Below are 115343 nucleotides of genomic sequence, written 5' to 3' on the forward strand. Positions count from 1 at the left end.
TCCGTGTCCACGCTCACCACCAGCTCTCCACCCGCAGCCACCTCGTCCGCCAGCTTCTCCTGCGCCACCAGCAGCGCCACCCCCGCCTCCCGCTTCATCCACCCCAGCCGCTCCAGCGGGTAGCTCGCGTCCAGCGGCACGTACACCCCACCCGCCTTCAGAATCCCCAGCGCGCTCACCACCCACTCCAACGAGCGCTCCACGCACAACCCCACTCGTACCTCGGGCCCCACTCCCATTCCCCTCAGGTGGTGCGCCAACTGGTTTGCTCGGCGATTCAACGCCTCGTAACTCACCTGCTGCCCTGCCCACTCCACTGCCACCGCGCCCGGTGTCCTCTCCACCTGCGCTTCAAACAGCTCCGCCAGCGACGCCTCCCTCGGGTACTCCTCTCGTCGCCCGCTCCACTCCTCCACCAAACGGCGACGCTCCTCCTCCGACATCATCGACAGCTCAGACAAGGTCCGACGATCCGAACGACACAGTTCGCGCAGAAGCTGGCGGGCCTGCTCGACCATCCGCTTCGCCGCCGACGCATCAAAGCGCCTGGCGTCGTAGGTCAGGCGCAGCTGCCATTCACGCCCGGGGACGGCCATCATCGTCACCGGATGTGAGTCCACCTCGACGATGTACGGGTCGCGAACCACCAGCTCGTCCGACATCGTGGTGAGGCCCGCATCCCGGGGGTAGTTCTCGAAGACGACCAGGCTCTCGAACAACGCGGGGCCAGGAGGAACCTCACTCCAGCGGCGCACCTCCACCAGGGGCGACGTCTCGTACTGCCTCGCCTCCTGGAGCCAGGCCTGCAGCCCCTTCAGCCAGGAGCCCACGGGGCTCGACGCGGGCAGGCGCACTCGCACGGGGATGGCGTTGATGAACAAGCCCACCATCGCCTCGATGCCGGCAAGCTCCGGGGGCCTGCCGGAGACGGTCAACCCGAACAGGACGTCGTCCTCTCCGGTATAGCGCCAGAGCAACAGCGCCCAGGCCGCTTGCAACAGCGTGCCTCCCGTGACGCCCTGCTGGCGCGAGAAGGCCTCCAGTGCCGCCGTCTCCTCCGCGCTCATCCGGAGCAGCACTTCTCCCAGGAGCGTCACATCACGCGGCGCCCTTCCGAGTTCCAAGCGGGTGGGCTCCGTGAAGCCCGCCAGCGCGGCGCGCCAGAAGTCCCGCGCGGCGCCCAGGTCCTGACGCCCCAGCCACGCGATGTAGTCGCGGTACGGCCGCACGGCGCTTCGTGCCAGCGTCACGCCTCGCCGCAGCGCCTCATACCGGGTGAGGACCTCCCGCAGCACCACCTGTGTGGACCACCCGTCCAGCAACAGGTGCGTCAGGCTGAACACCACGCGCCACACACGCGCTCCCGTGCGAAGCATCGTCAGCCGGAAGCCGGGCGCGCGGGTGAGCACCAGCCCCCTTCGGCGGTCCTCCTCGAAGAACGCGGCCAGTCGGGCCTTCTGGTCGGCCTCGGACAGGTGACGCAAGTCCTCGACGTCGACGGGAGGCAGCACCTCGCGCATCACCGCCTGGAGCGGCGTGTCCAGCCCCTCCCAGAAGAACGCGGTCCGGAGGATGGCGTACTGATCGGCGGCCTGCCGCCACGCTTCCACGAAGGCGCGCTCATCCAGTGGGCCTTCGAGTTCAAAGGAGATCTGATTGAAGTACGGCTGGGTCTCGCTCTCCTGGAGATGGGAGATCAAGATTCCATGCTGGAGCGGTGACAGCGGGTAGAGGTCCTCGACGTCTTCCAGGTGGTAACCGTGCGTGGCCAGCCTCTTGGAGAACGCCTCCAGGCCGTCCGGGGAGAGCCCCGACAACGGAAAGCCGGAAGCGGGCCCGGACGGAGGCTCCTCCGTGAGCTGGGGATCAACGGTGGGAGCATCCCCCGCCACCGCCGCCAGCCCCGCCACGGTCGGGTGGTCGAAGAGCTGCTTCATCCGAAGGTGCAGTCCCGCCTGCTCGGCCCGCGAGACAACCTGGATGGCGATGATGGAGTCGCCCCCCAGCTCGAAGAAGTTCTCGTGGATGTCCACCCGCGGCCGGTCGAGCACCTGCGCCCAGATGGCCGTGAGTGTCTCTTCCTTCGCGTTGCGCGGCCCCTCGAAGACCCGCGCTGCCTCTTCGGGCAGCGCTGGCGGCGGCAGCGCGCGCCAGTCCACCTTGCCATTGGGTGTCAGCGGCAGGGCGTCCAGCACCACCAGCGCGGACGGCACCATGTGCCCAGGGAGCCGCTGCTGGAGGAACGCGCGCAGCGCCGCCGTGTCAGGTGCTGGCTGCGAGGCGGGCGTGGCATACGCCACCAGTCGCTTGTTTCCGGGCACGTCTTCGCGCGCCACCACCACCGCGTCCCGGACCTCGGGATGCGCTCTGAGCACCGTCGCCACTTCCCCAGGCTCCACCCGGAAGCCCCGCACCTTCACCTGGAAGTCGACCCGGCCGATGAACTCCAAACGCCCGTCCGCCAGCCACCGCACCTTGTCTCCCGTGCGGTACATCCTCGCGCCAGGCTCCCCACCGTAAGGGTCCGGCACGTACCGCTCCGCCGTCAGCTCCGGATGCCCCAGGTACCCTCGCGTCACCTGGGCGCCTCCCGCGTACAGCTCCCCCGCCACTCCCACCGGCACGGGACGCAGGCTCCCATCCAGCACGTACACCCGCGTGTTGCCCATCGGCCGCCCCAGCGGCACCGCCGCTGGCGATGTCGGCCGACGCGGCAGCTCCACGCGCCCCGCCAACACGCCCACCGTCGCCTCCGTCGGGCCGTAGTGGTTGTACACCTCGCACCCGGGCGCCAGCGCATGCACCTGCTCCAGCAGGCTCCACGACGCCGCCTCCCCGCCCACCACCAGCCGCTTCCTCGGCAGCACCAGTCTCGGCTCCGCGCCGCTCATCAGCGCCGCGAGGTGCGAGGGCACCAGCTTCACGCAGTCCACCCCATGCCGGGCGAAGTACTCCGCCACGCCCGTCGGACTGCTCGCTCGCTCCTGCGTCAGCACATGCAGCAGCCCTCCGGTGCACAGCGCCGGGAACAGCACCGTGTTCCCCAGGTCCGCCGCCACCGTCGACACCAGCGCGAAGCTGGCGCAGTCGGCCAAACCCAACCTCTCAATGGCCGCTTGCACATAATTCGCCAGCTGCCCGTGTGTGACCGCCACCCCCTTGGGCCGCCCGGTGCTGCCTGACGTGAACAGCACGTACGCCAGCTGCTCCGGGTGCACCGCCACGAGCGGAGGTGCCGCTGAAGGCCACCGCTCCAGCAGCGCGGCCTCTCCATCCACCGCCACCCGGCGCGCGCGCGTCCCTTCAAAGATCGCGGCGTATCGCGCCTGCGTCACCACCACTGGCGCGCCGACTTCTTCCACCAGCATCCGCAGCCGAGACTCTGGCTGCGAGGGGTCCAGCGGCACGTAGGCGCCCCCTGCCTTCAGGATGCCGAGCATCCCCACCACCCACTCCACACCTCGCTCCAGGCACAGCGCCACGGGCACATCCGCCCCTACGCCCTGCACTCTCAACTGGTGCGCGAGCTGATTGGCCCGTGCGTCCAGCGCCCCGTACGTCACCTCCTTCTCCTCGCACCGGACCGCTGGCGCGTCCGCGTTGCGTGCGACCTGCGCCAGGAAGCGCTCCTGCACGCTGGCCCAGGGTGCGAAGCCGGTGCGCGTGTCGTTCCACGCCACGAGCACCTGGTGACGCTCGGGCTCGGAGAGCAGAGACAGCGTCCCCAGAGCGCCGTCCGGCCTTGCCGCCATCGCCTCCAGCACGAAGCGGAGTCGTTCGAGCTGTACATCCGCGAAGGCCGCGGAGAAGCGCGCCCGGTCGTACCGCAAGCACAGCGGAAGCCGGGAGCCGTTCGTCGAGATGAGCGTCAGCGGGAAGTGGTCCGCCTCGACCGCGCGAATATCCCGCACCGCCAAGGCCCTGGCGGAGGACGTGAGCTCGGCATCCAGCGGATAGTTCTCGAAGACGACCAACGTCTCGAAGAGCGAGGTGCCAGCGGGCACGCCGCTCCAGCGCTGGACCTTCACCAGCGGCGCGTGCTCGTGCTGCCGCGCCTCCACCTGCATCTCCTGGATCTGCCGCAGCCAGGGCCCGAACGATGCACCGGGAGGCAGCCGCACTCGCACGGGCTGGGTGTTGATGAACAGCCCGACCATGTCCTCCACGCCCGCGAGTCCCGGGGGACGTCCGGAGACAGTGGTGCCGAAGACAACGTCTTCCGCCCCGCACAGGTGACCGAGCACCAAGGCCCAGGCCCCCTGCACCAGGGTGTGCAACGTGAGCCCCTGCTTCCGCGCGAAGCGGCTCAGCTCCGAGGTGAGCGCCTCCGACAGGAACAGCTCTCGCGAGGCCTTGCCCTTCCCTTCACCGCCACCGGGCTCGACGCGAGGATTCGTGGGCGCGTCGAAGCCTTCGAGCGCCTGCCGCCAGAACGACTCGGACACCGCCAGGTCCTGCTCGCCCAGCCACCCGATGTAGTCCCGATACGGCCGAGGCGCCGCGATGCGAGGCTGCTTCCCCGCACACGAGCCCTCGTACAGGGCGAGGACGTCGCGGATCACCAGCGGCACGGACCAGCCGTCCAGGATCAGGTGGGAGTGGCTGAAGACGAAGCGATGCGCATCATCGCCGACGCGCAGCAGTGCCAGGCGCACCAACGGCGCCCAGGACAGGTCGAAGCCCTCGCGACGGTCCTGTGCCAGCAAGGCTTCCAGCCGCGACTCGCGTGCTTCGGGCGACAGGTCGCGCCAGTCCTCGATGCGGACCGGCAGGTCCACCTCGCGCAGAACGACCTGCATCGGCTCGTCCACGTCATCCCAGACGAACGCCGTGCGCAGCACCGGGTGCGCCGCGACGACCGTGTTCCACGCCTGGGTGAAGAGCGCCACGTCCAGGTGGCCGCGCAGCTCGCAGACGAGCTGGTTGAAGTACAGCCCCCGGCCGGGCTCTGCGATGGCATGGAACAGCATGCCGCCCTGCAACGGCGACAGGGGGTACAGGTCCTCGATGTTGTCGCTCATCGCGTCTTCTTTCCAAACCGTGCGGACAGCTTGTCGAGCTGCGCCTGTTTCACCTTCGCGAGCGGAAAGTCAGAGGGCGAGTGCCCTCCCGCATCCGGCGCGCGCGATGCGTGCACCAGCGCCTGGAGGCGCGCGAGGAAGTCCTCGGCGACACGCGTCACCGTCTCACGGCGGTGCACCGCCTCGCTGAACGTCCAGAGGACCACCAACCGCCCGTCACGCACCATGCCCGTCACATCGAGCAGGTATGGCCGCCGCGCGCTCGGGGCTCGCTGCCGCAGGGCCGCCGCCTCGGGTGCGAGCACGAAGGGAGCCCCCTCGCCCACGACGCCATCGAGCTGGCCCAAGTGGTTGAAGCCCACCTCCGCCAATGGCAAGGCCGCCAGCGCCGCGTCCCTCGCCACGTAGCGGAGCAGCCCCCACCCCATGCCTCGTGACGGCACGGCGCGCAGCCCCTCCTTCACGGCGCGAAGGGCCTCGCCCGGCCCCGTCGTCCCCCGCAGGTCGAGCAGCGCGGGAAACACCCGGGTGAACCAGCCCACCGTGCGAGAGACATCCACGCCCGGAAGCACCTCTTCTCGTCCGTGCCCCTCCACGTCCACCAGCGCGACGGCCCCTCCCGCCCACGCGGTCAGTGCCTGCGCCAGCGCCGTCAGCAGGGGCTCCTGCGGCTGCGTGTGCCACGCCTTTGGGACATCTTGCAGCAGCGTGCGCGTCTGCTCTGGCTCCAGCGTCACCTGCACCGTGCTCGCGGTGGCCTCCGTGTTGAGGCCCCCCGTGAAGTCCACGGGCAGCCGGTGGGCCTCGCGCCAGGGCCGCTCCAGCCACCAGGCCCGCTCCGCCGTCAGCGCCTGCGAGCGTGCCAGCGCCTCCAGGCCACGGGCCCACGCCTGGAACGACGTCGTCTTCGGAGGCAGCACCACGGCGTCCCCCGCCGCGAGCCGCGTGTACGCCGTCGCCAGGTCCTCCAGGAGGATGCGCCATGACACCGCGTCCACCACGAGGTGATGCACCGCCAGCATCAGCCGCGTGGCGTGGCCCGCGCCCCACTCCAGCAACACCGCCTGGACGAGCGGCCCTTCCAGACGCAGCGCGCGTTGCGCCGCCTCCGCGTGCCGCGACAGTGCCGAGGGGCGCTCCACCTCCGGCACGGCCGACAGGTCCACGCGCGCCACCGTGACGCGCGCGCCTGGCTCGCAGATGGCCTGATGCCAGCCGTCCTCCCCGCCCGCGAAGCCCAGCCGGAGCGCGTCATGATGCGCCAGCAGGTGCGCCAATGCGCGCTCCAGCAAGGCGGCGTCCAGGGAGGCTCTCGCCTCCAGCAGCAGGGACATGTTCCAGTGGTGTGGCGCCTCCAATCCCAGGTTGAAGAACCAGTGCTGGATGGGCGTCAGCGCCACCGGCCCCACGACGGGGCCTTGCTCGGCCTGCACCGCAAGGCGCGTTCCAGCGACCGAGGCGAGCCGCGCCACCGTCGGGTTCTGGAAGAGCTGCTTCGGGGACAGCTCGATGCCCTGCGCGCGTGCGCGGGTGACGATCTGCAGTCCCAGGATGGAGTCGCCCCCCAGCTCGAAGAAGTCGTCGTGGATGCCCACGCGTTCGACGCTCAGCACCTCCCGCCAGAGCGACACCAGCGTGGCTTCCACCTCCGAATGAGGCGCGGCCGGCGCCGCCGCGGAGGCCGGGTCCGGCGTTGGCAACGCTCGGCGGTCCACCTTGCCGTGCCGGGTGCGCGGCAGCGCGTCCATCGCGACGAAGGCCGAGGGGACCATGTACGGCGGCAGGCGCGAACGCACCCACTCCTTCAGGGCCTGTGCGTCTGGTTTCTCACCCGGCCCCTCCGTCGCGAGCACCCCGTAGGCGACCAGGCGCTTCGGCCCCTTCCCATCCTCACGCGCGACGACGACGGCCTCCTTCACCGCCGGATGCGCGAGCAGCGCGGCTTCGACCTCACCCGGCTCGATGCGGAAGCCCCGCACCTTCACCTGATGGTCCACGCGGCCGATGAACTCCAGCGTCCCGTCCGCCCGCCAGCGCGCCACATCGCCCGTGCGGTACATGCGCGCGCCCAAGCGGCCGTCGAAGGGGTCCGCCACGAAGCGCTCGGACGTGAGCCCAGGCTGGCCCAGGTAGCCTCGCGCCACGCCCGCGCCGCCCACGTACAGCTCACCCGGTGCGCCCCGCGGCACCAGCCTGCGGTGCGCGTCCAACAGGTACACGCGGGCCCCAGGCACCGCGCGTCCGATGGGCACGCGCCCCTCTTCGTCCACACGCACCCGGTGCACCGTGCTCCAGATGGTGGCTTCCGTGGGGCCGTACTCGTTGAACAGGGACACCGCGGGCAACGCCTCATGATGGGCCCGCGTCAACTCCACGGGACACGGCTCGCCTCCCACGCTCACCGCGCGCAGGCCCCTCAGCCCTCCCACCGGCGCCGCCGCCAATATCTGCCCATAGAGCGAGGGCACGGAGACGAGGTGCGTGACGTGAGAGCGCGCGATCCGCTCGGCGAGCCGGCGCGGGTCCCCATGTTCCTCGGCGTCCGGGTAGCGCAGCGTGCCGCCTCCGAACAAGGACCACAGCAGTCCCGCCAGCGAGGCGTCGAAGGTGAAAGGTGTCAGGGACATCACCACGCCCGGCTCGCCGTACACGTCGGCGCGGGCCTGGGTCGCGGCCACCAGGTGCCGGTGCTCCAGCACCACGCCACGCGGCCGACCGGTGGAGCCGGAGGTGTAGACGACACACGCCGCATCCGTCCCCTCCGGAAGGCCGCGCACGTCCTCGGACGCCTCGGGCAGGGAATCCAGGGGGATGACCGTCAGCCCCTCGCGCGAGGGAACCCGGGCACGGCACGACTCGGAGGCGACCAGCGCCTGGGCCCGTGTGTCCGCGAGGATGCCAGCCAGACGCTCCGCCGGATGGTCCACGTCGAGCACCACCACGGCCGCCCCCGCACGGGTCACGCCCATCAGCCCCGCGACGACCTCCGCCGGCTGCGATACCGCGAGCGCGACGATGTCACCTCGCTTCACGCCTCGCGACACGAGGTGTCGGGCCAGTCGTCCCGACAGCACCTCCACCTCGCGATACGTGAGTGTCCGGACGCCATCCTCCACCGCCACCCGGTCCGGCGTCCGTGACACCTGGGCCAGGAACCGCGAAGGCAACGTGTCCGCTGGGAGGTGCCCTACCGTGGGCGCGGGATTCCACTCCTCGAGCAACCGGTTTCGATCCGCGCGGTCCAGCAGGTCGAGCTGGGACAGCCGGACTTCCGGGCTGCTCGCGGCGACCTCCAGCAAGCGCATGAGCGAGCCTGACAGCCGGGCGATGGTCTCCGCCTCGAAGAGCCCGGTGTTGTACTCGATGCTGCCTCGCAGCCCCTCGGGCGTCTCGGTGACTTCCAGCGCGAGGTCCAGCTTGGTCGCACCCGCATGCACGGGACGGCTGCGGAGCTGGAGCCCGACGAGCGACAACGCCGCGGGGGGCGTGTTGTGCAGAATCACCATCGTCTGGAAGACGGGCGTGTGGCTGAGGTCGCGCGGCGCGTGCAGCACCTCCAGCAGCTTCTCGAAGGGCACCTCCTGGTGCGCGAACGCGTCCAGCGCCGTTCTTCGCACCCGCCCCAGGACCTCCGCGAACGAGGGGTCGCCGGACAGGTCGGCGCGCAGGGCCATGGAGTTGATGAAGCAGCCAATCAGCGGTTCGACTTCGGGCCGGTCGCGGCCCGCCACCGGCGTGCCCACCGCGAAGTCGTCTTGCCCGGTGTACGCATGCAGCAGGACCTGCCACGCGGCCATCAGCACCATGAAGGGGGTGGCGCCCTCCTTCCGCCCCACCGCCACCAAGGCGTCGGTGAGGGACTTCGGAACGGCGAAGGGCAGTTGCTCGCCCTCGTGCGTCTGCAACGGAGGACGCGGACGGTCCACGGGCAGTTGGAGCACGGGGACATCCGCCAGCACGTCGCGCCACCACGCCTGTTCGGCCTTCAGGGCGGAGCCCCGCATCTGCTCCAACTGCCAGAGCGCGTAGTCCGCGTACTGCACCGGCAGGGCGGGCAAGGCGGCAGGCTGGCCCGTCAGCTCGGCCTCGTACAGCCGAGCCAACTCGTGCACCATCACGCCCGCGGACCAGCCGTCCGAGATGATGTGGTGCAGCGTGATGAGCAGGACGTGCTCGGTGCTTCCCAACCGCAGCAAGGTCGCGCGGAGCAGCGGCCCCCGCTCCAGGTCGAAGGGACGGCGCGCCTCTTCACGTGTCCAGCGGGCGACGTCCGCTGCACTGGCGCCCTCCGCCGCCTCCAGGGAGATGGAGAGCTCCAGCGACGGCGCGAGGGTCTGCACCGCCTCGATGCCCTCCATGGAAAACGTGGTCCGCAGGGCCTCATGCCGGCGCACCACCGCGTTCAACGCTCGCTCCAGCGCCGCGGCATCCAGAGCGCCGCTCACGGTGAACGCGACGGCGTTGTTGTAGGCGGCGTTGCCCGGCTCCAGCCGGTCCAGATACCAGAGCCGCTGCTGCGCGAACGACAGCGGCAGCGGACGTCCCCGAGGGACCCGGGTGATGGGCGCGGGCGCCTCGGGCTTCTTCGCCACGCCTTCCCGAGCCTCCATCGCCTTCGGGGGTGTCGGCCTGCCCTCCGGGACAGGCAGCGCGGGCAACAGCTCCAGCGAGCCATCCCGCTTGCGCCGCGCACGCCGGCCCGTGGCCATCCGCCTCGCGGCATCCGTGCTTCCAGCGAGGATGCGCACGGACGTGGGGTCCGGCGCGTTCCAGAGCCCGCGAGGCACGCCCGCGCCCTTCACCACCAGCTCACCGATGACGCCCACCGGCACGGGCTGACCGCGCCCATCCACGACATCCCAGCGCGAGGCATCTCCCGGCACGGCGGCGAGCCCCCAGGCCCCCAGGCCCAGGTCCGGCTGCCGGTGCGCGACACGCCAGGGCATGGCGTGCGCCAGGGATGCCGCCGCTTCTTCGGACGCGCCTTCGATCCAGACGTGGCGGATGGGCCGGAGCGCCTCCGTCGCGTCGGGGAGCGCCAGCATCGAGCGCGCCAGCGCCGCGGTGCAGTGCAGGTGCGTAATGCCCGTCTCGCGCACGAGCGCCAGCAGGGCCTCCGCCGCCCCCGGGCCTTCCCGCAGCGACGGCATCGGGACCGCGAGTCCGGGCTCCAGGGCATGACGACCGCGCAAGGCGTCGAGGTGCCGCAACCCCTCCAGGGTCGCCTCTACCTCCACCCCGAAGTCCACCAGGCAGGCGATTTCATCCACGTCGAGCCGCTGGACACGCTCCACCATGGGCCCACAGGAGTCCGGCGTACCGAAGAGGCCGCCACTCTCCACGTACCGCTCCACGCCATGCGCCAGCAGCGCATCCATGTCCGCGGGCGTCAGCGAATGGGGGTCCATGCCGAGCCCCATGCCGGCCATGAAGCCCGCGGCGATGTCCACGGAGCTGCGGAAGTAGTCGAGCAGCGGCTGTCGTGCCCGACGCCGGACCTCGGCCGGGTCGTCACCGAGATACGCATGCAGCATCAAGCTCACGTGTCCCCGTCCCGCATGGCCATGTTGCCGCCAGGCGTCGCGGTACAGCGCCACCTTCCCCTCCAGGTCCTCCAGGTGCTGGCCCATCAGGTTGGTGAGCACGTAGGCCCCCAGCTCGCCCGCCAGCCGGAAGGTCTCCGGGTTTCCGGCAGCGGTGAGCCAGATGGGCAGCGTCTGCTGCACCGGGCGTGGCCGCAGTGAGAGCGACACTTCCGCGCCCGCGCCGTTGCGCCGGCGCACCGTCCCGCCTCGCCACAGGGTGCGCACCTCCTCGATGCCTCGGTGCATGACCTCCTTCCGGCGCGCGTACCGGTCCGGCGCGAACACGAAGTCATTCGCGTGCCAGCCCGAAGCGAAGGACACGCCCACGCGGCCATCGGACAGGTTGTCCAGCACGGCCCACTCCTCCGCGACGAGGATGGGGTCGTGCAACGGCAGCACCACGCTTCCCGCGCGGATGCCCAGGCGCTGCGTCACCGTGGCCACCCCCGCGCCCACCACCGCCGGCCTCGGGTACAGGCCGCCGAACGCATGGAAATGCCGCTCCGGCGTCCACACCGCGGAGAAGCCATTCGCATCCGCGAACTTCGCGGCGTCCAGCAGCAGGCGGTATTTACGACCGCCCAGCGAGTCCTCGTCGTTGGCGAAGAACGACAGGCTGAAGTCCAGGCGCCGTCGAGCAGGCTCCGCGCCGGCCCCCACCTGCGTGAAGCGCGCGCGCTCCGCTGGCAACACCACCCGCAGCCCGCGAGTCAGGGCCCAGAGGACCTCCAGCCCGGCGCCGGCAGCCTGCGGCTCCTCCGCCGCGAGCCAGACACCTTCCGCCGTGGTCACATCCGCGTCCAGGCGGCCGAACAGCCCCGCCACGGTGCGGTGTGTGTGGATGGCCCAGAGCTGCTCGCCCCGAGGCCCTGTCCACGGCTCGAGGCAGACCCGCTCCGAGTCAGAAGCCCGCAGCGGCGCCACTGGGGTGCCTCGGGCTGAATCTCCTGCGTGCGCGAGCACCGTCTCCACATGGAGGACGCGCGCGGCATCCAGGGATACGCCCGTGCGGACCTTCGCGTGGGTCAACAGCAGCGGAGGCGGCGCGCCTGGAGGCGCGAGGTCCGGCAGCTCCATCAACCGAGGCACGGAAAGCAGGACGTAGGTCGCGCCCGTCTCCTGGACCGCCCACTGCGCGACCACGCGCTCCACCGACGGCTCCAGGCACACTGCCACCAGCGCCTCGGGCCCTGCGCCGCGGTCCGACAGCACGGCGGCCAGACGCCCCACGGCCCCTTGCAACTCGCCCCACGTCACGCCCCGCCCGTCCGGCGCCGTCATCGCTACCTGGGACGCGTCCGTCATGGCGCGAGCCCGAAGCAGCGCCGCGATTGGCGTCACCGCCGATGCGGATGCCTCGGGCTCCGAGGCCAGCGCCTGACTGGCCCGTGCGTGCTCCAGCGGCAGCGCGGAGAGGGCCAGGCCGGGCTCCGCCACCGCCGCTTCGAGCAGCGCGGTCCAATGCGCCACCATCCGCTCCACGGTGTCCCGCTCGAAGCGCTCCTCCGCGTAATCGACGGTACCGGAGAAGCCGTGCTCGTGATCCCCCAGGCCCACGGACAGGTCCGACAGGACGGTGCCGAACTCGGGTGGACCGTTCTCGAGCTCCGCCAGGCTCATGCGCAGACCCGGCAGCTCCAGGTTCAGATTGAACCGGCTGTGCAGCACGAACATCGAGTCGAAGACCCGGCCGCGGCCGGTGTCCTTCGCGGGCTCGACTTCCCGCACCAGCGACTCATATGGCACGTCGGGGTGCGCGTAGGCCTCCATCATCACCTCGCGCACGCGCGCCACCAGCTCCTTGAAGGGTGGGTCCCCGGACAGGTCCGTCCGCAACGGGACGGAGTGCGCCACGTAGCCGATCAACGGCTCCAGCTCCGGCCGGCTCCGGTTGCCAATGGGCGTCCCCACCACGACGTCATCCCGGCCCGTCCAGCGCGACAGCAGCGCCTTCCAGGAGGCCAACAGCACCATGAACGGCGTGACACCCTCTCGCTGCGCGAACGCCTGGACCGAGGCCGAAAGCGCGCGCGAGAAGCCCACGCGCAAGCACTGGCCACGAAGCGCGGGCCCCTCCCCCTTCGGTCGGTCCACCGGCAGCTCGAGCGGACGCGGGAACGCCGCCAGACGGCCTCGCCAGGCCGCGACCTGGGAAGCAAACGCGCCGTTCTTCAGCGCCTGCTGCTGCCAGGCCGCGTAGTCCACGTACTGCACGGGCAAGGTGGACAGCGCCACCGGCCGCCCTTGCATGAAGGCGGTGTAGTGGTCGCCCAGCTCCTTCGCGAGCACCACCAGCGACCAGGTGTCACACACCACGTGGTGCACGGTGACCGCCAGCAGATGCTCCTCCGGCGCCAGCCGCCAGAGCCGGGCTCGGACGACTGGCCCGTGCTCCAGGTCGAACGGCCGGGCCACCTCGTCGTGCACGCGCGGCTGCCACGCCGCGGGGTCCAGCGGTTCGGCGGAGAGCGGCAACTTCAGCTCCGGGGCGATGCGGACGCTCGGAGCGCCTTCTCCACGCGGATAGGACGTGCGCAGCGCCTCGTGACGCTGTGCCACCGCCTCCAGTCCCCGCTCCAGCAGCGCCACGTCCAGCGCGCCATGCAGCCGCAACACCACATACATGTTCAGGGCCGGGTTGCCGGGGAGGGCCTGCTCCAGCGCGCAGATGCGCTCCTGCACCACGGACAGCGGCAACGCTCCGCCACGCGAGATGCTGACCAGTGGCGGCAGGACCGGGTCCGTGGGCGCCGTCCCGGGCGTGCCCAGCCGCGCCTGGATGCGGGCCGAAATGCCCGCCACCGTGGGCGCATCGAAGACATCGCTCAAGGGGAGTGAGACAGGGAATGCCTCCCGCAGGCGGGTCAACAACTGCGCCGCCATCAGCGAGTTGCCACCCAGCTCCAGGAAGTCGTCGTGGATGCCGAAGTCGGTCCGGCCCAGCCGCTCGCGCCAGATGGCCAACACCTTGCGCTCCACATCCGTGTGGGCCCCGGCCTGTTCCGCTGGCGCCTCCAGGTGGGGCGCGCTTCCGGCTTCCGCGGGGCGCTCCGCCACCACCGTGGGCGCCTCCGCCCGGGCCACCACCGAGGTGGGCAGCGGGGTCCGGAAGGTCTGTCGCTGGAAGGGATAGGTGGGCAGCGCCACCTTCTGGCGTGACTCGTGCGCGTAGACGCGCTGCCAGTCAATGGCGAGCCCCTGCGCCCAGACCGTTCCGAGCGCCTCCATCAACGCGGCGTGTGCATCCAGGGCCGAGCCCGCCCGGGGCAGCGAGGCCACGGCGCGTCCTCGGTGCCCTCGCAGCCCCAGCCTCGCCAGGGCGGTCAGCGCCTGGTCCGGTCCGACTTCGAGGAAGACGTCGCACCCGTCCGCCTTCAGCGTCTCCAGCCCGTCCCCGAAGCGCACCGGTGCCCGCATCTGGCGCAGCCAGTAATCCGGGTCCGTCGCCTCCTCCGGGCGAATCCACGTCCCGGTGACACTGGAGATGTACGGACGCTGGGGCGCGGACAGGCGCAGGCCCGCGACCACGCGCCGCAGCTCCTCCATCACCGGCTCCACCGCCGCCGAGTGGAACGCATGCCGCGCGGGCAGCCGCAGCACGCCCACGCCCCGCGCGCTCAGCTCGCGCTCCAACGCCTCCACGTCCCCCGAGGGCCCGGACACCACGCACCGGTCCGGCCCATTCACGGCGGCCAGCGACAATGCCCCCGTCAGCAGCGGACGCACCTCCTCTTCCGCGCAAGCCACCGCCGTCATGCTTCCGGGCGGCATCCGCGCCATCAGACGGCCTCGCGCCGACACCAGCGCCAGCGCATCCTCCAGCGGCAGCACCTCCGCGAGGCAGGCCGCCACGTATTCGCCAAAGCTGTGCCCCAGCAGCGCGCGCGGGCGCACACCCCAGGCTTCCCATTGACGCGCCAGCGCGTACTCCACGGCGAACAAGGCGGGCAACGCGATGCCCGGGTCGGCCAACGTCTGCTCCGCGGCAACCTCGGCTCCAGGCGAGGGAAACAGCACGTCACGCACCGCCGCCCCCAACCGGGCCCCCAGCCCCTCCAGGCAGGCCTCCAGGGCCTCACGGTAGACGGGCTCCGCTGCGTGAAGCGCGCGTCCCATGCCCACCGTCTGCGCGCCCTGGCCCGGGAACAGGAAGGCCACGCCCTGCTCGCGCGCCGCCACGACGTTCTCCACGACCTGGGGCTTCCCGGGGCCGCGCAGCTTCGCCAGCAGCTCCGCGCGGTCCTTCGCCACGAAGGCCCGCCGGTGCTCGAAGGCACGGCGGCCCACGTTGCGTGTGAAGGCCACATCCTCCAGCGCCACGTCGGTCGGCGCGGCCTCCAGCCAGGCGGCCAGGTCCCGCACCGCGGCGGCCAGGGCCTCCGCGGAGCGGCCCGACAGCGTCACCACCTGGGTGGGCCGGACACTCGGTGGGGCAGGCTCCGGAAGCGGCGCCTCCTCCAGCACCGCGTGCGCGTTCGTCCCTCCAATTCCGAACGAGCTGACGCCCGCGCGGCGAGGCACCGGGCCCCGGGGCCAGGGCCGCAGGCGGTCGACGACGAAGAACGGGCTGTTCGCGAAGTCGATGGCGGGATTCGGCCGCTCGAAATGGAGCGTGGGTGGCAGCTCCTCATGCGCCAGGGCCAGCGTGGCCTTGATGAGTCCCGCCAGACCGGCGGCCGTGTCCAGGTGGCCGACGTTCGGCTTCACCGACCCCAGCGCGCAGTACCCCTTCCGGTCCGTGTGCCGACGGTACGCCCGCGTGAGCGCCGCGACCTCGATGGGGTCTCCCAACGGAGTGCCCGTGCCGTGCGCCTCCACGTAGCCGATGTCGCCCGCGTCCAGGCCCGCGAAGGCCAGCGCCTCGCCGATGACGTCCGCCTGCCCCTCCACGCTGGGCGCCGTGTAGCCGACCTTGAGGCCGCCGTCGTTGTTGATGGAGGAGCCGCGGATGACCGCGTACACGCGATCACCGTCCCTGCGCGCGTCCTCCAACGGCTTGAGCACCACCACCGCCACGCCGTTGCCCGGCACTGTTCCCGCCGCGCGCGCGTCGAACGCGCGGCAGTGCCCGTCCGGCGACAGGATCATCCCCTCCTGGAACAGGTAGCCCGAGCGCTGCGGCATCGCCAGGCGCACCGCGCCCGCCAACGCCACGTCCGACTGGCGCATCAGCAGGCTCTGGCAGGCCATGTGGACGGCCACCAGCCCCGTGGAGCAGGCGGTGTAGAGCGACAGGCTTTCGCCCCGCAGGCCCAGCTTGAAGGACGCCCGCGTCGCCAGGTTCTCCGCGGAGGTGCTCATCAGCTCGTAGAACGAGGCCGGGTCCAGATTCCCCTGCCCCAACATCGCCAGGCTGTGCAGGGATGCGCTCGCGCCCGCGTAGAGCGAGATTTTTCCCGCGAAGCGCTCCGGGTCGAGCGCCGCGTCCTCCAGCGCCGTCCAGGCACACTCCAGGAACACGCGCTGCTGCGGATCCATCCACTCCGCCTCGCGCGGGGCCATGCCGAAGAAGGCCGCGTCGAAGCGGTCGCCGCCTTCCAGCTCCGCCGCCACCGGCACGAAGTCCGGATGATGGCGCACCGCCTCGGGCATCAGCGGAGAAGGCTCCAGCGCCTCGACGGGCACGCGGGAAATGGACTCCACGCCTTCGCGGAGGTTGCGCCAGAAGGCCCGTGCGTCCGCGCTCCCGGGGAAGCGGCTGGCGATGCCGATGATGGCGATGTCGCTACCCGCGCTGCCGTTGTTCTCGCTCATGGTGTCGTGCTCAGTCCTGGCCCCGGGGGTTCCTTCCGCGCCGCTGGAGCGCCTGCCGGCGGGCCTCCGCGCGCGACTGGTGCTTCACGTCAGAGGTGGGCTCGGGGCGTGCCTCGGCCTGCAGCCTGCGGGCGAGTTCGTGGATGGTGGGGTGTTCGAAGAAGTGGGTGATGGGGACGTCCTGGCCCAGCGCCTCGCCCAGCCGCGAGCACGCGCGCACCACGGACAGCGAGCTGCCGCCCAGGTCGTCGAAGAAGTGGGCATGCACGTCCACGGCGGGCAGCCCCAGGGCCTCCGCCCAGGCGCGCGCCACGGTCTCTTCCAGCGGCGTGCGAGGCTTGCCCGCTGGTGACACGACGAGCGACGGCCGCGGCAGCGCGCGCACGTCCACCTTGCCCGTGGCCAGCAGCGGGAGCGCCTCCACCGGGACGATGTCGACCGGAATCATGTGTTCGGGGAGTTGCTCGCGCAGCCGCGCCCGGAGCTCTCCCGGCGGAAGGATGTCTCCGGGCGGTGGCACGACGTACGCGACCAGCCGCGGCTCGCCGTCCACGGAAGGACGCCACGCGGTGACGTGGGCCTGGCGCATGCCGGTGAGCTCGCGCAGCGCCGTCTCCACCTCACCCGGCTCGATGCGGAAGCCACGGATCTTCAGCTGCGCGTCCGCGCGCCCCTCGAAGTCCAGCCTTCCATCCGCGCGGCGGCGGGCCATGTCCCCCGTGCGGTAGAGCCGGGCCCCGGGCTCGCCGCCGTGGGGGTCGGGGATGAAGCGCTCGGCCGTGAGGTCCGGCCGGTCCAGATAGCCACGGGCCACCGACGGCCCGCCGACGTACAGCTCGCCCGCGACACCCACTGGAACCGGCTGGAGCGCGTCGTCGAGCACATAGGTGTCCACGTGGGGCATGGAACGCCCGATGTTGGGCGGCCCCACTTCATCCGGAGCGATGACGCCCCAGGTCGCGCCCACCGTCACCTCGGTCGGCCCATAGCCGTTGTAGAAAGCGCGGCCCTCGGCGAAACGGGCCACGAGGCTCGCCGGACACGCCTCCGCGGCCACCATGAACATCGACAGGTCCGGCAGCGGCCCCTCCGGAAGGAGCGCGGCGACAGGGGGAGGCAACGTCGCCGAGGTGATGCGCTGCTCGCGCAACATCCGGTACAACGCGTCACCTGCTGGGGGACCACCGGGCGACAGGTGCAGCGCGCCTCCCGAGGCCAGCGCCAGGAAGTAGTCCCACGCCGACATGTCGAACGCGGGCGAGGCGAACTGCAACACCCGCGCGCCGGGCCCGACAGGCAGGTCCGACACCATTGACTCGCACAGGTGCGCGGCGCCGCGGTACGGCACCACCACGCCCTTGGGCTTGCCCGTGCTCCCGGACGTATAGGTGATGTAGGCCGCGCAGTCCGGAGGTGGCTCGCCGGTTTCCCACAGGGACGTGTCCGGCAGGTCGTCGCCTTCGCCGTGCGCCTCCCATGACAGCAGCGTCACCCCTTCGGGCAACGCCAGGCGCTGCGCGTAGCGCTCCTGGGCCAGCAGCACGCGCGCGCCGCAGTCCGCCAGCGTCCACGCCACGCGGGCGGGGGGATACGAGGGCTCCTGCGGCACCACCGTGCCCCCGGCCTTCAAGATCGCGAGGAAGGCGACGACCTGCTCGGGGCTGCCGCGCTCCAGCAGCGTGCCGACACGGACCTCCGGCCCGACACCGTGGCGCCGCAGGCGCGCGGCGAGCCGGGCCACCCATGCCGCCACCTCACGATAGGACCAGCTCGACGCGCCCGCGACGAGCGCAGGCGCCTGCGGCGTCTTCGCGGCCCAGTCTTCGATTCGGTGAACGATGCCGGGCACGGGCGCGCCCCGCGTGTCCTGTGTCCTCCGCCCCAGCGCCAGCAGGGTACGGCGCTCGTCGGGAGCCAACAGGGGCAGGTCCCCCAGCGGCACCTCCGGCTGCGCCACGGCGGCATCCAGCAGCGCCCCCAGGTGGCGCGCCATCCGTTCGGCGGTCGTGGCGTCGAAGAGGTCGGCGCAGTACTCCAGCCTCCCCACGAAGGCCCCTTCCAGCTCCGCCATCATCAGCGCGACATCGAAGGCGGCGCCCGGATGGTTCAGTGGGACGGACTCGACCGTCAGGTCCTCGCCCAGCCGGGCGCGCGCGCCCGAAGCCCCGACGGCGAACGCGCCCAGGAGCTCGTTCTCGGGACGGGGGGACTGCAGGGAGAACATCGTCTGGAAGATGGGCGCGCGCGACGGGTCACGCCGCGGCTGAAGCTGCTCGACGAGCCGCGTGAAGGGCAGCTCCTGATGCTCCAGCGCCTCCAGCACGGTGGTCCGAACCCGCGCCACCAGGCCAGAGAAGGACAGCGTGCGCTGTACCCGGGCGCGCAGGGCCACGGGGTTGACGAAGTAGCCCACCTGTCGCGACAGGTCCGCTCGCGGGCGGCCCGTGGTCGGCGTACCGACGATGAGGTCCTCCTGCCCCGAGTAGCGCCGCAGGAACGCCAGGTAGCCGGCCAGCAGCACCATGAACGGCGTGGCGCCGTGCGTCCGCGCCAGGGCCTTGAGCCGCGTGGACGTCTCGCGCGGCAGACGGAAGGTCACCTGCGCCCCTCTGAACGACTGGAGCCTGGGTCGCGGGAATGACGTGGGCAGCTCCAACACGGGCAGCTCGCCCCCCAGGCGCTCACGCCACCAGGCCAGGAGCGCTTCGCCCTGCGCTCCCGTGGACCGCCGCGCCAACGACAGGAGGATGGGCGCCACGGGTGGCGGCGGTGGCCACAGGCCGGACGGCGAGCCTCGGACCTCCGCCGTGTAGAGCGCGCCCAGCTCCCCCGCGATGACCTCCAATGACCAGAAGTCCGTGACCAGGTGGTGCATGGCGAGCAACAACACGTCGCCCCGTGGCGCACCGGTGTAGAGCCGGGCGCGCACCAGTGGGCCCCGCTCCAGGTCGAAGGACTCCCGCGCATCCGCATCGAGCCGCTCACGCAGCGCTTCATCCGTCCAAGTGGACGTCTCCACTCGCGCCAGCTCGGGCGGCGCGACGCAGGTTCTCCTCGCTGGCGCCCCCTGCACCTCGGGGAACGCGGACGACAACGCGGGGTGACGGGCAACGAGCGCGGAGAACGCGCGCGCAAGCGCTCCGGCGTCCACTGGCGTGACGAAGCGCACCGCTTGGGACACGTGGTAGGCCTTGCTGCCCGGCGCCATGCGCTGGAGGAACCACAATGCCTGCTGGCCATCGGAAACGAAGGCCGCGGGGTCGCCGGGCATGACAGCCGGAGCCTCGGGCCGCGCCTCGGCGCCCTCGGTCCGGGCCCGCTCGACCCACCGCGCCAGCTCGCGGAGGCTCTGCCCCTGGAGCACCGCCGTGATGGGTGGCAACACGCCCCATGCCTCGTCCACGGCGTGCAACACCTCCAGCGCTCTCAGCGAGTCGAGCCCTTGGTGCGTCAGGGGCACATCCACGCTCAGCGCCGGCCCATTCGCGCCAAGCAGTGACGCCAGCCGGGACCGGAGCACCGCGAGCACGTCCGCCGCTTCGGGTGCCGCGTCAGGCCTGATGTCCAAGGACGCTGCCGCGGCGTCCTCCTTCCATCCGTGCACCTCATCCAGCGTCCCCGCCAGGAAAGCCTCACGGGTGGCGCGCCGCTGCACCTTGCCGCTCGACGTCTTCGGCAATGACCCGGCGGTGATGAGCACCACGGCATGGACGGCCAGGCCATGCGCTTCGCCCAGCGCCGCGCGGATGCTCGCGACGACCTCGGCCGCCGCTTCCGGCGTGACGACCTTCGCGGCGACCTCCTGCACGATGACCAGCCGCTCTTCGTCGCCAGCGTCCACCGCGAACGCGGCACCGCACCCGGGACGCACGCCGGGATGGCAGCGATCCGCGGAGTGCTCCAGGTCCTGCGGGTAGTAGTTGAGGCCGCGCAACACCAGCACGTCCTTCAAGCGGCCGGTGATGAAGACCTCGCCGCCGTCGATGACGGCCAGGTCTCCGGTACGCAGGTACGGGCCCTCTCCCGAGCCCGCCAGCCGGCCATGGAACGTGCGCTCCGTTTCGTCGGGGCGCTGCCAGTACCCATCCGCCACGCTCGGACCGCGCACCCAGAGCTCACCCACGCGGCCCGGCGCACAGGGACGGCCGGTTTCCGGGTCCACCACCCGCACGTCCTGGCCGCCCAGCGCCTGCCCGCATCCCACCAGCGCCGTCGCTGGAGCGTCCACCTCGGGTGCCCGCGCCTCGCCGCGCAGCAGGCCATCACGAGCGAAACGACGCACCACCGGTACCGCCGTGCGCGTCCCTCCCGAGACGATCAGCGTTCCCTCCGCCAACCCGTAGCAGGGATAGAAGGCCTCGCGCCGGAAGCCCGCCGGGGCGAACGCCTCCGCGAACCGATCCAACGTGTCCGCGCGTACGGGCTCCGCGCCGCTGAACGCCACCTCCAGCCGGCTCAGGTCCAGCGCCGCGCGCTGTTCGGGCGTCGTCTTGCGCACGCACAAGTCGAACGCGAAGTTGGGCGCGCCGCAGACCGTCGCACCGAAACGCGACATCGCCTCCAGCCACCGCAGCGGGCGCTGGAGGAAGGACATGGGAGGCAGCAGCACCGACGGGATGTCGCGGTACAGCGCCTGGATGAGGCCTCCAATCAGGCCCATGTCGTGATACGGCGGTAACCAGAAAGCGGCCACCGGGTTGGGGCGGGTGTCGAAGCCCCGGGCAATCAACCACGAGTTGTGCAGCAGATGACGGTGCCGCAGCACCACGCCTCGTGGCGTCCCCGTCGAGCCCGACGTGTATTGCAGAAACGCCACCGAGTCGCCCCGCAGGACGGGCGCGCGCCAGGCCGCTGCTTCGTGCGGGGACACGGAGTCCGTGGCCAACCAGCGCTGCGCCCGCAAGTCAGGCGCCCCTTGCGTGAGCGGCTCCACCATGTCCGCGATGCCGGAAGTCGTCAGCGCCACCCGCGCGCCACAGTCCGCCACCAGCGCCTGGAGCCTGGGCAAGGTGCGGCCCAGCCGCATCGGGTCCGGTGGATAGGCGGGCACCGCCACCACGCCCGCATAGAGACACGCCAGGAAGCCCAACGTGTAGTCGCGGCCCGGCGGGTACAACAGCAACGCGCGCTCACCGGGCGCCAGGTGTCGTTGTAGCAGCGCCGCCACCGCGCGAGCGCTCGCGTCCAGCTCCGCGTAGGAGAGGACCTGCTCCCCCGCATCGTCGAGAAACGTATAAATCCAGTCGTCTGGCTGCGCGGCGGCGCGAGCCCGACACATATCCACGAGGGTGACATCCTCTGGGCAGACGAATTCGGAGGCGGGGTCGGCGCGGGTCGGAAGGTGCATGTCGAGAGTCCCGAAGCACTGCCTGGAGGCACCACCCGGAACGCCGCGTCACATCCCCTGCTGGAAGCACGAGGGGCACGCTCCGCATCGCTCCGAACAGCGCCCCTTGGATTCCGGCTCTTTCTACCGGATTCCAAGTAACCAGAAAAGGCCTGGTACGCGCGCGCCTCGGACTTCCACGGTATGAGCCATGACACGCCCAGTGACACAACGAGGCGTGCCGCCATCCACGCTGAATGAATGAGGAACCAACGGAATGAAATACACCAACCTCGGACGCACGGGTCTTCGTGTGTCTCGTCTCGGCCTGGGCTGCATGAGCTACGGCACGCCCAAGTGGCGCCCCTGGGTGCTGGATGAAGAAGCCGCGCAGCCGTTCTTCCGCCGGGCGGTGGAGCTGGGCATCAACTTCTTCGACACCGCGGACATGTATTCACTGGGCGCGAGCGAGGAAATCACGGGCCGGGCCCTTCGCCGTTACGCGCGCATGGACGAGGTGGTGCTGGCCACCAAGGTCTACTTCCCCATGGGGGACGGGCAGAACATGCGGGGCCTGTCGCGCAAGCACATCGTCCAGGGCTGCGAGGCCAGCCTGAAGCGGCTGGGCGTGGAGGCCATCGACCTCTACCAGATTCACCGGATGGACCCGAACACGCCGCTGGAGGAGACGCTGGCCGCCCTGGACCAGCTCGTGCACCAGGGCAAGGTGCGCTACCTGGGCGCGTCCTCCGCGTATGCGTGGCAGTTCGCGCGGGCGCTGGGGATCGCGGACCTGCGCGGCTGGACGCGCTTCGTGTCCATGCAGGGCCACTACAACCTCGTCTACCGCGAGGAGGAGCGGGAGATGCTGCCCCTGTGCGAAGCCGAGGGCATTGGCGTCATCCCCTGGTCGCCGCTGGCCCGCGGCCTGCTCGCGGGCTCTCGCAAGTCGCTGAAGGACCGGGACGCCACCACGCGAGCGAAGTCGGACACGCTGTCACCCATGCTCTATGACCAGGCCAGTGACTGGGACGTGGCGGAAGCGAACCGAAGCGTCGCGGAGAAGCGCAACGTGCCTCCCGCGCAGACGGCCCTGGCCTGGCTCCTCTCGCGCCCCGCGGTGACGGCGCCCATCATCGGCGCCACGAAGCTGGAGCACCTGGAGGACGCGGTGCGCGCGGTGGACCTCAAGCTGACCGCCGACGAGGTGAAGGCCTTGGAGGCCCCCTACCAGCCTCACACCGTGCGTGGACTCTGAGCGCAGGGCCGAGTCGGCGGGGCGCTGACACAGGCGAGATGCACCCGGGCCCGCGGCGTCATGGACCCTCCACGCGCCGGGCCCGCGCTTCACCCGTGAGCCGCTGCCGCAACCACGCCGCCGCCGACCGGAGATCCGCTTCGAAGTGGATGCGCGCCTCCGCCCGCGCCCGGCCTTCTGGAAGCCGAAGCACCGCTTCGGGGTCGAACGTGGCCATCCAGCCCTCCGCCCACCGCGTGTCCAACAGCTGCCCCCGGCTCAGGTGCATGCGGAAGCCCACCCCCAGGAAGGCCTGCGCCGCCACGGGCCCCAGCGCGATGATCATTCGCGGGCGGACCTCCGCCACCACGCCCTCCAGCCCATGACGGCAGGTGCGCCCTTCCCCCCGCGCCGTCGGAGGGAGCACCCCGTGCCGCGAGCGGCATCCGTCCCCGCACGGCCGCACCACCCGGCGACTGGAACGCGTGAGCCCCGCGCGGCCCAACACGACCTCCAGGAGCGCTCCCGCGGAACCCGCGAAAGGCGGCTCCGCGATGTCCACGGGGGAAGCCCCCACCAGCAGCAAGGACGCGCGCTCCACGTCCGCCTGTGGTGGTGAATGGGACGCCGCCAATTCTACCCGAGCGCGCGCCCACTCCGGCAGCGCCCCGCCTTCCTCGAAGGTCAACCGCTCCCGGTCCCAATGCGCCCAGGTGTCTGGCGTGAACAGGCTCCAGGAGAAGTGCGGGAAGCGGCGCACGAGGAACGGCGCCACGTCCCGGACGATGAGGTGTTCGGGCCGGTACCACGCGACATGGTGTTCGCGCCCGTTCCGCCACACCCGGCGGAAGCGCAAGGCCGCCATCAGCGCCTGCGTGTCCCGCCGCACCGCCTGCTCCAGCCACCGCAGCCGCCGCACGTCCGCGTCGTCGTGCCACTCCAGCAGCGACGGCTCTCCATGGGTCAGCCGCCACAGCACGCGGTACAACAGCGCCCAGCGCGCCGGCTCACGGTGGCACACCACCTTCTGCGCCAGCCCCACGAAGTCCCGAGGCACCCCGGACGCGGCGCGCCCCCAGGCCTCCCAGCGCGCGGCCTCCGGCCACATGCCCTGGCGTCCACGCGTCTCCTCGAAGTGCACCCGCGCTGGAGGTTCGCCCCGCGCCAGCAGCCCCCGCGCCACCACCCGGAAGGACGCCAGGTCCGGCGCCACGAAGACCCGCGTCAGCCCACCGTCCCGGTGTCTGGCCGCGAGCCGTTCCCCTTGCGCGCCCCGGACCTGCGACCACCGGGCACCGATGACAGGCCTCAACTCCTGATGGACGTCCATCCGAGCATTCCTACCTGCCCGGTCTGACATCCACCGTCCCGCCCGTGACGTCCTGCCGGCCCCTGGCGGCTCACGGGTCGCGCGCCAGCGCGTCCACCTGTTCCTGGACCTTCACGGCGTCGGAGAAGAAGTCATCCATGGGCTCGGTGCCCACCAGCCGGAAGGCCGGAGGCAGGAGCGACCGGCGGAAGCCCAGCTCCGTGCTGAAGGACTCGTTGCCCAGCCATTCATCCGCCCGCGACAGCGCGCCAAACGACAGCGTGACGACGGCGATGACCCGGATGAGTCGCTCCGGCTCCCAGCGCGTCACGTAGCGCAGGTGCCAGTAGAGCCCCCAGGCCATCAGCGACAAGAAGGCGACGTGGTGGGCCCAGGCCAGGTTGCCGCTCACCCCCAGGCTGAAGCCCACCAACGTGAGCAGCGGCTGGATGACGACGGAGCCCAACAGCACCAGCGCGGCCACGGTGGCATGCGTGCGGTAGTGGAACTGGCGCCGGGCGATGCGGCTCGCCACCGACCAGCCCCCCGCCCACAGGAAGGTGATGCCCAGCGGCACCACCAGCGCCACCGTCAGCTCTCCCCAGTCCGTGCGCCCGTAGTTGGCCAGGTAGCCTTCCAGCAGGCTGGCGCCCAGCAGGGCCTGCAGGGCCAGGGAGAAGTAGCGGGGCTGCTCGAACACGCGCGGCCTCGGCGCGGTGGGCGCCGCCGCCACGACGGTCTTCTCCACCGGGTGACTGCGCGCGCGGAAGCGCAGCACCGTGTCCCCCACGGACACGCGGGTATCCGTGGCCAGCTCCAGCTCGGCCAGCTGCGCCCAGGGCTCCACGCGGTAGGTGCCGTTCTGGCTGCCCACGTCGCGCAGCACCAGCGTGCCGTCGTCGCGGCGCTCGATGCGCAGGTGCTCGGCGGAGATCTTCGGGTCATCCAGGATGACGTCGTTGCCGTAACCCCGGCCGACGTTGACCGGGAAGCGCTCCAGGCGATGACGGGCCTGGACGGAGTCCCCTTCCAACACCTCCAGGAAGATTACTTCATCCACGACAGCCCCTCCAGGTAGCGGCGCGCCAGCTTGCGGCCATTGTCCGCGGTGAAGCCCGCCAGCGTGAGCGACGTGTCCACGCCGCTGGTGCTGGCATTGAGCGTGGCCGCGCGCAGCACCAGGTCATAGAGGCCGGGGAACTTCCGGTAGGCACGCATGCACAGCGCGGCGCGGACGGGCAGGCCCGCCACGTCCACGAACTCCGACTGGCAGCGGTAGTTGGTGACGTCCTGCCGCGTGGCCTCCACCGCTTCCGGGTCCTGTGAGAAGAGCGCGCTGTAGAGCGCGGAGAAGCGCAGCGCCCCCAGCTTCTGGCTGGTGGCGTGTTGATGAAGGAAGGCCACCACGCCCGTCCGGTGGCGCGAGGACACGAAGATGTCCTCCTCCGACGAGCACTGGTAGTTCGTCACCGTGTACGGCACCTCGGGGTCATGCGGCGTATCCCCCCAGCACTTGAGGAACGTGCCCCAGCGCCCCGGCACGCGGTAGCTGCCCAGCGTCTGCTGCGGCACGGGCGCGCCCAGCAGCCTTTCTGTGACGCGCTGCTGATTGTCCAGGAGCTGGGCGCGCACGGTGTCCAGCAGGGCCTGCGCGCCGGAGTCCTTGGCTTCCAGCGCGCGGGCCAGCAGCGCGCGCGCGTGCTTCACCGGCACCAGGAAGCCCACCTGGTTGCCCATGGTCGCCACGTTGACGCCCACCACGCGGCCCTCGCCCGTGAGCGTGGGACCGCCGCTCATGCCCGGATTGATGGCCCCGCTGAAGTGCAGCCGCTCATAGAGCGCGTCGTGGATGAAGCCGTTGTACGTCCCCTCCACGATGGTGGTGCCCAGGTCGCGCGGATTGCCCATGGCGAACAGGCGCGCGCCCTGCGGCGGCTCGCGGTCGTCCAGGTCGAAGAAGCTCTGCACCGGGGTGGCCGTCTGGATGATGGCTAGGTCGTGCACCACGTCCACGTCCACCAGGCGCACCGGCACGGGCTCTGCGCCGCCCTTCAAGACCAGCTCCGCCGTGTAGTCCTCCGGGTGGATGACCACGTCGGAAATCACGTGGTAGTTCGTCACCGCGTGCCCGGCGGCCGACACGAAGAAGGCCGAGCCGATGGACGAGCGCGTGCCGGAGCGCCGCTCGATGATGCGCACCTGCGCGACCTGTCCCTCGATGCGCTGGAACAGCTCGTGCGTGGCGGGTGGCAGCGCGCTCAAGGGCACGGCGGGCACGGTTTCGGGGGTGCCAGGTGCGGGAGGCGGGCTCGGCTCCGCCGGCACGACCGGCGACTGCGTGAGCACCGCTGCGAGGATGAAGGCGAACATGGATGCGGCGCACCCTACCCCACCGCGCTCTCCGACGGACGTGCAGCCGCATGTCCCGCGCCAGGCAGGCGACCGGGCGGTCCGTCCACCCACCGACGCGGGCCTGCGCCGCCGGTCCATGGTCGCACCGCGCGCGGGGTCCCCATCTTCGCCCTTCGGGTGGGGGAGCCGGCATGCGTCACAGCCAGTGGTGCGGCCGGCGCGGCCCCGCGGCGCGATGGCGGAAGGTGGCGCTGCTGGTGTCCCTGCTGCCCTCGCTCGCCCAGGCAGCGGAGTTGCCCGCGGATGCGCCACGCGCCGAGGACGAGGAGGCCGCCGCCCCACCTCCCCGGCCCCGCCAGTTCTGGTGGGCCCTGGGTGAAGTGACGGCCATCAACCTCACGGTGTGGGGCTTCAACCGATACATCATGAACAAGGACTTTGCCCGGGTCGGTCTGGACGCCTGGCGAACCAACCTCGAAACGGGGTTCGTCTGGGACAAGGATGATTTCAGTACCAATCAGTTCGCGCACCCCTACCACGGCAGCACGTACTTCAACGCCGCCCGGGACCACGGCTTCAACTACTGGGGCGCCATGGGCTTCACCCTGGTGGGCAGCCTCCAGTGGGAGTTGTTCGGCGAGAACCATCTGCCCTCCTTCAACGACCTCATCAACACCACCATGGGTGGGTGGGCCCATGGCGAGGTCATCTACCGGCTGTCCTCCATGCTGCTGGACCAGCGCGCCACGGGAACCCGGCGCGTCGCCCGCGAGGTGAGCGCGGGGGTGCTCAATCCCATCCGAGGCTTCAACCGCGTGGTGCGCGGGGATGCCTGGCGCAACGCGCCCACCCCGGAGGACTGGCAGCCGCCCGTGTTCGCCGTGCTGACACGCACCGGCTACCTGAACATCGACGCGGGCACGACGCTGAACCAGTTCTTCGCGGAGCTGGACCTGCGCTACGGCGATGCCCTGCGCTTCCCGGTGGACGCGCCCTTCGACGCCTTCAACCTGGGCGTGCAGTTCACCACTGGCGAAAACCGACTCATCAGCCGCGCCGAGGTGAAGGGCGCGCTGGCGATGCTCCCGCTGGAGAACGGTGGGAACGAGCGCGTGCTGCTCGGCGCCTTCCAGCACTTCGACTACAACGACACGCAGGCCTACGAGCTGGGCGGTCAGTCGATTGGCGCGGGGCTCGTGTACCGGTACCTGACGCAGGAGGGCCGTGAGCTGCGCCTGGCGCTTCATCTGCGAGGCGTGGTGCTCGCGGGCATCACCTCCGAGTACGCGGACATGGTGGGCCGCGACTACGACTATGGCCCGGGCCTGGGCTTCCACTTCGAGGCGTCCTACGGGCGCTGGCCCTGGGAGTACCTCAAGCTGCACGCGGGCAGCACGTGGCTGCACACGCTCAACGGCGCGGACGGCAACCATCTGGTGCATGAGGGCACCTTGCTGCTGGACGTGCCGTTGTTCGCCAACCTGGGCCTGGGCGCCAGCTTCACCTTCTTCGAGCGAAACAGCTTCTTCCGCGACTTCGATACCGTCTCACGCGGAATCCCGCAGGCCCGGGTGTTCCTCTCCGTGCACTGACCGCCCACGCGGGGCGACTACGTGGGGTTGCCCGCCGCGTGACGCAGCCGCCGCCGGCGCCACGCCGTGTACGAGACGACCAGCGCTCCGGCAAGGGCTCCCGCCAGCGCGCCCAACACCCGGCGTGGGACGGGGCCCCCCGCGCTCGGCGGCTCGTGGCGGAAGGTCTCCAGCGAGGCGCGCACTTGCGGCTCCAGCGCCTGCCACCGCACCGCGGGCGCGCTGACCATCACCACGGCGTGCTCCCCCTCCGAGGCCAGGCCCGCGACGAGCACCGTGCGGACCTGCCCTGCCTCGCGCAGCGTCCCCAGCACCTCCACACGCGGTGTCACCCCGCCCAGGCGCTCCACGCGTTCCGCGGCGAGCGAGAGCCCCAGCTCGCGCTGGTAGTGCTGCATCACCGCGGACGCGAACTCTTCCCGGTCAGAGGGGCTCGCGCTGAAGCCGCGCCCCACCACGGACACGAGCAGCGTGGCGGCGTCCGGGCCCTCACCGTCGGTGAGGGCCGCCGACAAGGCGCGCGGCGCGTCCGGGTCCAGCGCCACCGCGCCCACGCGCGAGCCGGCGTACTGCTCCCACCGCACCATGTGGAAGCCCTTCGGTGGGCGAAACGAATAGCCATCCCGGCGCAGCTCCGTTCCGAGCGCGCCCGGCAGCGTCAGCAGTCCGACGGCCAGGAAGGTGGCGTGCACCGAGGCATCATAGTCATCCCCCCACGCCAACGCCCGCCCGGAAGCCGGGTGGCCTCGCGACCACAACGCACGGCGTGTGGCCCTGCGGGCTGGGCTGACGATGGAGACTGACCCGGAGTGCCGAATCCGGTTGTCCGAAAGCGCTCGCTCGCAAGGACATTCGTGCGAGTCGCATCTCGGGCGAGACCTGAATAATCAGCCCATCCGTTCCAGACACAGGACTGCACCCAGCCCTGGGTGGCCGCGCATGAATGGCGTTGGCGGAAGTCGGACGCGTCTCGTGACCTGGGTCCTGGCCGGATGGCTGATGTCATGCGCGCCGGGACCGAACAGTGGCGTCTTGGAGGGGAACGCGTCGCCTCCGGAAGGCCCGTCGCCCGTGGGAGCGCCCTCGGAGGGTGCTGCGGCGCCGCCACAGGACAACTGCCCCGGCGATGTGCTCGCGACGAACAACGGCGTGTATGCAGCGGGGACTTTGGCTAGCCCGGTGAACCCGCGGGAGCGTGTGGTGGACTCGGTGCGTCGACTGGCGGCGCCGCCGGCGCCGCGATCAAACGCCGGGGCACGCGGTGAACGTGCCGGATGCCCGCGACGACACCGGCGGGGGGCGCATTCGCGGCCCTGTCATGCCTTGAGGTGCTGACACCGCCGCTACTGGCAGGTCACCGGGTCCTTGCAACGACTACGAGGGCACGCCCAGCCGGCGCTACGTGCCCGCCCCGCCGTAACGCCCTGTCTCTCGTACTCGGCCCGAGCGGGCGGCCAGCCTCATCGACTTCCGCCAATACTTAAGCATCGACTTGACAATTGAACCCGCATCCCAATACTTAAGTCCGTGCCTAACCAATCGGACATCGACCGGGTCTTCCACGCCCTGGGGGACCCCACGCGCCGAGCGATGGTCGAAACCCTGGGCAATGGACCCGCCTCGGTGAGTGCGCTCGCCAAGCCGCTTGGCATCTCGCTCGCGGCCGTCGTCCAGCACCTTCAGGTGCTCGAGGAGAGCGGCCTCGTGACGACCGAGAAGGTTGGCCGCGTGCGCTCGTGCCGGCTGGAGCCCAAGGGCTTCCGGGTGGCCGAGCAGTGGATTGCCGATCGAAAGAGCCTCATCGAGCGGAAGTTCGATCGGCTCGAAGCCCTGCTGTCCGAAGAACCCGCCCCACCCTCTGGAGACAAGCCATGACCGTCGTTCACAGCACCTTCACCATCGACCGCGTCTTCAACGCCCCCGTTCCCCGCGTGTTCAACGCATTTGAGAACCCTGAAATCCGCCGCCGCTGGTTCGTCGAGGGCGAGGGCTGGGAGGTTGGCCGCTACGAGCTGAACTTCCAGGCGGGAGGCCGCGAGGGGGGGGTCTTCCGGTTCCAGGGAGGCCCGGAGATTGGCAACGACACGCTCTACACGGACATCATCCCCAACGAGCGCATCGTCTTCGCCTACACGATGACCATCGCAGGCAAGCGCATCTCCTCGTCGCTGGTGACGGTGCAGTTCACCGCCGAGGGCGACAAGACGCGCATGTCCTATACCGAGCAGGGCGCGTACTTCGAGGGCGGACAGGACGCGATCCGCGGCCGCGAAGCGGGCACGAAGGAACTGCTGGAGAAGCTGGCGCTGGAGTTCACGCGCTGAGCATGGGCGCTGGCCTCACTCGAGCGCCGCGATCCGGTACTCCCCCTCTTCGAGCACCAGCCGAACGGCGCGTTCGTCGCCCAGCGGGAACACGGCCTCTCCCGCGCCGACGCGGACATGCGTATTGAGTGCGAGCCGGGCACGGCGGAGACGCTCCTTCGCAAGCGGTTCGCGCTCGAAATCCTCGCGAAGGCGCTCCGGTGTGTAACGCGCTCGCAAGGGTCCGGCGAGCTGGCCCCAGGCGGCCTTCCAGTCACGGGCCTCCACGCTGTCGATGAATTGGCGAAGGGCGGCCCGAGGCACATCCGCGGGCCGGGCCTCGACGACACGCCACCCCTGAGTGGACTGCGCGACCGTCAGGGAGGGCGCTCGCGCCTCGAGGAGCGGCGCGCCGGCGCGGACGTCCGCGGCCCGCGCGCTGCGAGCTCCGGGATCCGAATAGCGCTCCAGGAACGCCGACTCCTCCTCGGGCCCACCCACCGTCAGCGCGAACGCGTCCCCGACACGTCCTTCCTCGAGGGCGCGGGCATACGCCTCCGCAACGGAGGCGGGTTCGCGCGGCGTGGTCGCACAGGCGGTCAGCAAGAGGCAGAAGACCAGGGAACGGTTCATACGCATCTCGGGGAGAATACCTGCCCGGGCACGCCGGCCAATCGCTGTCTTCGACCAGGCACGGTGCCTCACCCAGGCGTGCCTGGCCGAGCGCCGCGGCGCTGCGCCCTCTCCGCCTTCGTCACCTGCTCCAGCAGGTCATGAAGCCGTGGCTCCTCCACGGGCTCGATGAACTGGACGGTATGCCGCCGCCCCTCCTCCTCCACGGTCAGGGTGAACCGGCGGGCATCCGCGGCGCCTGGAGGCAGGGTGCCCACAACGGGAGGCAGTTCGAAGAAGCGGGCGGCCTGGACGCTTTTCCGCAGCGCCTCCGCCTGCTCTGGGGGCAGGCTCGTCAGGTCCACCACTCTTGGCCGAGCCAGCCCAGGGAAGTAGGCCGGCCCACCTTCGCGCTTGAGTTCGATACGCATGGCAGCCGCGACACAGCCCTTACGCCCTGGGGGCGCGCCCCGCTTGTGTCGAGGGCTGGGTGACGGCGCCGACGAACGCGGGCATGCGGACACCCGACCGTGCGACGCGGATGCCCACCTGCTCCCACGCCTCCCGGACCGCGTCTTCCTCCTCTCCCGCGCCGAACAAGCGCGTCGCGGACATCACGGTGATGCGCGCGAAGTCGAGGAAGCCCATGTCGGGCTTGATGTGTGAGTCGCGAATGGCGTCGTACCAGATGCGCCCCGCCCGCTCCCAGGCGTAGCCGCCCAGCTGCGACGCAACCAGGTAGAACGCCCGGTTGGGGATTCCGGAGTTGATGTGCACCCCCCCGTTGTCTTCCCACGTCCGGACGTAGTCCTTCATGTGTCCGGGCTGAGGGTCCTTGCCCAGCACGTCATCATCGAAGGCCGTCCCCGGATTCTTCATGGAGCGCAGCGCGACCCCCTCCACGTTGCCGGTGAAGAGTCCCTTGCCGATGAGCCAGTCCGCCGCATCCACCTTCTGATTGAGCTTCATCTGGCGCACCAGGGAGCCGAAGACGTCGGACATGGACTCGTTGAGCGCGCCCGCCTGGCGGAAATACCAGAGCGGTCCCTCGTCCTCGGTGACACCGTGCGCGAGTTCGTGCGCGATGACGTCCAGGCAGATGGTGAAGCGGTTGAAGAGGTCGCCGTCCCCATCGCCGAACACCATGCGCCGCCCATCCCAGAAGGCGTTGTCGTAGTCGTTCCCGTAATGGACGAAGGCCTGCAGCGGCATCCCATCCCCGTCGATGGAGTTGCGTCCGAAAATCTCCCAGAAGAAGTTGTAGGTGTCTCCCAGGCCGTCATAGGCCTCAGTGACGGCGATGTCGTCCGTCGCCTCCTGTCCCTCGAAGCGAACGGGCGTGCCAGGAAACGCTTCGCTGTTCCTCAAATCGAAGATGGTCCGATGCAGCGCGGATTCCACCATCATGGCCCTGGGACGGGTGACGAGCGTCGATGGGGTCGTTCTGCTTCCCGCGAGCCGGAGCGCACGGAACGTCGAATCCGTGGAAAGCGTCCGCAGGACACGCTCACGTTGATCGCTGGTGCCGTTCTGCGCGATGGAGCGAGCCAGGTAGGGCGGCAGGATGCAGTGGATGGAGTGCCGGTGTCGTGCTGGGTGGAACATGACGAATCCCTCTGCTGAATGGGTTCAGCCAAGAGGGTAGGAACGCCGGGCGTCCCTACGGGCGACTCGGCCGCGCACAGGCTCCGCCGTCATGAAGGAGCACAAGCACGCGGACGAGCCCGGGCCTCCAGGTTCCCGTCAACGCGCCTCTTGAGTCGACACCCACCACGTGGTGCCACCGGCGTCGCGGAAACCACCGCGCTTGTCCCCATCCCCACTGTTGACAGGAGCCTTCACGGCCACGGCGCCGGCGTCGAGCGCGCGCTGGTAGATCCGGTCCACGTCCGCGACGTACACGTGGACATGGGCCGGCACCACGGGCCAGCCGTTGGCCGCGTCGCTCAGCATGATGACGGTGTCGTCGATGCGGACCTCACCATGGGCCAGTCTACCGGCGTCCCCGGGAAACATGCGCAGCCGCTCGGCACCGAAGACCTCGACGAGGAAGTCGATGGTCCGGTTCGCGCCGTCCACTACGAGATAAGGTGCCGCAGAGGTGTAGCCGTCGGGCTTGTAGGTCATGGGTCCATCCTGGAAGTGAGCACCGCGAAGTAGGACGACACTGGCCCCGCATCGGCACCGCCGCAAGCGCCATCTCGGCATCCCACGGCGAACTCGCCCGTTCGTCTCCCAGGGCGCCTCCCCGTTCGCCATTCCCATGCGAACAGCGCCCCCGTTCAGTGACACCGCACGCGGCCAGCGCCTATTCCTCCGCCTCGCCTTTGGTGAGGGGGATGGGGAACATGGCGAGCACGATGAGCCGATGTCTCAGGGGCGTACTGTTCGGAACCGTGCTGTTCTCCAGGAGTGCGGCGGCCCAGGAAGTTCCGGCACGACTCCAGGAGACCTTCGGTCCAGTGCTGAATTTGAGCGGGACGCCCACCTTCAACTTCGAATTCCAGACAGCCGTCGCCGACAGCAACGTCTACATCGTGTGGAGTGATACATCGTCCCTGGACGTCACCCACGTCTACCTGCGCAGGAGCTCGGACCAGGGAAAGAGCTTCGAGCCTCCCCTGAGGCTGAGCAACAACACCGGGTCCGCCTACCTCCCCACCGTGGTCGCGGAGGGAAAGAAGGTCTACGTCGCCTGGCACGACCAGGGCATCCAGTTCCGCGTGAGCCACGACAACGGAAGGAACTTCGACCCCGTGGTGACCCTGGCCGCGCACGGCTTTTCGCCCCGGCTCGCGGCCGAGAACAGCGACGTGTACGTGACATGGACCGAGCTCACGGGCCCGCGGTCCGCGACCCAGCAATTCCGCGCGAGTCACGACAAGGGGATGACCTTCGGCCCCACCCTGGCGCTGGATGACCGTCATGGCACCGGGGTGACGGAGATGACCGCGTCCAACAATCGCGTCTACATGGTGGGCGACAACATCGACGCGGATGACCGGCCCGACGTGTACGTGAGGACCAGCCCCGACGAGGGAACGGCCTTCGCACCGCGTCTCAACCTCAGTGCCGGCGAGGGCCCAGGACAGCCGTCACTGCTCGCCCGCATCGCCGTCAAGGACCAGAAGGTCCACGTGGTCTGGGAGGAATGCAACGACCTCTTCCCGGACACCTGCACCATCCTCTACCGCCGCAGCACCGACCGGGGAGCGAGCTTTGGGCCCACCCAAGCCATGAGTGGGAGCCAAGGCTTCGCGCTCGCTCCGGACCTCGAAATCTCGGGTCAGCACGTCTTCGTCGCGTGGCAGGACGACAGCCCCGGCAACTTCGACATCCTCCTGCGCACCAGCAACGACCACGGGGCCACGTTCTCCGCGCCGCGCAACCTGAGCCTGAGCCCGGGATACTCCGGAGCCGTCAGCCTCTCCGCGGCCCAGTCGCATCTGCGCGTCGCGTGGGAGGACACCACCGCCGGCTCGGTCGACATCTTCTACCGGGCCAGCGGTGACCTGGGCGCGTCGTTCACCCCCGTGACGGACCTCAGCAACACGCCGACGCGCTCCTCCGCGCCACGTGTCTTCGCCTCCAGCGGCGGATCGCACGGCTACGTGGCCTGGCTGGAAGACCTGACCAACGAAAACACCGACGTGTTCTTCCGCCGTACCGAAGCGAAATAGCCCGGGACACCCCGTCTCCTCGCAGTCGCAGCGGCCTCTCTCGCACGGCACCCTGGCCGCGGGCGTCTGCGCGCGCGACATGCACCGCACACACCGCCTTCTGGAATCCGTGCCGGAGTGTCGGCCACTCCGACACAGCGTGTGGCCTCCTGGAATCCGAGCCTTGTCGCGGCGTCTCCCTGCGTGTTCGTTGTGACATCCCCGCGCGGCGCGGGTAACCTGCCCGGGAGATGAACCCCGCCGCCAGGGCCGACATGGAGTCACGTGCCGATCGCGCCCTGCGCCGCGGCGAGCTCACCGAAGCGCTCGGCCTGTACGAGTCGCTGGTGCGGGCCTTCCCGCACGACGAGGCGCTCGCCCTCAAGCTCGCCAACGCGCGCGAGCTGCTCCAACCCGCGGAGTTGGAGGTGCTCGAAGCCGTTCGGGCCGAGGCCAGCATCCCCCTCCCCGTGGGCCCTTCCTCCCCCGTCCAGGAAGGCGAGCGCCTCTTCGCGCTGGGCGACTATGCGGGCGCCGCTGCTTGCTACCGGCGCGCGGTCCAGGAACGCCCGGACAGCGAGCTGCTCAAGGAGCGGCTGATCGAGCTCTATGGCCTCGCGAAGGCCATGCCCCTACAGTCACCGACAGATAGGGCGCTTCCCGACAAGCCGGAGCCTCGGCTCCAGGCCCTGCTGGACCGGGTGGCCTCGCGCCGCCGCCTGAAGCGGGACTGAGGAAAACGCCCGTTTCCACTCGCGAATCAGCCCTGGCCGGTGATTCACGCGTTGCACCCCCGGGGGCCCCCCCCTACAATCAGGTCCGACGTTTCTGTCATGGTGAAGCACCCTCCCTCTGACACCCGCGTCCGACCTGTATGCCCCGTCCCATGAGACTTGGAGTCCTGACCGGCGGTGGCGACTGCCCCGGCCTCAACGCACTCATTCGCGGCCTCGTGAAGCGGGGCACGCACGAATTCGGCTACGAGTTCGTGGGCATCGAGAACGGCTACATGGGGCTGGTGGAGCCAGGGCTCGCCCACCCGCTCACCGAGGAGGACACCCGCGGCATCCTCCCCAAGGGCGGCACCATCCTGGGCACGTCCAACAAGGCCAACCCCTTCAGCTACGCGACCCGTGAGGATGGGCACTGGGTGGAGCGGGACGTGTCCGATCAGGTCCTGCGCCGCTGCGAGGAGCTGGGCCTGGACGGGCTCATCGCCGTGGGCGGCGACGGGACGCTGTCCATCGCCCACCGGCTCGTGGAGAAGGGGCTCAAGGTGGTCGGCTGTCCGAAGACCATCGACAACGACCTGTCCGGGACGGATCAGACCTTCGGCTTCGACACCGCGCGGCTCATCGTCACCGAGGCGCTCGATCGCCTGCACTCCACCGCCGAGGCCCATGACCGGGTGATGGTCGTGGAGATCATGGGCCGCCACGCTGGCTTCCTCACCCTGGAGAGCGGCATCGCCGGGGGCGCGGACGTCATCCTGATTCCGGAGATTCCGTACAGCGTGGAGTCCGTGGTGGAGAAGATCCGCCGCCGCTCCACCCGCCGTCGCAGCTTCTCCATCATCGCCATCTCCGAAGGCGCGTTCCCCCAGGGCGGCGAGCTGGCCGTGCTGGACACGGCGGAGGCCATCCCCGGCCGGGGCGTGGTGCGGCTCGGCGGCTCGGGGAAGGTGCTGGCGGACCTGCTGGCCCGGCACATCGAGGCGGAGATTCGCGTGACGGTGCTGGGCCACCTCCAGCGCGGGGGCAGCCCCAGCGCGGCGGACCGGGTACTGGCCACTCGCTACGGGTGCAAGGTGCTGGACCTGGTGAGCGCGGGCCAGTGGGACCACATGGTGGCCCTGCGCGCGGGCGAAATCATCGCGGTCCCCTTGAGCGAGTCGCGCAAGGAGCGCCGGGTGGATCCGGCGGGTGAGCTGGTGCGCTTCACCAAGAGCATGGGCATCAGCTTCGGGGACTGAGGGGACCGCCAAACCGCCATGACGACGCTCGTCGGCCGCCATATCGGTCGCTACCGCATCCTCGAGCAACTGGGCTCGGGGGGCATGAGCGTCGTGTACAAAGGGCTCGACACCGCCCTGGACCGTGAAGTCGCGGTGAAGGTGCTGCACCCGCACCTGGCCGGCAAGGACGAGTCCCGCCGGCGGCTGGCCCGCGAGGCCCGCGCGGTGGCCAAGCTGCACCACCCCAACATCCTGGAGGTCTTCGACTTCTCCGCCGCGGACGCCCAGGACGCGTTCATCGTCACCGAGTACATCCGCGGGCAGACGCTGAAGACGTTCCTGGACGAGGGGCCCATGGACCCGCCGGAGCTGGCGGCCATGGTCATCCACGAGCTGGCCGCGGCGCTGGCGCACGCGCACGAGTCCGGCGTCATCCACCGCGACCTCAAGCCGGAGAACGTCATGGTGCGCGAGGACGGCGTCCTCAAGCTCATGGACTTCGGCATCGCGCGGCTGATGGACATCGAGGAGCGGATGACCGTCACCGGCACGCTGGTGGGCTCGCCAGCCCACATGGCCCCGGAGATCATCGAAGGCCTGGAGGCGGGCCCCACGGCGGACGTCTTCAGCGTGGGCATCATGTTCTACGCGGCGATGACGGGACGGCTGCCCTTCAGCGCGCCCAACACCACCGCCACGCTCAAGCGCATCCTGGACGGGGACTACGAGGACGCACGCCGGCGCGTGCCCGCGCTGTCGGACGAGCTGGCGGACATCTGCGCCATCTGTCTGCAGCGCGACCCGGAGCGGCGCTACCCCGACGCGGCCCGGCTGCGGGACGCCCTGGCGGACTACCTGGCCGGCCTGGGCTTCGCCCGCGTGGGCGAGGAGCTGGTGTCGTACTTCGCGGACCCGGCGTCGTACCGGAAGCTGGCCCGTCAGCGCATCGTCGCCACCCTGTTGGAGCGCAGCGAGCGGCAGCTCGCGGAGAAGCGCACCCCGCGCGCCCTGGCCAGTCTCAACCAGGTGCTGGCGCTGGACACCACCAACGCGCGGGCGCTGGCGCTCCTCAAGAGCATCCAGCGCGCCCAGCGCATCAAGACGTGGCGCCGCCGGGGGCTGCGTCTGGGCGTGGGCGTGGCCGCCGCCGGACTGCTGGGACTGGGCGGCTGGAAGGCCCGCCACGCGAACGACGCCGAAGCCACCCCCCCGCCCGACGCCACCACGCCCGGACAGGTCGCGGCCACGCTGCCTCCGGCCCCGCCTTCCGAGCCGCTCGTCACCGTCGCGCCTCCCGACACCACCCCGGCCCCGAAGGAGAGCGCCGGGCGTCCCGGCCCTGGCACGTCGCAGCCGCCCCGCCCGGCTTCGCGCGCGGTCAAGGGCACGCCGGCGCCGGGAGGCCTGTCGCCGCGGACGGATGGCACGCCGGCCGTGGGCGGCACCGTTCGCAGCATGGGCACACGCCCCGCGGGCGAGGACGAGGAAGCACCGCGCAAGCCGCTGGTGCGCAAGCTGCCAGTGTCCATCCTGGTGCGCCCCTATGGCAGCATCCGCGTGGATGACGGCGCGGCGAGCGCCCAGCCGCTCCAGAAGCATGACGTGGAGGTGACGCCGGGCCGGCACACCGTCACCATCTCCTGCGACTACTGCGAGGACGTGGTGGACACCATCGACGTGCAGCCGGACGGCGACAACGTCTTCCACCTGCGCGCCCAGCCCAAGGCGTCCCGCCTGTCGGTCGACTTCGAGCCCGCGGGCGCGCTGGTGCGCGTGGGCGACGAGTTCCGCTCCGCGGAGGACAGCGTGAAGACGCCCTTCGAGGTCCGCTCTCCGCGAGGCCCCGCGGGCTTCCAGCACACCGTGGTGGTGGAGGTCTCCCACCCCGGCTACGTGCCGGAGCGCCGGGTGGTGCATCTGCGGCCGGGCGAACCCACCACCCTGCGCGGGAGCCTCCGCCCAGAATGAGCCGCTGCCTCCCGCTCTTGCTCTCGGCGCTGCTGCTGCTCGCTCCGGGCGCCACGCTCGCCCAGGACGCCGGTGACCCGGAGGTCGCCGCGCTGCGCGCCAGCTTCGAGTACGGCAAGTACGCGGAGGTGATGGACCGCGCGGCGTCGCGCATCGACCGGGGCGGCCTGGATGAAGACGACCTGGCGGAGCTGCACAAGCTCGCGGGCCTGGCGGCCTTCAACCTGGGCCGCACCGACGACGCCCGCCGCCACCTGCGCGCGCTGCTCCGGTTGGATCCGGACTTCAGCCTGGACCCCTTCGTCGTCCCGCCGCCCGCGGTGGCCTTCTTCGACACGCTCAAGGAGGACATGGACACGGAGCTGGACTTCCTGCGCCAGGAGCGGCGGCTGCGTCAGGAGCGCGAGAAGGCGGAGGCCGAGCGCCGCGAGCGCGAGCGCCTGGAAGCCGAGGTGCAGCGCCGCCGCGCCGAGGAGCTGGCGTCCCAGGTGACGGTGCGCACGGTGGAGAAGCGCAACTTCCTGGTCAACTTCGTCCCCTTCGGCGCCGGCCAGTTCCAGCAGGGCCGCACCAGTCTGGGCATCGTCTTCGCCGCCACCGAAGGTGTGCTGGCGGTGACGAGCATCATCTCCTTCTTCGCCTACGAAGGACTCTTCGAAGAGCGCACCATCGATCTGGACAACGTGCTGGACCCGGATGGCCGGGCCTCCGTCACCGTGCGCTACATCCCCACCAGCCGGGCCAGGCAGCGCGACGCGTGGCAGCTGCTCAAGCTGTCGTCGGCCGCGGGCTTCTACGCCATCTACGCCGTGGGCGTGGTGGACGCGCTGTTCCACCACGAGGACCAGGTGGTCCGCAGCACGGTGGAGCCTCGCGCCGAACAACCCGCGGAGCCGCTCCCCCGCTCCACTTCCGCCCGCGCGACGGCACCGAAGACGTACACGCGCGTGGGCATCTACCCGACCTCCGGCGGACTCGGCGCCGGTCTCACGCTCTCCTTCTGACGGAGACTCCCTCCAGGTACGTGAAGCCATGGCCAGCCTCACCGTCCGCACCCCCGATGGCAAGGTCCGCGCAGTCTCCCTGCACAAGCGTCTCACCAGCATTGGCCGGGGCCCGGACAACGACATCCCGCTGGAGGACACCGCCGTGCCCGCCAGCGCCCTGCACGTCACCTTCGACGGCACGCGCTACGAGGTGGGCAGCCTGGGCGCCACCTTCCACGTCAACGGCAAGAAGCGCGACGCCCATGCGCTCTCCACCGGCGACGTGGTCCGCGTGGGCCACACCGAGCTGATCTTCGCCCGGGACGACGCGCCCCGTGCACCGCCGCTCCCCGCGTCCCCTCCGCGCGAGCTGATTCACACGTCCAACCCCGACTCGCACACCTCGGAGCTGCCCGGCGTCCCCGGCCGCGAGCTGCTGCTGCTGCGCCGGCTCACCGCGTTCAGCGAGCGGCTGTTGGGGCTCTACGACCTGGAGCGCCTCCTGGAGAGCCTGATGGACGAGGCCATCGAGGTGACGCGCGCCGACAAGGGCTTCCTCATCCTGATGGAGAACGGGGACCCGCGCGTGAAGGTGGCGCGCAACGTGTCCCGGGAGAACATCGAGGACGCGGTGGAGAAGGACAAGATCTCCGACTCCATCATCGCCAAGGTGGTGAAGGAGCAGAAGGCGCTCATCGTCGCGGACGCGCTGGACTCGCCGGAGTTCAACAAGAGCGAGTCGGTGGTGAACCTGCGCGTCCACTCCGTCATGTGCGTGCCGCTGATGCAGAAGGGCGACCTCTTCGGCGTCCTCTACGTGGGCAACGACCGGCTGGTGAACCGGTTCGAGCCCAAGAGCGCGGACATGCTCACCATCTTCGCGGCGCAGGCGTCGCTCATCCTCCAGAACGCGATGCTGGTGAGCGACCTCAAGCTCGACAACACCGAGCTTCGCCGCAAGCTGGAGGACCAGCGCTATGGCGACATCGTCGGCGCGTGTCAGGGCATGCGGGACGTGTACAAGCGCATCGACAAGATCGCGCCCACGGACATCTCCGTGCTCATCACCGGTGAGACGGGCACCGGCAAGGAGCTCATCGCGCGGGAAATCCACCGCCGCTCGACGCGCGCGAAGGGCCCCTTCATCACCATCAACTGCGGCGCGATTCCGGAGAACCTGCTGGAGAGCGAGCTGTTCGGCCACGTGAAGGGCGCCTTCACCGGCGCGGTGGCCACCAAAGCCGGCAAGTTCCAGGCGGCCATTGGCGGCACGCTCTTCCTGGACGAAATCGGGGAGATGCCGCTCCAGCTCCAGGTGAAGCTCTTGCGCGCGCTCCAGGAGAAGGTCGTCTACAAGGTCGGCGACAACCGCGGCGAGCCGGTGGACATCCGCGTGGTGGCGGCCACCAACAAGGTGCTCGAGGACGAGGTGAAGAAGAACACCTTCCGCGAGGACCTCTACTACCGCCTCAACGTCGTCACGCTGAAGCTGCCGCCCCTGCGCGAGCGCGGCGAGGACGTGGTGGTGCTGGGCCGCTTCTTCCTCCAGAAGTACGCCCGCGAGTTCAGCTCCAAGGCCCGCGGCTTCACCCCCTCCGCCACCGTGTCCATGCGCAAGTACGGCTGGCCGGGCAACATCCGCGAGCTGGAGAACCGGCTCAAGAAGGCGGTGGTGCTCGCGGACAAGCCGCTCCTGGGGCCGGATGACCTGGACCTGAAGCCGGAGAACCTGGAGCCCATCATGCCGCTGCTCCAGGCCAAGGAAGAGTTCCAGAAGCGTTACATCAACGAGGTGCTCGCCCGGAACAACGGGAACCGCACCAAGACGGCCAAGGACCTGGGAGTGGACCCGCGCACCATCTTCCGGCATCTGGAGAAGCTGGAAGCGGAGAAGTCAGGGCGGCCCCTGCCGCCCGAGGAGGGTGACGAGCTGCTCTAGGGGAGCAGCCCGTCCGGATGATGGAAGCGACGACGCGGCGATACTCCTGGAGACGAGAACTGTGGCTGCTGATGGCCGCGGGCTGCGCCGCGTCCGGCTGCCTCATCCCCCAGGACGACACGCTGCTGGACGCCGTGCCGGACTTCATGAACCGGCCGCCGCGCATCATCGACAGCCTGGTGGCCCCCCAGCAGCGCTTCATCTCGGACTTCGGCGCGGACGGCTGCGACCTCGCCTTCGAGGTGGCCGTCGAGGACCCCGACGTGGACGACCGCATCGTCGTGCACTGGTACGTGGACTACAACCCGCAGGACCCGCGCGGCCCCTACCGCCAGTATGAGTTGGCCAGCACCCGCGAACCCCGGCGCTCGGACCGGGGCACGCTGCTCATCAGCCTCGCGTCCGCCAACAACCCGCTGAGCACGCCCGGCCCCCACCTGGTGGAGGCGCTGGTGACTGACGCGGAGCTGGTGGACCGCGTGGTGCGGCCCCGGCCGGTGCAATTGCCGGACGGCACCACCATCAACAACCCCGGCTTCGTCGTCACCTATTCGTGGGTGGTCAACACCGTCCAGGGAGACTGCCGGTGAAGCGGGTGCGGCGACTCGCGTGGACGGTCCTGCTGTCGGGCCTGCCCAGCGCCGGCTGCGTGCTGCTGGAGGAAGCGCCCGACCCCAGCCAACTGGTGTGCCGCGCGGACAGCGACTGTGCCATCAACGAGGTGTGCTTCCCGGACGGCTGCGGCGACCCGGGCCGGGACATCGTGGTGGAGGTGACGCCCAACCCCCATGACGGCCTGCACGCGCAGGACTTCCAGGTCGACGCCATCCGGCCGGAGCTGAACCTGGCGCTGTTCGGGCCCGCCACCGTCCAGGGCAGCACCGTGCGCGCCACGAGCCCCGTCGGCAGCGCCCCGCGTCCCTACAACGAGCCGCTCCACCTCACCGCCCGCGGGGAGAGCGCGCTGCTGCCGGGGGTGGCGCGCCTCTTCACCGCCGACCTGGTCCCTCTCAACGGCGCCTGGGTGCTGCCCGTGGGGACCGGGACGTACACGGTGACGTTGGAGCCGGAGGACCTGGGGCTGCCACCGGTGCGCGGCGAAGCCACCGTGTCGCCCGGCGGCGCCGTGCCCCTTCAAATGGTGCTGCCCTCCCCCAACCAGGTGGCCCGGCTGGAGGGCCGGGTGGTGCGCCAGGGCGCGCAGCTCGTGGACGCCGCGCTGCAGGTCCAGGCGCTGGACGCGGACCTGACACCCCTGTCCCAGCGCGTGCCGGTGGCGCGCGGCTCGGGCGCCTTCTCCCTGGCCCTGCCGCTGGAGGCCTCGCAGCGCACCAGCCTCCTGGTGCGCGTGACGGCGACAGGCGACGTGTGGGTGCCACAGAAGACGTTCACCGTGGATCCCCGCGAGCCGCTCATCGCGCCGCTGGAGCTGGGTGACTATGGCGAGCCGGTCCAGGTGTCCGGTCGCATCCTGGGACGGGACGGCCGGCCCGTGGTCCAGGCCTCCGTGTCCCTGCGCGGCCCCGTGGGAGGCGGCGGCACGTACCAGGGGCCCCTGAGCACCACCGACGCGGAGGGCCGCTTCACGGTGGAGACGCTCCCGTCGGGGCCGGGCGGCCACCTGTCGCTGGTGGTGGTGCCGCCGTCAGGCTCCACCGCGGGCCTGACGGTGCAGTCGGTGGAGGTGCCTCGCACCGGCGCGGTGCTGCCGGACGTCGTGTGTCCGGACCGGCGCATCATCCGGGGGACGATTCTCCAGACGGACAACACCTCACCGGCGTTGGGCGTGAGGGTGCTGGCGGATCCGGTGGGACAGGTGCCCGGCTGGCCGCGTCCACCGGCGGGCAGTGAGTCCCTGGGCACCACCGACGACACGGGCGCCTTCCGCCTGGGGTTGGATCCAGGCATCTACCGTGTGGACTTCATCCCCACGGAGAACCTGCCCCGCGTCAGCCGCGTCATCACCGTGCTCCCCGGCGACGACGCGTCCGAACAGGTGCTGGCCACCTTCCCGCTCCAGCGCGGCCGCACGGTGCGGGGCATGGTGACCGAGGCAGGGGCGCCCTCGCCCTATGCCTCCGTGCGCTTCTACCGGGTGGCGGACCTGGGCGGGCGCCCGTCTCCGGTGCTGCTGTCGCAGACGGTGTCGGACCACCTGGGCCGCTACACCGCCCTGCTGCCGGTGCGCTGACTCAGGGCAGCCGGCCGGCGCCGGGGTTGCGGCCCGCGGTGTTCAAGGCGTCGTGCAGCGCATCCACCTCGCCGCCCACCTCTCCCGCGTACTGCACCGCGTGGATGGCGTAGAGGTCCTGCACGCGCATCAGGCGGCGGAACACCTCGCGCAGGGGGGCCCGCTCACGCGAGTCGAGCGCGCATTCGGACTCACGCACGCGGAGCTTCTGCAGCCACTCGGTGCGGAAGCGCATCCATTCCTGGTCGACGCTCTTGGCGGGAGACACGTTCACCAGCTTCTCGCGGCCGCTCTCCAGCTCCGTCCACAAGGCGCGCGCGCCATCCAGGCACTCGCGGAACGTGAGCGCCACGGGGGCGGGAGGCAGCTTCTCCGGCGTCATGGCCAAGACAGAGCGGCCGACACTCCAGATGAGCCACAGCGAGAACAGCGTGGTGACGAGGATGTAAATCCCATACGCGGCACCACGAAAGCGGCGGTAGCGGGGATCTTTCCGGGGGTCGGGAGCGGACACGGGGCCCACGTCTTATGACCGTGGACCCCGTGTGGCAACGCTTCCGTGTGGCAACGTTTCCGGTGGGTGGGGTTCCGGACCCCACGGGCGGCTACTGGCCGGGCTGGCTGGTCGCCTGGGCCGGAGCCGCGGGCACCGCGTTCTCCGGGTTCATCAGGCGCTTCACCGCGGCGATGCGGCCCCGGAACTGCGACTGGTACGGGCTGTTGAGGTAGGCGCCAGCCGCGTCACGGGCGACTTCCAGCGCCTTATCGTACTGGCCGACCTCCTGGTAGGAGTGCGCCAGCATCAACATGGCGTAGTCGCGCGTCTTCGACTTGCGGTCCCCGTCCACGAAGCGGGCGAGCAGCGGCACCGCCTTTTCGTGGTTGCGGGTGTTGTTGTAGGCCGTGCCCAGGAAGAAGGACGCGTCCAGCGCCTGGTCCTGCGGCGGGTTCATGGCCAGGAACCGCTCCATGTTGGAGATGACGCTGACCATCTCGTTCTTGCGGAAGGCGATCTTGCCCTGCTCGAACGCGGCGTCGCCCGTCTCCCGGCGCAGCACGGCGGCGCGGTCATTGAGGGCCTGGCGCTCCAGGTTGCTCAACCGCGACGTGTCCAGCTTCACCAGCGCGTCGATGCCCTTGAGGCGCTCGTCACCGGGCAGGCTGGTCATCATCTTGTAGACCTTGTTCGCCTCCTGCTGGACCGACTGGTGCGCCGCGGTGTCCGCGCGCTGCTTCTCCAGTTGGCCGGTGAGGTCGGCGACCGTCTTCTCCAGGCGCTCCTTCTCGTTGGTGGCGCTGGTGCTGCGCGCGCTGGTGATCATCAGCGCGGCGCCCACGCAGATGACCGCGAACAGCACGTAGGCCACCGCGGACGACAGCCACTGGCGCTTCTGGAAATCTTCGTGGCGTTTGCCAACCGCCTTCACCTCCGCATGGAGGTTCTTGAGCAGGTTGTCGCTCTTGATGACGAGGTTGCGTGCCTCGACAATCTCACGGCGCAGATCCGTGAGCTCCTTTTCCACATCCGTTTTCGGCTGGTCTGGCATGGACATCTTCCTAGGCCCGGAAATGAATTCGGCCGATTCACGCATCGTAAGGAGTTCTCCCGGTCATGCGTCGATAATTTCCGCAGCGGAACAGCGCTGCTTAGCCAATGCATTTCCCGGAGAAGGGCAACAGCGCCCGGCTCGCCTGCTTCCCCTGCGGACTTACAGGCTCCCCGGGAGCGGCCGTGATGGCTCTGCTGGAAAGCTGTACGTCACGCCCAGCGAGAGCCAGCTCCCGCCCAGGCTGAACGAGCCGACGCGCGCCGTGGACGGCCCCACCGGACCTCGGAGGAACGCGAGCCGGTAGTCGGCAGTGATGCCCCAACGCGGCGTCAGGCGCAACGTGGCGCCCACGTTGCCCATCCACGTCTGGGTGGTGGTTTCCTGGAGCTCCTCCCCCTTGCGCTCCGACGAGGCGAGCGTGGGCCCCATCAGCAAGCCCGCGAAGGGCACGAGCCCATGGGGGCCCAGCTGCGGAATCACCGTCTGGAAGCGCAGGCCGATGAGCGCCCCGTAGCCCAGCACGTCCACCTGCCGGGCCTGCGGCGGCCCGCCGTCGACGCCCGGCTCGTTGAGGTACAGGCGACTCTGCGTGCCGAACAGGTCGATGCCCACCTCCAGCAGGTCGGAGATGGCGTAGGCGAAGGACGCCACCACCGTGGGCCCGCCCGCCACTTCCCGGGCACGCGGCAGCCCCTGGTTGGCGGGGCGCGAGTACCAGCCGTCGTAGAGCGTCTTGTTGGGGGTGATGCGCCAGCCGCCCTGGATGGTGATGCGGCCCACCCCATCCAGCGAGGTGGACACATCCTCATCACCGTATCCGTCATCCTGAGCGGCGGCGGGAGTGGAAAGCAGCAGTGCGAGCGGAAGGAGGCGACGGAGCATCAATGGCGGCTTTGGCGTCAGGGGCGCTTGGGGCTCAGCGCGATTTCCAGGAAGGTGGTCCGCCGGCGGCGAAGGGATGCGACGAAGCAGCGCACCACGCATCCGGCGCCGAACTCGCGCAGCACCACGCCGAGATTCGCCACCACGTCCCGCAGGGTGATCACACCGTGCATGTGCCCGCTCCTGTGCGCTGCGGAGGTTGGCCTGGGTGCTACAAGGGTGTGGCGCACGGTAACAGGGGGTCCCCCCCCGTCAATTTTCGGGGCACTCAGCGGGCGCGCCGCTCCAGCTCCAGCAAGGGCATCTCCAGCACCACCACCGTGCCGTGGCTGCACGTGGGGTGGAAGTCGGCCCGGTCCAACTCCCCGAGCAGCGCGCGGAACTGCGCGTCGGAGAGCGGCACGGCGCCGGCCTGCTTCGCGGCGTGGCACGCCATCACCCGCACCGCCTCCGCCAGCGACACCGTGTCCAGCGTCGCGCTCTTCGGCGGAAGCGCCCGCGCCAGGGCCTCCAGCAGCGAACGCGCGTCCGCCCCTTCCAGTCCCGGCGGCACCGTCTTCAACGCCACCGTGGTGCCGCCGAACGGCTCCACGTCGAAGCCCAGGCGGGACAGGGCTTCCCTGCCCTCCACCAGGGCCTTGGCCGCCGCGACGGGCAACTCCAGCGTGGTGCCGAAGAGCGTGGGGGCCGGAGGCGGCTTGCCGGACTCCAACGCGCGCAGGTAGCCCGTCAGGCGCGCGCGCTCCAGCGCCGCGTGTGGATCCATCACCACCAGCGTGCCACCCGGTCCCTCGCAGACATGGAAGCGGCCCCCCAGCATGCCCAGGGGCCGCAGCGCGCCGAAGTAGCCCGGCGGCGGTGCCTCGTTGAGCTGGGGCTGCGCCTGACCGAAGGCGGGGGCCTGCCCCACCGCGGCGGCGAAGGGCAGCGCGCCCGGCCGAGCCCCCTGCCCCAGCGGCCCCAGGGACGGCGCCCCTGGACCGGGGCCCGGCGCGTCCATGGCGGTGGGCAGCGGGCCGCCCCACGCGGCTTCCTGGGCGCGGGTGAGGAAGCGCTCCACGGCGTGCGCGTAGTGCGCGGCGTCCATGGGCTGGCCGGCCTGGGGCGCGGCGCCCTCCACGCCCGAGCCCAGCCACGGCGCGGCGCGCAGCATGCGGCTGAGCGCGGCCGTCACCGCCTCCTGGACACCCCGGGCGTCGGCGAAGCGGACCTCCTGCTTCTGCGGGTGCACGTTGACGTCCACCGCGCGCGGGTCCACGTCGATGTGCAGCACCACCACGGGCTGGCGCCCGGCGGCGAGGAAGTCCTGGTACGCGCGCTGGATGGTGCCAATGAGGCCGCGGTCCCGGATGTAGCGGCGGTTGACGAAGGTGTAGAGGCCGCGCGCGTTGTTGAAAGTGAACTCGGGCGAGGCGGCATACCCCGTGACGGCCACGCCCAGCCGGCGCTCCTCCACGGGGAACAGGTGCGGATGCGACGTGGAGCCCAGCGCCGCGGCGATCCGCTCGCGCGGGTCATCCGGGCAGGCCGCGCTGGAGAAGAGCGCGCCGCCCTCGTGCGAGGCGAAGAAGCCCACCTCCGGGTACGCCAGGGCCAGGCGCACCACGGCCTCCTCCGCGTGCTTCAGCTCCGTGTCGCCCCGGCGCAGGAACTTGCGGCGCGCGGGCACGTTGAAGAACAGGTCCTCCACGGTGATGACCGTGCCCGTCCGCGGCGGCGCGTCCTCCACCAGCGGTGGCCCGCCGCCCTCCACTGACACCCGCGTGCCCACCTCGGAGTTCGCGGCCGCGGAGTGAAGTGTGAACCGGGAAACGGATGCGATGGCGGGAATGGCCTCGCCCCGGAACCCCATGGAGTCGATGTGGAACAGGTCGTCCAGCTCGCGCAGCTTGCTGGTGGCGTGGCGCTCCAGGCAGGCCACGGCGTCCGTGCGCCCCATGCCATGCCCATCATCCGACACGATGATGCGGTCCACGCCTCCGCCGTCCAGCTCGACGCGGATCGTGCCGGCACCGGCGTCGATGGCGTTTTCCACCAGCTCCTTCACGACGGAGGCGGGGCGCTCCACGACTTCGCCGGCGGCAATCTTGTTGATGAGGACGTCGCTGAGACGGGCAATCCGGGACATGGCGGCCGGACACCCTCCGCCACCCAGGCGACGTTGTCCAGCAACACAACATGGGTGGCGGCTGACAATCCCAGGCGGCTGGGCTAACACGCGACACCGCGTATGGACGTGTCACGACCAGGCAAGGGACGGCTGCGCATCGCGGTCACGGGCGCGAGCGGCGACTATGGGCGGCTCCTGCTGGCTCGGCTGGACCAGGATCCCGACGTGGAGAGCATCCTCGTGCTCGACGTCGTCCGGCCGGAGGGCGACAAGGTGGAGTTCCACCGCGTGGACCTCACCCGGTACGATGCCGAGGGCGAGCTCACCGACGCGCTCACCGAGCGCCCCGTGGACGCGCTCTATCACCTGGCGTTCCTGTTCGGTCCCATCCGCAACGGCTCCCTGGCGCACGAGTTGGAAGTCATCGGCACGATGAACGTGCTGACGGCTGCGGGCCGCTCACGGCTGCCCCGGCTGGTGGTGCCCTCCCTGACGGCCGTCTACGGCGCGCGCGGGAACAACCCCGCGATGCTGCGCGAGGACTCGGCGCTCCAGGGTTGCCCGCACAGTCGCTTCGTCACCGACAAGGTAGAGGTGGAAGGCCAGGTGCGCGCCTTCCGGGAGCGGCATCCGGACATGCGCGTGCTGGTGCTGCGCTTCGCGCCGGTACTCGGGCCCTCGGTGGACAACCCGGCCACGCGCTTCTTGAAGAATCCCGTGGTGCCCACGCTGATGGGCTTCGATCCGCTCTGGCAGGGGCTGCACGAAGACGACGCCGCGCGTGCCTTGCACCTGGCCCTGCGCGCGGACGCGTCCGGCGAGTTCAACATCGTGGGCCGTGGGGTGATGCCGATCTCCGGCCTCATTCAGCAGGCGGGCGCGCGGCCGCTCCCCCTGCCAGGGCCCTTGTTCCGGGCCGGCCTGCATACGTTGGACGCCGTGGGCGCGGGCACGTTGCCCGTGGCCCTGCTCGACTACATCCATTACTCATGGGTCGCGGATGGCGAGCGCGCCGAGTCCGCACTCGGTTTCATCCCCCTCCACCATGTCAAAGACGCCGCTGCGGCGCTGAAGAGGAGCTAGTCATGGCCAAGGGTGTCCTTGGGAACGATCCCTTCAAGCGCGGCGCCGCGTCGCGCCCCACCGAGTCCTCCACGCCAGGTGGCGAGGAAAAGGCCGCCGCCGCGGAGACGAAGAAGAAGCCGGGGCCTGGCGGGACGGCGTCCGCGAAGGGCGGTGGCAAGGCGCCTGCCGCGAAGTCGCGCAAGCACGAGGGCAAGAAGACGTCCGGGAAGGCCAAGGGAGGCAAGGCGGCCGGAGGCATGAAGGGCGCCGCCGCGGCGGCCCGGCCTCCGCCGCAGGCATCGGGGACGCGTGCCCCCGCGCCTCAGGCCGAAAGGACCGAGGCAGCGGACGCCGCGACTCCGCAGGGCCTCGCACAGCCGACGCATGCCCCTGGGCCCCAAGCCCAGCGGCCCCCCGTGCCTGGGGCAGCGGACGCCGCGCTGTCGCCGCGCGAACCCGCCCCGTCCCAGCAGGCGCGGACGCCGCAGGCCCCCCAGGCTTCTGCCCACGACGCGGACGACGCCGTGCTGCCCCTGCGCGAGCCCGCGGTGTCCACGCCGCTCACGCTGGATTCACAAGCCCCCGGCCCGGTGAACGATGCCGGTGCCCCCACGCCGAAGCAGCGCGACGTGGACCTTGCCTTGGCGGAAGCCCTGGCCGCCGACGTGGCCGAAGCCACCGCCACCGCCGCGGTGGACGCGGCGCTGGGCGCGGAGGCCGGTCCCGACGCCGAGGTCGAGCGGCTCATGGCCACGGAGTTCGCGACCGAGCTGGCCGAAGCCGCGGTGGAGGAAGCACTGGAGCGGGGCGCTCCTGCCCCGTCTCCGGAACAAGAGCAGGAGCTCGCCGCCGCCGTGGCCGCGCAGGTCGCGGACAGCGCCGCACGGGCCGCCATCGACAAGGTGCGCGCCCTCCACGCCACACCGGATGCTCCGGCCGTCACCCGGTGGGAGCGGGAGACGCCGGTCCGCGTCGTGGTGACGGAAGAAGCGGACACGTCCGCGGTGGAGCCGGAAGTAGAGCTTCCGGATGCCACACGCGACGAGCTCCCTCCCAGCCGCAGGGGCCCGCTGTCGCTGGTGCCTCCGCCCGCCACGAACGCGGGTGAGTCGTCCTATCGGGAGTCCTTCTCTCCGGAGGCCGGACGGGGCGAGCCCGACGGCATCCGTCCCCTGGCGGAGCGCGCCGTGGCGGCCCTGTCCCTGGCGCGTGACATCGCCGGGCAGGCCCTGGCGAGCGAGAGTCTGGCCCGGGCGATGCTCGCGATGGGCGGCCTGAAGGACATGCTCCGCGCCGGCCTGGGCACTGGCGGTGGCGCGAACCTGGACGAGTACGGCAAGGACCCATCGCTCGTCGAGCGGCTGGAGCCCGTGCTCGAGTTCCTCTATTCGCAGTACTGGCGCGTGTCCGTGCAGGGCGTGGACCACGTGCCGCCGGGCGCGGCCATCCTGGTGGCCAACCATTCGGGCGCCCTGCCCTACGACGGGCTCGTCATGTCCATGGCCCTCACGCGTGAGCGCCCGGACCTGCGCGAGCCCCGCTGGCTGGTGGAGGACCAGATCTTCCACGCGCCGATGGTGGGCACCCTCTTCAACCGGCTCGGCGCCGTGCGGGCCTGCCCGGAGAACGCGCTGCGGCTCCTGGACGAGCATCGTCCCCTGGTCGTCTTCCCCGAAGGCTACCAGGCCCTCAGCAAGCCCTTCGGTGAGCGCTACCGGCTGAAGCGCTTCGGCCGCGGCGGCTTCGTGAAGCTGGCGCTGCGCACCGGCGCGCCCATCGTCCCGGTGGCCATCGTCGGCGCGGAGGAGACGTCGCCGCTGCTGGGCCGCATCCCCGCCTCCTTCCTGGGACTGCCCTACGTGCCCCTCACGCCGCTGGGCCCCCTGCCCCTGCCGGCCAAGTGGAGCATCCGTTTCGGAGAACCCATTGGCGTCGAGGACCTCGCGCCCGAGGCGGCGGACGACCTGGGCGAGGTCCAGCACCTCACCGAGCGCACCCGTGAGGCCATCCAGAGCATGCTCCAGTCGCTGCTGCGCGAGCGCCGCTCCGTCTTCGCGGGCTGAAGCGGAAGCGCCTGGACAGGCACGGGGTGGGCTGGAGACTCAGCCCACCACGCGGTTGCGGCCGGACGTCTTCGCATCGAAGAGCTTCTCGTCGGCGTCGCGCACCAGCTCCCCCGGCTCGCGGTGGTGCGGCTCCAGCACCGCGAGGCCCACGGACACCGTGACGGGAATCACCTGCCGGTCGAACTCGAAGCGCTGCTTCTCCACCAGCCGGCGCACCTTCTCCGCGAGCTGACGCGTGCCGGACAGCGACACCTCCGGCAGCAGGATGGCGAACTCCTCGCCGCCGTAACGCGCGAACACGTCCTCACGGCGGATCTTCGTGCGCACCGTGGATGCGAGCTGCTTGAGCACCGAGTCCCCCGCCAGGTGCCCGTACTTGTCGTTCACAGCCTTGAAGTGGTCGATGTCCAGCAGCACCAGCGACAGCATCCGCTCGTAGCGGCGGCTCCGCGAAATCTCCCGGTCCAGCTGCTCGTCGAAGTAGCGCCGGTTGTAGATCTGCGTGAGGCCGTCCATCGTGGTCAGCCGGTAGATTTCGTCGTGGTACGCGGCCTCGATGTTGCCGCCGGCGATGTACTTGAAGATGGTGCGGCCAATCTTCACGAGGTCGCCGTTGCGCAGCTCGCGCACCCCCTCCGCCAGCTCGTCGTTGACGAACGTGCCGTTGGTGGAGCCCAGGTCGCGGATGCGCACGCCCTCGCGCGAATTGGTGATGCTCGCGTGGTTGCGGCTGACCGACTCCTGGTCGATCTGGATGTCCGCCTTGGACGAGCGCCCGATGAGCGTCTCCTCGGACGCGAGGTCGAACTTACGCCCCAGGTCCAAGCCGTAGATCACCACCAGCGCCGCGTCGAGGTTGACCGGCCGGTCGGAGATCTTCGAGATGACCGTGACGACCGTCTCCTTCTGCACCATGCCTCCCGGGACGACAACGCTACCACCCGGCAAATCAAGAAAGCGAGCCAGCGCACGAAAACCCAGATGGGTGTTCCCGCACTCGGACCTCAGGGAATGTCGACCTTCCGGGTCGCGCTGACGAGCGGACGCAGGGGGTCACCCTCCAGGTCCACCAGGGTGGCCACCAGCAACACGCCCAGCCCCGAGCACGTCGCCGGGAGCTGCAGCTCCACCTCGCCGCGTCCCGGTGCAATGGGGGCGGAGGCGAACAGCGCCTGGTCGTTGCAACCCGAGCCGCCCCGCATGCTGACGCGCACCTGGCCTTCGCCGCCGGAACCCGTGCCCAGCCGGAAGCCGGAGACGCTCACCCGCACCGCGCTGCCCCGGGCCAGCCGCTGCCCGTCCGCCTCCGGATGGCGCCACGACACCTCCGGCCGCCCCAGGCTCAGCGTGGCGACGGCATCCGTCAGGTCCGCGAGCCGCTCCGCGCCCAGGCCCTCCGGGGCCACCAGGCGGGACGGGCCCTGCCCCACGCGCCGGTCCAGGCCCCGCACGCGCAGCGCCTCCACCTGGAGCTTCGCCCGCGCGTCCTGCAGCAAGCCGTCGAAGGTTCGGTCCTCGAACCCTGGCGGCGGCTGGGGAACGACGACGCCGTCGTCCGCATCGTCCGGGTCCATCAACACCGTCCAGCGGCGGCCGGCGCGGTTGGTGAACTCGGCGCGCACCACGCTGGCCCGCCCGTCCACCTGGGCCTGGAACTCGCGGCCGACGAGCTCGCCGCGAGGGGCCCCGTCGAAGTTGTAGCGAACGGACTCCGGAAGGGAGAGGAAGCTCAGCCCCGCGTCCACGGGCTGCACGCCGTCCGGGTCGAACTCCGGCCTGGGCAGGTTCGCCATGAGCGTGCTGGTCGCCACCGTGCCGTCCTCGGCCTGATGACCTGACGTGGCGGACACCACCAGCCGGTACGGCAGGCCCTCCAGGCCTCGGTGCGTGGGCGCCATGCGCACGGGCACGAGCCCGGGCCTGCCCAGCCGCGCATCCGCGTCCGTGTTCGGATCGGCCGGCGCCACGTTGGCCGCGGCGCCCAGCCCCAGCGGAACCATGCCCCGGCCGGGGACCGCCACGGTGGCCAGCACGTAGGTGCGGTCCAGGTGCGCGCCCCGGTACTGAGGCAGCGGCGGCACCCGCACGGCGAAGGGGAACGACAGCCGGACGCCCGGCGTTTCCCGCTCGAAAGGCAGCGCCTGCGCGTACTCCGCCGCGCGGGTGTCCGGCTCGCCGGTGAGGATGCCGGGCGTGGGCGCCAGGGTGAAGCGGGCGTCACGTGACAGCACCGAGAAGAAGCGCGTCGAGCCGGGCAACAGCTGCCCCAGTTGCAGCAGCGGATCCGTTCCCGGCGCCAGGAGGTTGAGGGGGAGTTCCTTCAGGGGGAGCGCGCCCGTCAGCGCCCAGGCCGTCCGCGTCCCACAGGCGCCCGTGCGAATGGCCAGCTCCGCATCCAGCACACCCGGTAGCGAGCCGTCACACACACCCGCCACGCCCGGGGCCGCGACGTCTGGAGCCGTGCTGCCCGTCAACCACAGTGCGCTGCCCGACGGCAGCGACAGGCGGTCCTGGCCCGTGCCCAAGGGGAGCGCCACCTCGTGCTCCGGGCCCAGGAAGGACTCGGGAGCCAGGTCGGAGGGGAGCCCCGGCACGGACAGCCCCATCAGCCCCACGCGCAGCGACACCGCCGTCGAAAAGGGCTCCGTCAACGTGGGGAATGGGCCCTTCACGCCGCCGAAGCGGTCCAAGGGGTTGCGGCGCAGGGCCATCCGCACGTCGCGGAACTGGCTCGCGTCATGGCGCGCCAGCGTCAGGTAGCCGTAGTCGGAGTGGAAGGCGGAGAGCGCCACCTCACCTTCCGCGGGCACCCAGACGGCTCCGTCGGCGTTCGTCACCATGGCCGCTCCCAGGCCGCCGTCATCGGCGGACACCGCGACGACGGCCAGCGGCACCGGGCGCCCGGTCAGCGCATCCACCACCAGCACGCGCACCCCACCCGGGGCCACGTCGGCGGGCAGCACGGTGACGCGCGCATGGCACGAAACGTTGCCCACTCGGACCGCCAGCGCCGGATGCTCCGATGCGGGCTCGCCCAGCACGACAGAGGCCTGGTGGCCGTCCCCGCCTCCGACCACGGAGGGAGACAACACCTCCCATGCCACGCCGTCACGCAACACCAACGGAGCGCCCGTCGATTCGCGCACCCACACGCGGAAGTCCACCGTCATGCCCGGGGTGCCCACGACGACGTCCGGCGTCACCTCGCACGCGACCGCGCGGGTTTCGGACGGCGGCGCGCCACACGCGCCGTCTCGGCACACCGTGCCTGAGTCACAGTCCGTGTCGGCGGCACAGACAACGGGCACGCACCGGTTCATGTCGCATTGGCAGCCGGCGCCGCCTACCTCGTCACACGCGGCCAGTGCATGAGGGCCCCGCCGCGCCACGCCGCAATCCTCGCGCGTCAGGCAGGCGGGTTCGCACCGCGAGGTGGCCGAGTCACAGAAGAAGAGCGAAGGGTCGGGGCAATCCTGATCGACGGAGCAGTAAGTCCCCTGTGGGAACGGACCCACGGGGCTGTCAGGCCCCATGTCCATGTCGCCGCAGCCGTTCAGGTACAGCAGGACACAGGCCAGGCAAGCCAGCACGAGGGGACGGGGGGGGTGACTCATACGGATGCGGCTCCGGGGGGACCGTCCGCGACCTTACAGGCAGGACGCGCGCTGCGCGACGGTACGCGGCGCCGGCCGCCGCACTTCGCGCCCCATCATAGCCGGTCCGCCCGCCGTGCGCCCCTCCTCCGCACGGGATGGTTGGCTTTATGGGTCAACAGATCGATGATCGCCTCCTGATGGCTCGTAGTGAACCCAAGTCCCTGGAAAGTCTCCTTCCCCGCGTCCTGGCACGGCTGGCGGGAGAGTCGGGAAAGGGCCACGCGCTGGCACCTGTGTGGGAGGCGGTGGTCGGTCCACACCTCGCGCGCCACACCACCCCCCAGGCCCTGCACGGAACCACCCTGGTGGTGGCGGTGACGGGCGCCCAGTGGGCCCAGTCGCTGGAGTCCGAAGCGGCCTCGCTCTGCGAGCAGCTCAACGCGCGGCTCGGCCCGGACACGGTGAAGTCCCTCTCCTTCACGTTCCAGGTGGCGCGCCGATGATGGCCTTGTTGGCGCTCATCACCGTCATGGCTGCCGCACCGCCGGCGTCGGCCGGAATGGAACGCAGCGCCGCTCAGCACGTCAGCCGCGAATTCGAGCGCGTGGGACGGCGCGCCCCGGTGGAAGACCCGAAGTTGACCAACGCCGCGCGGCGGCTGGCACACGAGGCCCTCACCGAATACACCACCGGCGCGCCGGGCCTCTTCACCCTCACCTCCGCCGTGAGTGACGCGGGCGCGGCGGACCCCTCGCCGCGCGCGCTGGTCATCCGGGCGTGGGTGCCACGGCACGCCATCGAGACCTTCCTCGAGCGCGACGACTTCAACAGCGAGCGCGCCTCACACTTCGGCGTGGGAGTGTCCGTCCTCGGCAAGCGCGCGGCGCTCGTCCTGCTGCTGGTGGACCGCAAGGCGGAGCTCCAGGACTTCCCGCGCCTCATCGCCAAGGACGAGCGCTCGACCATGACGCTCTGCGGCACCCTGGTCCCACCCCTGCGGCGGGCAGAGGTGTACGTCACCCAGCCGAACGGCGGGGTGAGCCTCATGCCCGTCCGGAACCGGGGTGCGGGGGGCGGCTTCTGCAGCCGGCTCGCCTTCGCCACGCCGGGTACGTACACCGTGGAGGTGGTGGGACGCGCGGACGGCGGGCCGGAGGTGGCGGCGCTCTTCCTGGTGGACCAGGGTGAGCCCCGCAAGCACGCCGCCAGCGAGGACACCGCCGAGCCCACCACGCTGGAGGACGCCCGCCGGGCCGTCTACGAGCGCATCAACGCCCTCCGCCGCGCCCACGCGTTGCCCGAACTGTCCCCCGACGCAGTGCTGGAACAGGTGGCCCAGGACTACAGCGCGCGCATGTCGAAGGAGGGCTTCTTCGCCCACATCGCCCCGGACGGCTCCACGCTGACGAAGCGCCTGCCGGCGGGCGCACGCTACGTGCGCGCGGGAGAGAACCTGGGCCTGGCACCGGGGCCGCTGGCGGCCCACTTCGGCATCGAGCACAGCCCTGGACACCGGCGCAACGTGCTGGACCCGGGCTTCCGCTTCATGGGCGTGGGCGTGGCGTTCCACACGGTGAACGGGCGCCAGGAGGCCGTCCTCACCGAGGTCTTCACCGTCGCCCCGCCCGCTTCACCGGAGCTGGCGGACCCGCGGCAGGAGGCCTACGACGCCCTGAGCCGGCGGCGCGCGTCCCGCAAGCTCCCGCCCCTGACGCGCAACGCCGCGCTCGAGTCACTGGCACGCGCCCACGCCAAGCGCGCGCTGGAGCTGGACCAGCCCTCGGCCCAGCCGGGTGAAGCCCCGGTGCACGACCGCGTCTTCGAGCTGCTGCCCGACGCGGGAACGGCGTCCGTTGACTTCTTCGTGGTGTCGGACCCCACGGCGATTCCGGAGTCCCGCAGCATGGCTGACGCCACGAACAACCGCGTGGGCGTAGGCGTGGTGCGGGGAGACTCCCGCCGCTTCGGCACGAATCAATACTGGGTGGCCGTCATCTACGCGGCCGTCCCCTGACGTCCCGCACGGAGACGCCGTGCGTGGTGGTGCCCCCGGTGTGTGTGGCCAGGGGCGTCAACGCCATGAACCCCGTTCAGACAGGCCGGCGCTGCGTGGCGTAGGCCTCGAGCCCCATCTGCGGCGGCGCCACCTGCTGATACATCGGACACTTCATGCAGGTGAACGACTGCCAACCTCGCCGGACGGCTTCATCCAGGCAGTTGTCATACTGATGACAGTTGAGGTTGCGGTGGGTCTCGACGCCGGCTCGCTTCGGCCCGGCTTCGGGGTTGATGGTTTGTGGCAGATCGGCTGGACACGGCTTCATGAAGCCCTCCCTCTGAACTGTTTCCCCCCCGAGCGCTGTGAACGAGCAGTGCTACCTGACGACAACGACTGGACCCGCCATCCAACGACGGACCGGAGTGGCGCTGAGCGGCGGCGCAAGGTAGTGATTCACTCCGGGTGACGCAATGGGTCGGCAGTTCCTACCCAAGTGCACGTAATCGCCAGGACGCTTTCAGCGAATGACATCGGGTGCTGAACAGTCTGGACTGACCCGACGCCGCGCGGATCTAGGACTTGTCGCGCCCGCTGTCAAACCACCCTCCCTGCGGGGCAAGGGGAATGATCGGTGTGTGCGTCTCGTTGGCAGGCCGCAAAGCCGCGTCGTGAAAGGAAGACCACATGAGTTGGAGTGGGTGGGTTGCGGGGGTGGTTGCGGGGATGTCGCTGGGACAGTCCCCCACGGCGCTGGAGGCCGTCCGCCTCCACAAGCCGGATGCGGCCGCCCTGGCGCGCGCGGAGCTGACGGCCTGCGCCGCGAAGAAGTGCGACGACGTGGGGCGGCTGGCGCTGCTCGCGGGGACGCTCGCCCTCTCTGACGGTCAGGCCGCCGAGGCAAGGGAGCTGCTGGCCGCCTGGCCCGCCCCTCCACTGCTGGCGCCGTACCACGCCTTCTACCTGGGACAGGCCCGCTTCTACGCCGGGGACGCCGCGGGCGCGGCCGAGGACTTCGCGCGAGTGCTGGAATCCAAGGCACCCGCGGAACTCGCGGCCCGTGCCCGAGCGCGGCTGGGGGAGTCACTGCTCAAGGCAGGCAAGCCCCAGGACGCGGCCCAGGTGCTGGAGGCGGCCGCGAAGGCGTCGCCCACCGTGGAGCTGCTCTATCAGCGTGCCCTGGCGCGAGGCGGCTCCGGCAACCGCGCCGGGCAGCGCGCCGACATGCTGACGGTGGCGCTGCGCTTCCCCACCCACCCCTACGGCGACGAGGCCATGGCGTGGCTGACGGAGGGCAGCACGCCCCCGGTGAAGCTGGGCTACACCGAGCGCACCACCCGCGCGGACCGCTTCCTGGACGCAGGCGCGACGCAGCGCGGGCTCGACGAGCTGGCGACGCTGGACAAGGTGAAGCTCGACAAGGCGCAGGCGGCCCGCGTGGCGCTGCTGCGCGCGAAGGCCTGGTTCGCGCTGGGGCGCACGGAGGATGCGGAGAAGGCGCTCGCACTGGCGCGCAAGGGCCCCGCCGCCGTCGCCGCTCAGGCGGACCTGCTGGTGGCTCGGCGCGCGCTCAAGTCCGACGACAACGCCAAGGCCCGAACGCTGATGGCGGCCCTGGACAAGAAGTACCCCTCGCAGCCGGCGGGTGATGAAGGCGCCTTCTTCGCGGGCTGGTTGGATTTGCAGGCCGGGCGCTTCGCGGACGCGGTGCAGGCCTTCACGGCGTTCGAAACGCGTTATCCGCGCTCACGCCGGCGCGACGAGGGCATGTGGTTCCGCGCGCTGGCCCACCTGCGTCAGGAGGAGTACGCGAAGGCTCGCGCCGCGTTGGACGCGTTCCTGACCGCCTACCCCAAGAGCAACATGGGGCCGCAGGCGCGCTACTGGATGGCGCGCAGCCGCGAGCTGGACGGCGCGAAGGCAGACACGCTGGGCCCCGCGTACGAGGCCGTCATCACCTCGGCGCCCGCGTCCTTCTACGCGCTGATGGCCAACGAGCGGCTCAAGGCGCTGAGCCTGAAGACGCCCGCGCACTTCCCACAGCCTCCGCAGGTGCTGAAGCTGCCCCGCCCGCCCGAGCTGGAGCTGGCGGTGGAGCTGACCCGCGCGGGCTTGTTCCGTGACGCGGCGGTGGAGGTGGAAGCCCATGCGGCGCGGCTGCGCTCGGCGGACCAGGCCCTGCCCTTCGCGCACGCGCTGCTGGAACTGGGCGAGTACGGCCACGCCCACGCGGTGGCCGCGCGCCACCTGTGGGGACGGGCCTTCGGCGCGCGCGCTCCGGAGGCCCTGGCGCCCTTCTATCCTCGCGCCTTCGCCACCGCGGTGGAGGGCGCGGCGACGCAGCACCGGGTGGACCCCTACCTGGTGTGGGCCATCATGCGGCGGGAGAGTGCCTTCCGGCCGGAGGTGATGAGCTTCGCCGATGCGCGAGGGCTGATGCAGATCATCCCCAAGACGGCGAACGCCATCGCGGAGAAGCTGAAGGAGCCCGTCCCCGCGCCCGCGGACCTCTTCTCCCCCGAGCGGAACATCCGCTATGGCGCCTGGTATCTGTCCCGGCTGATGGAGCGCTTTGGACACCCGGTGCTCGCGGCGGCCGCGTACAACGCGGGCCCAGGCTCGGCGGCGAAGTGGGTCCAGGAGCGGAGCTCGCTGCCACTGGACCTCTTCGTGGAGACCATCCCCTTCAAGGAGACGCGCGGCTACGTGAAGCAGGTGGTGGCGGACCTGTTCCTCTACCACTCCTTCTACGGCGACGGCACGGGGGCGCTGAAGCTGCCGCTGCAGGTGCCCGCGCCGTCGAAGGAAGGTGTCAGCTTCTAGGCCCCGCTGGGGGCGCCAGGCCCGCGAGACGACGCGCGGGCGGGCGCCGAGCGTCAATCCCGGTCTGGCGCGCCCAGGGGAAAGAGCGGCCGGAATCGCCGCGCCTCATTCACCGCGCGGGCGAAGGACGGGCGCGCAAGCAGCCGCGAGCGGTAGGCGCGGAGCACGGGAAACGCATCGGAGATCCGGTGCGTCCAGTCCGCGTAGAACAGCGAGGGCGCGGCGGCGCAGTCCGCCAGCGTGAAGTCCTCGCCAGGGGCGGCCCAGGTCCTGTCGGCGAGCTGCCCTTCGAGCCAGGCGTAGGCGACCTCCAGCTTCTTCACGGCCAGGGCCAGGCCTTCATGGCGCTTCACCGAATCCCCCGTCAGCGCGCCATCGACCGCGTGCTGCGCCGCGTTCATGACGTGCAGGTCGAAGAAGCGATCGAGAAAGCGCACGTCGAGCGCCGCCATCGGGTCCGCGGGCAACAGACGCACGGGCCCCGGATGTACGAGCTGCAGGTACTCGATGATGATGCTGGTCTCGGCGATGTCGCGCTCGCCATCCACCAGCAGCGGGAACTTGCGCAGCGGCCAGCGCCGCGACCACTCGGCCGAGTGCTGAGGTGTTTCCGGCCCGATACAGCGGAACTCGAAGGGCGTGCCGTTCTCGTACAACGCGATGAGGACCTTCTGCGTGTACGAAGAAAAGGGATGACCGTAGAGCACGAGTGACATCGGCGGACTCCTGTCGCAGACCGCTTGCAAGTTGCAAGCAGTCAAAACCCTATCCCTACCACTTGCACATCGCAAGGAGTAGCCTGGAGAGAATGGCCATGGCGCAGACAGGGCGGTCCGGCTGCCCGATCAACCTGACGCTCGAACAGCTCGGCGACCGTTGGAGCCTGGTCGTCATCCGCGACGTCATGTTCGGAAACAGACGCAGCTACGGAGAGCTGCTCGCGCAGAGCGAGGAACGCATCGCCTCGAACATCCTCGCGGACCGGCTGAAGCGCCTGACGGCGGCCGGCCTGCTGACGCGACGCCCGGATCCCACCCACCGGCAGAAATTCATCTACAGCCTGACGGAAGCGGCCATCCAGCTCGTGCCACTCCTCGCGCACATGGGCGCCTGGGGTCGCCGGCATACGCGCCCGAGCAAGGCGCTGTCCGTGCGCGCGGAGCTGCTGGAACAGGGCGGCGCTCCGCTCTGGAACGCCTTCATGGAGGAGCTGCGCCACCTGCATCTCGGGACGCCGCGGCCGGCGCGCTCGGTATTTGGCGAACTGCAGGCCGCCTACGAGAAGGCGCTGGCGAAGCGCTCCCGCTGAGCCCGGCGCGTCGTCCTCTGCGCCGGGCCAAGGTTCAGCCACCCGCGCTAGGCGCGCTGGGCCAGCCGGCGCAGGATTTCAGACTCCATCCCGTGCACCACCTCCGACAGGGGGATGCTGCTGGAGTCCACGTGCACCGCGTCCTCGGCGGCCTTCAGCGGCGCCACGGCGCGGGCGGAGTCGTCGCGGTCCCGCTTCGTCTGGTCCGCGAGCACGGCGTCCAGGCTGCTCTCCACGCCCTTCTGGAACAGCTCCTCGTAGCGGCGCCGGGCGCGCACCTCGGGGCTGGCCGCCAGGAAGAACTTCGCGTCCGCGTCCGGGAACACCACCGTGCCGATGTCACGGCCCTCCAGAATGGCGCCCTTCTCCGCCTCCAGCGCCAGCCGCCGCTGGAGCTGCAGCAGGCCCGCGCGCACGACCGGCCGCCCGGACACCTGGGACGCCGCCATGGAGATGTCTGGCGTGCGAATCTCCCCGGACACGTCCTGGCCGCCCAGGAAGACGTGGTTCTCCTCGCCCACCACCTGGAAGTGGATGTGCACGCGGCCCAGCAGCGCACCCAGGCCCGCGTCGTCGTCGAAGGCGATGCCCTCACGCTGGGCCATCACGGCCACGCAGCGGTAGATGGCGCCCGTGTCCACCAGCGAGAAGCCCAGCCGGCGCGCCAGCAGCTTGGACACCGAGGACTTACCGGCGCCCGCGGGGCCGTCGATGGCGACGATGAAAGGCCGGGCGCTCATGACAGGAGCTCTTTCAACACCTGGACGCAGCGCGCGTTCTCCGCGGGCGTGCCCACGGAGATGCGCACGTGGTTCGGGAAGCCCTGCCCCGCGAAGGGCCGGACGATGACGCCCTTGCGCAGCAGCTGCTCGTACAGCGCCACCGCGGGACGGCCGAAGTCCACGAACACGAAGTTCGCGTGGCTGTGCGTGAGCGTGCCGCCCAGCTTCGGCAACTCCGCGGCGAAGTAGTCCAGGCCCGCGCGGTTCACCTCACGCGTGCGGCGCACGTGCTCGGTGTCTTCCAGGGCCGCCAGACCCGCGGCCTGGGCCAGCACCGTCAGGTTGAAGGGCATGCGCGTACGGTGCAGGTACGCCGCCAGCCGGGCATCCATGATGCCGTAGCCCAGGCGCACGCCCGCCAGCCCGTGAATTTTGCTGAAGGTGCGCAGCGCCACCAGGTTCGGGTGCCGGCCGACCAGCGGCACGGCGCTGGTGTACTCGGGCCACTCGACGAACTCGAAGTAGGCCTCGTCGTGCACCACCAGCACCTCCGGCGGCACCGCGGCCAGGAAGCGCGTCAGGGCGTCGCGGCTGAACGCGGTGCCCGTGGGGTTGTCCGGGTTGGCCAGGAACACCATCCGCGTGCGCGGGGTGATGGCCTTCGCCATGGCCTCCAGGTCGTACTGGAAGCCCTCGCGCATGGGCACCTCCACGAAGGGCCGCCCGTGGGCCTGCGCGGAGATGCGGTACGCGGAGAAGGAGCCCTGGCACAGGAGGATTTCGTCCTCCGGCGTGGTGAAGGTGCGGATGAGCAGCTCGATGAGCTCGTTGGAGCCGCTGCCCAGCACCACCTGCTCCGGATTCACGTCCACGTGCGCGGCCAGCTTGCGCACCAGGTGGAAGGACGTGGCGTCGGGGTACAGGTGCGTCGCGCCAGAGACGTTCCGCATGGCCTCCACGGCGCGCGGGGAGGGCCCCAGTGGGTTTTCGTTCGAGGCCAGCTTGATGACGCCCTTGAGGCCGAACTCGCGCTCGGTCTCTTCAATGGGCTTGCCGGGCACGTACGGCTTGAGCGTCTCAACGTGGGTGGGGACGAGCGGTCGCATGGTGTAAGGGCCCTGATACGGTGGATTCAGCGTCCGGAGAACACACCGAGCGCGCGAAACTTCGCGTACCGGTCCTGGACCAGTTCATCGGGCGACAGCTCGGCGAGCTGTCCCAGGTGCTTGCGCAGCGTCTTGCCCAGCGCCTCCGCCATCTTCGCGGGGTCGCGGTGGGCCCCACCAGCGGGCTCGGCGATGGCCTCGTCGATGATCTTCATCTCCAGCAGGTCCTTCGCGGTGAGCCGCATCGCGTCCGCGGCCTTGTCCGCCTTGGCGGCGTCGCGGAACAGGATGGAGGCGCAGCCCTCCGGGGAGATGACGGAGTAGACGCTGTTCTGGAGCATCAGCACGCGGTTGCCCACGCCAATGGCCAGCGCGCCGCCGGAACCACCCTCACCCACCACCGTGGAGATGATGGGCACGCGCAGCCGGCTCATGACCTCCAGGTTGACGGCGATGGCCTCGGCCTGCCCACGCTCCTCGGCGCCGATGCCCGGGTACGCGCCCGGCGTGTCGACGAAGGTGAGGATGGGCTTCTCGAAGCGCTCGGCCAGCTCCATGAGGCGGCGGGCCTTGCGGTAGCCCTCCGGGCGCGGCATGCCGAAGTTGCGCGCCATGTTCTCCTTGGTGTTGCGGCCCTTCTGGTGGCCCATCACCATCACCGGCTTGCCGTCGAAGCGCGCGAAGCCGCCGACGATGGACGGGTCCTCGCCAAAGGCCCGGTCACCGCACAGCTCGACGAAGTCGGTGAAGAGGTAGTGGACGTAGTCGAGGAAGTAGGGGCGGTTCGGGTGCCGGGACATCTGCACCACCTGCCACCGAGTCAGGTCGCTGAAGATCTCCGTCTGGAGCTTCTTCGCCTTCTTCTCGAGCTTGGAGATCTCCGAGGAGAAGTCCACCGTTCCGCTGGTGGAGAGGACCTTGAGCTCGTCGATCTTCTTTTCCAGCTCAATCAGGGGGCGCTCGAACTCGAGCACATAGCTGGTACCGGTTGCCATGGCGCGGAACTAGCACCAGGGTAAGGCGGCTTTCAACGCGCAAGCGTTTACGCACCCCTGTCTGGAGGCACATGCACCCCGCCCTGCCCCTGTTGCTCATGGCCCTCACGGGCGCCGCGCCCACCCCCAATGCTCGGGGACTGAACACCCAGGGCTTCCGGCTGTACCAGGCGGGGCGCTACCCAGAGGCCCTGGAGCGCTTCCAGGCGTCCGCCCGGGAGTCCCCGGGCTATGCGCTGGCCCACTACAACCTGGCCGCCACCCTGGGGCTGCTCCGCAAGCAGGGGAAGGTCTGCGAGTACAGCGCCCACCGGGACGTCATCGTCGAGCACCTCACCCAGGCGGTGAAGCTGGATGCCCGGCGGCTCACCCGCGCGAAGGAAGACGCGGACTTCACCCCCATCCGGGACACCCTGGGCTGGCAGAAGCTGCTGGGCCGCAGCCCGGCGAGGGAGGCGGATGTCCCCGTGCTGCTGCGCGAGGTGTCCTGGTTCGGCCCGGGTGTGGGCGTCTACGGCACCACCCAGGAGCTGCGCTTCGGCCCCTCCGGCAAGGTCACCCTGTGGACGAAGGAGGTGGGCGACGACGGGACGCCCCGCCAGAAGGAGACGCGGGGCCGCTACACGGTGCGCGACAGGAAGGTAACGCTCCGGTTGAATGGCCGCGCGCCGCTGGAAGGCACGCTGACGGAGACGGGCGCGCTCACCTTCCCCGGCCTGGAGACGTTCACCGACTCACCTTCGGAATGCGAGGCGTGAGCCCCCGCGCTCGCTTTCAGATACGGCCCGCGCAACCCCCTTGGCACCCATGCCGCGCGTCGTCATGGTGCGCACGGGGGCAGGTGGGAAGGGATGATTCTTCGGGGTGGAATCAGGGCGTGAGGCGGATGTGGCGGCGGCCCCCTCTACTTCTGCACAACGGCCAGGACACTCCCGCCGGGTGAAACGAAGCCCGGCAGGGCGCCCCTTGGCTCGCTCCACGGCGAGCCTGGGCCTCAGGCCGCCTTGGTCTTCGCGGCCGGCGGCGACAGCGCGTACCACGCCGTGCGGAAGGCCTTCAGCTCGCGCAGACCCGCCGGGTGACGGCCCAGGGCCGGCGCCATGGTCACCGGCAGGCCCAGCTTCTTCTCAATGGCCTTCGCCGCGTTGAGCTCCAGCTTGCGCCGGTTCTCGCACTTGTCGCAGGTGGACTTGGGGCCCACGCGGTTGACGAGCACCCGCTCCACGGGGAGCTTCTTCTCCCGCAGGTACTCCACCAGCCGCTCGGTGCGGGCCGCGGCCAGCTCCTCGCCACGCGTGACGACCACGAAGCGCGCCTCGCTCGGGGAGGCCAGCGCGTCCTCGAAGCGCTTCACGTGCTTGATCATCCCGGCGATGTCGTCCGCCAGCTCGCCCAGGCCCTTGGCGCGGTGCTTGGTCAGCACCGCGTGCAGCGCGCCCAGCCACGTCTTGGCCGTCTCCGCCATTTCCACCACGCGCACGGACGTCACCACCGGCGCCGAGTCCACCACGATGCGCTTGAAGCGCTCCTGCACCAGCGCGTCCGTCAGGCAGGACAGCGCGGCCAGCTCGTCGATGCCCGGCGGCGCGCACTCCAGCAGGTTGCGCAGGTAGAGCAGATCCGAGGGCACCTCGCTGCCCGACCGGGGCGCGCCCTCGAAGGCCTTCTCCGCCTTCTCCTTCACCCGCTTGCGCAGGGCATTGAACCAGCCGGCGATGTCCAGCTCGCGCGCGTACAGGCCCTTGGTGCCCTTTACCTGCGTCTCCGTGTCCGTCAGACGGCTCTGCAGCACGTCCGACAGCGAGTGCGCCGGATCCGTGGAGATGAGGAGCACCGGCCCCTCCTTCTCCGTCAGCGTCACCGCGGCGGCGGCGGCGCAGGAGCTCTTGCCCACCCCGCCCTGCCCCACGAAGAAGATGAGCCGCGTGGGCGGCAGCGGCGGCGCGGCGATGGGCGGCATGGACGGCGCGCGCACCAGCGCCGGAGGCCCTTCTGCCGCGGCGAACTCCAGCGCCTTGGTCTCCTTGCCAGCGGCCCACGCCTTGGCAAGCAGCGCCAGGCCATCCAGCCCGCGCGGCGCCACTTCACGCCGGCCCAGCAGGTGCACCGGCACCGTCTTGTCCAGCGCCTGGAACTTGCGGACGTGGGGGGCCTGTAGGCCGCGGCGCCCCTGACACGCGGGACAGCCGTCCTTGTCCTCGATCTGATTGACGACGATCTCCGTCACCGGCAGCCCGCGCTCGCGAAGCTGGGTGAAGAGCATGCGCGTCTGCGCCTCGGGCACCGGCTCCGCCAGCGCCACCAGGTGGAAGGCCGTGCGCGTGGCGTCCTTCAGCAGCGCCAGCAGCTTCTCCGCCTTCTGCCCCACCTGATCCAGGAAGCCGGGCGCATCGGCCGCGGCGGCCGCCTTCTTGCCCTTCTTCGCCGGCGCCTCCGTCTTGTCCCCACCGGCCTTCACCAGGCCCAGGAACTTGCGCAGGCTCGCCGGCAGGTCGAACAGCCGCAGGGTGTGGCTGGTCGGCGCGGCGTCCACCACGATGCGGTCGAACGCCTCGTCCTCCAGCAGGTCCACCACGTGGAAGAGCGCCACCAGCTCCTCCAGCCCCGGCACCGCCTGCTGGTACAGCTTGCCCATGTCGTCTTCCGACACGTGCGTGCCCTTCGCCGCGGCCTTCGACAGCGCTGGCAGGTAGGAGGCCAGGAAGGGCTTCATCAGCGCCGCCGGCTCCACTTCCAGGCCGTACACGCCGCCGTCTCCCTTGCCCGGGACCAGCTTGGTCGCCTTGGCAGGGAGCTTCTTCTTCACCAGGTCCGACAGGGAGCGGACCGGGTCCAACGACACGAGCAGCACCCGCTCCTTGGGCGCCTCCTCCGACAGCCTCAACGCATATGCCGCCGCGAGCGTGGTCTTACCTACCCCGCCTTTGCCGCCGAAGAAGTGAAGTACTCGCGCGTCGCTCATTGCGTTGTGGCCTTCCTTGTGCCCCCCCGCGGCACCCGATGCACACTCCGGGGCGCCCGAATAGATTGGCGCCGCTGGAGTTGCCCGAGGCGTGGAACATGTACGGCCGGGCACTCCCTGTGGGTGGGAGACCCCCCAAGAATCCCCCGTCCGGAGGTCAAAAGTCAAGAATTGACGGGGGTTTCGCGGCGGGGTCGCCGCCTGGGCGGGCATCCCCTCCGAGCCAGGCCAAGAGCCCGGAATCCGAAGGGGATTTCCTACCTGTGAGGTCAGCGGATGACGAACGAGTTGGTGCCCACGGCCCCCATCGCGCCGTCACTCCCCTGCCCGCCCAGGGGGCCGCCACCGCCGCCGGGCGCCTGCTGCGCGCGGGCCTCGGCCGCGTAGCGGTTGAGCTTGTTGTAGAGCGTCTTCTCGCTCACCCCCAGCACCTCGGCGGTGCGGGCCTTGTTGTTCCCGTTCCGCTGGAGGCTGCCCAGGATGTACTCGCGCTCCACCGCGTCCAGGCTCAGCCCGAAGGGCAGCCGGAAGGTGTGGCGCTCCGGGCTCTTGCCGGCCATGTCGGGCGGCAGGTGCTCGCGGGTGATCAGCTCCCCGTCGCACAGGATGACGGCGCGCTCCACCGCGTTGCGCAGTTCGCGGATGTTGCCCGGCCAGTCGTAGTTCTTCAGGACCTCCATGGCCTCCGGGTGCACGCCGCTGACGCGCTTGCCGGAGTCGCCGCGGAACTTGTCCACGAAGTGCTGCACCAGGATGGGGACGTCGTCGCGGCGCTCGCGCAGGGGCGGCAGGTGGATCTGGAAGACGTTGAGGCGGAAGTAGAGATCCTCGCGGAAGCGCCCGTTCTTGATCTCCTGCTTGAGGTCGCGGTTGGTGGCGCAGAGCACGCGCACGTCCACCTCGATCTCCACCTTGCCGCCCAGCCGGCGCAGCTTGCCCTCTTCCAGCACGCGCAGGAGCTTGGCCTGCAGCTCGATGGGAATCTCACCCAATTCGTCCAGGAAGAGCGTGCCGCCGTGGGCCATCTCGAACACGCCGGGCCGCCGCTGATCCGCGCCGGTGAAGGCGCCGCGCTCGTGGCCGAACAGCTCGGACTCGATGAGCGTGGCCGGGATGGACGCGCAGTTGATGGCGATGAAGGGCTTGTCGCGGCGCAGGGACAGGTTGTGCACCGCGCGGGACACCACTTCCTTGCCCGTGCCGGACTCGCCGCTGATGGACACGCTGGCCTTGGAGGGCGCCACCTTCTCCACCAGCTCGATGACCTTGCGCATGCCCACGGACTGCGCAATCAGGTCCGACGAGCCGAGCTGCTTCAGACGCCGCCGCAGCGTCTGCACCTCGCGCATCGTCTCCTTCTTCTCCAGCGCCCGGTCGATACAGACCTTGAGCCGCGCGGTATCCAGCGGCTTGACGATGAAGTCGTAGGCGCCCTCGCGGATGGACTCCACCGCGGCGTCGATGGTGCCTCGCCCCGTCAGGAAGACCACCGGGCAGTCCGGCAGCTCCTCCTTCAGGTTGCGCAGCAACCAGAGCCCATCCGTCTCCGGCATGGCCAGATCCGACAGGACCACGTCCGGCCGGAACTCGTTCGCCTTGCGAAGGGCGTCATGCCCGTCGAATGCGATCTCGACCTTGTGTCCCCAGGCGCTGAGCATGTCCGCCAGCGCCTCACACGTGTCGCGTTCGTCATCCACGGCCAGGATTCGTGCGCTGCCCAAGTGAAGACCTCCCGTACTGCGTCGTGACGCGAAGTTGTCGTGACTCGAAATAAGAAGCCGGCCCGTCCAGATGAGACACTCAGGCGCGGGAGAAACTCAGGCGGCACAGCCCCGCCCGGACGTACAGGTCGACGCCCAACTGTGAACAGCGCAGTTGCAGCGCGGCCACGGCTTCGGGCAGGGGCTCGGGGCAGGCGCCGGCCGAATCCTCGACCTCCAGCACCGCGCTCGACTCGTCCCCGCGCACCGTGACCCGGATGGAGCCGCCGTTCTCCGCCCGGCGGAAGGCGCGCAGCAGCGCCTGGATGAGGAAGAAGCCCAGCTCCGACGTGTCCTGCAGGCGGACCTGGACGCCCGCCTCCACCGCCGCCTGGACCTGGACGCGGCGCTTGCGGCCCTCGTGCCCCAGCACGCCCAGCGCCCGCGTGGTGGCCTCCGACAGGTCCGCCACGCCCGGCGCGCCGCCTCGGAAGACGACGAAGTCGCTGAACAGCTTCAGGATGGCGTCCACGCGCTGGATCTGATCGCGCATGGCCTTGAGGTTCTTCTCCTGCGACGGCGGCACGCTCCCCGTCTCCGCCTTCAGCTTCTCCGACAGGACCTCCAGGTGGATGGCCAGCGCGTTCAGCGGATTGCGGACGTCGTGCAGCAGGCTGTCCATCAGCGTGGGGACGGCCAGATACCGGGCCGCGCCCACCACGGGCTGCGGCGCGTCCTCAACAGAGGATGCACTATTTGACATTGCTGTCGAGGTAACCAACTGGAACTCCTCGGGATTTTCCCTGATCCACCCCCGCCGCCGCCCAACCGGAGCCAAGAGTTAGGGAGCCGTTCCAACATCGTCAACCCTGGGTCGGTAATTCTTGCCGGAAGTGGCAAATTCCCCATGCACGGCGCGGACTTACGTCCGCCCGCGAGTGTTTTTCAGGTGACGATTGAGGAGCCCGCGCGATCCGCGCGGAAATGCCCGGACTGCCCCGCGGTGCGGGGTGATCAGGCACCCGAGGCGGGAGGCCGGGCGGCATCGCCCAGACCCACCAGGTCCAGCTTCAGCCGGGCCGCGTACTCGAAGATGCGAGGGTCCCGGTAGAACTCGCCGAACACGATGCGCACCAGGCCCGCGTTGGCGATCAGCTTGAAGCACGGCCAGCAAGGCGAGGCGGTGGTGTAGATGGTCGCCCCGTCGATGCTGACGCCGTTGGTGGCGGCCTGGATGATGGCGTTGGCCTCCGCGTGGACGGTGGCCACGCAGTGTCCGTTCTCCATCATGTGGCCCACGTCATCGCAGTGCGGCAGCCCGCGGATGGCGCCGTTGTAGCCGGTGGACAGGATGGTCCTGCCCCGGACGATGACGGCGCCCACGTGCTTGCGATCACACGTGGCGCGCGAGGCCACCTGCGTCGCGATGTCCATGAAGTACTGATCCCACGAGACACGTCCGGCCATCCCACGCCTCCAGTCCGGCGGATGTACCCCGCTCGCGCGCGGTGTCGAGATTCCTGCCAGCCCGCCCGGAGGACTGGGACGCCGCGCGAAGTGGCTAACGCCCGGCGGCGTGTGCGACGCCACCTTCCGTCATGGGCTTGCGCGCCAGCAGCCGGCCAAAGCCCTTGGCCTGGAGGAAGTGGCGCACCTTCGCGCTGGGTGCGGCGAACGTCTCTCCGGGCATGGGCACGTCGAAGCTGTAGTTCTCCTCCTGCACCTCGAAGTCCACCTTCGCGGTGCGGTAGCCCTCGACGATGGCCAGCAGCCGGCCCGTCGTCAGGCTGAAGATGCCGCCGCCCGACGCGCCGTAGCCGATGGGGGCGTCCGTCTTCACCATCTTCGGGCGCTGGGAGGCCTTGTCCCACTCGACCTGGGACAGCATGCCGCCGGACAGCGACAGCGCGCGGCCGAACGGCGAGGCGGCCACCACCACGTCCTCGCCCAGCTCCAGCTCCGCGTCGTCCGCCAGCTCCACCGCGGGCAGGTCCAGCCCCGGCACGCGCACCAGCGCGAGGTCCAGGTCAGGCACCTCGCCCATCGCCACCACCTCGCCCCGGTGCTCCAGCGACTCCGCGCGGCGGTCCACCAGCACGCGCAGCTCCGGAGCCTCCATCCCGTCCATGGCCACCGCGTGTGCGTTGGTGACCACCCAGGCGACCGTGGCGCCGTTCGCGTCCCGCTCGGCGCCCACCACCACGCCCGACGCCGTGCTGCGCACCCTGCCCTGCGAGGCCAGTTGCAGCCGCACGTTGTGCGGGAGGATGCGCCGCACCTGCTCCTTGCGCGTCATGCGCGGCGCGTCCGGCACCGCGATGACACGCTCGACGACGGGCGCCACCTGGGATGCGGGGGTGGCGGCGGCCGGCTGAGGCGGAGCACCGGCGCACGACACGAGGGCGAGCAGGGCGGGGGCGCCCAGGAGGAAGCGGGTCATCGACTCTCCGGTCTGGGGGGAAAACGGATGCAGCCAGTACAACTCCCTGGCAGCCCCCATCATCCCGAGCCCTTTCCGGCTTTGAAAGCAGGCGTCCAGGCGGGCCCCGGACGCCTGCCCGGTCACGCGTAGCGCTTCTTCATCAGGAAGAGGATGGCGTCCTTCGCGCACGCCTCGCAGTAGCCGTAGCGCTCCGCCATCGTCTTCAGCGTGCTCTGCACCTGCGTCTGCTCGCGCGCGGTGAGCTGGTTGCGGTCCTCGGACAGGTACTTGAGGACGTTCTCCTTGTTCTTGCGCAGCACGCGCTTGCGCTCCTCGAAGTAGTGATCTCGCAGGCGCTTGAACATGTCCGGGAAGATGCGGCCGTAGTCCATGACCGCGTCCGGGTTGTCCAGCCGGTGCGCGCCGATGGAGGCGATGAGTCCCCGGCGGAAGTCAGCGGCGTCCTCGCCGCGCGGCATGATGATGGCCTCCACCTCCACCATGCGCTGCTCGTCCGGCGCCTCCATCACACCGGTGACGCGGTTGCGCATCTTCTCCCCACGCACCCAGTGGCTGATGGTCTGGATGTAGCGCTCTACCAGCTCGCGGTACTGCCCCTCCGACACCAGGCCCATGGACTCGCGCACCTCCGAGTCCACCCGGTCCAGGTACTCCGCCTCCGCCAACCGCACGAAGGCGTCATGGTCGTGGTAGCCGTCCACCACCTCCTGCAAGAGGAACTCGTAGACGCTCTTGTCCTTGCAGATGGCGGACAGCTCCTCCAGCACCGCCAGCGCGTTGAGGCACTTGTAGTCGGTGTTCTGCGCGGCATTGAAGAGCGCCGTCTTGATTTCGCGCGCGCTGGCGCCCGAGCGCCCCTCGTAGTTCGGGTACGCGTCCGACTCCGTGAACAGGTCCTCGCGCAGCTTGCGCAGCTCCTTCGTGTTGGCCAGGCTCAGCCGGTCCGGCGGCGCGCCCTCCTCGTAGAGGTGCAGCTTCTCCACCGGCGTCACCTGGTCGATGAGCTCCTTCACGTCCTGCGGGTAGCGGTCCGGAATGGGCTTCTTCAGCCGGGTGAGCACCGCCCACATGGCCGCCAGCTCCGTGGCATGGGGCGCCACGTGCTTGCCCACGGTGGTGGAGGTGATCTGCGCGTCGTAGATCTGCTGCTCGGTGCGGTAGCGGCGCAGGTAGGGCACGCGCACCAGCTCGATGCGGCCCTTGAAGGACGCGAAGTCCGGCAGCTCCTTGAAGGCGTTGAGGTGCTTCTCGTTCGCCGACGCGATGAGCACCTCGTCGAGTTGGAGGACGAAGGGCTCCAGCGGCACCTCGCCCGTCTCGCTGAAGCCCAGCAGGTACTTGAAGGCCTCCAGGGGCCGCTTGAGCAGGTCCGCGTACTCGATGAGGCCGCGGTTGGCGTGGACCAGCGGGCCGTGCGGCTCGAAGAGCACCGTGCTGTGCAGCGGCGCGGGCACGTTGAGCTGGGTGCGGTCCGCGGTGAGCTGCTGGACGACGGCGTCCACGCTCATCTGCGGCTCCACCGTCACCGTGCCCACCTGGTAGCGGCGCGACACGTAGAAGCGCTCCACCTGGACGTGGCGCATCACCTTCAGCCAGTCCCCGCCGTAGGAGTTGAGCAGCGCGGTGTAGATGCGGCGGCACTTGGAGCACAGCTCGCCGTCCCGCACGTAGTCGGACAGGATGAAGTCGCCACTCTCCCCGTCCCCGTTGCCCAGGCCCTTCTTCTTGAGCGCCGTCTCCAGCAGCTTGCGGCGCTCGCCGGGCGGGACGGCGAAGAGCGGGTGGTCCCGCAGCTCGCACGGCATGCGCAGGTCGATGGACTCCGCGTCCAGATGCGCGAAGGTGGTCATCTCCCCACCGGCGGAGTCCCGCTCGCCGAAGCCAATGGAGCCCTTGATGAGCTTCTCCGACGGGAACACCCAGGCGAGCCGGTAGAGCGCGCCCTGGGGCAGCCGCGAGTACGCCTCCATGCCCTCCTTCAGGGCATTGACGATCGTGGACTTGGCGCTGCCATTGGGCCCGTGCAGGAGGATGAGCTTGTTGATACGGCCGGCCCGCACGAAGTTGCCGAGCAACCGGTAGATGGCGTTCTGCACCTCCTCCTGGCCCGCCACCCGGTCGTCCCGGTCGCCGCCGGGCACGTCGAAGACCTGGAAGCGCCGGATGGTGCCCGTGGGGTGCGGCACCGTGGTGGTGCCGAAGTGGTCCATCACGTCCCGCAGGTACTGCGCCGCGTTGCGGGCCTGGCCCTTCGGGTCGCTGAAGAAGAGGGAGAGATACTCCTCGAAGGAGAGAATCGACCGGTTCTTGACGAAGTCGGCGTTCACCTGCGCGCCCACTTCCTGCAGATAACCCTTCGCGTCCAAGTTGACTCTCCTCTGGTCCGTCGTCCACCACCAAGTTTTCCGCCCGGGCCACCAATGTCCAGCACCCCAGACGCCATTGTCGGCTGGGGCACGCGCTGCTGGCCACCGGGCGGCCACAGGGAGCGCTACGGCGCCCTCCAGGGGAAGCAGGGAGCCCGGGTCCGCATTCCCGGGGAGCGGCAATCGCCGCGGTGTGTGAACTCGCGCGCGGCGCGAGGGTGCGCTACGGTCTTTTCCTTCCTCTGCGGCCTACCCACCCGGAGTCCAAGCAAGATGCACAAGGAGCCCATCATCGGCATCGACCTCGGCACGACCAACTCGTGCGCGGCGATCGTCGAGGACAGCGGGAACGTCAAGCTCATCCCCTACAAGGGCGGCGAGTACACCATCCCCTCGATCTTCGCGATCGACGACAAGGGGAACGAACTCATCGGCTACGAGGCCAAGCGCCAGTGGCAGCTCAACCCGCGCAACACCGTCTACGGTTCCAAGCGGCTGGTGGGCCGAGGCTTCGGCAGCGAAGTCGTCGACACGATGAAGCAGGTCGTGGCGTACAACATGCGCCCCGGCAAGCAGAGCGACGTCATCCTGGACGTGGGCAAGAAGGAGTTCGCCCTCCAGGAGATCAGCGCCAAGATCCTGGGGAAGATTCGCGAGGTCGCCTCCAACTACCTGAAGATGCCCATCAAGCGGGCGGTGGTGACGGTGCCGGCCTACTTCAACGACCGGCAGCGCCAGTCGGTGAAGGACGCGGGCAAGCTCATCGACCTGGAAGTGGTGCGCATCATCAACGAGCCCACCGCGGCGGCGCTGGCCTACGGCGTGGGCAAGGGGCTGAAGGAGAAGGTCGTCATCTACGACCTGGGCGGCGGCACCTTCGACGTCTCCATCATCGAGATCCGCGACCGCGTCTTCGAGGTGAAGGCCACCGGCGGTGACGTCTTCCTGGGCGGCATCGACTTCGACAACGCCATCATCCACCACGTCCTCAAGGACTTCGCGGCGAAGACGGGCCTCGACCTCGCCACGGACCCGGTGGCGATGCAGCGCATCAAGGACCTGGCCGAACGCACGAAGATCGACCTCTCCGCCCGCGAGGAGGTCCCCTTCAACATCCCCTTCATCACGATGACGTCCCAGGGCCAGCCCCTGAACATCGAGATGAAGTTCAGCCGGAAGATGCTGGAGCAGCTCACCAACCAGCTCGTGGACCGCACCCTGCAGATGGTGGCGCGCGTGCTGGTGGACTCGGGACTGTCCACCAAGGACGTCGACGAGGTCATGCTCGTGGGCGGCCAGACGCGCATGCCCATCGTCCAGGACCGGCTCACCAAGTTCTTCGGCAAGCCGCCCAGCAAGGGCGTGCACCCGGACGAGGCCGTGGCCATTGGCGCCGCGCTCTACGCGCACTCGCTCCAGGACGACACCAACCTGCGCATCCAGCTCCTGGACGTGATTCCCATGGCCATTGGCCTGGAGAAGGCGGGCGGCGCCTTCCACACCGTCTTCCCGCGCAACGCGTCCATCCCCAACGCCAAGCAATTGCTGGCCACCACCAGCATGGACAACCAGACCGAGCTCGCCGTGCGCATCTTCCAGGGCGACAACGAGCTGGTGGCCCGCAACGACATGCTGGGCGAGTTCACCTTCTCCGGCATCCAGCCCGGCCGCGCTGGCGCCGCGCAGGTGGAGATCACCTTCGACGTGAACGTGGAAGGCATCCTCACCATGCGCGCCCGCGACCCGGCGTCCGGCCGCGAGATGAAGACCACGGTGCGCGTCACCAATGCCTGATGGAAGTCCCCTGCCCCGCTCCCGTGCGCCAGGAGCGGGGCGCCCTCGGCCGCCCCGGCCTTCCGCATCACGGAACAGCGGGCGCGGCCCCTCAGCCGCCCTGCGTGGTTCCCCGGCCTTCTGGCGCCGCCTCCGGCGCCAGGAAGGCGGTCGCATCGTCGGGGCCCGGTGCGCCATGGCCCTCGTCGCGGGCCAGCTCGAAGAGGCCCGTCTCCACGGGCGACAGGCGGAAGCGTGACGCCGCGCGCGCCTGGGCCCGGCCGCTGACCAGCACCTGCCCACGCCCGGCCCTCGCCGCCAGCCGCGCCGCGGTGTTCACCACGTCCCCCAGCACCGTGAAGTCCAGCCGGCCGGAGGCCTTCGCCCCCACGCTGCCGGCCACCAGGTCGCCCGAATCCAGCCCCATGCAGACGCCGTGCGCATACGGTGCGCCCTCGCCGCCACGCAACGCCAGCGTACCCAGTTGCCGGTGGATGGCGTGGCAGGCCTCCAGCGCCAGGTCCACGTGCCCGGGGCCTCGGAAGACGGCCATCACCGCGTCCCCCATGAACTTGTCCACGATGCCGCCGCGCGCGAGCAACTCCGGGACAATGGCCTCGAAGTTGGCGTTGAGACGGCGCAGGGACTCCGGCGGCGCTTCCTGGTGCAGCACCGGCGTGAAGGCATCCACGTCGATGAACACCACCGTGCCGTCCACCCACTCGCCCGCCATGGCGTCCGAGCCCTGGAGCAACGGCGGCAGACGCTCCAGCACCGCGCCCGGGACGAACATGCGCAGCAGGCCGTTCTCCTCCGTGTAGCGCACGGTGCGGCGCAGCTCGCGCACGTGCTTCAGCGTCTTGACGAGCGTGGCCTCCAGGTCCGGGAAGTCGATGGGCTTGGTGATGAAGTCGAAGGCGCCGCGATTCATCGCCGTGCGGATGTTGTTCATGTCGCCATACGCGGAGACGATGACCACCCGGGTCAGCGAGCTGATCTCCCCCACGCGCGACAGGAACGTCAGCCCATCCATGCGCGGCATGTTGATGTCGCAGAGGACGACTTCGATGTCCGGATGCTGGCGCATCTCCTCCAGCGCCTCCTCGCCGTCCGCGGCGAAGAGGAACTGGTAGACGGAGCGGCGGATCTGCTTGCGGAAGCTCTGCTCCATCAGCACGACGATGTCCGGCTCGTCATCGACGACCAGGATTTTCGCCGGGCGCGACGGCCGGCCCGCGTCCACCGCGCTGGTGAGGGCGGAGGCCAGCTCGTGCGCGGACTGGAAGCGGCGCGCGGGGTCCACGTCCAGGGCGCGCGCGAAGAAGGCATCCACCTCCGTGCCCAGCTCCGGGGACAGGCTGGACGGCGTCGCGGGCGGCGGCGGCACGTTGCCCAGGCGCATCTGCCGCAGCGACTCCAGGGGGAACGGGTGCTGTCCCGTCAGCGCGCGGTACGCCACCACGGCCAGCGACCAGAGGTCACAGCGGTGGTCCAGCCGCGGCTCCAGCCCTCGGAGCTGCTCGGGGCTCATGTACCGGGGCGTGCCGGCCATCTCCTCCTCGGGATGTGGCCGGGCCGCGCCGCCCGACATCAGCAGCGCCAGACCGAAGTCCAACACCTTCACCTGCTCGCCATGCTCCGTGCGCGCGAGGAACAGGTTGGCCGGCTTGAGGTCGCGGTGGATGACGCCCGCGGCGTGCGCGGCGGTGAGCGCGCGGGCCGCCTGCGTCACCAGCCGCTCCACCATGGCCAGGGACAGCCGGCCGCGGCGGTTCAACAGGGCCTCCAAGTCCTCGCCCACCAGCCACTCCATGACGATGTAGGGCGTCTCGCCGGAGAGGTCGCAGTCGTGGACCTGGATGACGTGGGGATTCTGGAGGCGGGCAATCGCCTGCGCTTCCCATTCGAACTGCCGGCGAGCCAGGGGCGCGGGCGCGCAGTGGGCCGCCATCAGCTTGAGGGCCACGCGGCGCTGGAGCTTGGGATCCAACGCCACCCAGATGGTGCCCATGCCACCGCCAGCCAGCCGCCGCTCCAGGACGTATCGGTCGCCAATGACTTGTCGCTCGGAGTGGGAGTCTTCGACCATGGGAGGCGGGCAGTGTCTCACACCGGCCCCTCACAAGGTACCGCGGGCTGCCCTCTCCCACGGCGGCCAGCCGCGCGGCGCCGACCGGTCTGTCACAACCCGCGTGCTACGGTCCCGGCCCCCATCCCGATGCGGCTCACCCAACAACCACCGGAGGCGTCATGCCCGAGACTGAATCCGTCCTGAAGCACCCCGCCCCCGCGGCGCCCGAAGCGCCCCCTTCCCTCTCGCGCGAGTCGGACGGCCATGCGCTCCCCGGTCTGCACGTCCCACCGGGACTCAGGCCCGGCATGCCACGCAACGCGATGACCACCAGCCCGGTGGAGTACGTCAACGAGCCGCTGCAGGTGCTCGCCGGCACGCTGCCCGAGGACCTGCAGGGTCACGTCTATGTCGCGGGGCCCAGCGTGCACGCGGGCTCCCCGGCCCTGGCCTCGGACGGGCTCGTGCTGCGCCTGGACTTCCAGGTGGGCGGCGCCCGGTTCACCTCCGCCACCATGCGCACCCCCTCGTACTACGCGCGCCAGCAGGTGGACGCGGGCGCGACGGCGCGAGGCCCCCTGACGCGGCTGCTCAACCGCTTCCGCAAGACGACGCTGGCGGACGTGTCCCTCACGCTGGGCCCGCAGGAGACGCCCAACACGGCGCCCTTCCTGGTCGAGGGTGAGCGGATGCTGCTGGTGACGACGGACGCGGGCCGCCCGTGGGCCATCCACCCCAAGACGCTGAAGGCGTACACACCGCTGGGCTACCTGCGCGAGTGGAACCGCGCCCTCCCCACGCCGTGGGCCTTCCCCCTGCTGCAGAGCACGGCCCACCCGGCCTTCGACCCCGCCGAGCGCCTGGGCCCACGCATCAACAAGGACCGGCCCCGCCTCTTCTTCACCAACCACGCGCCCAAGTGGCCCCTGGGCGCCGGTTACACGCAACTGGTGAGCTGGGACACGGAAGAGAACCGGCTGAACCACTGGAAGCTGATGGACGCGGCCACGGGCGAGCCGGTGGTGGCGGCGTCGCTGCACCAGATCGCCGCCACGCGGGACTACGTGGTGCTGCTGGACTCCAACTTCCCCATCAACTTCTGGCAGATCGCCGCGCAGGCGGCGGTGCCCTTCCTGCCGCGGGTGCAGCGCGCGGTGGAGTGGCTGACGGCGTCCCCCGCCGCCCCGCAAGCGGTGTTCTGGGTGGTGCGGCGAGCGGACCTCCAGACGTCACCCGGGACGCTGGACCCGGAGAATCCGCCGCTCGTGTCCGCGCACCGCTTCCAGGCCGGAGGCGGCGGGCTGCACTTCGCCGCCATCTACGAGAACCCCGACGACGTCATCACCCTGGTCGCGGCGCACTCTCCCACCGAAGACCTGTCTCATACGCTGAAGCCGGGCGAGCTGCTCATCAATGGCAACCGCGTGCAGGACTGGCAGGCGGGAATGCCCACGGCGGTGCCCGTCACGCGCAGCTCCATGGGGGTGCACCGCATCGACATGAAGCGGCTGCGCATCCAGTCCAATCTGTATTCGCATGACGACTTCACCTGGGGCCTGACGGTCTTCTCCAACGCCGGCCTGGTGAATGGCGAGTTGGAGGCCCACTTCCGGCTGCTGGGCCACGTGATGAACGCCAAGTTGCCGACGAAGGAGCTGGCGCTCTACCTCAACTCGGACGGCTTCACGGCGGACATGGTCCCCGAGGCGCTCTACCAGCTTTACAAGCCCGTCGTCGGAGACAAGTCCGCGCTGCCCATCCGCGATGGCCGCGCGGCGAGCTTCTGCAAGTTCTTCGTCGACTCCGGCCGCTTCGAGGGCTTCGTGCTGCCCACCGGCTGGTTCGGCTTCGCGCCGCAGTTCGTCCCCAGCGCCCGGTTCCCCCAGGTGCCGCACTGGAAGGGCTACGTGGTGGCGCTCGTCGTGTCGGACCCGACGCCGGACCTGCCTGAGAACTCCACGGGCGACGAGGTCTGGATCTTCGACTCCGAGGACCTGGCCAAGGGCCCCATCTGCCGGCTGGGCAGCCGCAACTTCGACGTGGGCATGACGCTGCACACCACGTTCCTGCCACCGGGCCTGGCGGACCTCCTGGAAGGCCAGCCCCCGGGCAACGTGGCCCCGTACTGCGTGGACGTGCGGCAGGACCTCGACATGGACGCCATCGAACGGACGTACCTGGAGTGGCCCCAGACGCTGCTCCCACGGGTGCCCCGGGTGCTGTTCGCCCCGTGGCGCCTGGGCGTGAAGTGGGCATTGAACTTCCCGAAGCTGCGTCAGGTGCTCCAGGAGGACGTGTATCCGCACTTCCCGCGCAGGTGACTGCGTCAGGGCGCAGCTTCTTCGTCAGCGCCCCTGACGTCCGCCGAGCCATCCTGACAACGCGACCTTCACACGAAGAAGAAGCCGCCCCCGTGGCCAGTGCTGCGCTGGAGCGAAGCCAGGAACGAGGCAAAGGTCGCGCTGCCCGTCACCGCTCCGGGTCTGGCCGGATTCGTTCGTGTGGTCTTCAGCGTGAATCCGCCCCTCCCTTCCAGCTCAACCTCCACCACGTGAGACTCCAAACGCTTGTCTGCGATGATCTTCCCCCGGGTCTTGTCGAAACCAAAGGACGGACCCGAAGCGAGCGCCGCGCAGGCCATCGTGTTGACATTGCTCGGCGCGAGCGGCGCCAGCTCGCGCACGCTGCCATCGAAAATGACGAACTCATCCTGAGAGTCACTCTGTTCGTATTCGATGAGTCTGCTGCGAAGAGGCTCCTTCAGCTTGAACGCGCTTGGGTGTTTCTTCATGGTGACGCTCAGCGCGCGGATGCTGTCGCCCTGTTGGCCCAGCTTGGCGATGTCTTCAACCCCCCACAGCGCTCCCGCTGGCAGGTAGCACTCATGACGCGTGCCTTTCGCGGGCGCTTCTGCCAGTGCGCTGCGGATACGTTGCTCGACGGAAGCATCCGCGAATGCGGTCGGGCTACCGACGATCAGGTCGCAGTGCCGTAGGAAAAAGGCACCAAACCGCGCGACGATCTCCGGATGGCACACTTCGATGACAAGGTCGATCATGCCGTCATACTTTTCGAAAAGATGCAGCAGATCCCCGCTGTACCGCAGCGACTCGGGCTGCAGGGATGCAAGCTTGTCAGTCGTCCTGTTCCAGACGGCGATCAGCTCGAACTGCGCCGAAACGGCAGGGTCCCCCTGGATCGCGTCGACCAGGTATTGACCCAGGTTGCCATATCCAATGATTGCGGTGCGTATGCGAGTCACAGTTCCCTGCTTCTGGTGAGTGGACGGCGAGTTCGCGAGAAGACGGCGAAGGAATGACCGATGAAGGGTGGGTTACGTCCCTGTCGCCACGTCGCCCGTCGCCAGCCTGTCCTCACGCATCTGCAGGCCCGCAGATTTCGAAGGCATCTTGCCAGGGAGGTGTCCCCCCAAGGACTCAGCGCCACGTGAGATGAAGAGGTGATGAAGGATCTGCAGGCTACAGGCGACGAGCAGAAACCTGTCCGCGATGACGCGAAACCTCTCAAATCGACGGAGAAACCTGGCGAAGGCAATCATGGGCCACTTCAGAATGCCAGCCTCTCGCACGGCGCTCGGCGTCAGATAGGTGTCGCACAGCCGATCACAGGCTGGATACGCCTCACGATTGAAGGTTGGAACCGTCGTGCTGAACGGCCATTTCTCCCGCGCCTGAACCTCTTCGGGCACGAGGTCCGCGGCGATCTCCCGAAGGATGTACTTCTCCTTCCCTTGATGGATCTTGAAATCGATGGGGATGTCGCGCGCGAGCTCGAACAGGTGGTGATCCAGGAATGGAACCCGCCCTTCGATGGAATGGGCCATCTCCATGCGATCGCCGAAGCAGACCAGGATCGCCTTCCGGAGATGGTCTTTCATGCGCCGATACTGGTCCTTCAGGAGCGGGTGGCGCCCCTCGAGCTGTGACTGATCCAAGGGCTGCCTGGGCAAGAGCGTCGCCAGCGGCTCGCTGCGCGATGGCGCACGAAACTCCTTGCGGAAGGTCAGCACCCTGACGATCGCGTAGAGGAACTTCCAGTACCGGAGAACGAACCATTCGCGAACGCGGCTCGCAGCGCGGATGAACACCGGCCTCTGGTAGCCATGGAGCTTGTCCCGGAACATCTTGTAGCCGAGGAACACCTCGTCCGCCCCCTCCCCGGTCAAGACGACGCTGACGTGCTTCTTCGCGAAGTCGGAGAGCAGGAACTTCGCAACCGGTGCGAAGTCGAAGATGATGTCCTCGCTGTGCCAGAGACAGGCCTCGAGATTCTCCCAGAGGTCGTTGGTTTCGACGTCGAGCACATGATGTTCCACCCCGATGTGCTCGGCAATGCGCTCGGCGTTCGAGCGCTCGTTGAATCTGGGCATGTCCGCGAAGGACACGGTGAAAGCGAGCGGTGGCTGATTCCCGAGACGACGGACCTTGGCCGCGACGAGCGCCGAGTCGATTCCCCCGCTCAGGTAGACCCCCACTGGCACGTCAGCCCGGAGACGCAACCGGATGGCTTCCGTCAGAGCCGCGTCGGTTTCTGCCTTCCATTGCGAAAAGTCCTTGGCTGCCCCGCCACCATCTCCCTTGGGGAAGTCCGGCCTCCAGTAGGTCAGCAAACGAGGCGCGGGCTCAACCAGGTCCACGACGAGCGCCGTGCCAGGCGGCAGATCGTAAATGCCCCGGAACAGGGTCTCGTTCTCGTTCCGTTCGCCAAACGGCAGGACGAACTGCATCCTGGCCTCTTTGAGACCAGAGGCCAGGATCGCTTTGATTTCAGAGGCGAAGACCCAGCCGCCGTCGTCGGTGTTCGCAACAAAAAGCGGCTTGATGCCAAACCGGTCCCTGCAAGCAATCAGCCGTCTTCGCTTCTTGTCGAAGAGAAGAAAGGCAAACTCTCCCCGCAGGTGCTGGAACAGCTCCAGGCCGTGCTTTTGGTAGAGCCCCAGGATGACTTCGGAGTCGCTGCGGGTCTTGAACTGGAAGCCCTCCGCCTCGAGCTCTTGCCGTTGCCTTTCAAAGTCATAGACCTCGCCATTACAGACGAGGACGCATTCGCCGGCCGAGTCGAACAAGGGCTGAACGCCGTTCTCCAGGTCGATGATGGACAGACGGCTGTGCGCCAGGCCCACGCCGGTCTCATCGTCTAGAAAAGCACCCTGACCATCCGGCCCACGGTGCTCCAACACCTTGCATGCGCGACCGAGCGCCAGCCGATCAACCCGTGCGTCTACAGCACCGAAAACTCCACACATGAACCCCTCCCCAGGGACCTGATGAAAGTCGATTCCGAAGGAACAGGGCCCGCGGAAGTCCCGGGCGCCTGTGTTCCCCTCGGCCATCAGGCCGCGGCACTGCGTAAGTCATTCCGGAGCAGCGTGAGACTGATAGCGGCGCACTTCGCGGCGCCCGGAAGGGGCCCCTGTTCGGGGCGCTCCCCTCCGTTCGCCGCTCATCCCGCCCCCCCGTAGGGCCTCATCAGCCAACGACGATGTTGATGATTCGCCCTGGCACGTAGACGAACCGGCGCTCGGTCTTCCCGGCGAGATGCGGGATGAGCTCCGGCTCTCGGTGGACGGCCTCACGCGCCTCCGCCTCCGTGGCGTCTCGCTTCAGGCGCAGCTTCCCGCGGACCTTGCCGTTGACCTGGATGGCCATTTCGACGAGCTCGTCCACGGTCAACGCGGGGTCGTATTCAGGCCACGGCTGGAGGGAAATGGACTCGCTTGCGCCCCAGCGGTGCCAGAGTTCCTCCGAGAGGTGAGGCGCGAATGGGGAGAGAATCCGCGCAAAGACCCTGGCCGCCTCGAGCGGCACGCGCGGGAGCTCGGCCAGCGCGTTGGCGAGGATCATCATCGCGCTCACGGCCGTGTTGAAGCGCAGCGCTTCGATGTCCTCCCCCACCTTCTTCACCGTCTTGTGCAGCAGCCGCCGCACGTCCTCGGTCAGCTCCGCCGGCGCCCCCCCCGCGTCCTCCGTCACGAACGCGAGCATGTTCCACACGCGGTCAAGGAAGCGCCGCACGCCGATGACGCCGTTGGTCTGCCACGGCTTCACCGCCTCCAGCGGCCCCATGAACATCTCGTACATGCGCAGGGCATCCGCACCGAACTGCCGGACAATGTCGTCCGGGTTCACCACGTTGCCGCGCGACTTGGACATCTTCTCGTTGTTCTCACCGAGGATCATTCCCTGGTGGACGAGCTTCTTGAACGGCTCGGCGTGCGTGACGAGGCCGCAGTCGAACAGCACCTTGTGCCAGAACCGGGCGTAGAGCAGGTGCAGCACCGCGTGCTCCGAACCGCCGACATACAGGTCCACCGGCATCCAGGCGTCGTACGCCTCCTGCGAGAAGATGGCCTGGGTGTTCTTCGGGTCAGTGAAGCGCAGGTAGTACCAGCACGAGCCCGCCCATTGAGGCATGGTGTTGGTCTCTCGCGCGTACCACTTTCCATCGCGCTGGAAGAAACGCCAATCCAAGGCGCGGGCCAGCGGGCCCGCCGGGTCCTCGCTGGGCTTGAAGTCCTCGAGCTCGGGGAGCCGCACCGGCAGCTCGTCCTCGGACACGGGCAGAGGCTGATCGTAGCGAATGGTGTGGGGATGAACCCGCGGGTCCGATGAGCCCTCCGCGAGCTCGACCGGGAAATAGATGGGGATCGGCTCTCCCCAATAGCGCTGGCGCGAGAACACCCAATCCCTCAAGCGGTACTGGACGCGCCGTGCGCCCAGTCCCTCGCGCTCGAGGTGGGCGAGCATGGCCGCCTTGGCCTCGGGCGTCCGCAGTCCATCGAGGAAACGCGAGCGCACCGCGACGCCGTCCCCCACGAATGCCTCCGTCCACGTGCCGGTCTCGTTCAGGGCGCCGTCGGCCGAAACCACCTCGACGACGGGCAAGCCGAGGGCACGTGCGAACTCGAAGTCACGCGCGTCATGTCCGGGCACGGCCATGATGGCGCCCGTCCCATAAGAGCCGAGCACGAAGTCCGCGACCCAGATGGGGAGGCGCGCTCCCGTGAGCGGGTGCAGCGCGTAGGAGCCGGTGAACACGCCGGTCTTGGCTTTCGTGAGCGCGGTGCGGTCCAACTCGCTTCGGCTCGCAGTCGCCTCTCGGTAGGCCAGAACCTCGGCGCGCCGCTCCGCCGTGGCGAACCGCTCCAGCAGCGGGTGCTCGGGTGCAACGACCATGTACGTCGCGCCGAAGAGCGTGTCCGGACGGGTGGTGAAGATGCGGAGGCGGTCCGCGCTGCCCTCGATGAGGAAATCGACTTCAGCGCCCTCGCTGCGCCCGATCCAGTGGAGCTGCTTCTCCCGCGTCTCGGGCCAATCCAGCCCCGAGAGGTCCTCGGCGAGCCGATCGGCATACGCCGTGATGCGAAGCGTCCACTGCCGCAGCGGCAGCCGCACCACCGGGTGACTGCCCCGCTCGCTTTTCCCGTCAATGACCTCCTCGTTGGCGAGCACCGTGCCGAGCGCCGCGCACCAGTTCACCGGGAGCTCGGCCTGATAGGCCAGCCCGCGCTCGAAGAGCTTGAGGAAGAGCCACTGGGTCCAACGCACGTACTCCGTGTCTGTCGTGGAGAGCTCGCGAGACCAGTCGTACGAGAACCCGAGAGACTTGAGCTGCCGCTTGAACGTCGCGATGTTCTTCGCGGTGGTATCCGCCGGGCGGGTTCCCGTTTCGAGCGCGTGCTGCTCCGCGGGCAGGCCGAACGCGTCCCATCCCATGGGATGAAGGACGTCATATCCCCGCATCCGCAAGTATCGCGAGATGATGTCCGTGGCCGTGTAGCCCTCCGGGTGCCCGACGTGCAGCCCGGCCCCCGAGGGGTAAGGGAACATGTCGAGGATGTATGCCTTCGGTTTGCCGGGGTGCCTGCGCGCCTCGAAGAGGCGCTGCTCTTCCCAACGGGCCTGCCAGAGGGGTTCGATGTTCGCCGGGTCGTACTTCGGCCGTTCTGTGGACATGGCGCCAGTTACCACAACGGGCATGCCCAGTCAGCAGGCGGTGGAGCGGCGCTTCGGGTGGCCCGCTCCACGAGCGAGCCGGTGCTCGAGCTCCCCGGACCCGCTCCGATCCGAACGACAAATGACGTAACTCTCTCGTAAGCCTGGATTCCATCCATCACGGGTTCAATCGTAATTCCCGCGTGACAGGACACCAAAGGCGATGCTAGCAATGGGAGACCTTCCGGGAGGGGCTCTTCAGGCCTGATGCGTTCTCCTCAGGTAGCGATTGATGGGGGGCCTGCAAGGCTTCGACGTTCAGCAGCCTTCTTCAGGTGGCCATCACCGCATGGGCGGTGCGACTGGCGTGGCACACATCAGGACTGACAATGAAGAGTCGTGCGTCCGAGGGGGGCCCCATGCATGCATCCGTGCCCGGCCGATACTCGCAGCTCGTGGACACCCAGAAGGGCCTCGTTCGTCGCGAAATCTTCGTAGACGAAGAGGTGTTCCGCGACGAATTGCGCCAGATATTTGGCCGTTGCTGGCTCTACCTCGCGCATGAGAGCCAGGTCCCCGCCAAAGGCGATTATGTGAATGTTTTCATGGGCACCGAATCGGTGCTCGTGTGCATGGGGCGGGACGGGAAGATCCGGGCCTTCCTGAACTCATGCCGTCACCGGGGCAACCGCGTCTGTCGCGCCGATCGCGGCAATGCCAGCACGTTCGTCTGCCCCTATCACGGGTGGTCCTACGACCTGGCGGGGAAGCTGGTGGGCGTGCCCGGCGCGAAGGAGCTCTATCACGGCGATCTCGACCGTTCCCAATGGGGTCTGGCCCCCGTTGCGCAGGTCGCAAGCTATAAGGGGCTCATCTTCGGGACCTTCGATCCCGAAGCCCCTCCCCTCGAGGAGTATCTGGGCGACATGCGCTGGGGCCTGGATTTGCTACTCGACCAGGGCGATCTCGTTGCAGTACCAGGCACGATCCGATGGTCAATGGCCTGTAATTGGAAGCTGGCCGCGGACAATGGAGCGGGAGACACGTACCACGCCTTGTGGACGCACCGTTCAGCGGTTCTCGCGGGCCACCCCGAAGGAGACGGGGTGACAAACGATGAGCTCGCGATTGGCAAGCACCGGGGTTTCACCATGGTGACTGGATACGGCCATGGCTACAACGCGGACTGGCTCGCCGAGAATGTCGACATGGGCTCGCCCCTGGCAGCCTGGCGCCGCAATCCTGACGTCCAACGGAAGCTGGGGCCCTTCCGCCAGAACGTCCATCGCGCCAATCAAAACGTCTTCCCGAACCTGTTCGTCAACACAGGGTCGCGTGACCTGATGGTTCGCAATCCCATCAGTCCGACGAAAACAGAGACCTGGAGGACGATTCTCGTCGACAAGAACGCCGATCCCGAGATCCAACGGATGCAGATCCGAGCCTCCAACCGCCATTTCGGGCCGGGAGGAATGTTCGAGCAGGACGACGGCGAGAACTTCGAACAGTGCACCTCTGCCGCCAGCGGCGCGTTCTCGCAGGCGTACCCGCTCCATTACGGAATGGGCCTCGGGCACGGACAGGTCGTGAACGACGGGAATTCACCTCCGCGCATCGACAGCGTCATGAACGAGCATGCGCAACTGTGGATGTATCGCGCCTGGGCAGAATTCATGGACGCCCCCAGTTGGAAACACCTGAGGCAGGAGCATTCACGGCCGGAGGGAGTCCTCTGATGTCGCCCCACCTCGAGGCGATGCTGCTCCAGCATGAAATCGAGCAGTTCTACTACATGGAGGCGGCGCTGCTGGATGAGCGCCGGTTCAACGAGTGGCTGGCGCTCCTCACGAAGGACCTGGAGTACTGGATGCCGGTTCGTTCGACCCGAACCCGCGCCGACATGCACCTTGAATTCTCCAAGCCCGGCGAGGCCGCCTACTTCGACGATGACAAGCAGACGATGACCGCGCGCGTGAAGAAGCTCGACACCGGGTTCTCCTGGGCCGAGGACCCGCCGTCTCGAACTCGCCATCTGGTGAGCAACGTCCGCATCACCGGGAGAAGCGGCGAGGGAGAGCTCGAGGTCTCGAGCAACTTCCACGTCTACCGCTCGCGCCTGGCGAACGATGAGGATTCGTGGTTCGGCCGTCGGGAGGACTGCCTCAGGAAGCTCGATGACTCCTGGCAAGTGAGCCGTCGGCATATCTATTTGGACCAGGTCAGTCTCGACTCCCAGAATCTCAGCATCTTCTTCTGAAGACGCGCCGTCTCTCGCCATTGCTGCAATCGCCCTGAACGGCGCAACGCGAACCGACAGGTGGTGCTCACCACCCGCGGAAGCGTCGCGAGCGCCGCATTGCCCAGCCTGGGAACCGGATAGACGAATGACCGTGACCTTTCAGAACATGCCTCTGGAGTTCTCGCTCGCGGAGGCCGATCCAGCCCTGTGGAGTCGACTGCCCAGCCAGGTCCAGGCGATCGCAGGCGACTGGATGAGCACGGGCCGCATCCCGACTGCTGACATCGTCGCACCTTTTCACGCCCCGCCATTCGTCAAGCCGCGGTTCCACGTTCGCGCAATGTACCGCTGCGTCGACGGCCATGGATTCGACCAGGGTGTCATCGCGCTCAAGGGTACCGAGACGGCCGCACGGGACATGCGGCTTGCCCTGCAAACGATGACCGCCGGGCGACCCTATGTGAACCGCATCGAGCTCTTCATGTACCAGGAGTACAAGCTTCCGATCGCGGTCCGTCTCCGTGAAGCCCTCCTCGATGCAAGGAAGGCGCTCGCCCTGAATCAAGCGCTCTGGACCACCTTTGAAGAGCAGGCCCCCATCCCGGTGCCCCTGGGCGTCTTCAGGTGGCCCGTGGAGCACCAGCGCGCATATGAGGACGAGCTTCAGAAGGTCCTCTCCGACACGGGCGCAGAGGTCGCTGAGCAGCTCCAGGACTCGCTGGGCGTGCTCGTGTACTACTTCCCACGGTCACCCATCCGTGTCAGGCATCTCCGCCACGAGAAGACAAGCGCGTATCCCGACGCGGCGGGCAGAGCGGAACGGGTGCGGAGCTGGGTGGAGCTCGCCGCCAGGCTGATGGTCGCGGGCTACTTCCCGTGCACGCTCGACAACCAGCGCCAGGGGTGCTGCCTCTCCGATCAGAATGTCTGCGTGGATGGCGGCTTCGTGGACATCGACTCCATCAAGCGCATGTCCGACATCACCGATCCGGGGTTGTTCCACGGCAACCTGTTGCTGACGGTGGCGATGCTTGCGCACAGCTGCGCCGTCTATCTCTCTGGAGAGAAGACGGTCGCGAGCCACCCTGCGTTCGAGCAGGTCGTTACGATGCACAGCATCTTCGGGTCCAATCTGGCAGGCGCCCTCTACCTGCCCGCGATCTGGAGGGACCTCACGTCGGCCTTGCAGAGGCTCATTGAGGCGGGACACACAGTGGACGAGCGTCTCGAGACGCTGCTCAAGAAGGATTCGGGCGCCGATCTTCTCGTTGAGCTCACTTCGAGAATCCCGGGGCAGTCAGAATCCTCCAGCGAGATGACATTTCACACCTCGGTCAAGCATCCGTTTGAAGCGCCCTGACATCACAGAGCGGCTCTTGCTGTCGTCAGGGGCATCCACCTCTACTCCGCGGAACGGTATCAGCCATGCAAGTGTTTACACTGGAGACACTCGTCGCCCTGGCACGAGAGCGGTCACCCTACTACCGGAAGCTCTACCGTGACCTTCCCAGGAGTGGCTGGAGGCTGCGGGATCTCCCCATCATCGACCTGGAGGACTTCTGGGCTGTCAATGACTTCAACGGAAGCCAGGTCTATACTGACACCGTCTTCGACGGACTCATCGGCTCGACCACGGGTACGACAGGGAGCCCCAAGGTCATTCCCTATACCCGGGAGGAGTGGCGGACGACGATTGAGCTGGTCGGCCGCATGTTCTGGATGAGCGGGGTCATCAAACCGGGTCAGCGCGTGGCGAACCTGGCGACCGCGGTGCGTTTGTACACCTCGCACCTCTTCGTCCACGATGCACTCCAGGTTTCGCCCATCCGTTGCTTGGAGCTGGCAATGTCCAGCAACACGACGGTTGATTTCATCGCAGATGCATTCGACATGTTCCGGCCGGAAGCAGCGATCGGCATGGTGGTGCCGCTGCTGAACATCGGCACGGAGATCGCCGGGCGCTCGAAGACCCCGGATTACGTCAGCCGGCTGCTCTGCGGAGGCGAGATCATCTCCGACGACCAGCTCGCATACTTCGGCCGGGTGTACCCGAACGCCAGGATCTGTGGCAGCGTCTACGCCACGCACGAAGCCGGAATCCTGGGGCTCTGGGATGAGTCCTGCGGTCCGCAGGAGATGCGCGTTTACGATGAGTGCGCGCTGCTCGAGATCGTCGACGCATCGGGCAACCCCATCGAAGAGGAGGGCCAACCGGGGACGGTCATCGCGACCAGCCTGACCAAGTCCCTCATGCCGGCCATTCGCTACCCCACGGGGGATCGGGGGGTCTGGGCTGGACCTCCAGGGCCAGGGCGCAAGTTCCGTCTGCTGGGACGAGCCCAGCCTCGCCTCTACGACATCGGCGGCCAGACCATAGACGTGGACGACCTCGGTTTGACGCTGAGCGGCTCCATTCCAGAGATCCTGGTCTTGTCGGTTCAGTTGGTCCAGGAAACCCGCGAGGGGGCGGAAGTCGTCACGATGCGCATCTCTCACGCGCCGCGCACAACGGGAGCCAGCGCCGATGTTCGCGCCGTGGAAGAGAGGGTTCGGATGCGCGTGCCCGCCTTCGCCGCCATGGAACGCTCTGGAGCAGTCTCGCGGTTCAAGATTGAGTTGGCGTCGCCGATGATCGAGGTCAGCGGAGGCCTGGGGAAGCTTCAGCGCGTCATCGACCGACGGGGGCGCGCGTAGACAGCGGCCAATACAGCGAACGGTTCTCTCAATCCCACACCAGGTGATTCCCTCAACGCGAATGAATGCATCAACCAGGTTCCAGGGGGCCATCGTGCTCGTCACGGGCGGCACGGCGGGCATCGGATTGGCATGTGCCGAAGTCTTCGCGCGAGGAGGTGCACAGGTCGTCGTCGTCGGTCGTGACGCCGAAAAAGGCGAGCGGGTTCGCGAGAACTTCGCGGCGCGGAGCTGGGCGTGCGACTTCATCAGTGCGGATGTGTCCAAACGGGAGGGGATACAGGCGTTGTTCGCCCGGGTCACCGAGCGTTATCGTCGCCTCACGGTCGCCGTGAACAACGCGGGAACCGATGGTGCCTCCTTCACTCCCCTCCTCCAGTATCCAGATGACATCTGGGATGAGGTCATCAACCTCAATCTCACCAGCGTCTACCTGTGCATGAAGGCGGAGCTTGCGTTGATGATGGGCCATCCGAACTGCGCGATCATCAACGTGGCTTCGCTCGCGGGACTGAAGGCGAGCTACAGCGGTGGCGGTGCGTACACCGCGAGCAAGCATGGCCTCATCGGGCTCACCAAGAGCGCGGCCATCGAGTATGCGCCGCATCGGATCCGCATCAATGCGGTTTGCCCTGGGCTGGTGAGGACCCAGATGGCAATCGATGTCCTTGGCGATGAGAAACTCGCCGCGGTCGGTGAGAAGAACCCTCTGGGCCGGCTCTGTGAGCCCCGTGAAGTCGCCGACACCGTTGCCTGGTTGAGCACTCCCGAGTCTTCGTTTGTTACAGGCGTGGCCCTGCCGGTGGACGGCGGGCTCATCGCGAGTTGATTGAGCAGGAGCCCAGCGTGACCATCTGCTTTCTGTATACCTCCGTACTCCGGTTCGACCCCACCCGGGACGATCCGGGCTTTGGCAGTGACGTCGTGATGATCGATCTCGAGGACGCCGTCCATGCGGCCTCAAAGGCCAAGGCAAGGCAAAGGCTGGCCGAGCTCGACTTGAGGGCACTGACCCAGCGGGGTCGCCGCTTCGGAGTCCGGATCAACCACCTCGCCTCCCTGGATGGCATCCGGGACCTCGATGCCGTTTGTCGAGGTCATGAGGAGGGCCGCCTTCCCATCGAGTACCTGCAGATCCCGAAGGTCCGCTCTCACCACGAAGTGGTGCTCTGCAGGTCGGTGATGGAGAAGCTGAAAGGCGTCAAGCTCTTCCCCATCGTCGAAACGCCCGAAGGCATGGACGACATCGAGCGTATCGCCTCCGTGAGCGATCTGCTCCTGTTCGGGCAGGCGGACATCACCGCCACCATGTACCGCCCCAACGAGGCGTACCTCGCGCAGGCCCGGGGGCGGTTCTGCGTCGCCTGTGCGCGATATGGGATCCCACCCGTCGACACGAAGCTCTTCGAAGAGGTGGAGGACATGGCCCGCTTCGAAGCCGCGTGTCGCGATTCGAAGAATGAAGGCTTCATGGCAAAAGCCATCATTCACCCCAACCAGGTGCCGATCGTGAAGAAGGTCTATTCGGTGCCCTCCGCCGAGCTCGAGACATACCAGCGGACGATCAGCAGCTACGAAGCCGCGGCCAACGGCTTCGCCATCGTCGATGGCTCGGTCATCGCCCCGCCCTTCGTCGCCAAGGCGCGGCTGATGTTGGACTATTACACGTCTCAGCAAGCATCCGGGTCACCCGGCGGAACGGAAGAGCGCGGGCGGGACCCATCCGCTCGAATTGGCTGATAGCCCACACGGGAGAAGCGAACACATGCAGAAATCAGCATACATCCAGGTTGGCGAGCGACGGTACCGCGAGGACAAGGGACTCTATCTGGAGGACCTCGAGCCGGGGCTCATCTTCGAGCATCGGCCTGGCCGGACCATCACGGCCACTGACAACATCTGGCAGTCGCTGATCAACATGAATCAGCACCCCATCCACATCAACGAGCACTACGCAGCGGAGACCGAGTTCGGCCGCCTCCTGGTGGGAGGGCTCGTGACGTTCAACATCGTGAACGGGATGACGGTCAGCACCGTCAGCCAGAAGGCGATTTGCCACCTGGGCTGGGACAAGGTCCGGTTCCCCGAACCGGTGTTCGTCGGAGATACCCTCTACGCCGAATCGGAGGTGCTGTCGCGGCGCAACTCCAACTCGAGGCCTGGCCAGGGCATCGTCGTGGTGGAGACGCGCGGAAAGAATCAGAAGGATGTGACTGTCGTCACCTTCGAGCGGTCGATTCTGATTCCGAGCCGGGACTACGTCGCCAAGAAGTAACCCGTCGTCAGGAAGGCGCTCACCACGAGCGAGCGCCTTCCGCCGCGACACCCTACGCGGCCGCCTTCACCTCGGCGACGCTTTCCTTCACCGCGTCACAGAAGGCGAGCAGGTCCGCTTTCTCCATGTCCGCCCGCCCCATGATGCGCAGTCCAGCGCGGCCGCGCGCGACGATCGGGAAGAAGACGGCGGAGGTATAGAAGCCCCGGCGATACACGCGCTGAGAGACCTCGAGCGCATGCTCCGACTCGCCGATCTCGATGACCCGGATGGGCAACCCGTCGTTCGCGTAGGGCGTGGGGATCAGCGAATCCAGGTAGGCCATGTTCGAGCGCATCTTCTCCTGGAGCGCGGCAACCTCCTCCGTCATGTGAAGCTCCGCGGTCGCCTTGGCCGCCCCCATGGCGGGAACGTTCACCTGCTGGCTCCACCCGAGAGGTCCCGCGGAGTAGTCGATGAGCTCGCGCTGCCGCTGGGTCCCGAACAGGAGCACGCCCCCCACAGTGCCGAACGATTTGGCAAGTGAAGCTGCAATCATGGTGCGCTCGCCCAGATCGCCGATCTGGGGGCGGAACATTCCCTGACCGCGCCTACCGCATACCGAGACGGAGTGCGAATCATCCACGTAGAGGAACAGCCCGTACCGGTCCTGCAACTGGAGGAGGTCGCGGACGGGAGCGGCTCCGCCGGTACTGTACGCGCCGTCACAGACATAGACCACGGCGGGGTGCGTCTTGCACGCATCCTCGAGCGCGTTCATGTCATTGTGGGGGATGGTGACAACCTCCGTCTCGTCCCCACAAACGGCCTTCATGATATTCATCGAGAAGTGACAGTTCTTGTCGAATACCATGACGGGCTTGACGCCGCCCGTCAGGTGACCGGACGACAGCAACGGCAACGCCGTCGCTGAAGCGTAGAAACATGACGGCGTGAGGTAGGCCTTGCTCTCGAAGAGCGTGGCCAGCGCCTCTTCGGCCTCGCCGAGCAACGCAGGCGCAATCCGCACCCTCGAAACGGCATGATTCAGCACGCCCTCCCGCTCGATGGCCTGCTTCGCCCCTTCGAGGATCTTGGGGTGCCTGTTCAGCCCGAGGTACGAACATGAGACCATGTTGACGAACTGGTGGCCGTCAGCGGTCTGCAGCTTGCTGGTGTCCGTCTTGCCGGTACGGATGTGCATGAGCCCGCGCTCGGCGCCTTCGCGCCAACTGCTCTCGCTCGCGGTGATCATCTTGCTGATGTTGTGGTACTTCCCCATGGCGGCTTCGTCCCTTTCGACCTCGATACGCGTGCTGTGAATGGAGGCAGGCCCGTCACTCGGTGCGCGTCAGTTCGGCTCGCAAGTCTGAGCGTTCGAGCACATGCATTGAGGCGAGAAGATCCAGAAATGCATGTCCCGTGGAGCAGAACGCGGTTCGAACCTCGCGCAATTCGCTGGCGTCGAGGTGCACCAGCCTGGCGAGCGGTGTCGCGTGGCGGTGGACCTCTCCTGCCTCAGCCACCGCCATCTCCACGTCCTCCACGATGAGCCTGGATGTCTCCAGGACATCCACCGGGAGCTCACGCGAGCGAGGGGTATGCGCTCCCATGCAATTGATGTGGAGGCGCTTTCGCCGCAGCGCTGCGCTCGAAACCACCGGAGCGGTCGAGGTCGTCGTGGTGCTCACGATGTCCGCCGGCGCCACCGCCTCGTCCGCTGAATTGCAGGCGACCCACCGAGCACCGCCCGCGAGCGCTTCGTTGCGACGGATGAACTCACGGACATTGTTCGGGTTGCGTGAGTACACGCGAACCTCACCGAGCTTCCGCACGGCGCCAACACCGCGGAGTTGCTCACGTGCCTGCACGCCGCTGCCGATGATGGCGAGCACCTCCGCCTGCTCGTGGGCGCAGATGTCCGTCACCAGGGCGGACACCGCGGCGCACTTGAGGTTCGTAATGGCCATGCCGTCCAGAATGGCCAGCGGCGCCCCGGTGTGTGCCGAGAACACCACCACGAGCGCATGAACGCTCGGGTGCTGCGAGAGCGCCTGCGGCACCACGGCCCCGACCTTGGTGATGAACAGCCGGTGCTTTCCGCTGTAGATCGGCATCGCGACGAACGCACGGAACGGGTCCTCGCGCAGGATGAGTGAGCGCGGGGGGGCCTCGAGGTCCTGGGGTTCGGCGTAGGCGGCGCGGAGCTCGGCCACGAAGGTCCGCAGGTCGGAGACTCGCGCGACCTCCTGCTGCGTCACATACCGCAAGCCCGCCTCTTCGAGCCCGGTCACAAGCCCTCCTCGGGCGCGCTCCACCCGCCACCGCAAGGCGGTGCCAAGGCGACCAGCGAGCGGTCAATCTCTGTCCAGCGCGACTGGCCACAGAGTGCCAACGCCTGTTCAAGCTCGGCGCGGAGCAGGCGCAGCACGTCGGTTACCCCTTCGGCACCGCGCGCGATCAAACCCCACATGATGGGCCGACCGATGAGGACGGCATCGGCGCCGAGCGCGCGAGCCTTCAGCACATCCGTACCGCGGCGGATGCCACCATCCAGCAGGATGCGGCAACGCCCCCCCGCACCTTCGACGACCTCTGGAAGGACATCCAGGCTGGCGGGTGCACCGTCGAGCTGCCGGCCACCGTGGTTCGAAACGATGATCCCATCGATTCCCACGGAGGCGGCTCGTTGAGCATCCTCTCGCGTGAGGACGCCTTTCAGCAGAACGGGCAATGCCGTCTGCTGCTTCAGGCGCTCCACGGTGCTCCAGCTCAATGCTGCGTCGAAGAGCTGGCCGACGTGCAGCGCGACGCCGGAGGTGCCCTGCTGGGAGCGGTGCAGCTCCGGCGAGGCCTCCATGAGCAGGTTGCTGGGCCGCAGATGCGCGGGCAGCGCGAAGCCGTTGCGCAGGTCGCGCTCGCGGCGGCCCATGCGCGGCATGTCAACGGTAATCACCAGCGCCTCGTATCCAGCGGACTCCGCACGGCGAACCAGTGACAAGGTCAGCTCCGGATCCTTCAGACAGTAGAGCTGAAACCAGAGGGGCGCGCTCGCCGCCCTCGCGAGGTCCTCGAGGGTGCGGTTGGACATGGTGCTGACGACCATCGCGGTGTGCGCCGCGCCAGCCCCTTGCACAGTAGCGACCTCGGCCGCGGGATGAGCGAGGCCCTGATAGCCAATGGGCGCCACCAGGAGCGGAGACGCGAGCGTCCTGCCGAAGAGAGGCACGGAGACGTCTACCGTATCGCGTCCAGAGAGGATTCGCGGCCGAAGCGTCCAACGCTCGAAGGCAGCGCGATTCGCTGCCAGGGTGCGCTCGTCGTCACTGCCTCCGGCGATGAAGTCCCAGGCGGAAGGTTCAGCGCGTTTCCTGGCGAGACGGGCGTATTCCGCCAGATTGACCGGATTGGATTCAGCACCCACGTTGTGCTCGAACATGCCTCGTCCCTCCCTTGACGCGCCCGCTGGAAGCGCGGCGCCCCCTACCCTCTCGCGGTGTTCGCGGCGAGCGCGATACGGTCTGCCTCCACGGCGTCGAAGAGCGCGCGGATGTTGCCACTGCCGAAGCCGGTCACGGCGCCCTTGCGCTGGATGATCTCGATGAAGAACGTCTGCCGCGGGTGCAGCGAGCGCGTAAACGTCTGCAGCAGGATTCCACCCGGCCCTGGATCGACGAGGACCTTGAACTCGCGCAGGTCCGCCATGGGCACGTCGAGGGCAGCGACGCGGTTGGGCAGCTGCTCATAATACGTGTCTGGCACGTCGAGCGCCTTCACCTTGCCTCTCAAACCATGGAGGGTGCGGCAGATATCGTCAGTGAGGAGCCCGAGATGATAGACACCGGCCCCGCGGTTGAGCGTGAGGAACTCAGCGATGGGTCCAGTCGGGTTCTGCGCCAGCGGCTCCTGCAGCGGGAACCGGATAGGGCCTCGCTGAACAACCCGGGCGTTCATCCCGCTCAGCTCGGTCTCGACGTACTCCGCGTGTCCATCTTCGAAGCCGAGCACGCGCTTGTAGAACTCAGCAACGGTATCGAGCTCTCCGGTGGGCAGGCACACGGCGACGTGATCCAGCGAGCGAATACCGACGTCTGACGTGGCACGCGAGGTCGCCGAAAGCGGCCGGAAGAAATCGGGGAGCGACCGGCTCTCGACAAAGGAGTGAACGACGTCCCCGAAGCCACGAATCGTACGTCCAGCCTTGGTGAGGCCCGCCACGGCGGACGCTTCGACGGGCGTGGCCCCCAGCGCAACCGCTTCGTTGAACGCCTGCGTTGCATCATCGACAGCGAATGCGACATCGCGGACGCCATCGCCATGCTGCCGCGTGAACTCCGCGACGGGGCCGCTGCCATCCACAGACGAGGTGACAACGAACGTGGCATCGCCTTGCGCCAGCACGATGGAGCGATGCCCGGCAAGGCCCGTTTCCGGTCCTGCCTCCGCGATGGCATCAAACCCGAAAACTCGCTGATAGCATTCAGCGACCACCCGCGCGTCCTCTACCCAGAATTCGATATGAGCGATGTCGTGAAGCAGTGATCGCATAAGATGTATGGCCTCGGAAAGTTCGTCCTGTGCTCGAACGACGACTGGGTTGACACCCGTCCCCCTGAATTCGCGAGCTTCTAGCATTCGCAGTTTTGTTCGTCCATAGCACTCATCAAAAGCAGATGGAAAGCCGCACAGTGGCGGCGGATTGAGCCGCTATTGGCTGAACCTCTTGAGGCAATTCTGACATCACCTCTGGGTTCCGCGATTCTTGCAAAAGGCGCTACGCCAGCGGAATGACTGTGTCCACGATCTTGGCAGAGCACAGCACGGCGGGGAGGCCCGCTCCAGGGTGCGTTCCTGCGCCAACCATGTAGAGGCGGTCAACGTCCTCGCTCCGGGCCTGTGCCCGAAGGAACGTGGTCTGCCAAAGCGTCGGCGCGAAGCTGAACGCGGCCCCTTTAAAGGATCGCAGTTCGTCTCGGAAATACTCCGGCGTCGCCATCCGAGACGTCATCAATTCCGAACCCAGCCCTGGCAAGACGGTCCGCGACAGCCGATCCTCCAACTCTCGTCGGAAAGCCTCGGCCCGCTGCTTCCATTCCGCCCCTCTCCCCAGGTGCGGCACCGGCGCCAGGACATAGAAAGCATCATGGCCTGACGGAGCCAGCGCCGCGTCTGTCGCTGTGGGCCTGTGTAGATAGAGCAAGGGGTCCGCTGACGGCTGTCCAGGGCCTTCCAGCCCTGAGAACATCCCCCGGAAGTCCTTGCCGAACAGCAGCGTGTGGTGCGCGACCTCCGGGTACTGACGCCGCGTCCCGAAGTACCAGAGGAACGCGCTCATCGAGTACCGAGCCCGGTTGATGCGCTCGTCCGTCCAGTGCTTCCGGACATGCCCTGGCACCAGGTACCGGTACGTCCACGCCGCGTCCGCGTTCGACACCACCACGTCCGCCGCCAGCCCTGTCCCGTCCCCGAGCCTCACGCCCGTCGCCTTCCGCCCCTCCAATGCAATCTCAGTCACCTCGCTGCCGTAACGGACCTCGCCGCCCAGGGACTCCAATAGCGCCACCAGGCCGCGCACCAGCGCGCCAGTTCCACCCACCGGAAAGAACGCCCCCCAGCGCCGCTCCACGAATTGAATCGAGGTGTACACCGCGCTCGCTGTCGCGAAGGGACTGCCGCCAATCAGCAGCGGATGGAAGCTCAACGCCTGCTGCAAGCGCTCGTCCCGGATGTGCTTCGACACCAGGCCGAACATGGACCGAAACGCCTCGTCACGCACCAGCGCGGGGGTGAAGGGCGCCAGGCTCAGCACGTCCGGCACCGGCGTGCTCATCAGGGGCCCAATGCCCGCCTCGTACATCCGCTCCACGCGGGCGCAGAGCGCCAGGAATCCCGCCTCATCCCGCGGAGACAGTCGCCGCACGGACTGGCGCATCGCCTCGCGGTCCGTGTGGTAATCGAACGTGGAGCCATCCGGGAACCGCATCCGGTACAGCGGCGCCACGGGCCGGAGCTCCACGTGGTCCGCCATGCGTTGCCCCGCCAGCGCCCACAGCTCTTCCAGCAGGTGCGGACACGTGATCACCGTGGGGCCCGCGTCGAACGTGAAGCCGTCCTGCTGGAAGGCGTTCGCCCGCCCGCCCGGGCTGTCCATCCGCTCGAGCACCGTGACGCGCCACCCACGCGCCGCCAGCCGGATGGCCGCGGCCAATCCACCGAAACCACTGCCAATCACGATTGCGTGTCGTCCACCGCTTCGTGCGGCCAGGCCAGCCATCCCAGAGGGTCTCAGCACGGTGACTCGATCCATCGCACACCCGCGAGGCCCACTCCACTTCACCCGCGGGCAGGCATCCGTCCTCACATCGCCCGCGCTCTGTTGCGAGCCCCCAGTGCCAGGGCTACCCTCCCCGCCTCAACGGGGAGTGCGCTCCTTCGCGCACGGGTGGAAGCAATGATGGATGTTCCCGGCTACCGCATCGGCAGAGAGGTCACCACCGCAGGGGCCTTCCAGCTCTTGCGCGCCACACGCGAGGAGGACGGCGCCTCGGTCATCCTCAAGATTCCCGACGCGGCGCGGCTCCCCGTCGCCACCACGCGGCTTCGCCATGAGTGGGAGCTGACGAACGCCCTGAGTCTCGACGGCGTCCTGCGGCCCCTGGCGTGGGCCGAAGCGCGGGACGGCGCGCCCGTGCTCATCCTGGAAGGCTTCGGTGATGCGACGCTGACCCAACGCCTGTCACACGGGCGCGTGGAGCCGCGCGCCGCATGCCGTATCGCGCTGTCGTTGGCGCGCGCCCTGGGTGCCATCCACGAGCAGGGCATCCTCCACCGGGACCTGAACCCCAGCAGCATCCTCGTGGGCACGGATGGCGAGTCCGTGAAGCTCACTGGCTTCACCCTCGCCACGCGCAGACCCCGCGCCGAGGTCGCACCGCTCGCGCCCGAGCGGTTGGAGGGCCGCCTCGAATACCTCTCCCCCGAGGGCACCGGGCGCACCCACCGCAGCGTGGACTCGCGGGCAGATTTCTATTCCATGGGCGTGGTGCTCTACGAGCTGCTCACCGGGCGCCGCCCCTTCGCGGACACGGATGCGCTGGGCCTCATCCACGCACACGTCGCCCTGCCCCCGCCTCCGCCCGTCAGTGTCGACCCCGAGCTGCCCCAGCCCCTGTCCGACATCGCGCTCAAGCTGCTCGCCAAGTCCCCCGAGGACCGCTACCAGAGCGCCTATGGGCTCGTGGCGGACCTCCAGCGCTGCCTGGGTGCCCTGGAGGGCCCCGGCCCCGTCGCCGCCTTCGTGTTGGGCGCCAAGGACGTCCCTGAGCGCTTCGCCGTCCCCGAGAAGCTCTACGGCCGCGAGCCCCAGCAGGCGGCCCTGCGCGACGCCTTCGAGCGCGCCGCCTCAGGCCGCTCCGCCTTCGTGCTCGTCTCTGGCGCGGCGGGCATGGGCAAATCGGCCCTCACTGGGATGCTCAAGCGGCCCGTCGCGGAGCGCCAGGGCCACTTCGCCCGAGGAAAGTACGACCAGCTCCTCCGCGACACGCCCTACAGCGGCATCTTCGAGGCCTTCCGCGAGGTGGCTCGCGCGCTCCTCGGAGGGCAGGAGCAGGAGCTGGAGACCTGGCGTCAGCACCTCCTCGAAGCCGTGGGCGGCATGGGCCGGCTGGTGGTGGATGCGGTGCCTCGCATGGCGCTGGTGCTTGGCGACCAGCCTCCCGTCCCGGAGCTGGGGCCCGCGGAGTCGGAGCTGCGCTTCCAACTGGTCCTGCGCAAGCTGGTGGCCGCGCTCGCCACACGGGAACATCCCCTGGTGCTCGTCCTGGACGACCTGCACTGGGCGGACAGCACCAGCCTCCAGCTGTTGCGGCTGCTCCTGACGGACCGGGACATCGAACACCTGCTCGTGGTCGCGGGGTGCCGCTCCGAAGAGCTGAGCTCCGACCATCCCGTGGAGTCCCTTGCCCGCGCGCTCCAGGACCACGGCACGCCGGTCCACCGCATCGACCTGGCGCCGCTGTCTCCCGAGGACGTGACGAGGCTGGTCGCGGACGTGTTCCCTCCCGCCGAGGGCCAACCCGACGCGCAGCTCGACGACCTGGTGCTGTCGCTGACGGAAGGCAACCCGTTCCACGCGGTGCAGCTGCTGCGCACCTTCTACGAGCGCGGGCTGGTGCGCTTCGACGCGGACGGCGGTGGCTTCCGGTGGGATGCCAGCGCGCTGCGTGGACAGGATTTCAGTGACGGCGTGGTGGCGCTGCTCACCTCCCGCATCCGAGAGCTGAGCTCCGCCGCGCAGGCCCTGCTGCCCATCGCCGCGGCACTGGGCCATACGTTCGACCTGCGCAGCCTGGCCATCGTCCTGGAGCGTACGGATGAGGCGGCCGAGAAGGGGCTCGTCGAAGTGCTCCAGGCGGGCCTGGTGGCGCCCATTGACGACGCCGACCTCGACAGCGGGGGCACGTATCAGTTCACCCATGACCGCGTGCAGCAGGCCGCGCTGGAGCTGATTCCGGCGGACGTGCATCCGGAAATCCATGCCCGCATCGGCCGGCTGCTCCTGCGGCACACGCCCCCGGAGCGGCTCGACGAAGGACTCCCGGAGCTCGTCAGCCACTTCCACCTGGCGTTGCCCGTGCTCCACGACGAGCAGGAGCGCCACCGCGTGGCGGAGCTGGACCTGCGCGCCGGCCGCAGCGCCAAGTCCCGAGGCGCCTGGTCCGCGGCCCTGCGCCTGTTGAACACGGGCCTGTCCCTGCTCGGCGACGACGGCTGGCGGAAGGACCGGCGGCTCGCCTTCGACCTTCACGTCGACGCGGCCGAAGCGGCGTACCTCGACGCGGACTTCGACCTGATGGAGCGGTTGGCGGCGGCGGCGCTGGCCCATGCGGTGGACAGCGCGGAGGAAGTCCGCGTGCAGGAGGTCCGGCTCCAATGCCTCGCGCACCGGGGCGAGCACTCGCGCGGCGTGGACCTGGGCCTGGAGGTGTTGCGCAAGCTGGGCCAGCCCCTGCCCGCGAATCCGAAGCAACCCCACGTGCTGGCCGCGGTGGCGAAGACGAAGCTGCGCCTGGGTCTGCGCAAGCCCGAGGACCTGGCGGCCCTCCCGGAGTGCACCGACCCGCTCCTGCTCGCCACGCTGCGGCTGCTGGTGAAGCTGTCCTCGCTGGCCTTCATGGCCCGCCCGCTGCTCTTTCCGCTGGTGGTGCTCCGCGTGCTCCAGCTCACCATCCGCCACGGCGCCACGGGCGTGGCCGCGTTCGGCTACGTGGGCTACGGGCTGATGTTGAGCGTGCACCTGGGCAACCCCGAGGAAGGCTTCCGCTACGGCCGGCTGGCGCTGAAGACGCTGGACCGCTTCCAGGCGGAGAGCCTGCGGGCCATGGTGACCTTCGTCTTCAACCTCTTCATCCGGCACTGGAAGGAGCCGCTGTCCGCCTGCGTCGGCGACTTCCTCGCCGCCGCGCAGAAGGGCCAGGAGACGGGCGACATCGAGTATTTCGGCTATGCGTCCAGCGCGGGCTGCGCCACCGCCCTCATCGCCCGGGACGGCCTGGCCGACGGTGGCCCGCGCATGGACCGGTACCGGGACATCCTGGCCACCCATCGCCACAAGAACGTGCTGTTCACCGAGTACATGCGGCACACGCTCGACTCCCTCACAGGTGCCTTCACCGGCAACGTGGAGGCCCGCGAGGAGGAGCTGGTCGCGCCGTACCGGCAGCTCGACTACGGCAACGGCATCGCCACCTGCGACGTGCTACGCACCCTGCGCCGCTGGCTGTGGGGCGATGCGCGCGGAGCGCTGGAGAGCGCCGCGGCGGTGGACGCCCAGGTGGAGCTCATCGCCGGGCAGATCTACCTGCCCTGGTACAAGTTCTTCCAAGGCCTGGCGCTCATGGCGGTCCACCCGACGTTGGGGCCGCTGGACCGGATTCGCTCGTCACGAGCCATCGACGCCATCCGCAAGTCCATGCGCGGCTGGGCCCGCATCGCCCCCATGAACTATGGCGCCCGCGCGGAGCTGCTGGACGCGGAGCGGGCCCGCCTGGACGGCCAGGGGGGCTCGGCCGCGGATGCGTATGACCGGGCCATCCGGCTGGCGCGCCAGTACGGCCTGTCGCTCGACGAGGGCGTGGCCTGCGAGGCCGCGGCACGGTTCCACCTGACGCAAGCCCGCGAGCGCGTGGCCCGCACCTACCTGGAGGAAGCCCGCGCCGCCTACCTGCGCTGGGGGGCCCGCGCCGTCGCGGCTCGGCTGGAGCGGGAGCACCCCCGGCTCTTGCCGTCCGCCCCCACCCCCACGCGCACGGATGCGCCCACCGAAGCGTCCCTGGCCGCGTTGGACCTGGCGTCCGTCATCAAGACGGCGCGCGCGCTGTCCGGCGAAATCGTCCTGGGCAAGCTGCTGCGCAAGCTGATGACGCTGGTCATCGAGAACGCGGGCGCGCGCCGGGGCCTGCTGCTGCTGAAACGGACCGAGGGCCTGGTCATCGCGGCGGAAGGCTCCGTGGACGGCGATGGCGTGGTGCTCGAGGCGCCCATCCCCATGGAGTCCTCCGCGTCGCTGCCGACCTCCATCATCCACTACGTGGTGCGCACCGGAGAGACGGTGCTCCTCCACGACGCCTCAGCGGAAGAGCCCTTCTCCGAGGACCCCTACGTCCGCAGCGCCCAGCCCAAGTCCCTGCTGTGCAGCCCGCTCTTGAAGCAGGGCTCGCTCACGGGCGTGCTCTACCTGGAGAACGACGCCACGCGGGGCGCCTTCACCCCGGAGCGGCTGGAGGTGCTGCGCCTGCTGTCGTTCCAGGCGGCCATCTCCCTGGAGAACGCCGACCTCTACGCCAGCCTGGAGGAGTACAGCCGGACGCTGGAGCGCCGCGTGGAGGAGCGCACCGCCGAAATCCAGCACAAGAACGCCGAGCTGGCGGAGACGCTCACCCGGCTTCAGGAGATGCAGCGCCAGCTCGTGGCGCAGGAGAAGCTCGCGTCCCTGGGCGCGCTCACCGCGGGCATCGCCCATGAGCTCCAGAATCCGCTCAACTTCGTGAACAACTTCTCGAACCTGTCCTCACGACTGGCCGGCGAACTGGAGGAGACGCTGAAGGGCATGGCGGACCGGCTCGACAGCGAGGCCCGCGAGGACGTGCTGGAGACGCTCCAGGACTTGAAGCAGAACGCCCAGCGCATCCACAGCCACGGCACGCGTGCCTCGGACATCATCAAGACGATGCTCCGGCACTCGCGCAAGTCGGAGGGCACCCGCTCCAAGTCGGACCTCAACCTGCTGGTGCGCGACAGTGTGAACCTGGCGGTGCAGGGCCTGCGCAGCCGTCCCGGCGGGGCCAGCGTGAAGATGGAGACCACGTTGGACCCCACCGTGGGCATCGTGGAGCTGGTGGCCAGCGACATCAGCCGGATGCTCACCAACATCCTCGACAACGCGTTCTACGCCGCGGCGCAACATCAACCGCATGCCGGCGCGGGCTTCACGCCCCAGGTGCATCTGAGCACCCGCCGCGTCGGAAGCAAGGTGGAGCTGCGCATCCGAGACAACGGGCCGGGCATCCCCGAGGACCTCCGCGAGAAGCTCTTCCACCCCTTCTTCACCACCAAGCCCGCGGGCGTCGGCACGGGGCTGGGGCTCTCCCTGTGCCACGACATCGTCCAGGAGCACCAGGGCGACCTCCGCGTGGAGAGCGCGCCCGGCGCCGGGGCCGAGTTCATCGTCACCCTGCCCGCGCCCTGAAAGCGAAGGCCCCGCCTCCCGTGAGGGAAGCAGGGCCTTGGGACTCCAGGAGAAGCAAGACGCCGCTAGGCCGTCTTCTTCTCCTTCTCCATGACGAGCTGGGGCGCCTCGTGCTTGGTGATGACCTGCTCGGTGATCTTGCACTCCTTGACGCCCTCGCGGAACGGCACGTCGTACATGATCTCCAGCATGGCATCCTCCAGGATGGCGCGAAGGCCGCGCGCTCCGGAGTGACGGCGCATCGCCTCACGGGCGATGGCGCGCAGCGCCTCCCTCGTGAAGGTCAGCTTCACCTTCTCCATCTCGAAGAGCTTCTGGTACTGCTTCACCAGGGCGTTCTTCGGCTGGGAGAGGATGATGACCAGGTCCTCTTCCTTCAGGTCGTTCAGCGTGGCGATCATCGGCAGGCGGCCGATGAACTCCGGAATCATGCCGAAGCGCATGAGGTCTTCCGGCTCGGTCAGCGCCAGCAGCTCACCCACGCTGCGCTCCTCGCGGTGGGTGATCTTCGCGCCGAAGCCGAGGCCCTTCTCGCCCACGCGGCGCTTGATGACGCCGTCGATGCCGTGGAAGGCGCCGCCGCAGATGAACAGGATGTTCGTCGTGTCGACCTGGACGTACTCCTGCTGGTTGTACTTCTTCCCGCCGCGCGGCGTGACGTTGGCCCGGGTGCCTTCGATGATCTTCAGCAGGGCCTGCTGCACACCCTCGCCGCCCACGTCGCGGGTGGCGCTGGGCATGTCACCCTTGCGGGCGATCTTGTCGATCTCGTCGATGTAGACGATGCCGCGCGAGGCCTTCTCCACGTCGTAGTCGGCGTTGTGGAGGAGGTTCTGGATGATGTTCTCCACGTCCTCGCCCACGTAGCCGGCCTCGGTGAGGCTGGTGGCGTCAGCGATGGTGAAGGGCACGTTGAGGAAGCGCGCCAGCGACTGGGCCAGCAGCGTCTTGCCACTTCCCGTGGGACCGATGAGCAGGATGTTGCTCTTGCTCAGCTCCACTTCCTCGCCGGTGGGGCCCTTCACGCCAGGACGCGGCCGGGAGTTCGGCTTCTTTTGATAGATGCGCTTGTAGTGGTTGTACACCGCCACCGCGAGGACCTTCTTCGCCTGGTCCTGTCCGATGACGTAGTCGTCGAGGAACGCCTTGATCTCCGCCGGCGTCGGCAAGCTGACCTGGGGCTTGCCCTCCTCGCGCTCGTTCTCGTCCGCGATGATGTCGTTACACAGCTTGATGCATTCGTCGCAGATGTAGACCGTCGGGCCCGCGATGAGCTTGCGGACCTCGCGCTGCGACTTGCCGCAGAACGAACAAGACAGGTTGACGTGGTGCTCCTTCTTCACTGCCGCCTCCGAGTTCGCCGGCTCCGGACACCCGGAGCCTCCTTCGCCGTCCACCGCTCCCCTACCCGCACGGCCTGCCCACGTCTCGAACAGCCGTCAGGCCCACCTTCCACGCGGCCCTGAACCACTATAGGGCCCTCCCCTTCGGGCAGGAAGCCCGGCGGTACAGGCCCGTTGCCGAGCGTACAGCCCCCGCCAACGGGTCAGCGTTCAGTAACAGCGGCTCAGGCGTCCGTCACGCCCGAGGCGATGTCCTCGAGGTCTTCCGCCAGGGCGGCTGCCCGCTCGGCGACGGCGTTCGGAATCCGACGGCTCCCCGACAGCTCGCTCGCGAGCTTGCGGGCCATCTGCGCCAGTTTCCGTACCTGGGCGCTCTCCGGGGGCGGCTCCGGCGGGGGACGGGGGAAGCGCTCGGCGAACTCCTTCTTCAGCTCGGCCGGGTTCTTCTCCGGGCTCCAGATGCTGTCGCGCAGGGACTTGTATTCAGTGGGCGACAGCTGGCCCCGCTCCTCCGCGTCCGCGAGGACTTCGATGACCTCGAACGCGGGTGCGCGCTGGGGGAACTCCTGTGCGGTGAGCTCCTCCTCGGGCTCGTGCTTGGTCAGGAAGCTGAACGAGCGGGTGAGCTTCAAGGCGGTCTGCTTCTTGATGTGCAGTTCCTTGAGGCAATAGGTCTCGAAGGAGGGGTAGCCCCACTCCTCGAACTTGGCCTCATCCCGGACCTGGACCAGGAGCTTCCCCAGCTCGGCCCAGGTGGACTTGAAGCGCTTGGCGGCCGTCAGCACGGTGTGACGGAAGGTTCCCGGCGGGACGCTCAGCGCCTTCTTCGCAATTTCGGTCTCAGCAACAGATGCGGCGGACATGCCCACGGTATCGGGCATGCCCGGGGTGCCGGCAAGAAAGTGACCCTACCCCCGCTTGCCGATGGTGAACGACAGGCCCACCGTCGCCTGCTCGCCTTCGTAGGCGCGGAACGGCCACTTCCGCATCTCCGACAGCAGGCACTCGTAGAGTGGACCCTTCTTGAACTGATGGTTGTCCACCCACAGCTTGCTAACCCGGCCATCGTTCCCGATGACGAACTCCATGGGGACCTTGGCGTAGAGGCCGGGGGTGCGCTCCGCCTCTTCCTTGAAGCAGCGGAAGAGCGTGGACTTGTTGCTGGCCACCACCTGGTTGATGGCGGACTGGTCGAACTGCTGCGTCATCTCCATGCCATCCGGGTCGGTGGTCACGCTGCCCCCGGGGCGGGGCCTCCGGTCCGCCGGCGCTCGGGTGGTGGAGGCCATGGCCACCTTGCCCGGACCACTGCTGCCGGTGGCGGGCTTCACCCCTGGCTCGCCCGAGCCCGGACGGCGCGCGCCATGTCCGGGGTACTCGAAGAGCTCCTCGTCATCCGCCCGGGCCTGGGCCACGCGGATGGTGATTTCGCCCATCTCGAAGTCGTCCGTCTGGACCTCGCCGCCGCCGAACCACCCGTGGACGGCGGCGTTGCGCGCCAACTGGATGCCGACGATGCCCAGCACCACCACGCCCACCACCGCGGCGCCGCCGAGAATCTTCAAGCGCTTCGCGGACTTCGCCCGCTCCACGACGACCGCGGCGTCCACGCGGGCGCGCGCCTCCGCCCGGGCCACATGCACGCGGAAGGCGTCCACCTCGGACATGCGGTGGAAGTCCCGCTCTCCTGCGGGCGCCACCAGGGTGTCCAGCGTCAGCTCGCCCGAGGTGAGCTTCTCCACGAGTTGGGCACCACTGACGGGCCCTAGGACGAGGTCCCCGTGCTTGAAGAGCCAGAGTCCGTCCACGTCCGCCGCAAGGTCTTGTCCAGCTGCCATTTTGCGCGCGAGTATCCCGTGGTTCCCCACACCCAAGCAACGGCGTGCTCCCCTCCACCTCCAAGCGGATTCCCGTCGCACTGTGGATCTGGTACCGCGGCGGAATCTTCCGCGGCTTCCAGCGCCAACCCGAGGGCCCCACCGTCCAGTCAGCCCTGGAAGAGGCGCTGCGGTCCGTGGGGGTGCCGGCGACCTTGATGCCATCGGGGCGCACGGACCGGGGCGTCCACGCCCGGATGCAGGTGGTGAGCGTCCGGCTGGAAGCGGGCGACTCGGCGGAGTCCCTGGAGAAGCGGCTCCCACCCCGATTGCCACCGGGCCTGGGCCTGTGCGGGGTACGCCGCCCCACGTCCTTTCATGCGCAGTGGAGCGCATGCGGCAAGGAGTACCGCTACCGGTTCCAGCTGGGCGGGGCCGTGACGCCCGAATGGGCGCCCTATGCGCTGGACGTGTCCTCGGAGCCGCTGCTCCAGGCCACGACGGTGACGCCGGAGCGGTTGGCGGCGCTGCTGCGTTCAGCGGAAGGGACGCGGGACTTCATCGCGTTCCATGAGAAGTCCAGTCCACGCAAGCCGCGCACGCTGGAGTCCGCCACCCTGCACGCGCTGGGCGGTGGGCTCTACGAGGCTCGGCTGCGCGGGGACGGCTTCGCGCGCTACCAGATCCGCTATTTGATGGGGAGCGCGTTGAAGGTGGCCGCGGGGCTGCTGCCAGAAGAGGCGTGGCTCGCGGCGCTCGAGACGGGTCAGGCCATGGAGGGCTTCAAGGCGCCCGCTCACGGCCTCGTGCTCTGGGAGGTTCGCTACCCTCCCCAAGTGGACCCCTTCACCGCCGGGGAGCGTCTCCATCCCCCGGGGCTTCCGCTGGAGCCACCCTTCCACATCGGGTGACGCGCGGTGGGGCCCGGACGGCCATCTTCAGTCGACGAGCCGCTCTTCGTACTTCGCGAGCAGATCGGAGATGGCCTCGCGGAGGTACTCGCTCTGACGGATGCGCGTGGTGCGCGACAGGTCCTTGAGGGCGTCGAGCTTCTCGCGGTTGAGCCGGAAGACCACTGAGGTAAGGCGGGGATTCATGTCCATGTGCGCGACCTCCTACAGATGCGCACACATTCTCACAAGTCGGTCTGATCGCAAGAAATTCACTTCGATCCGACCGGGAAGATCCACTGAACCCCGGTGAAGGCTTCCGCGTCTCCGCGCAGGCCCGCGCCGAACCCGAGCGAAAGCCCGAGTCCCCCGAACACCGCGAGCCGCTCGGAGAAGGTGTGTCGCACGCCCAACGCTACGCGAGGCCCCAGCCACGGCCCAGAAAACGGCCTGATCAGCAGGCCCAGATCATAGAAGGTCTGCCAGGACCCATCTCCGTAGAAGTTCTGGAAGCCGCCGACCACCGATAGATCCGGGCCGCGCAGGCTGCCGCGGATCACCACGAAGACCTCGTCCCCGTCGTAGCCCACGGTCCGGCTGCCCCCGAGGTCCAGGTGCGCGTCCCCGCCATGCTTCGCGTCGGACTCCGAGCGATCAATGGACTCGGTGTAGGAGGCGCCGGGGCCGAGGATCAGTGAGAAGGCCCGTCGTTCCGCGTAAGGCGCGTCCACGTACTCCGCCGCGCCGGCTGCCGCGGGCAGAAGCACGGAACAGGCGCTGATCAGGGTATGGACGCAGCGTGTCAGGCGGGAACCCGCCCTGGGAGACGTGGAGTGATCGCGGGCCATGGCGCGGATCACGTTTCTATCAGGGTCCGCGTCCGAGGATGTGCCAGTCCGTGCTCCCCTCCCCTGGCGAAGCGGCCAGGGGCCCGGTGCGCGCACGGAATCGGACGTTCTGATCACGAACCGCCCTTCCAGCGGAGCCAGGACAGGGCCTGGAGCGCCGAGAACCAGGCCCCCGCGCTGAGCACATGACGCAGGTGGTTCATCCGCACCCACGTCACCGCGGTCTCCACGGCGGCGGCGTTGTCGGGCGCCTCCAGCAGTCTCAGCATCGTCGGGATGAAGTACGAGAAGGTCAGGAGCCGGTCGGCCAACGCCGCCAACGCGGCCCCGAGCCACCAGACGCGCAGCGCGCCGGTGGCTTGGGATGCGAAGTAGAGGCTCGCCAGGGTGAGCAGCGTCAGCGGCCCCGTGGTGACGAAGGCCCAGAAGCGGAGTCCCACGTTGTCCTCCCGCGCGGCCTCCGCGGACCAGTGTCCGCCCAGGGTGTCGAGCCATCGGGGCAACGTGACGCGGTGCTCGTAGAGTCCCGCGCCGAAGGCGATGCCCAGGACGACGACGAAAAGCCACAGGACGATTGCCGCGACGGAATGCTTCAGGTTGATCATGGCGCCAGGATGCGTTCCCGGCACGCGAGCGTCTTTCGTGCCCTTGCGCCGTTTTTCGCCTTCCTGCGGAGTTCCCGATGAGCCCCCGGCCCGCCCTGCTCGAACAGATTGGCTCGGACGTCGTGCAGTTCCAGGACGCGTCCGCGGAGTTCGATGCCACCGTCGGGAAGGTCCTCGCGCTCGGGCGCGCGGACCTCGCGTGCCTGACGCAGATTCACTTCGGTGGCCCGACGCCCCTCGGCGCCGTCGCCCGCGAAGCCGACGTGGCGCGGCTGGAGCTTGCGGGCTACGTCCAGCGGGAAGCGGCCGGTGGTGGCCAGCGGCTGGTGCTCACCGCGCACGCACGTGAGTGGATCGACACCCTCTGGGGTCCCCTCCAGGCAGACGGCCACCAGCTCATGGCCGGGCTGCCCGAGGAACACCTGCGAATCGTCGCGGGGTTCCTGAAAGCGGCGAGAGCCATCCAGGACCGACACGTGGCCCGGGTGGCCAAACTGCTTCAGGAACCGGGGACCTCACGGGCGGCACGCCAGCGAGGCGGGCTCTCCCCCGCCGCACTTCGCCGTGTGCAGCTTTACGTGGAGGCGCACCTTGCCGAGCCAATCCGCGTGGGTGAGCTGGCCACGCGCTCCGGCTTGAGCGTCTTTCATTTCACCCGCGCCTTCCGTCAGTCCACCGGCATGACACCGCACGCCTGGGTGCAGCAACGACGCGTGGAACGGGCGCGCGAATTGCTGAGCAACGCGTCGCTGCCGCTGGGAGACATCGCGCTCGCGGTGGGCTTCAGCTCACAGAGCCATTTCACCACGGTGTTCCGCCGGCTCACCGGACTGACTCCCGCCGTCATCCGCCGCGAACAGCGCTGAAGGAACCAGGTGCAAGGTGGGCCCCCCTTTCGCCCTCCCACATGGCATCGCAACACATACAGGTTACGCATTGACCTGAGTCCTTGGAGGGGTTGATCTCCCACCATGCACACGGGAACGCCATGGCTCGCAGGACTGATGCTCGTCGTGACGGCTTGCGCCGCCCGTCCCACGCCCGTCATTCCCGCTCCGTCCTCGCCCCCCGTCGTAGTGACGGAACCCAAGCCACTCCTCACGGTGTTCCGCCTCGAACCGGATGGGACAAGCGCTGAGCTCGGACATTTGCCACCAGGGCCCGAAGGCTTCACCCCACCTGACACGGGCAACTGGTACGCAGAACCCTTGCGCCCCGTGCGTACCGAAGCGGAGGCTCGCGAGGTCGCTGCCGTGCTGCGCGAGCATCGCGTGCGCGAATTGTCGTTTGGCGTTGCCAGTGTCCCAGCCCCTGGGCTGCTCGCGGCCCTGCTCCAGGAGTCCGGTGTCGTCGCGCTTCAGTTGTCTGGCACGAACTTCGGCAACGCGCACCTCGCCTCGCTGGAAAACGCGACCCAACTCGAGGCCTTGCACCTCAATGCCACCCGGGTCACCGACGCGGGGCTGGCTCCTCTCAAACGCATGCAACAACTGGCAGTGCTGCGGCTGGACGAAACGCCGGTCTCCGACGCAGGCCTTGCGCCGCTGTCAGAGCACACCACCCTGCGTCGAGTAACCCTCGCTGGAACAGCCGTAACATCCCAGGGGCTTGGATTCCTCGCGAGGCAACCGGGGCTGGAGGAACTCGACCTGTCGGATACCGCGGTGGACGACACCGTCCTCGCAGTGCTGCCGGGCGCTCCGTTGCACACGCTCAACCTCAGTGGCACGAAAGTCACGGATGCCGGCCTCCGCGGCCTCAGCGCCATGCCCACCCTTCGGCGGCTGGGCCTTGCGCGTACCGCTGCCTCAGACGCCAGCCTCGCGCACGTCGCGGGACTCCGTGAACTGGAAGCTCTCCACCTGGGCAGCACGCAGGTGACGGACGCCGGGTTGCTCCACCTCGCGAAACTGCCCGCGCTTCGTGCGCTGGTTCTCAGCAAGGCGCGAATCCGAGGCGCAGGACTTCGCCACCTCGCGGGCCTCTCTCGACTGGAAGCGCTTCACCTCGACGACACACGAGTGGGCGACTCAGCGCTGCGCCATCTTCGAGGACTCAACGAGTTGAGGGAGCTCGACCTCTCGCGCACCGCCATCACGGGCACGGGACTTCAAGAACTGAGCACCTTGGTGGCGCTCGAATCACTCTGGCTCTCGGGGCTCGCGTTGACGGACGATTCCCTCACGGCACTCGCTCCCCTCAGCCAACTGACGCGACTCGCGCTCAGCCACACGCCGATTGGCCCGGAGGGGCTGAACAACCTGGGTTCCCGCCCACTCCTGCGACACCTGGAGTTGAGCAAGACCGGGTTCACCGACGAATGGGTGCCCTCCATACGGCAGGCCTTTCCCGGCCTCCATTCATTGAAAGCCGAACGTACCCTCCTCACGGACGTGGGGCTGGGCCAGTTCGCCGAATGGACAGAGCTGGAGGCAATCCATGTCGCGGGGACCCTCATCAATGGTTCTAGCCTGACGAGCCTGCACACCCTTGCCCGACTCACGACGCTCGACCTCGGCGCGACGAGGTTGGACGCAGAGGGCCAGAAAGCACTCCAGGGCTTCACGAACCTCGTCTGGCTGAGCGTCGCCGGCGTCCACACCAGCGACGAGATGCTCGGCCACCTCCCCAGTTCGCTCCGAACCCTCTACCTGACGCGCACGAAAGTCACCGACGCGGGCCTCCCGGCGTTGCACAAGCTGCCACACCTGCGGGAACTCGACCTGCGCGGAACCGCTGTTTCCACAGAGGCCCGGAGCGCCCTGGCACGGGAACGCGGCATCCACCTCATCACCGGGATGTGAGCCGCTCCCGAGCCTCGCGACCACCACCAAGGAGACGCGGCTCAGCTCACCACGGGCAGCGAAAAGCCCTCCGGCTTGCCTGTGTCCCCCGGCCGCGCCACACCCGCCGCGTCATTCATGCGGCCCGAGCGGAACGGCTCCAGGTCCAGCGCCACGAACTTGAACCCCAGCGCCAGGAACGCGGTGTTGATCTTCTGCCGCACGTCCGCCGCGAGGAAGCGCTCGTACTCCTCCGCCGCCACCTCCAGCCGCGCCACGTCCTGGTGGTACCGCACGCGGAACTGTCGGAAGCCCAGCTTGCGCAGCTCCGACTCGGCGGCGGCGACCTGCAGCAGCCGATCCCGCGTCACCGCCGTGCCGTACGGAATCCGCGACGCCAGGCACGCCATCTGCGGCTTGTCCCACGTCGGCAGCCCGAGCGACTGGCTCCACGCCCGGATCTCCTCCTTCGTCAGCCCCGCCTGCGCCAGCGGCGACACCACCTGGTGCTCCTGCGCCGCCTTATGGCCGGGCCGGTGGTCCTTGAAGTCGTCCGCGTTGAAGCCGTCCAACACCACCGCCAACCCCAACGACTTCCGCTGCGCCTCGCAGATGTCGTACAGCTCCGTCTTGCAGAAGTAGCAGCGGTTCGTCGGGTTGGCCGCGTACTGCGGGTTCGCCAGCTCGTTGCTGCCCAGCACCACGTGCCGGGCGCCCAGCCGCTTCGCCAGCTCGCGCGCCTCGTCGGCCTCCTCCGGCGCCACGGACGCGGACAGCGCGGTGAGCGCGAGCGCCCGGTCGCCCAGCTCCTCCACCGCCACCTTCAGCACGAAGGTCGAATCCACACCGCCGGAGAATGCCACCAGCACGCTGCCATGGGCCCGCAGCGCGGCACGCATCAACTCCAGCTTGGGGCGCGACGACTCACACAGGGACTTGATCCGCTCGGGGCTCAACATGAAGCTCTCCTAAAACGGAGGGGCCCCGGATTGCACGCGCGCCGCGCGGCAACCTGGAGCCCCTTGGAAATGACACCGGGCCCGGAAGCCCAGCCGCCTAGCGAGCCTTCCGCTTCGCGGCCTTCTTCGCCGCCGAGGCCGGCTTCGCCACCCGGGCCGCGCGCGTGGCCGGACGGGCCTTGACGCCCTTGTCCGCCTTCGGCGCCTTCGCTGCGGGCTTGGACTCCTCGGCGCGGCGGGCCTTGGCGCCACCCTTCTCGGCCTTCTCCGCCTTCTCGCCCTTCGCGGGGAGCGGGTTGGCCTTCATCTTCTTGCCGGTGATGACCTTCAGCTCCTCGGTGCTCATGTAGCCGAGGTCCAGAAGCGACTGGAAGATCTTCGCCGCGCCGTCCTCCACCGACTCCACGTTGGAGTGGATGGTGACTTCCGGCGAGTTGGGCGGCTCATACGGCTCGGTGATGCCGATGAAGTTGGGGATCTCCCCGTTGAGCGCCTTCTTGTAGCGGCCCGTGGTGTCGCGCTCGATGAGCTTCTCCGTCGGGCAGTCGACGTAGACTTCCACGTAGCGACCAATCGACCGGCGGTTCTCCTCACGGCCCGGCTTGTACGGGCTCACGCAGGGTACCAGCGCAGCCACGCCGTTTCGCGTCAGCAGGTTCGCCACGAAACCCAGCCGCTTCACGACGGTGATACGGTCCTCCTTGCCATCCCCCAGCCCCGCCCACAGCGCCTCGCCAAGTTCACCCTCGTCGAGGATCTCGACGTTGCGACCCACCTGCCGCAAGCGCGCGGCGATGTAGGCGGCGGTGGTGCTCTTCCCGGTACCGGACATGCCGGTCAGCCAGAGGGTGAAACCAGTGTTGGAGGCCATATGGGTCGTCTACTCCCTGCGTCCGGAGCACTTCTTGCAAGCTGCGTATGGACGCCGCAGATCCAGAAGATGGACGCGGTTATAGACGAAAACCCGGCCACTTGACAATTCGCGCCCACCTTTCCGCAGGTGGGGGTGACGGGCATTCAAGTGCCTGCTCAGACAAGGCTTTTTCGTTTCTGCAATGCACTTTCAGCCCGTTCGTAACACGAAGTTTCCCTCAAGCCACTCATACTCCGACACGTAGTGAACACAGCCGCGATGTACGGATCCGATGAGGTAGGAAACATCCGAGAGCAGCGGATGCCCCTCCGGAGCCGCCCGTAGCAGGTCCTCCCGGGAGAAGGTGGCCGGTGCATCTACATGCGAGTGGAACACGCACACCACTCGCTCTGACCGTACATCCGCGTCGATGCAGACGGCCAGCCACTCCTCGGGCGCGAAGGCGTACGCCACGCGTGGGTTGTCGGCGGCGTTGCGCAGGGAGCGGATCCGCAGGGCGCCCGACCCCTCCGCGCGGAGGATCACCCCACAGCCCTCGAACGGATACGCGGCCTCCAGGAGACGCCCCACCTCGTCGAGGATGTGCTCGGGCCAGTGGCTCACGGCTCGGCGGGCAGCTCACGGCCCGCGCAGCGCGAGCACCTGCGCAATTCCATCTCCTCCACGGTTCCAGGTGCCACCAACCACCTGCCGCCCAGCGCGGGGCCCAGGCCCAGCCGCAGCCGCTGAAACACGAGCGCTCCCAGCGTCCCCACGGCCACGCCCAGCGCCCCATCCGGGGGCGAGCCCAGGTGCCGCACCGTCTCACCGAAGCACCAGAGGCACCCCTCCGCGCTTCGGAAGACCACGGCGGCCCGCATGCCATCGCCACCCAGCGCCACCCAGGGCGCCTCGCCACTCCACGCCGCGGGCAGCTCCGCCACCAGCCCGCCCCCCTGCCCCACCGCGCCCGCGTCCGGGTTCAGCGCGGGCACCTCGCGGGCCAGCGCCTCCGTCACGGGCAGACCCACGTC

80 protein-coding genes (1 of these 80 running past the window's edge) are annotated in these 115343 nt (G+C 69.1%); 32 read left to right on the forward strand and 48 right to left on the reverse strand.

From position 1 onward, the window contains the following. The 3 genes from BLU09_RS16210 to BLU09_RS16220 all read right to left on the reverse strand — a co-directional run. On the reverse strand, window positions 1-5021 hold a 5021-nt coding region (locus tag BLU09_RS16210), incomplete at its 3' end, for a non-ribosomal peptide synthetase (RefSeq protein WP_143043142.1). Beyond that, the gene (locus BLU09_RS16215; RefSeq protein ID WP_090490457.1) at window positions 5018-16360 is read right to left on the reverse strand and encodes a hybrid non-ribosomal peptide synthetase/type I polyketide synthase; all 11343 of its coding nucleotides are present in this window, start codon (window positions 16358-16360) and stop codon (window positions 5018-5020) included. The genes BLU09_RS16210 and BLU09_RS16215, both read right to left, overlap by 4 nt. Window positions 16361-16370: 10 nt before the next feature. Beyond that, a complete protein-coding gene (locus tag BLU09_RS16220) occupies window positions 16371-21707 on the reverse strand; it encodes a non-ribosomal peptide synthetase (RefSeq protein WP_090490458.1) in 5337 nt (1778 codons plus the stop codon). 256 nt (window positions 21708-21963) lie between these two features. Here BLU09_RS16220 and BLU09_RS16225 point away from each other — a divergent pair, with 256 nt between their 5' ends. Further along, complete coding sequence (locus tag BLU09_RS16225; RefSeq protein ID WP_090490459.1) at window positions 21964-22944, forward strand: aldo/keto reductase; 981 nt, start codon at window positions 21964-21966, stop codon at window positions 22942-22944. 58 nt (window positions 22945-23002) lie between these two features. Here the strand turns inward: BLU09_RS16225 and BLU09_RS16230 are convergent, their stop codons facing one another. From BLU09_RS16230 to BLU09_RS16240, 3 genes are all read right to left on the reverse strand, one after another. After that, window positions 23003-24253, reverse strand: coding sequence for a DUF4130 domain-containing protein (locus tag BLU09_RS16230; protein WP_090490460.1), 1251 nt, complete (start codon window positions 24251-24253; stop codon window positions 23003-23005). 70 nt (window positions 24254-24323) lie between these two features. After that, complete coding sequence (locus BLU09_RS16235) at window positions 24324-25292, reverse strand: FHA domain-containing protein (RefSeq protein ID WP_090490461.1); 969 nt, start codon at window positions 25290-25292, stop codon at window positions 24324-24326. Further along, window positions 25280-26602: a S1C family serine protease gene (locus tag BLU09_RS16240; protein ID WP_090490462.1), complete on the reverse strand. Its 1323-nt coding sequence runs from the start codon at window positions 26600-26602 to the stop codon at window positions 25280-25282. Before BLU09_RS16240 ends, BLU09_RS16235 begins: the two co-directional genes overlap by 13 nt. 173 nt (window positions 26603-26775) lie before the next feature. Here BLU09_RS16240 and BLU09_RS16245 point away from each other — a divergent pair, with 173 nt between their 5' ends. Beyond that, on the forward strand, window positions 26776-28176 hold the full coding sequence (locus BLU09_RS16245) for a DUF3943 domain-containing protein (protein WP_090490463.1): 1401 nt from the start codon (window positions 26776-26778) through the stop codon (window positions 28174-28176). A gap of 17 nt (window positions 28177-28193) precedes the next feature. Here BLU09_RS16245 and BLU09_RS16250 read toward each other — a convergent pair whose 3' ends face one another. Next, window positions 28194-28868 (reverse strand): hypothetical protein, encoded by a 675-nt coding sequence (locus BLU09_RS16250; RefSeq protein WP_090490464.1) that lies wholly within the window; start codon window positions 28866-28868, stop codon window positions 28194-28196. Window positions 28869-29703: 835 nt separating this feature from the next. Between BLU09_RS16250 and BLU09_RS16255 the strand changes: the two genes are divergently transcribed. Further along, on the forward strand, window positions 29704-30051 hold the full coding sequence (locus tag BLU09_RS16255) for an ArsR/SmtB family transcription factor (RefSeq protein ID WP_090490465.1): 348 nt from the start codon (window positions 29704-29706) through the stop codon (window positions 30049-30051). After that, window positions 30048-30500, forward strand: a complete 453-nt coding sequence (locus tag BLU09_RS16260) for an SRPBCC family protein (protein WP_090490466.1) — start codon at window positions 30048-30050, stop codon at window positions 30498-30500. Before BLU09_RS16255 ends, BLU09_RS16260 begins: the two co-directional genes overlap by 4 nt. Before the next feature lie 15 nt (window positions 30501-30515). On the opposite strand, the gene BLU09_RS16265 is transcribed toward BLU09_RS16260, so the two are convergent. The 4 genes from BLU09_RS16265 to BLU09_RS16280 form a co-directional block, all read right to left on the reverse strand. Next, the gene (locus tag BLU09_RS16265; RefSeq protein ID WP_090490467.1) at window positions 30516-31184 is read right to left on the reverse strand and encodes a hypothetical protein; all 669 of its coding nucleotides are present in this window, start codon (window positions 31182-31184) and stop codon (window positions 30516-30518) included. After that, a complete protein-coding gene (locus BLU09_RS16270; RefSeq protein WP_090490468.1) occupies window positions 31181-31522 on the reverse strand; it encodes a protealysin inhibitor emfourin in 342 nt (113 codons plus the stop codon). Before BLU09_RS16270 ends, BLU09_RS16265 begins: the two co-directional genes overlap by 4 nt. Before the next feature lie 19 nt (window positions 31523-31541). Continuing rightward, a complete protein-coding gene (locus BLU09_RS16275; protein WP_090490469.1) occupies window positions 31542-32696 on the reverse strand; it encodes a M4 family metallopeptidase in 1155 nt (384 codons plus the stop codon). A gap of 138 nt (window positions 32697-32834) precedes the next feature. After that, the gene (locus BLU09_RS16280; RefSeq protein ID WP_090490470.1) at window positions 32835-33218 is read right to left on the reverse strand and encodes a VOC family protein; all 384 of its coding nucleotides are present in this window, start codon (window positions 33216-33218) and stop codon (window positions 32835-32837) included. Window positions 33219-33553: 335 nt separating this feature from the next. On the opposite strand from BLU09_RS16280, the gene BLU09_RS16285 reads away from it, so the two are divergent. The 8 genes from BLU09_RS16285 to BLU09_RS16320 all read left to right on the forward strand — a co-directional run bounded on the left by BLU09_RS16285 (window position 33554) and on the right by BLU09_RS16320 (window position 43788). Continuing rightward, the gene (locus BLU09_RS16285; RefSeq protein WP_244171770.1) at window positions 33554-34771 is read left to right on the forward strand and encodes a sialidase family protein; all 1218 of its coding nucleotides are present in this window, start codon (window positions 33554-33556) and stop codon (window positions 34769-34771) included. A 230-nt stretch (window positions 34772-35001) separates the two neighbouring features. Next, on the forward strand, window positions 35002-35484 hold the full coding sequence (locus BLU09_RS16290; RefSeq protein WP_090490471.1) for a tetratricopeptide repeat protein: 483 nt from the start codon (window positions 35002-35004) through the stop codon (window positions 35482-35484). A 152-nt stretch (window positions 35485-35636) separates the two neighbouring features. Further along, window positions 35637-36722: a 6-phosphofructokinase gene (locus BLU09_RS16295; protein WP_186817794.1), complete on the forward strand. Its 1086-nt coding sequence runs from the start codon at window positions 35637-35639 to the stop codon at window positions 36720-36722. An 18-nt stretch (window positions 36723-36740) separates the two neighbouring features. Then, window positions 36741-38672, forward strand: coding sequence for a serine/threonine-protein kinase (locus tag BLU09_RS16300; RefSeq protein WP_090490473.1), 1932 nt, complete (start codon window positions 36741-36743; stop codon window positions 38670-38672). After that, window positions 38669-39676 carry a hypothetical protein gene (locus BLU09_RS16305; RefSeq protein ID WP_090490474.1) on the forward strand — a complete coding sequence of 336 codons (1008 nt, stop codon included), beginning with the start codon at window positions 38669-38671 and terminating at the stop codon, window positions 39674-39676. The genes BLU09_RS16300 and BLU09_RS16305 overlap by 4 nt, the downstream gene beginning before the upstream one ends. A gap of 28 nt (window positions 39677-39704) precedes the next feature. Beyond that, complete coding sequence (locus BLU09_RS16310; RefSeq protein ID WP_090490475.1) at window positions 39705-41597, forward strand: sigma 54-interacting transcriptional regulator; 1893 nt, start codon at window positions 39705-39707, stop codon at window positions 41595-41597. A 17-nt stretch (window positions 41598-41614) separates the two neighbouring features. Further along, window positions 41615-42187: a hypothetical protein gene (locus BLU09_RS16315; protein WP_090490476.1), complete on the forward strand. Its 573-nt coding sequence runs from the start codon at window positions 41615-41617 to the stop codon at window positions 42185-42187. Beyond that, window positions 42184-43788, forward strand: a complete 1605-nt coding sequence (locus BLU09_RS16320) for a carboxypeptidase-like regulatory domain-containing protein (protein WP_244171771.1) — start codon at window positions 42184-42186, stop codon at window positions 43786-43788. Before BLU09_RS16315 ends, BLU09_RS16320 begins: the two co-directional genes overlap by 4 nt. 1 nt (window position 43789) lies before the next feature. Here BLU09_RS16320 and BLU09_RS16325 read toward each other — a convergent pair whose 3' ends face one another. The 5 genes from BLU09_RS16325 to mutL all read right to left on the reverse strand — a co-directional run bounded on the left by BLU09_RS16325 (window position 43790) and on the right by mutL (window position 48348). Beyond that, window positions 43790-44302 (reverse strand): hypothetical protein, encoded by a 513-nt coding sequence (locus BLU09_RS16325; protein WP_186817793.1) that lies wholly within the window; start codon window positions 44300-44302, stop codon window positions 43790-43792. Between the two features lie 91 nt (window positions 44303-44393). Continuing rightward, entirely contained in the window at window positions 44394-45380 is a 987-nt protein-coding gene (locus BLU09_RS16330; protein WP_090490479.1) for a tetratricopeptide repeat protein, read from the reverse strand. A gap of 117 nt (window positions 45381-45497) precedes the next feature. Continuing rightward, window positions 45498-46139, reverse strand: coding sequence for a hypothetical protein (locus BLU09_RS16335; RefSeq protein WP_244171772.1), 642 nt, complete (start codon window positions 46137-46139; stop codon window positions 45498-45500). A 98-nt stretch (window positions 46140-46237) separates the two neighbouring features. Continuing rightward, complete coding sequence (locus tag BLU09_RS38765; RefSeq protein WP_163884409.1) at window positions 46238-46393, reverse strand: hypothetical protein; 156 nt, start codon at window positions 46391-46393, stop codon at window positions 46238-46240. Between the two features lie 95 nt (window positions 46394-46488). Further along, window positions 46489-48348, reverse strand: a complete 1860-nt coding sequence (gene mutL / locus BLU09_RS16340; protein WP_090490481.1) for a DNA mismatch repair endonuclease MutL — start codon at window positions 48346-48348, stop codon at window positions 46489-46491. Between the two features lie 102 nt (window positions 48349-48450). Here mutL and BLU09_RS16345 point away from each other — a divergent pair, with 102 nt between their 5' ends. Together BLU09_RS16345 and BLU09_RS16350 are read left to right on the forward strand one after the other, a co-directional pair. Further along, window positions 48451-49413 (forward strand): SDR family oxidoreductase, encoded by a 963-nt coding sequence (locus BLU09_RS16345; RefSeq protein WP_090490482.1) that lies wholly within the window; start codon window positions 48451-48453, stop codon window positions 49411-49413. Between the two features lie 2 nt (window positions 49414-49415). After that, window positions 49416-51458: a 1-acyl-sn-glycerol-3-phosphate acyltransferase gene (locus BLU09_RS16350; protein WP_090490483.1), complete on the forward strand. Its 2043-nt coding sequence runs from the start codon at window positions 49416-49418 to the stop codon at window positions 51456-51458. Between the two features lie 39 nt (window positions 51459-51497). Here BLU09_RS16350 and BLU09_RS16355 read toward each other — a convergent pair whose 3' ends face one another. Continuing rightward, complete coding sequence (locus BLU09_RS16355; RefSeq protein ID WP_090490875.1) at window positions 51498-52373, reverse strand: GGDEF domain-containing protein; 876 nt, start codon at window positions 52371-52373, stop codon at window positions 51498-51500. Between the two features lie 92 nt (window positions 52374-52465). Then, window positions 52466-54769, reverse strand: a complete 2304-nt coding sequence (locus BLU09_RS16360) for a carboxypeptidase-like regulatory domain-containing protein (protein ID WP_244171773.1) — start codon at window positions 54767-54769, stop codon at window positions 52466-52468. A gap of 485 nt (window positions 54770-55254) precedes the next feature. Between BLU09_RS16360 and BLU09_RS16365 the strand changes: the two genes are divergently transcribed. Continuing rightward, entirely contained in the window at window positions 55255-55560 is a 306-nt protein-coding gene (locus tag BLU09_RS16365; RefSeq protein ID WP_011554040.1) for a DciA family protein, read from the forward strand. Beyond that, a complete protein-coding gene (locus tag BLU09_RS16370) occupies window positions 55557-57071 on the forward strand; it encodes a CAP domain-containing protein (RefSeq protein WP_090490485.1) in 1515 nt (504 codons plus the stop codon). Before BLU09_RS16365 ends, BLU09_RS16370 begins: the two co-directional genes overlap by 4 nt. A gap of 76 nt (window positions 57072-57147) precedes the next feature. Here the strand turns inward: BLU09_RS16370 and BLU09_RS16375 are convergent, their stop codons facing one another. Then, complete coding sequence (locus tag BLU09_RS16375; RefSeq protein WP_002636478.1) at window positions 57148-57381, reverse strand: hypothetical protein; 234 nt, start codon at window positions 57379-57381, stop codon at window positions 57148-57150. Window positions 57382-57740: 359 nt separating this feature from the next. On the opposite strand from BLU09_RS16375, the gene BLU09_RS16380 reads away from it, so the two are divergent. Further along, window positions 57741-59876 carry a lytic transglycosylase domain-containing protein gene (locus tag BLU09_RS16380; protein ID WP_090490486.1) on the forward strand — a complete coding sequence of 712 codons (2136 nt, stop codon included), beginning with the start codon at window positions 57741-57743 and terminating at the stop codon, window positions 59874-59876. Between the two features lie 53 nt (window positions 59877-59929). Here BLU09_RS16380 and BLU09_RS16385 read toward each other — a convergent pair whose 3' ends face one another. Continuing rightward, window positions 59930-60592, reverse strand: coding sequence for a glutathione S-transferase family protein (locus tag BLU09_RS16385; protein WP_090490487.1), 663 nt, complete (start codon window positions 60590-60592; stop codon window positions 59930-59932). Window positions 60593-60684: 92 nt separating this feature from the next. Between BLU09_RS16385 and BLU09_RS16390 the strand changes: the two genes are divergently transcribed. Then, window positions 60685-61185 (forward strand): winged helix-turn-helix transcriptional regulator, encoded by a 501-nt coding sequence (locus BLU09_RS16390; RefSeq protein ID WP_090490488.1) that lies wholly within the window; start codon window positions 60685-60687, stop codon window positions 61183-61185. A 47-nt stretch (window positions 61186-61232) separates the two neighbouring features. Here the strand turns inward: BLU09_RS16390 and cmk are convergent, their stop codons facing one another. The 3 genes from cmk to BLU09_RS16405 are packed head-to-tail and all read right to left on the reverse strand — an operon-like array spanning window position 61233 to window position 64008. Next, window positions 61233-61925 (reverse strand): (d)CMP kinase, encoded by a 693-nt coding sequence (gene cmk, locus BLU09_RS16395; RefSeq protein WP_090490489.1) that lies wholly within the window; start codon window positions 61923-61925, stop codon window positions 61233-61235. Beyond that, a complete protein-coding gene (hisC, locus tag BLU09_RS16400; protein ID WP_090490490.1) occupies window positions 61922-63013 on the reverse strand; it encodes a histidinol-phosphate transaminase in 1092 nt (363 codons plus the stop codon). The genes cmk and hisC overlap by 4 nt, the downstream gene beginning before the upstream one ends. 26 nt (window positions 63014-63039) lie before the next feature. Then, window positions 63040-64008: an acetyl-CoA carboxylase carboxyltransferase subunit alpha gene (locus tag BLU09_RS16405; protein WP_011554047.1), complete on the reverse strand. Its 969-nt coding sequence runs from the start codon at window positions 64006-64008 to the stop codon at window positions 63040-63042. 71 nt (window positions 64009-64079) lie between these two features. On the opposite strand from BLU09_RS16405, the gene BLU09_RS16410 reads away from it, so the two are divergent. Beyond that, the gene (locus BLU09_RS16410; RefSeq protein ID WP_244171774.1) at window positions 64080-64766 is read left to right on the forward strand and encodes a tetratricopeptide repeat protein; all 687 of its coding nucleotides are present in this window, start codon (window positions 64080-64082) and stop codon (window positions 64764-64766) included. A gap of 236 nt (window positions 64767-65002) precedes the next feature. Here BLU09_RS16410 and BLU09_RS16415 read toward each other — a convergent pair whose 3' ends face one another. The 6 genes from BLU09_RS16415 to BLU09_RS16440 all read right to left on the reverse strand — a co-directional run bounded on the left by BLU09_RS16415 (window position 65003) and on the right by BLU09_RS16440 (window position 73479). Next, window positions 65003-66970 (reverse strand): ArsA family ATPase, encoded by a 1968-nt coding sequence (locus BLU09_RS16415; protein WP_090490491.1) that lies wholly within the window; start codon window positions 66968-66970, stop codon window positions 65003-65005. 269 nt (window positions 66971-67239) lie between these two features. Continuing rightward, window positions 67240-68691 (reverse strand): enhancer binding protein Nla6, encoded by a 1452-nt coding sequence (gene nla6, locus BLU09_RS16420; protein WP_090490492.1) that lies wholly within the window; start codon window positions 68689-68691, stop codon window positions 67240-67242. A 79-nt stretch (window positions 68692-68770) separates the two neighbouring features. After that, the gene (locus BLU09_RS16425) at window positions 68771-69508 is read right to left on the reverse strand and encodes a histidine kinase dimerization/phospho-acceptor domain-containing protein (protein WP_090490493.1); all 738 of its coding nucleotides are present in this window, start codon (window positions 69506-69508) and stop codon (window positions 68771-68773) included. 176 nt (window positions 69509-69684) lie between these two features. Next, complete coding sequence (locus BLU09_RS16430; RefSeq protein WP_090490494.1) at window positions 69685-70137, reverse strand: deoxycytidylate deaminase; 453 nt, start codon at window positions 70135-70137, stop codon at window positions 69685-69687. 94 nt (window positions 70138-70231) lie between these two features. Beyond that, window positions 70232-71110: a S1 family peptidase gene (locus tag BLU09_RS16435; RefSeq protein WP_090490495.1), complete on the reverse strand. Its 879-nt coding sequence runs from the start codon at window positions 71108-71110 to the stop codon at window positions 70232-70234. 122 nt (window positions 71111-71232) lie between these two features. Continuing rightward, entirely contained in the window at window positions 71233-73479 is a 2247-nt protein-coding gene (locus BLU09_RS16440) for a PrkA family serine protein kinase (RefSeq protein ID WP_090490496.1), read from the reverse strand. Window positions 73480-73752: 273 nt separating this feature from the next. Between BLU09_RS16440 and BLU09_RS16445 the strand changes: the two genes are divergently transcribed. Continuing rightward, window positions 73753-75273, forward strand: a complete 1521-nt coding sequence (locus BLU09_RS16445; RefSeq protein ID WP_090490497.1) for an Hsp70 family protein — start codon at window positions 73753-73755, stop codon at window positions 75271-75273. A 91-nt stretch (window positions 75274-75364) separates the two neighbouring features. On the opposite strand, the gene BLU09_RS16450 is transcribed toward BLU09_RS16445, so the two are convergent. Beyond that, entirely contained in the window at window positions 75365-77341 is a 1977-nt protein-coding gene (locus BLU09_RS16450) for a protein kinase domain-containing protein (RefSeq protein WP_244171775.1), read from the reverse strand. Between the two features lie 161 nt (window positions 77342-77502). On the opposite strand from BLU09_RS16450, the gene BLU09_RS16455 reads away from it, so the two are divergent. Further along, on the forward strand, window positions 77503-79644 hold the full coding sequence (locus BLU09_RS16455; protein ID WP_244171776.1) for a carotenoid oxygenase family protein: 2142 nt from the start codon (window positions 77503-77505) through the stop codon (window positions 79642-79644). Between the two features lie 68 nt (window positions 79645-79712). Here BLU09_RS16455 and BLU09_RS16460 read toward each other — a convergent pair whose 3' ends face one another. From BLU09_RS16460 to leuS, 3 genes are all read right to left on the reverse strand, one after another. Next, the gene (locus BLU09_RS16460; protein WP_090490499.1) at window positions 79713-80585 is read right to left on the reverse strand and encodes an aspartate dehydrogenase domain-containing protein; all 873 of its coding nucleotides are present in this window, start codon (window positions 80583-80585) and stop codon (window positions 79713-79715) included. A 72-nt stretch (window positions 80586-80657) separates the two neighbouring features. After that, on the reverse strand, window positions 80658-82676 hold the full coding sequence (asnB, locus tag BLU09_RS16465; RefSeq protein ID WP_090490500.1) for an asparagine synthase (glutamine-hydrolyzing): 2019 nt from the start codon (window positions 82674-82676) through the stop codon (window positions 80658-80660). Window positions 82677-82812: 136 nt separating this feature from the next. Continuing rightward, window positions 82813-85299 (reverse strand): leucine--tRNA ligase, encoded by a 2487-nt coding sequence (gene leuS / locus BLU09_RS16470; RefSeq protein ID WP_090490501.1) that lies wholly within the window; start codon window positions 85297-85299, stop codon window positions 82813-82815. Window positions 85300-85697: 398 nt separating this feature from the next. On the opposite strand from leuS, the gene BLU09_RS16475 reads away from it, so the two are divergent. From BLU09_RS16475 to BLU09_RS16505, 7 genes are all read left to right on the forward strand, one after another. Further along, window positions 85698-87014, forward strand: a complete 1317-nt coding sequence (locus tag BLU09_RS16475; RefSeq protein WP_167371097.1) for an aromatic ring-hydroxylating oxygenase subunit alpha — start codon at window positions 85698-85700, stop codon at window positions 87012-87014. After that, a complete protein-coding gene (locus BLU09_RS16480) occupies window positions 87014-87535 on the forward strand; it encodes a 3-phenylpropionate/cinnamic acid dioxygenase subunit beta (RefSeq protein ID WP_090490503.1) in 522 nt (173 codons plus the stop codon). The genes BLU09_RS16475 and BLU09_RS16480 overlap by 1 nt, the downstream gene beginning before the upstream one ends. 127 nt (window positions 87536-87662) lie before the next feature. Then, the gene (locus BLU09_RS16485) at window positions 87663-88877 is read left to right on the forward strand and encodes a hypothetical protein (RefSeq protein WP_090490504.1); all 1215 of its coding nucleotides are present in this window, start codon (window positions 87663-87665) and stop codon (window positions 88875-88877) included. A 65-nt stretch (window positions 88878-88942) separates the two neighbouring features. Next, the gene (locus BLU09_RS16490; RefSeq protein ID WP_090490505.1) at window positions 88943-90211 is read left to right on the forward strand and encodes a phenylacetate--CoA ligase family protein; all 1269 of its coding nucleotides are present in this window, start codon (window positions 88943-88945) and stop codon (window positions 90209-90211) included. A 61-nt stretch (window positions 90212-90272) separates the two neighbouring features. Beyond that, entirely contained in the window at window positions 90273-91040 is a 768-nt protein-coding gene (locus BLU09_RS16495; protein WP_090490506.1) for an SDR family NAD(P)-dependent oxidoreductase, read from the forward strand. Window positions 91041-91057: 17 nt separating this feature from the next. Beyond that, window positions 91058-91951 (forward strand): HpcH/HpaI aldolase/citrate lyase family protein, encoded by an 894-nt coding sequence (locus tag BLU09_RS16500; RefSeq protein ID WP_143043143.1) that lies wholly within the window; start codon window positions 91058-91060, stop codon window positions 91949-91951. Between the two features lie 25 nt (window positions 91952-91976). Beyond that, window positions 91977-92486, forward strand: coding sequence for a MaoC family dehydratase (locus BLU09_RS16505; RefSeq protein WP_090490508.1), 510 nt, complete (start codon window positions 91977-91979; stop codon window positions 92484-92486). A 52-nt stretch (window positions 92487-92538) separates the two neighbouring features. Here the strand turns inward: BLU09_RS16505 and BLU09_RS16510 are convergent, their stop codons facing one another. From BLU09_RS16510 to crtI, 5 genes are all read right to left on the reverse strand, one after another. Beyond that, a complete protein-coding gene (locus BLU09_RS16510) occupies window positions 92539-93747 on the reverse strand; it encodes an aminotransferase class I/II-fold pyridoxal phosphate-dependent enzyme (RefSeq protein WP_090490509.1) in 1209 nt (402 codons plus the stop codon). Between the two features lie 55 nt (window positions 93748-93802). Then, window positions 93803-94759 carry an ornithine cyclodeaminase family protein gene (locus BLU09_RS16515; RefSeq protein ID WP_167371098.1) on the reverse strand — a complete coding sequence of 319 codons (957 nt, stop codon included), beginning with the start codon at window positions 94757-94759 and terminating at the stop codon, window positions 93803-93805. Further along, the gene (locus BLU09_RS16520; protein WP_090490511.1) at window positions 94756-95904 is read right to left on the reverse strand and encodes an alpha-hydroxy acid oxidase; all 1149 of its coding nucleotides are present in this window, start codon (window positions 95902-95904) and stop codon (window positions 94756-94758) included. The genes BLU09_RS16515 and BLU09_RS16520 overlap by 4 nt, the downstream gene beginning before the upstream one ends. A 44-nt stretch (window positions 95905-95948) precedes the next feature. Beyond that, entirely contained in the window at window positions 95949-97013 is a 1065-nt protein-coding gene (gene hppD / locus BLU09_RS16525; RefSeq protein ID WP_167371099.1) for a 4-hydroxyphenylpyruvate dioxygenase, read from the reverse strand. Window positions 97014-97239: 226 nt separating this feature from the next. Continuing rightward, window positions 97240-98697, reverse strand: coding sequence for a phytoene desaturase family protein (crtI, locus tag BLU09_RS16530; RefSeq protein WP_244171777.1), 1458 nt, complete (start codon window positions 98695-98697; stop codon window positions 97240-97242). Between the two features lie 219 nt (window positions 98698-98916). Between crtI and BLU09_RS16535 the strand changes: the two genes are divergently transcribed. Then, window positions 98917-104211, forward strand: a complete 5295-nt coding sequence (locus BLU09_RS16535; protein WP_090490514.1) for a trifunctional serine/threonine-protein kinase/ATP-binding protein/sensor histidine kinase — start codon at window positions 98917-98919, stop codon at window positions 104209-104211. A 65-nt stretch (window positions 104212-104276) separates the two neighbouring features. Here BLU09_RS16535 and clpX read toward each other — a convergent pair whose 3' ends face one another. The 3 genes from clpX to BLU09_RS16550 all read right to left on the reverse strand — a co-directional run bounded on the left by clpX (window position 104277) and on the right by BLU09_RS16550 (window position 107392). Further along, on the reverse strand, window positions 104277-105554 hold the full coding sequence (clpX, locus tag BLU09_RS16540) for an ATP-dependent Clp protease ATP-binding subunit ClpX (RefSeq protein ID WP_090490877.1): 1278 nt from the start codon (window positions 105552-105554) through the stop codon (window positions 104277-104279). Window positions 105555-105778: 224 nt separating this feature from the next. Then, window positions 105779-106435: a hypothetical protein gene (locus tag BLU09_RS16545; protein ID WP_011554062.1), complete on the reverse strand. Its 657-nt coding sequence runs from the start codon at window positions 106433-106435 to the stop codon at window positions 105779-105781. A gap of 27 nt (window positions 106436-106462) precedes the next feature. Further along, the gene (locus BLU09_RS16550; protein WP_186817791.1) at window positions 106463-107392 is read right to left on the reverse strand and encodes an AgmX/PglI C-terminal domain-containing protein; all 930 of its coding nucleotides are present in this window, start codon (window positions 107390-107392) and stop codon (window positions 106463-106465) included. A 44-nt stretch (window positions 107393-107436) separates the two neighbouring features. Between BLU09_RS16550 and BLU09_RS16555 the strand changes: the two genes are divergently transcribed. Then, window positions 107437-108282 carry a tRNA pseudouridine synthase A gene (locus BLU09_RS16555; RefSeq protein WP_090490516.1) on the forward strand — a complete coding sequence of 282 codons (846 nt, stop codon included), beginning with the start codon at window positions 107437-107439 and terminating at the stop codon, window positions 108280-108282. 27 nt (window positions 108283-108309) lie between these two features. Here BLU09_RS16555 and BLU09_RS16560 read toward each other — a convergent pair whose 3' ends face one another. From BLU09_RS16560 to BLU09_RS16570, 3 genes are all read right to left on the reverse strand, one after another. Next, window positions 108310-108474 (reverse strand): ribbon-helix-helix domain-containing protein, encoded by a 165-nt coding sequence (locus BLU09_RS16560; RefSeq protein WP_011554065.1) that lies wholly within the window; start codon window positions 108472-108474, stop codon window positions 108310-108312. Between the two features lie 59 nt (window positions 108475-108533). Further along, window positions 108534-109109, reverse strand: coding sequence for a hypothetical protein (locus BLU09_RS16565; RefSeq protein ID WP_090490878.1), 576 nt, complete (start codon window positions 109107-109109; stop codon window positions 108534-108536). 113 nt (window positions 109110-109222) lie between these two features. Further along, the gene (locus tag BLU09_RS16570) at window positions 109223-109714 is read right to left on the reverse strand and encodes a DUF1772 domain-containing protein (RefSeq protein ID WP_186817790.1); all 492 of its coding nucleotides are present in this window, start codon (window positions 109712-109714) and stop codon (window positions 109223-109225) included. A 77-nt stretch (window positions 109715-109791) separates the two neighbouring features. On the opposite strand from BLU09_RS16570, the gene BLU09_RS16575 reads away from it, so the two are divergent. Together BLU09_RS16575 and BLU09_RS16580 are read left to right on the forward strand one after the other, a co-directional pair. Then, window positions 109792-110580 carry a helix-turn-helix domain-containing protein gene (locus BLU09_RS16575; protein ID WP_090490518.1) on the forward strand — a complete coding sequence of 263 codons (789 nt, stop codon included), beginning with the start codon at window positions 109792-109794 and terminating at the stop codon, window positions 110578-110580. Window positions 110581-110931: 351 nt separating this feature from the next. Beyond that, on the forward strand, window positions 110932-112518 hold the full coding sequence (locus tag BLU09_RS16580) for a leucine-rich repeat domain-containing protein (protein ID WP_244171778.1): 1587 nt from the start codon (window positions 110932-110934) through the stop codon (window positions 112516-112518). A gap of 41 nt (window positions 112519-112559) precedes the next feature. Here the strand turns inward: BLU09_RS16580 and larE are convergent, their stop codons facing one another. From larE to BLU09_RS16600, 4 genes are all read right to left on the reverse strand, one after another. After that, a complete protein-coding gene (larE, locus tag BLU09_RS16585) occupies window positions 112560-113456 on the reverse strand; it encodes an ATP-dependent sacrificial sulfur transferase LarE (RefSeq protein ID WP_090490520.1) in 897 nt (298 codons plus the stop codon). Between the two features lie 97 nt (window positions 113457-113553). Continuing rightward, complete coding sequence (gene cysC / locus BLU09_RS16590; protein ID WP_090490521.1) at window positions 113554-114327, reverse strand: adenylyl-sulfate kinase; 774 nt, start codon at window positions 114325-114327, stop codon at window positions 113554-113556. A gap of 192 nt (window positions 114328-114519) precedes the next feature. Next, window positions 114520-114933, reverse strand: a complete 414-nt coding sequence (locus BLU09_RS16595) for a M67 family metallopeptidase (protein ID WP_090490522.1) — start codon at window positions 114931-114933, stop codon at window positions 114520-114522. Then, window positions 114930-115343 carry the 3' portion of a molybdopterin biosynthesis protein gene (locus BLU09_RS16600; protein ID WP_090490523.1) on the reverse strand. It continues 228 nt past the right edge of the window, so 414 of the gene's 642 nt are visible here — the last part of the coding sequence; the start codon falls outside the window, past its right edge; the stop codon is at window positions 114930-114932. The genes BLU09_RS16595 and BLU09_RS16600 overlap by 4 nt, the downstream gene beginning before the upstream one ends.

This window comes from Myxococcus virescens (assembly GCF_900101905.1).
GTDB lineage: Bacteria > Myxococcota > Myxococcia > Myxococcales > Myxococcaceae > Myxococcus > Myxococcus virescens.

Bases quoted from the DNA above. Each gene is read 5' to 3' on its own strand.
- BLU09_RS16365 (WP_011554040.1), top strand. From the start codon at position 55,255: ATGGCTCGTAGTGAACCCAAGTCCCTGGAAAGTCTCCTTCCCCGCGTC.
- BLU09_RS16560 (WP_011554065.1), bottom strand. From the start codon at position 108,474: ATGGACATGAATCCCCGCCTTACCTCAGTGGTCTTCCGGCTCAACCGC.
- BLU09_RS16490 (WP_090490505.1), top strand. From the start codon at position 88,943: ATGCAAGTGTTTACACTGGAGACACTCGTCGCCCTGGCACGAGAGCGG.
- BLU09_RS16345 (WP_090490482.1), top strand. From the start codon at position 48,451: ATGGACGTGTCACGACCAGGCAAGGGACGGCTGCGCATCGCGGTCACG.
- BLU09_RS16240 (WP_090490462.1), bottom strand. From the start codon at position 26,602: ATGTTCGCCTTCATCCTCGCAGCGGTGCTCACGCAGTCGCCGGTCGTG.
- BLU09_RS16380 (WP_090490486.1), top strand. From the start codon at position 57,741: ATGAGTTGGAGTGGGTGGGTTGCGGGGGTGGTTGCGGGGATGTCGCTG.
- BLU09_RS16575 (WP_090490518.1), top strand. From the start codon at position 109,792: ATGAGCCCCCGGCCCGCCCTGCTCGAACAGATTGGCTCGGACGTCGTG.
- cmk (WP_090490489.1), bottom strand. From the start codon at position 61,925: ATGAGCGCCCGGCCTTTCATCGTCGCCATCGACGGCCCCGCGGGCGCC.
- BLU09_RS16430 (WP_090490494.1), bottom strand. From the start codon at position 70,137: ATGGCCGGACGTGTCTCGTGGGATCAGTACTTCATGGACATCGCGACG.
- BLU09_RS16260 (WP_090490466.1), top strand. From the start codon at position 30,048: ATGACCGTCGTTCACAGCACCTTCACCATCGACCGCGTCTTCAACGCC.
- BLU09_RS16310 (WP_090490475.1), top strand. From the start codon at position 39,705: ATGGCCAGCCTCACCGTCCGCACCCCCGATGGCAAGGTCCGCGCAGTC.
- BLU09_RS16535 (WP_090490514.1), top strand. From the start codon at position 98,917: ATGATGGATGTTCCCGGCTACCGCATCGGCAGAGAGGTCACCACCGCA.
- BLU09_RS16385 (WP_090490487.1), bottom strand. From the start codon at position 60,592: ATGTCACTCGTGCTCTACGGTCATCCCTTTTCTTCGTACACGCAGAAG.
- BLU09_RS16565 (WP_090490878.1), bottom strand. From the start codon at position 109,109: ATGGCCCGCGATCACTCCACGTCTCCCAGGGCGGGTTCCCGCCTGACA.
- BLU09_RS16485 (WP_090490504.1), top strand. From the start codon at position 87,663: ATGACCGTGACCTTTCAGAACATGCCTCTGGAGTTCTCGCTCGCGGAG.
- BLU09_RS16475 (WP_167371097.1), top strand. From the start codon at position 85,698: ATGCATGCATCCGTGCCCGGCCGATACTCGCAGCTCGTGGACACCCAG.
- BLU09_RS16305 (WP_090490474.1), top strand. From the start codon at position 38,669: ATGAGCCGCTGCCTCCCGCTCTTGCTCTCGGCGCTGCTGCTGCTCGCT.
- BLU09_RS16550 (WP_186817791.1), bottom strand. From the start codon at position 107,392: ATGGCAGCTGGACAAGACCTTGCGGCGGACGTGGACGGACTCTGGCTC.
- BLU09_RS16480 (WP_090490503.1), top strand. From the start codon at position 87,014: ATGTCGCCCCACCTCGAGGCGATGCTGCTCCAGCATGAAATCGAGCAG.
- BLU09_RS16435 (WP_090490495.1), bottom strand. From the start codon at position 71,110: ATGACCCGCTTCCTCCTGGGCGCCCCCGCCCTGCTCGCCCTCGTGTCG.
- BLU09_RS16410 (WP_244171774.1), top strand. From the start codon at position 64,080: ATGCACCCCGCCCTGCCCCTGTTGCTCATGGCCCTCACGGGCGCCGCG.
- BLU09_RS16270 (WP_090490468.1), bottom strand. From the start codon at position 31,522: ATGCGTATCGAACTCAAGCGCGAAGGTGGGCCGGCCTACTTCCCTGGG.
- BLU09_RS16215 (WP_090490457.1), bottom strand. From the start codon at position 16,360: ATGAGCGAGAACAACGGCAGCGCGGGTAGCGACATCGCCATCATCGGC.
- leuS (WP_090490501.1), bottom strand. From the start codon at position 85,299: ATGTCCACAGAACGGCCGAAGTACGACCCGGCGAACATCGAACCCCTC.
- BLU09_RS16245 (WP_090490463.1), top strand. From the start codon at position 26,776: ATGCGTCACAGCCAGTGGTGCGGCCGGCGCGGCCCCGCGGCGCGATGG.
- BLU09_RS16275 (WP_090490469.1), bottom strand. From the start codon at position 32,696: ATGTTCCACCCAGCACGACACCGGCACTCCATCCACTGCATCCTGCCG.
- BLU09_RS16450 (WP_244171775.1), bottom strand. From the start codon at position 77,341: ATGGTCGAAGACTCCCACTCCGAGCGACAAGTCATTGGCGACCGATAC.
- BLU09_RS16415 (WP_090490491.1), bottom strand. From the start codon at position 66,970: ATGAGCGACGCGCGAGTACTTCACTTCTTCGGCGGCAAAGGCGGGGTA.
- BLU09_RS16230 (WP_090490460.1), bottom strand. From the start codon at position 24,253: ATGGACGTCCATCAGGAGTTGAGGCCTGTCATCGGTGCCCGGTGGTCG.
- BLU09_RS16220 (WP_090490458.1), bottom strand. From the start codon at position 21,707: ATGCACCTTCCGACCCGCGCCGACCCCGCCTCCGAATTCGTCTGCCCA.
- asnB (WP_090490500.1), bottom strand. From the start codon at position 82,676: ATGGCCGAGGGGAACACAGGCGCCCGGGACTTCCGCGGGCCCTGTTCC.
- BLU09_RS16570 (WP_186817790.1), bottom strand. From the start codon at position 109,714: ATGATCAACCTGAAGCATTCCGTCGCGGCAATCGTCCTGTGGCTTTTC.
- BLU09_RS16405 (WP_011554047.1), bottom strand. From the start codon at position 64,008: ATGGCAACCGGTACCAGCTATGTGCTCGAGTTCGAGCGCCCCCTGATT.
- mutL (WP_090490481.1), bottom strand. From the start codon at position 48,348: ATGTCCCGGATTGCCCGTCTCAGCGACGTCCTCATCAACAAGATTGCC.
- BLU09_RS16225 (WP_090490459.1), top strand. From the start codon at position 21,964: ATGAAATACACCAACCTCGGACGCACGGGTCTTCGTGTGTCTCGTCTC.
- BLU09_RS16445 (WP_090490497.1), top strand. From the start codon at position 73,753: ATGCACAAGGAGCCCATCATCGGCATCGACCTCGGCACGACCAACTCG.
- BLU09_RS16455 (WP_244171776.1), top strand. From the start codon at position 77,503: ATGCCCGAGACTGAATCCGTCCTGAAGCACCCCGCCCCCGCGGCGCCC.
- BLU09_RS16290 (WP_090490471.1), top strand. From the start codon at position 35,002: ATGAACCCCGCCGCCAGGGCCGACATGGAGTCACGTGCCGATCGCGCC.
- BLU09_RS38765 (WP_163884409.1), bottom strand. From the start codon at position 46,393: ATGCACGGTGTGATCACCCTGCGGGACGTGGTGGCGAATCTCGGCGTG.
- BLU09_RS16350 (WP_090490483.1), top strand. From the start codon at position 49,416: ATGGCCAAGGGTGTCCTTGGGAACGATCCCTTCAAGCGCGGCGCCGCG.
- BLU09_RS16375 (WP_002636478.1), bottom strand. From the start codon at position 57,381: ATGAAGCCGTGTCCAGCCGATCTGCCACAAACCATCAACCCCGAAGCC.
- BLU09_RS16520 (WP_090490511.1), bottom strand. From the start codon at position 95,904: ATGTTCGAGCACAACGTGGGTGCTGAATCCAATCCGGTCAATCTGGCG.
- BLU09_RS16390 (WP_090490488.1), top strand. From the start codon at position 60,685: ATGGCCATGGCGCAGACAGGGCGGTCCGGCTGCCCGATCAACCTGACG.
- BLU09_RS16330 (WP_090490479.1), bottom strand. From the start codon at position 45,380: ATGCGTGAATCGGCCGAATTCATTTCCGGGCCTAGGAAGATGTCCATG.
- hisC (WP_090490490.1), bottom strand. From the start codon at position 63,013: ATGCGACCGCTCGTCCCCACCCACGTTGAGACGCTCAAGCCGTACGTG.
- BLU09_RS16295 (WP_186817794.1), top strand. From the start codon at position 35,637: ATGAGACTTGGAGTCCTGACCGGCGGTGGCGACTGCCCCGGCCTCAAC.
- BLU09_RS16510 (WP_090490509.1), bottom strand. From the start codon at position 93,747: ATGGGGAAGTACCACAACATCAGCAAGATGATCACCGCGAGCGAGAGC.
- larE (WP_090490520.1), bottom strand. From the start codon at position 113,456: ATGTTGAGCCCCGAGCGGATCAAGTCCCTGTGTGAGTCGTCGCGCCCC.
- hppD (WP_167371099.1), bottom strand. From the start codon at position 97,013: ATGCGATCACTGCTTCACGACATCGCTCATATCGAATTCTGGGTAGAG.
- BLU09_RS16300 (WP_090490473.1), top strand. From the start codon at position 36,741: ATGACGACGCTCGTCGGCCGCCATATCGGTCGCTACCGCATCCTCGAG.
- BLU09_RS16280 (WP_090490470.1), bottom strand. From the start codon at position 33,218: ATGACCTACAAGCCCGACGGCTACACCTCTGCGGCACCTTATCTCGTA.
- BLU09_RS16370 (WP_090490485.1), top strand. From the start codon at position 55,557: ATGATGGCCTTGTTGGCGCTCATCACCGTCATGGCTGCCGCACCGCCG.
- BLU09_RS16545 (WP_011554062.1), bottom strand. From the start codon at position 106,435: ATGCCCGATACCGTGGGCATGTCCGCCGCATCTGTTGCTGAGACCGAA.
- BLU09_RS16495 (WP_090490506.1), top strand. From the start codon at position 90,273: ATGAATGCATCAACCAGGTTCCAGGGGGCCATCGTGCTCGTCACGGGC.
- cysC (WP_090490521.1), bottom strand. From the start codon at position 114,327: ATGGCCTCCAACACTGGTTTCACCCTCTGGCTGACCGGCATGTCCGGT.
- BLU09_RS16505 (WP_090490508.1), top strand. From the start codon at position 91,977: ATGCAGAAATCAGCATACATCCAGGTTGGCGAGCGACGGTACCGCGAG.
- BLU09_RS16315 (WP_090490476.1), top strand. From the start codon at position 41,615: ATGATGGAAGCGACGACGCGGCGATACTCCTGGAGACGAGAACTGTGG.